This is a genomic window from Shewanella sp. SM87, assembly GCF_025653705.1.
In the GTDB taxonomy this organism is placed as follows: Bacteria; Pseudomonadota; Gammaproteobacteria; order Enterobacterales; family Shewanellaceae; genus Shewanella; species Shewanella oncorhynchi.
The window spans coordinates 1-91,959 of the sequence record NZ_JAKKSC010000019.1 but is presented as its reverse complement, the minus strand read 5'-3'; the positions used below and the strand labels follow the sequence as shown (position 1 = coordinate 91,959).

Annotated in this window: 83 protein-coding genes, 1 other RNA gene, 1 pseudogene and 2 riboswitches; of the genes and pseudogenes, 36 read left to right on the top strand and 49 right to left on the bottom strand. The window is 45.0% G+C overall.

Features of this window, described 5'->3' with window-relative positions; translation table 11 throughout:
• The 4 genes from L5M11_RS15630 to L5M11_RS15615 all read right to left on the bottom strand — a co-directional run.
• Window positions 1-183 (bottom strand): transposase domain-containing protein (locus L5M11_RS15630; RefSeq protein WP_263140309.1); only part of this gene is annotated, 183 nt, incomplete at its 3' end.
• A 120-nt stretch (window positions 184-303) separates the two neighbouring features.
• Window positions 304-1,032 carry an HDOD domain-containing protein gene (locus tag L5M11_RS15625; protein WP_105250172.1) on the bottom strand — a complete coding sequence of 243 codons (729 nt, stop codon included), beginning with the start codon at window positions 1,030-1,032 and terminating at the stop codon, window positions 304-306.
• A 279-nt stretch (window positions 1,033-1,311) separates the two neighbouring features.
• Window positions 1,312-3,273 carry a TonB-dependent receptor gene (locus tag L5M11_RS15620; RefSeq protein ID WP_263181943.1) on the bottom strand — a complete coding sequence of 654 codons (1,962 nt, stop codon included), beginning with the start codon at window positions 3,271-3,273 and terminating at the stop codon, window positions 1,312-1,314.
• A 108-nt stretch (window positions 3,274-3,381) separates the two neighbouring features.
• Window positions 3,382-3,617: riboswitch (cobalamin riboswitch) on the bottom strand.
• A 134-nt stretch (window positions 3,618-3,751) separates the two neighbouring features.
• Window positions 3,752-5,194, bottom strand: coding sequence for a hypothetical protein (locus L5M11_RS15615; protein ID WP_263181941.1), 1,443 nt, complete (start codon window positions 5,192-5,194; stop codon window positions 3,752-3,754).
• A 234-nt stretch (window positions 5,195-5,428) separates the two neighbouring features.
• On the opposite strand from L5M11_RS15615, the gene rihA reads away from it, so the two are divergent.
• The 3 genes from rihA to azu all read left to right on the top strand — a co-directional run bounded on the left by rihA (window position 5,429) and on the right by azu (window position 8,087).
• The gene (gene rihA / locus L5M11_RS15610; protein WP_263181939.1) at window positions 5,429-6,385 is read left to right on the top strand and encodes a pyrimidine-specific ribonucleoside hydrolase RihA; all 957 of its coding nucleotides are present in this window, start codon (window positions 5,429-5,431) and stop codon (window positions 6,383-6,385) included.
• A 19-nt stretch (window positions 6,386-6,404) separates the two neighbouring features.
• On the top strand, window positions 6,405-7,316 hold the full coding sequence (rbsK, locus tag L5M11_RS15605) for a ribokinase (RefSeq protein ID WP_263181938.1): 912 nt from the start codon (window positions 6,405-6,407) through the stop codon (window positions 7,314-7,316).
• Window positions 7,317-7,610: 294 nt separating this feature from the next.
• A complete protein-coding gene (gene azu / locus L5M11_RS15600; RefSeq protein ID WP_028759449.1) occupies window positions 7,611-8,087 on the top strand; it encodes an azurin in 477 nt (158 codons plus the stop codon).
• 87 nt (window positions 8,088-8,174) lie between these two features.
• Here azu and L5M11_RS15595 read toward each other — a convergent pair whose 3' ends face one another.
• Together L5M11_RS15595 and L5M11_RS15590 are read right to left on the bottom strand one after the other, a co-directional pair.
• Window positions 8,175-9,359, bottom strand: a complete 1,185-nt coding sequence (locus L5M11_RS15595; RefSeq protein ID WP_263181935.1) for a DUF3103 domain-containing protein — start codon at window positions 9,357-9,359, stop codon at window positions 8,175-8,177.
• Window positions 9,360-9,739: 380 nt separating this feature from the next.
• Window positions 9,740-10,042, bottom strand: a complete 303-nt coding sequence (locus L5M11_RS15590; RefSeq protein WP_105250177.1) for a DUF3622 domain-containing protein — start codon at window positions 10,040-10,042, stop codon at window positions 9,740-9,742.
• A 370-nt stretch (window positions 10,043-10,412) separates the two neighbouring features.
• Between L5M11_RS15590 and L5M11_RS15585 the strand changes: the two genes are divergently transcribed.
• The gene (locus L5M11_RS15585; protein ID WP_263181934.1) at window positions 10,413-11,690 is read left to right on the top strand and encodes a glycerophosphodiester phosphodiesterase family protein; all 1,278 of its coding nucleotides are present in this window, start codon (window positions 10,413-10,415) and stop codon (window positions 11,688-11,690) included.
• Between the two features lie 89 nt (window positions 11,691-11,779).
• On the opposite strand, the gene L5M11_RS15580 is transcribed toward L5M11_RS15585, so the two are convergent.
• Window positions 11,780-12,346: a phosphoribosyltransferase gene (locus L5M11_RS15580; protein ID WP_028759331.1), complete on the bottom strand. Its 567-nt coding sequence runs from the start codon at window positions 12,344-12,346 to the stop codon at window positions 11,780-11,782.
• Window positions 12,347-12,630: 284 nt separating this feature from the next.
• Entirely contained in the window at window positions 12,631-14,397 is a 1,767-nt protein-coding gene (locus L5M11_RS15575) for an alkaline phosphatase D family protein (RefSeq protein WP_263181933.1), read from the bottom strand.
• 255 nt (window positions 14,398-14,652) lie between these two features.
• Between L5M11_RS15575 and L5M11_RS15570 the strand changes: the two genes are divergently transcribed.
• Both L5M11_RS15570 and L5M11_RS15565 read left to right on the top strand, forming a co-directional pair.
• On the top strand, window positions 14,653-15,078 hold the full coding sequence (locus L5M11_RS15570; RefSeq protein ID WP_263192683.1) for an HPP family protein: 426 nt from the start codon (window positions 14,653-14,655) through the stop codon (window positions 15,076-15,078).
• A gap of 98 nt (window positions 15,079-15,176) precedes the next feature.
• Complete coding sequence (locus tag L5M11_RS15565) at window positions 15,177-15,782, top strand: DUF4274 domain-containing protein (protein ID WP_263181930.1); 606 nt, start codon at window positions 15,177-15,179, stop codon at window positions 15,780-15,782.
• A gap of 27 nt (window positions 15,783-15,809) precedes the next feature.
• Here L5M11_RS15565 and L5M11_RS15560 read toward each other — a convergent pair whose 3' ends face one another.
• Window positions 15,810-17,171, bottom strand: coding sequence for an MATE family efflux transporter (locus L5M11_RS15560; RefSeq protein WP_263181928.1), 1,362 nt, complete (start codon window positions 17,169-17,171; stop codon window positions 15,810-15,812).
• Window positions 17,172-17,583: 412 nt separating this feature from the next.
• On the opposite strand from L5M11_RS15560, the gene L5M11_RS15555 reads away from it, so the two are divergent.
• Complete coding sequence (locus tag L5M11_RS15555; protein WP_263169455.1) at window positions 17,584-18,501, top strand: alpha/beta hydrolase; 918 nt, start codon at window positions 17,584-17,586, stop codon at window positions 18,499-18,501.
• Between the two features lie 83 nt (window positions 18,502-18,584).
• Here the strand turns inward: L5M11_RS15555 and lgt are convergent, their stop codons facing one another.
• On the bottom strand, window positions 18,585-19,364 hold the full coding sequence (gene lgt, locus L5M11_RS15550) for a prolipoprotein diacylglyceryl transferase (protein ID WP_263182009.1): 780 nt from the start codon (window positions 19,362-19,364) through the stop codon (window positions 18,585-18,587).
• 216 nt (window positions 19,365-19,580) lie between these two features.
• Window positions 19,581-20,051 (bottom strand): cupin domain-containing protein, encoded by a 471-nt coding sequence (locus L5M11_RS15545; RefSeq protein WP_113939074.1) that lies wholly within the window; start codon window positions 20,049-20,051, stop codon window positions 19,581-19,583.
• 398 nt (window positions 20,052-20,449) lie between these two features.
• Here L5M11_RS15545 and L5M11_RS15540 point away from each other — a divergent pair, with 398 nt between their 5' ends.
• Entirely contained in the window at window positions 20,450-21,358 is a 909-nt protein-coding gene (locus tag L5M11_RS15540) for a GGDEF domain-containing protein (protein WP_263181927.1), read from the top strand.
• Window positions 21,359-21,518: 160 nt separating this feature from the next.
• Here the strand turns inward: L5M11_RS15540 and L5M11_RS15535 are convergent, their stop codons facing one another.
• Window positions 21,519-23,708 (bottom strand): OsmC domain/YcaO domain-containing protein, encoded by a 2,190-nt coding sequence (locus L5M11_RS15535; protein ID WP_263192681.1) that lies wholly within the window; start codon window positions 23,706-23,708, stop codon window positions 21,519-21,521.
• Between the two features lie 258 nt (window positions 23,709-23,966).
• Window positions 23,967-24,197 carry a hypothetical protein gene (locus tag L5M11_RS15530; RefSeq protein ID WP_113939077.1) on the bottom strand — a complete coding sequence of 77 codons (231 nt, stop codon included), beginning with the start codon at window positions 24,195-24,197 and terminating at the stop codon, window positions 23,967-23,969.
• A gap of 285 nt (window positions 24,198-24,482) precedes the next feature.
• Between L5M11_RS15530 and L5M11_RS15525 the strand changes: the two genes are divergently transcribed.
• Both L5M11_RS15525 and L5M11_RS15520 read left to right on the top strand, forming a co-directional pair.
• The gene (locus L5M11_RS15525; RefSeq protein WP_263192680.1) at window positions 24,483-26,147 is read left to right on the top strand and encodes a methyl-accepting chemotaxis protein; all 1,665 of its coding nucleotides are present in this window, start codon (window positions 24,483-24,485) and stop codon (window positions 26,145-26,147) included.
• Window positions 26,148-26,355: 208 nt separating this feature from the next.
• Window positions 26,356-26,535: a DUF6435 family protein gene (locus L5M11_RS15520; protein WP_261273491.1), complete on the top strand. Its 180-nt coding sequence runs from the start codon at window positions 26,356-26,358 to the stop codon at window positions 26,533-26,535.
• A gap of 31 nt (window positions 26,536-26,566) precedes the next feature.
• On the opposite strand, the gene L5M11_RS15515 is transcribed toward L5M11_RS15520, so the two are convergent.
• Together L5M11_RS15515 and L5M11_RS15510 are read right to left on the bottom strand one after the other, a co-directional pair.
• Window positions 26,567-26,983 (bottom strand): ribosome recycling factor family protein, encoded by a 417-nt coding sequence (locus L5M11_RS15515; RefSeq protein WP_263192678.1) that lies wholly within the window; start codon window positions 26,981-26,983, stop codon window positions 26,567-26,569.
• 164 nt (window positions 26,984-27,147) lie between these two features.
• Window positions 27,148-28,035 carry a LysR family transcriptional regulator gene (locus L5M11_RS15510; RefSeq protein WP_263192675.1) on the bottom strand — a complete coding sequence of 296 codons (888 nt, stop codon included), beginning with the start codon at window positions 28,033-28,035 and terminating at the stop codon, window positions 27,148-27,150.
• Between the two features lie 99 nt (window positions 28,036-28,134).
• Between L5M11_RS15510 and L5M11_RS15505 the strand changes: the two genes are divergently transcribed.
• From L5M11_RS15505 to L5M11_RS15495, 3 genes are all read left to right on the top strand, one after another.
• A complete protein-coding gene (locus L5M11_RS15505) occupies window positions 28,135-28,758 on the top strand; it encodes a short chain dehydrogenase (RefSeq protein WP_263192674.1) in 624 nt (207 codons plus the stop codon).
• Between the two features lie 153 nt (window positions 28,759-28,911).
• A complete protein-coding gene (locus tag L5M11_RS15500; RefSeq protein ID WP_006080205.1) occupies window positions 28,912-29,157 on the top strand; it encodes a DUF3297 family protein in 246 nt (81 codons plus the stop codon).
• 387 nt (window positions 29,158-29,544) lie between these two features.
• Entirely contained in the window at window positions 29,545-30,075 is a 531-nt protein-coding gene (locus tag L5M11_RS15495; protein ID WP_113939082.1) for an SMI1/KNR4 family protein, read from the top strand.
• 189 nt (window positions 30,076-30,264) lie between these two features.
• Here L5M11_RS15495 and thrS read toward each other — a convergent pair whose 3' ends face one another.
• Window positions 30,265-31,503 carry a threonine--tRNA ligase gene (gene thrS / locus L5M11_RS15490; protein ID WP_263192685.1) on the bottom strand — a complete coding sequence of 413 codons (1,239 nt, stop codon included), beginning with the start codon at window positions 31,501-31,503 and terminating at the stop codon, window positions 30,265-30,267.
• 238 nt (window positions 31,504-31,741) lie between these two features.
• On the opposite strand from thrS, the pseudogene L5M11_RS23900 reads away from it, so the two are divergent.
• A pseudogene (locus L5M11_RS23900) lies at window positions 31,742-31,810 on the top strand (DUF3297 domain-containing protein); the annotation flags it as partial.
• 61 nt (window positions 31,811-31,871) lie between these two features.
• On the opposite strand, the gene L5M11_RS15485 reads toward L5M11_RS23900, so the two are convergent.
• Window positions 31,872-32,687 carry a substrate-binding periplasmic protein gene (locus L5M11_RS15485; protein ID WP_259583293.1) on the bottom strand — a complete coding sequence of 272 codons (816 nt, stop codon included), beginning with the start codon at window positions 32,685-32,687 and terminating at the stop codon, window positions 31,872-31,874.
• 354 nt (window positions 32,688-33,041) lie between these two features.
• Between L5M11_RS15485 and L5M11_RS15480 the strand changes: the two genes are divergently transcribed.
• The 5 genes from L5M11_RS15480 to L5M11_RS15465 all read left to right on the top strand — a co-directional run bounded on the left by L5M11_RS15480 (window position 33,042) and on the right by L5M11_RS15465 (window position 38,262).
• On the top strand, window positions 33,042-33,962 hold the full coding sequence (locus tag L5M11_RS15480) for a nuclease-related domain-containing protein (RefSeq protein ID WP_263192671.1): 921 nt from the start codon (window positions 33,042-33,044) through the stop codon (window positions 33,960-33,962).
• Between the two features lie 42 nt (window positions 33,963-34,004).
• On the top strand, window positions 34,005-34,568 hold the full coding sequence (locus L5M11_RS15475) for a DUF1837 domain-containing protein (protein ID WP_263192668.1): 564 nt from the start codon (window positions 34,005-34,007) through the stop codon (window positions 34,566-34,568).
• On the top strand, window positions 34,547-34,912 hold the full coding sequence (locus L5M11_RS24000) for a Hachiman antiphage defense system protein HamA (RefSeq protein ID WP_411569291.1): 366 nt from the start codon (window positions 34,547-34,549) through the stop codon (window positions 34,910-34,912). The genes L5M11_RS15475 and L5M11_RS24000 overlap by 22 nt, the downstream gene beginning before the upstream one ends.
• Entirely contained in the window at window positions 34,909-37,470 is a 2,562-nt protein-coding gene (locus tag L5M11_RS15470) for a DEAD/DEAH box helicase (protein WP_263145643.1), read from the top strand. The genes L5M11_RS24000 and L5M11_RS15470 overlap by 4 nt, the downstream gene beginning before the upstream one ends.
• Before the next feature lie 369 nt (window positions 37,471-37,839).
• Entirely contained in the window at window positions 37,840-38,262 is a 423-nt protein-coding gene (locus tag L5M11_RS15465; protein WP_258547597.1) for an immunity 26/phosphotriesterase HocA family protein, read from the top strand.
• A gap of 412 nt (window positions 38,263-38,674) precedes the next feature.
• Here the strand turns inward: L5M11_RS15465 and gcvP are convergent, their stop codons facing one another.
• From gcvP to L5M11_RS15435, 6 genes are all read right to left on the bottom strand, one after another.
• Entirely contained in the window at window positions 38,675-41,563 is a 2,889-nt protein-coding gene (gcvP, locus tag L5M11_RS15460; protein WP_263192666.1) for an aminomethyl-transferring glycine dehydrogenase, read from the bottom strand.
• Window positions 41,564-41,685: 122 nt separating this feature from the next.
• Window positions 41,686-42,075 carry a glycine cleavage system protein GcvH gene (gcvH, locus tag L5M11_RS15455; RefSeq protein WP_011845766.1) on the bottom strand — a complete coding sequence of 130 codons (390 nt, stop codon included), beginning with the start codon at window positions 42,073-42,075 and terminating at the stop codon, window positions 41,686-41,688.
• A gap of 25 nt (window positions 42,076-42,100) precedes the next feature.
• Window positions 42,101-43,195, bottom strand: a complete 1,095-nt coding sequence (gene gcvT / locus L5M11_RS15450; RefSeq protein ID WP_219250422.1) for a glycine cleavage system aminomethyltransferase GcvT — start codon at window positions 43,193-43,195, stop codon at window positions 42,101-42,103.
• A gap of 254 nt (window positions 43,196-43,449) precedes the next feature.
• Window positions 43,450-44,673, bottom strand: coding sequence for an FAD-dependent monooxygenase (locus tag L5M11_RS15445; RefSeq protein WP_263192664.1), 1,224 nt, complete (start codon window positions 44,671-44,673; stop codon window positions 43,450-43,452).
• 42 nt (window positions 44,674-44,715) lie between these two features.
• A complete protein-coding gene (gene ubiH / locus L5M11_RS15440; protein WP_263192662.1) occupies window positions 44,716-45,957 on the bottom strand; it encodes a 2-octaprenyl-6-methoxyphenyl hydroxylase in 1,242 nt (413 codons plus the stop codon).
• Between the two features lie 179 nt (window positions 45,958-46,136).
• Window positions 46,137-46,712, bottom strand: a complete 576-nt coding sequence (locus L5M11_RS15435; RefSeq protein WP_105252998.1) for a UPF0149 family protein — start codon at window positions 46,710-46,712, stop codon at window positions 46,137-46,139.
• A 235-nt stretch (window positions 46,713-46,947) separates the two neighbouring features.
• On the opposite strand from L5M11_RS15435, the gene L5M11_RS15430 reads away from it, so the two are divergent.
• The 3 genes from L5M11_RS15430 (at window position 46,948) to L5M11_RS15420 (ending at window position 48,256) form a co-directional block, all read left to right on the top strand.
• Window positions 46,948-47,250 (top strand): cell division protein ZapA, encoded by a 303-nt coding sequence (locus L5M11_RS15430; RefSeq protein WP_105250206.1) that lies wholly within the window; start codon window positions 46,948-46,950, stop codon window positions 47,248-47,250.
• A gap of 117 nt (window positions 47,251-47,367) precedes the next feature.
• Window positions 47,368-47,548, top strand: a non-coding RNA gene (gene ssrS / locus L5M11_RS15425) — 6S RNA.
• Window positions 47,549-47,557: 9 nt separating this feature from the next.
• Entirely contained in the window at window positions 47,558-48,256 is a 699-nt protein-coding gene (locus L5M11_RS15420) for a 5-formyltetrahydrofolate cyclo-ligase (RefSeq protein ID WP_263192659.1), read from the top strand.
• 47 nt (window positions 48,257-48,303) lie between these two features.
• Here L5M11_RS15420 and folM read toward each other — a convergent pair whose 3' ends face one another.
• On the bottom strand, window positions 48,304-49,050 hold the full coding sequence (gene folM, locus L5M11_RS15415) for a dihydromonapterin reductase (RefSeq protein WP_263181903.1): 747 nt from the start codon (window positions 49,048-49,050) through the stop codon (window positions 48,304-48,306).
• Window positions 49,051-49,303: 253 nt separating this feature from the next.
• Between folM and L5M11_RS15410 the strand changes: the two genes are divergently transcribed.
• Complete coding sequence (locus L5M11_RS15410) at window positions 49,304-49,702, top strand: thiol-disulfide oxidoreductase DCC family protein (RefSeq protein ID WP_263139676.1); 399 nt, start codon at window positions 49,304-49,306, stop codon at window positions 49,700-49,702.
• Window positions 49,703-49,805: 103 nt separating this feature from the next.
• Here the strand turns inward: L5M11_RS15410 and mdh are convergent, their stop codons facing one another.
• On the bottom strand, window positions 49,806-50,741 hold the full coding sequence (gene mdh / locus L5M11_RS15405; protein ID WP_105250210.1) for a malate dehydrogenase: 936 nt from the start codon (window positions 50,739-50,741) through the stop codon (window positions 49,806-49,808).
• A 294-nt stretch (window positions 50,742-51,035) separates the two neighbouring features.
• Here mdh and argR point away from each other — a divergent pair, with 294 nt between their 5' ends.
• A complete protein-coding gene (gene argR / locus L5M11_RS15400; protein ID WP_006080175.1) occupies window positions 51,036-51,506 on the top strand; it encodes a transcriptional regulator ArgR in 471 nt (156 codons plus the stop codon).
• 147 nt (window positions 51,507-51,653) lie between these two features.
• On the opposite strand, the gene L5M11_RS15395 is transcribed toward argR, so the two are convergent.
• A complete protein-coding gene (locus tag L5M11_RS15395; protein ID WP_219233867.1) occupies window positions 51,654-52,286 on the bottom strand; it encodes an NAD(P)-dependent oxidoreductase in 633 nt (210 codons plus the stop codon).
• A 106-nt stretch (window positions 52,287-52,392) separates the two neighbouring features.
• Between L5M11_RS15395 and L5M11_RS15390 the strand changes: the two genes are divergently transcribed.
• Window positions 52,393-53,295 carry a LysR family transcriptional regulator gene (locus L5M11_RS15390; RefSeq protein ID WP_263192657.1) on the top strand — a complete coding sequence of 301 codons (903 nt, stop codon included), beginning with the start codon at window positions 52,393-52,395 and terminating at the stop codon, window positions 53,293-53,295.
• A gap of 73 nt (window positions 53,296-53,368) precedes the next feature.
• Here L5M11_RS15390 and L5M11_RS15385 read toward each other — a convergent pair whose 3' ends face one another.
• From L5M11_RS15385 to L5M11_RS15365, 5 genes are all read right to left on the bottom strand, one after another.
• Window positions 53,369-54,304 (bottom strand): Dyp-type peroxidase, encoded by a 936-nt coding sequence (locus L5M11_RS15385; RefSeq protein ID WP_173496718.1) that lies wholly within the window; start codon window positions 54,302-54,304, stop codon window positions 53,369-53,371.
• 248 nt (window positions 54,305-54,552) lie between these two features.
• Entirely contained in the window at window positions 54,553-56,265 is a 1,713-nt protein-coding gene (ggt, locus tag L5M11_RS15380; RefSeq protein WP_263192655.1) for a gamma-glutamyltransferase, read from the bottom strand.
• Window positions 56,266-56,410: 145 nt separating this feature from the next.
• Window positions 56,411-57,490, bottom strand: coding sequence for an ABC transporter ATP-binding protein (locus L5M11_RS15375; protein ID WP_173496716.1), 1,080 nt, complete (start codon window positions 57,488-57,490; stop codon window positions 56,411-56,413).
• Window positions 57,490-59,121, bottom strand: a complete 1,632-nt coding sequence (locus L5M11_RS15370; RefSeq protein WP_263181899.1) for an ABC transporter permease — start codon at window positions 59,119-59,121, stop codon at window positions 57,490-57,492. The genes L5M11_RS15375 and L5M11_RS15370 overlap by 1 nt, the downstream gene beginning before the upstream one ends.
• 76 nt (window positions 59,122-59,197) lie before the next feature.
• Window positions 59,198-60,205 (bottom strand): Fe(3+) ABC transporter substrate-binding protein, encoded by a 1,008-nt coding sequence (locus L5M11_RS15365; protein ID WP_113939101.1) that lies wholly within the window; start codon window positions 60,203-60,205, stop codon window positions 59,198-59,200.
• Between the two features lie 220 nt (window positions 60,206-60,425).
• Here L5M11_RS15365 and L5M11_RS15360 point away from each other — a divergent pair, with 220 nt between their 5' ends.
• A complete protein-coding gene (locus L5M11_RS15360) occupies window positions 60,426-60,827 on the top strand; it encodes a hypothetical protein (protein ID WP_105250218.1) in 402 nt (133 codons plus the stop codon).
• A 14-nt stretch (window positions 60,828-60,841) separates the two neighbouring features.
• On the opposite strand, the gene L5M11_RS15355 is transcribed toward L5M11_RS15360, so the two are convergent.
• The 3 genes from L5M11_RS15355 to L5M11_RS15345 form a co-directional block, all read right to left on the bottom strand.
• Window positions 60,842-61,438 (bottom strand): glutathione S-transferase N-terminal domain-containing protein, encoded by a 597-nt coding sequence (locus L5M11_RS15355; RefSeq protein ID WP_105250219.1) that lies wholly within the window; start codon window positions 61,436-61,438, stop codon window positions 60,842-60,844.
• A gap of 92 nt (window positions 61,439-61,530) precedes the next feature.
• Window positions 61,531-62,280, bottom strand: coding sequence for a ferredoxin--NADP reductase (locus L5M11_RS15350; RefSeq protein ID WP_105250220.1), 750 nt, complete (start codon window positions 62,278-62,280; stop codon window positions 61,531-61,533).
• Window positions 62,281-62,404: 124 nt separating this feature from the next.
• Window positions 62,405-63,031, bottom strand: a complete 627-nt coding sequence (locus L5M11_RS15345) for a DUF5610 domain-containing protein (protein WP_105250221.1) — start codon at window positions 63,029-63,031, stop codon at window positions 62,405-62,407.
• Between the two features lie 226 nt (window positions 63,032-63,257).
• Here L5M11_RS15345 and L5M11_RS15340 point away from each other — a divergent pair, with 226 nt between their 5' ends.
• From L5M11_RS15340 to L5M11_RS15330, 3 genes are all read left to right on the top strand, one after another.
• Window positions 63,258-63,875 (top strand): histidine phosphatase family protein, encoded by a 618-nt coding sequence (locus L5M11_RS15340; RefSeq protein WP_263192653.1) that lies wholly within the window; start codon window positions 63,258-63,260, stop codon window positions 63,873-63,875.
• Window positions 63,876-63,886: 11 nt separating this feature from the next.
• Window positions 63,887-65,377 carry an FMN-binding glutamate synthase family protein gene (locus tag L5M11_RS15335; RefSeq protein ID WP_263184470.1) on the top strand — a complete coding sequence of 497 codons (1,491 nt, stop codon included), beginning with the start codon at window positions 63,887-63,889 and terminating at the stop codon, window positions 65,375-65,377.
• Window positions 65,378-65,528: 151 nt separating this feature from the next.
• Entirely contained in the window at window positions 65,529-65,738 is a 210-nt protein-coding gene (locus tag L5M11_RS15330) for a hypothetical protein (RefSeq protein ID WP_105250224.1), read from the top strand.
• Between the two features lie 108 nt (window positions 65,739-65,846).
• On the opposite strand, the gene L5M11_RS15325 is transcribed toward L5M11_RS15330, so the two are convergent.
• Both L5M11_RS15325 and L5M11_RS15320 read right to left on the bottom strand, forming a co-directional pair.
• Window positions 65,847-66,104, bottom strand: coding sequence for a hypothetical protein (locus L5M11_RS15325; RefSeq protein ID WP_105250225.1), 258 nt, complete (start codon window positions 66,102-66,104; stop codon window positions 65,847-65,849).
• A gap of 79 nt (window positions 66,105-66,183) precedes the next feature.
• Entirely contained in the window at window positions 66,184-67,980 is a 1,797-nt protein-coding gene (locus L5M11_RS15320) for an ABCB family ABC transporter ATP-binding protein/permease (protein WP_263192651.1), read from the bottom strand.
• Between the two features lie 472 nt (window positions 67,981-68,452).
• Between L5M11_RS15320 and L5M11_RS15315 the strand changes: the two genes are divergently transcribed.
• Window positions 68,453-68,629, top strand: coding sequence for a hypothetical protein (locus tag L5M11_RS15315; protein ID WP_105250227.1), 177 nt, complete (start codon window positions 68,453-68,455; stop codon window positions 68,627-68,629).
• A gap of 103 nt (window positions 68,630-68,732) precedes the next feature.
• Here L5M11_RS15315 and aroG read toward each other — a convergent pair whose 3' ends face one another.
• The 5 genes from aroG to L5M11_RS15290 all read right to left on the bottom strand — a co-directional run bounded on the left by aroG (window position 68,733) and on the right by L5M11_RS15290 (window position 73,577).
• Window positions 68,733-69,788, bottom strand: a complete 1,056-nt coding sequence (aroG, locus tag L5M11_RS15310; RefSeq protein WP_131525191.1) for a 3-deoxy-7-phosphoheptulonate synthase AroG — start codon at window positions 69,786-69,788, stop codon at window positions 68,733-68,735.
• 351 nt (window positions 69,789-70,139) lie between these two features.
• A complete protein-coding gene (locus tag L5M11_RS15305) occupies window positions 70,140-71,333 on the bottom strand; it encodes a tetratricopeptide repeat protein (protein WP_263192649.1) in 1,194 nt (397 codons plus the stop codon).
• A 127-nt stretch (window positions 71,334-71,460) separates the two neighbouring features.
• Window positions 71,461-71,799: a hypothetical protein gene (locus L5M11_RS15300; protein ID WP_168824642.1), complete on the bottom strand. Its 339-nt coding sequence runs from the start codon at window positions 71,797-71,799 to the stop codon at window positions 71,461-71,463.
• A gap of 178 nt (window positions 71,800-71,977) precedes the next feature.
• A complete protein-coding gene (locus L5M11_RS15295) occupies window positions 71,978-73,228 on the bottom strand; it encodes an ammonium transporter (RefSeq protein WP_028761801.1) in 1,251 nt (416 codons plus the stop codon).
• 10 nt (window positions 73,229-73,238) lie between these two features.
• On the bottom strand, window positions 73,239-73,577 hold the full coding sequence (locus L5M11_RS15290) for a P-II family nitrogen regulator (RefSeq protein WP_028761800.1): 339 nt from the start codon (window positions 73,575-73,577) through the stop codon (window positions 73,239-73,241).
• A 344-nt stretch (window positions 73,578-73,921) separates the two neighbouring features.
• Between L5M11_RS15290 and L5M11_RS15285 the strand changes: the two genes are divergently transcribed.
• Entirely contained in the window at window positions 73,922-74,464 is a 543-nt protein-coding gene (locus L5M11_RS15285; protein WP_263139709.1) for a hydrolase, read from the top strand.
• A 154-nt stretch (window positions 74,465-74,618) separates the two neighbouring features.
• On the opposite strand, the gene nrfA is transcribed toward L5M11_RS15285, so the two are convergent.
• On the bottom strand, window positions 74,619-76,022 hold the full coding sequence (gene nrfA / locus L5M11_RS15280) for an ammonia-forming nitrite reductase cytochrome c552 subunit (protein ID WP_263178202.1): 1,404 nt from the start codon (window positions 76,020-76,022) through the stop codon (window positions 74,619-74,621).
• 225 nt (window positions 76,023-76,247) lie between these two features.
• Between nrfA and narQ the strand changes: the two genes are divergently transcribed.
• Window positions 76,248-78,083, top strand: coding sequence for a nitrate/nitrite two-component system sensor histidine kinase NarQ (gene narQ, locus L5M11_RS15275; protein ID WP_263139712.1), 1,836 nt, complete (start codon window positions 76,248-76,250; stop codon window positions 78,081-78,083).
• On the top strand, window positions 78,076-78,705 hold the full coding sequence (locus tag L5M11_RS15270; RefSeq protein WP_105250232.1) for a response regulator: 630 nt from the start codon (window positions 78,076-78,078) through the stop codon (window positions 78,703-78,705). Before narQ ends, L5M11_RS15270 begins: the two co-directional genes overlap by 8 nt.
• Before the next feature lie 91 nt (window positions 78,706-78,796).
• On the opposite strand, the gene L5M11_RS15265 is transcribed toward L5M11_RS15270, so the two are convergent.
• Complete coding sequence (locus L5M11_RS15265) at window positions 78,797-79,171, bottom strand: YacL family protein (RefSeq protein WP_263139714.1); 375 nt, start codon at window positions 79,169-79,171, stop codon at window positions 78,797-78,799.
• Between the two features lie 196 nt (window positions 79,172-79,367).
• Here L5M11_RS15265 and L5M11_RS15260 point away from each other — a divergent pair, with 196 nt between their 5' ends.
• Window positions 79,368-80,333, top strand: coding sequence for a zinc transporter ZntB (locus tag L5M11_RS15260; protein ID WP_131525184.1), 966 nt, complete (start codon window positions 79,368-79,370; stop codon window positions 80,331-80,333).
• Between the two features lie 94 nt (window positions 80,334-80,427).
• Here the strand turns inward: L5M11_RS15260 and L5M11_RS15255 are convergent, their stop codons facing one another.
• From L5M11_RS15255 to L5M11_RS15245, 3 genes are all read right to left on the bottom strand, one after another.
• Window positions 80,428-81,561, bottom strand: coding sequence for a succinylglutamate desuccinylase/aspartoacylase family protein (locus tag L5M11_RS15255; RefSeq protein ID WP_263192647.1), 1,134 nt, complete (start codon window positions 81,559-81,561; stop codon window positions 80,428-80,430).
• A gap of 1 nt (window position 81,562) precedes the next feature.
• Window positions 81,563-82,918 carry a lysine-sensitive aspartokinase 3 gene (lysC, locus tag L5M11_RS15250; protein ID WP_263163590.1) on the bottom strand — a complete coding sequence of 452 codons (1,356 nt, stop codon included), beginning with the start codon at window positions 82,916-82,918 and terminating at the stop codon, window positions 81,563-81,565.
• Window positions 82,919-83,068: 150 nt separating this feature from the next.
• A riboswitch (Lysine riboswitch) is annotated at window positions 83,069-83,243 on the bottom strand.
• 100 nt (window positions 83,244-83,343) lie between these two features.
• Window positions 83,344-83,778: a DUF3293 domain-containing protein gene (locus L5M11_RS15245; protein WP_173247481.1), complete on the bottom strand. Its 435-nt coding sequence runs from the start codon at window positions 83,776-83,778 to the stop codon at window positions 83,344-83,346.
• 588 nt (window positions 83,779-84,366) lie between these two features.
• Between L5M11_RS15245 and arcA the strand changes: the two genes are divergently transcribed.
• A complete protein-coding gene (arcA, locus tag L5M11_RS15240; RefSeq protein ID WP_006080127.1) occupies window positions 84,367-85,083 on the top strand; it encodes a two-component system response regulator ArcA in 717 nt (238 codons plus the stop codon).
• 95 nt (window positions 85,084-85,178) lie between these two features.
• On the opposite strand, the gene L5M11_RS15235 is transcribed toward arcA, so the two are convergent.
• On the bottom strand, window positions 85,179-87,491 hold the full coding sequence (locus tag L5M11_RS15235) for a S9 family peptidase (RefSeq protein ID WP_263192645.1): 2,313 nt from the start codon (window positions 87,489-87,491) through the stop codon (window positions 85,179-85,181).
• 266 nt (window positions 87,492-87,757) lie between these two features.
• Here L5M11_RS15235 and L5M11_RS15230 point away from each other — a divergent pair, with 266 nt between their 5' ends.
• Window positions 87,758-88,750 (top strand): class 1 fructose-bisphosphatase, encoded by a 993-nt coding sequence (locus tag L5M11_RS15230; protein ID WP_263192643.1) that lies wholly within the window; start codon window positions 87,758-87,760, stop codon window positions 88,748-88,750.
• Window positions 88,751-89,255: 505 nt separating this feature from the next.
• Here L5M11_RS15230 and L5M11_RS15225 read toward each other — a convergent pair.
• Window positions 89,256-90,866 (bottom strand): hypothetical protein, encoded by a 1,611-nt coding sequence (locus L5M11_RS15225; protein WP_263177212.1) that lies wholly within the window; start codon window positions 90,864-90,866, stop codon window positions 89,256-89,258.
• A gap of 891 nt (window positions 90,867-91,757) precedes the next feature.
• On the bottom strand, window positions 91,758-91,959 hold a 202-nt coding region (locus tag L5M11_RS15220; protein WP_263192640.1), incomplete at its 5' end, for a hypothetical protein.

The window sequence follows — 91,959 nt, the reverse complement described above, 5'->3', positions numbered from 1 at the left end:
GGCCCAAATCATCGCGTCCATCGGCAATTTACGCCGTCTTAACGTCGCAACGCCCTGAGAGTCTAGGCAAGATTGAATTAACTCAGGTTCTAACACATCTGCTAAGCAGGTGAATTCGGTTAGGCGGGTAATATGAGTACGGGCGAGTGCTTCTGAGAGTTGCATAAAAAAATCCGATGACATGAGGTCATCGGATTTTGATCTTTTCAGCGAGATCGTCAAGCGATCTGTCTTAACTGATCGGCATTATGCGAATGCAGGCTTTTTTATTGAGTCAAATGACTATTTCATAGCATCGACAAATTACAGCGGATTCATCAACAATCCACGCATAGACAAGACACGGCGCAGTATCAACCCTGATGAATTAGGATTACGGGTCTGACGCAAATTATGGGCGATCATAAATTCTTGACGCAGATCCTGATCGAGATCTAACGCCTCGAACGCTTCGATGGTTAAGGTCTGTTGTTGATTATCAATCAATGACTTAATCACACTTAAAGGAAATGACTGTTCGGCATTAGCATTTAAATAGGCAAATGCGGTCAGTGCGATAATTTGGCCGAACACACTGAACAGAGCTAAGGTTTGTACTTCGTCAGCATCAACCTCCACACCTTCCATATCCGCTAAGCTATCTACCGCATCCGTTGCAATATCTTCAGTCAGCTTCCAATAACCTTGGACCAACTTTTTATAGGGCTGTGGCAGTTCATCGAGGCGTTCTTTTAAATAGAACGTAAAGGCGTAGCGATAGATATTAACTTGACCTAAGCGGATCAAAGCTTCTTTCAACGAGCGAGTTTTGTGATTTTCCACTACAGCAGCCTGTGCGGAATTACTGCGCATAAGCATGTGCGCTGCCAATGCGGGATCGCTCGAGATAATGTCAATCACATTACGAATGTCGCCTTCAGCAAGGATCGCTTTTTTGAGTGGAATTAGAATCCCTCGGCGGCCAATCACTTGCTCTTCGTTCGCTATGATAGCTCTAACTTGAGTAAAAACCTGTTGCTCAAGATCAGTCATAAGACACTTTACACCTGTTTATTAACAATAAGATGATTCGGTTACAGCTCACATCATACCTAAAATACTAAGAATTTCAGCCATAAACAGCAGAGTAAAATATAAATTACTCCTATTTAGTGATGACTGCCCGCTAACACTATAGATAACGACAATTAAACCACTCTACTAAAACGATATTCAAGACTATACCTATTTTAAGATTTATTCTTTGAACTCAGCGTAAAAACTAAAAAGCCAGACTGAGTCTGGCTTTGTTATTAGATAGCTCATTAATATTTAGAAGCGGTAGCCCACAGTGAAACGAATATCACGGCCTCGACCTGAGTAATAACCATTATATGTTCCACCACCATAATAGCCTGCGCTAACATAATCTTTATCGAATACATTATCGATACGCAGACTGGCAAGCCAAGCATCACGATTATAATTCAAGGCTAAATTACCAAGCACGTAACTTGCTAGCTTATCACCTTGATTAGCGTTATCGCCTTCGATAAAACGATCCCCCGTGTAGATAGCTTCGGCAAATACTTGGAAATGCTCAGCAAAATCCATGCTGACATAACCGCGTCCCGTGTGTTTTGCCACCCAAGACAGCTCTTTGCCATCGTTAGCACCATCGGTAAATTCGGCGTCGGTATAGTTATATTCCAGCCCTAGCTGCAGCGCTTTAGTGATCTGCCAATCCCAATCGGCACCCGCGCCATAACGACGAGAAGCGTCAGCATTGACGTTTGCACCGTTGAAATTTCCACCAATGGGTTTAACTGCACTCGAGTCATAAACAATTTCATCCTCTAAATCGAGACGATATAGGCTGACTCGCAGAGTTTGACTAGCGACAGCCCAATCCCAACCCGCCTCATAGGAACGGCCTGTTTGCGGCTTTAAGCCAAATACGCCCGGCGATGTATAAGCTTGCTCATCCACTTTGGCAAAACGGAAGTTATCATCGGCGCGCACATAGAGTCTGTGCTCCGCAGTTGGGCGGTAATTTAAACCCAGTTCGAATGCGTGGGCATTTTCGTCTAAATCCATGCCATTAGGATAGACATTGCCATCGACTAACTCATCGGTCACTCGTGCATAACGACCACCCACAACGTAACTTAAAGTATGGCTTAAAGGCACTGTAGCTTGTAGATAGGCGCTTTGCATTTGCTGCACATTACTGCGCGCCATAGTGTCAAAATCAGCCTTGCCACGGCTGATGTCTAAACCTGTGACTAGGTTTAGCTCGCCTTGACGCGTGCTGTAATTCGCTAACGCTTTAGGGCTAAACATTAACAGTGAGCGTGTGTTATGGCTGTTCGCCCCCCAATTAAGAGAAGACACTAAGGTATCGCTGTAATCTAAATCCGCCGCCAGCGCCCAGTTTTGATTAAGCTGATGCTTGTAACCCGTTCGCGCCGCAGTGGTCATCTCGTGGGCATACTCTACCTTATTTGATGAAGCACGGGGATCGTCTTTAAATTGCTTTTCAGTAAGCGAGCCCGGATTTTCACGATCGTTATCGTAGTAGCTGGTTTCAACAAAGAACGAGTCTGTGGCTGTTTTATATTGAATGCGGCCAAGAATAGAGCCGGTTTCGTTGGCATTATGCTGGCGATAGTTGTCACCTTGGTTGTAACTACCGGTGAAAAAGTAACGCCAATCTTTGTTGATCGCGCCAGACACATCACCACGACCTTCATAGGTATCAAAGCTACCGCCAGATAACTGCACGCTGCCGCCAGTATTTTCAGGGGACTTAGTGACAATATTAATCACCCCGCCCACGGCTTGATCGCCATAAAGTACACCTGCACTACCCGATAAAATTTCAATACGATCCACTTGATTAAGCGGAATGGCATTAAGGCTAGGTGCGGCGATATCGATATTATTGAGACGACGACCATCAAGTAAAATCAGCGTGTTATTAACGGCAGTGCTGGCGCTAAAACCACGCATAGCAAAGCTAGTTCCAATATTGTTATCCGAAATTTGAATACCGCTTTGACCGCGTAAGACGTCGGTCAAATTAGTCGCGCCACTCATTTCAATAGCCGCGGCATCAATCACATTCACATTGGCGGCAATATTTAACGGGGTCTTATCAGAGCGGCCGATCACGACAAGATGCTCGTCGACTTTAGCTGTGCTGGTATCGTCAGCCGCCATAACGGGCGCGATAATTGAAAAACTGCAAAGGCTGCCGATCAGCAGCGCGATTTTTGTTGGATTTGTTCCCATTTTACCTTTAACTCCTGCAAGGAAAACGGGGCATTGACGCCACGATACCGTTAATTCAGTCGTAAATACTGACGGTGATTATCGCATTTTGAGATCTGCCCACCGAAATCTCAAAAACACCTTTAGGGCCGGTCTCCGGACTTAGGCTATGTTAATCCATTAAAAGTTAGATTAACGCGAGACTGACCTTTCACATTCTGACTTTCGGGTTCAGTCTTGAACACACCAATCAAACGCGGTCTTCTCTCACCTTTTACCGTTGCGGGGGCAGTGCCAGAATTTCACTGGCTTCCCGATTATCTCACGACACTATCATCGTAAGCACCACAGAAGGTTGACTCAAAATTAGGTTCAAAGGGCGTACAATCTGTTAACGCCCAACAAGGCTCAGAGCATATCAGACCTGAGCGCGCGCATTATAGACGTCTATACGGATGAAAGTCCATTAATCTCAAGTTAGCGAGAAAACTCACATGAGCTAGAAAACACCATCCCAGTTTTTTGCCGCAGGTTTTGGTCTGTCTTTGCTCAAAATCGCCTGACGCTGCTCAGGGGTTTCGCATTGGGCAACGGGAGTAAAATCCAGCGGTTTAATCACTAACGAGTCAGCAGGTTGCACTGGCGACTTGTCGAACATTGGCAAATTCATCGACCAAGAGACCAGCTCCCCCTTTTCGCTGATGCCAACATAACCGTCATTTGCGCCATCTAACCAAGTAAGGCGCGGAATACGTGCAATCAACTTCTCCACATTTTCACGGTTGGCGCGATAACCAACAGGCACCACTTTGCCATCGGGACGCGTAAACACAAAGGAGGCAGGCCCTTGGGTAATGATGCTGCCTTCCTGCCAATATTTATCAAGAATCTCTTGGGCATAGTGAAACCCAAACATATGAGCGTAATCAGTATCGTCGGCCACTATTTGCGGCACGGCCTTATCCCGCAGTAATAAAAAGCCTGAGCCAATGCTGATAATCTCTTTTACCCCTGTGATATTGGTTTTTTTAATCCAATCGACACCACAGTTAATCCCATCGCCCCAAAAATGCGCATCCCCCGTAGGACTTAAAATCGCAAAGGCACAATTGTTTGCCGTCATACTCGCCACATCCTTTAAGGCGCTGCGGATCGAGTAAGCATCACTGCGCCAACCCCAACTCACCACAGTGCCGTCCTTTTTCAAGGCGGCATAGGTGTGTTGAAAATATTCGATCTTCGCCACATCCGTAAGCTGCGGGAGTAACTTTTTCATATTGGTCGACTCTTCAACCTGCCCCCAAATCACAGCACTGCCCTCTTTTTTGAGGGCGACAAAACTGCGTCCTCTGGCGAAGATATCGACAACATCAACTAATTGATCCTGCACATGTAAGCTATTGCCGCCGTAGGGGCCATAACCCCAAGTGTGTACCTTGCCATTAGCATCAAGGGCCGCAATGGCCTCTTGATTAGCGAACAACTTGGTAATATTGGTCATGCGGTTTTGCAGGGCTTTGTCGAGGCTCAATTTCCCTACATTACCCCAGTAAACCACAGTGCCATCTTGACGTAGCGCGGCAAACCCGTCCTTAACTGGGACGATTTGCTTAACTTGCTTAAGCTGCCCCGTCACCTCGCGGCTATCACCACCAGCATAACTGTCGCCCCAAGTAATCACCTCACCAGATTGTGTTAACGCCGCAAAGGCCGAACTGTTGGTGACTACAGTCTCGACTGTGGGTAAATCACAGGGAATATGGCGATACTGTGGACTCGGATTTTCCTTAAGTTGGAGCAGTTTGCCGTTATCAAACTGTAGCAATGACTCGTTATTACTTTCCACAACGGCCATAGGTTGAGGATCGCTACAGCCAGAGATCTGCATGGCAACCATGCCCGCGAGTAAAGCCTTAGGCCAAGTGATTCGATGAGTGAGCATTACTTATTTCCTTGTATTTGCTTGGATATGTCATTCAATGTTGTGCAGCGGACAGAGCGAGAATGGATTTACCTAACATCGCCTAGTGTCAAAAATGGGCAGAATTCTAGCAGCTTGTTGATAAAAAGACGAAAATGCTCACAGTTTACTCTGCAAGTCCCCTCCACAGGCTAGCGCCTAACTGATGGCATGCTATTCTAAGCACCCATCAGCGCTGTTTAAAGGAGTAACAGTATGACTCGCCCTATTATTCTGGATTGCGATCCCGGCCATGACGACGCTATTGCGCTCATTTTAGCTCTCGCCCATCCAGAGCTGGTTCCACTGGCCGTCACCACCAGCGCCGGTAACCAAACGCCGGATAAAACGCTCAATAATGCCCTGCGGATCTTAACCTTATTAAATCGCAGTGATATTCCTGTCGCTGGCGGCGCCGTCAAGCCATTAGCTCGCGAATTAATCATTGCCGACAATGTTCATGGTGAAACCGGACTCGACGGCCCTGCATTGCCAGAGCCCAGCTTTGCGCCACAAACACTCAATGCCGTAGAACTGATGGCCAAGAAAATTCGCCAAAGCGATAAGCCAGTAACCTTAATTCCCACAGGGCCACTGACTAACATCGCCCTTTTACTGGCGAGTCATAGAGAGTTACACGATAAAATTGAGCGCATTGTGCTGATGGGCGGCGCAGCCGGTGTCGGCAATTGGACACCTGCCGCCGAGTTTAATATTTTTGTCGACCCAGAAGCCGCCGATATTGTCTTTAAATCCGGTATTCCCATCACTATGTGTGGGCTCGATGTGACTCATCAGGCGCAAATCATGGATGAAGACATAGAACGCATTCGCGCGATTCAAAATCCAATTGCTCAGTGCGTCGCCGAATTATTGGATTTCTTTATGATTTACCACAGAGATCCTAAATGGGGCTTTATTGGTGCGCCATTGCACGACCCCTGCACTATCGCTTGGTTGCTTAAACCTGAGCTATTTGAGGCGCAAGATTGCTGGGTAAGTATTGAAACCCAAAGTGAGTTGACCTTAGGCATGACAGTGGTCGATCGCTATCAGCTAACAGGTAAAGCCGCCAATGCGACTGTGCTGTTTGGGATCGATAGGCAAGGCTTTGTCGATTTACTGGTAGACAGTTTACGCGTCTATGATGCAACTTATCTCAATCGCAGATAAAAATGACAGTGAGTCTTCTATGAGCCAGATACTCGTTATCGGCAGTGCAAATGCCGACCATGTGATGAAATTTGAGTACCTGCCCGCTGCAGGGCAAACCTTAATGAGCCGAGATTACCGCCTCGAACAGGGCGGCAAAGGGGCCAATCAAGCCGTCGCCTGCGCACGCTTAGCCAAATCAGGTTCACGCACTGATTTTATCTGCCATCTCGGCCAAGACAGTATCGGCGATAATATGCGTCAAAGCTGGATGAATGATGGCATCAGTGCGGAAGGGATCCGCCAAATAGCCGGACTGAGCACAGGCACTGCCATGATTTTTATCGGTGATAACGGTGAGAATACGATTGGCGTTGCCGCAGGTGCCAACGCCAGCCTTTCACCCGATGACTTAGAAGCTCATTACGCCCTGTTTGCTAATGCGGAGTACTTGTTAACACAATTGGAAACGCCCGCTGCCACAGTGGCAAAGGCGCTGCAAATAGCCAAGAATCTTGGCGTGACGACTGTACTAAATCCTGCTCCAGCGACGGCACTTGGCCAAGATGTACTCAAGTGGGTAGATATTATTACCCCCAATGAAACCGAAGCAGAAGCCTTAACGGGAGTTGAGATCAACCATCTTGATGATGCACAAATGGCAGCGCAACTTCTCCACCAGCAGGGAGTAAAGATTGTGGTCATAACCTTAGGTAACCGTGGCGCATATATCAGCAGCCCAGGTTTTAATGGGCTAATACCTGCGTTTGAAGTGCAGGCCATAGACACAGTCGCCGCAGGGGATACCTTCAATGGCGCCTTAGTTGTGGGCTTAAGCGAGGGCATGTCGATTGCTGCAGCCGTGGGATTTGCCAATGCAGCCAGTGCCATTACTGTCACTCGCCCAGGTGCACAACGTGCGATTCCCTATCGACAGGAGCTTTCGTACTAAAAACGTAAGACGTTCTGAAGTAGACGCCCTGCGTTAGAACCTACAAATTATCATTTATAAATCAAACATATAAATAATAACTTCTGAGTACTTAGTTCACTCCAACTAAGTACTCACCTATGTTTACCGCTAACAATTTTGCCGCCAATAACAATGTAAGCTTTCAACCGAAAGTTGCATATACATAATTTACACGCTGATTTCATTCCCATTTAATGAAGATTGCTTATGCTGGCAGGTGCATGTCCGAGTCAAAACGGCTCGGCTACCCTTGTTCAAATAAGGAAGTACCAGATGAAAGCAAAAAGCACAGCTTTACGTAACGTGACCAGCACTAGCCTAATCGGCCTAGGATTATTATTCGCTAGCCAAGCGAGTGCCAACGAATGTGAACTGAAAATTGCCGCCACTGATGCAATGCAATTTGACACTAAAGAGCTGTCTGTACCTGCAAGCTGTAAAGAAGTGACCTTAACCTTAACCCACTCAGGCACCTTGCCAAAAGCAGCCATGGGCCATAACTGGGTATTAACTAAGGCAGCCGATATGTCAGCAGTAGCAACTGAAGGCATGAGCGCCGGTCCTGATGCAGCCTATGTCAAAGCCGGTGATACGCGCGTTATCGCACACACAGATTTAGTGGGCGGTGGCGAATCAACGTCGATCACCTTTAGCACTGCCGGTATGAGCGCCACCGAAGCCTACCAATTCTTCTGCAGCTTCCCAGGTCACTGGGCGATTATGCAAGGCAGTTTCAAGTTAAAAGCTTAAAGGAATGGCTTAGCCTCACCTTAAGTTAGTCAATAAAAAAGCGGATCTTAGGATCCGCTTTTACATTTCAGCCATTGCACTAATCCATCATGGTCTTGGTTGGATGACTAATGGCGCAAAGCTCGTCATCGCATTACCGTTAGCGCCGTTCAAGTTAGGATATTCAACCCCTTCCTGTAAGGTGTAATACACGTCGACAAAGTCATCGTCATTGGTGAACCAAGCATCCGGCATCACACTTAAAATACCATTGGTGATTTGCGGGATCAGCGCATAACCCTGAGCTTCAGGATCGGGGATCGACTTTAAGATCTGCTCCGCCGCTTCCAACAACTTAGTGGCCAACACTTTATAGTTAGTGCCATCGTCATGCTCCATTAGGATCATGTCCGCAGCCGCCCAACGATAACGCTCCCAATGTATGATGATTTGATTCGGATAATAGGTCGTATCCGCATAATCTAAATAGGGCATTTCGACGATATCGAGCACAGGCTCTTCACGGCTTGGATCAACCCCAGTCACTATGCCGTAAATTTCGGCACGACCAGAAATCCACGGCTCATGGTCATCCTTCAAGGATATCTGTTTGATCACTGTGGTTGAAATAGGCTTGTCTGCCACCACCTGTGTTTGCGCACGGCTCAGTAGTGCGCCCTCTTTTTTCGCTGACTGCGCCTCGGCAAATGTCGCCCGCATCACCTCTAAGCCAGCCACAAAGGCTTTTTTACTATCGATACCAACCACAAACACCGGCTGCTGCGGCAGGTTATACACGTCTAATTGATGCACTTGCCCATAAATATCAAAGGCTTCAATATAATCCCACTGACGCTCGTCACCATCGGGCTCATAGGCAAATAGAGGAGACTCACCTTGCTGCCATGGGGTTAACATGGTTTCATCCGCCAGACGCACTTGCACCAGAGAATCTGCTTTGGCACTTAAGCCCTTCACTCGGCGAATTGATGCATCGGCTTTGGTGATCACATGATCATTGAGCCTATGTTGGGACAGAATCTCATCGGCATTCACTGCTAACTGATACTGGTTTATTTCAGTCTGTAAGATAGGCGCAAGCTGCGCATATTGATGGCTTAAATCTAACGCCAATGCCCGCTTAGTATTGGTTAACTGCGCTTGTGCATCCAAAGTCGAATCCTTTAGCGACGCTTGTAGTAAGCGTAACGCCTCTCCATCTAAGGCTTGGCCATAACTCAGGGTTGCCGAAGCCGACAAACACAGCAATAAACTGGATTGAAGTAGTTTCATAGGAGTTCCCTTACCTTGATAAAGTTAAACGTGCGTTCGAATTCCTTACATATGAGCACAGAGCAGCATCTAAGTAAATCAAATGATAATAGTTATCGTTAATTATTAATGGTATAGAGTACGTAATCCCGGCTAAATACGATAAAAACAAGCTAATGACAGCATCAACAGATCAGTCCAGCCGAACAGTGTGTATGAAGATAAACGAGGAAATAGAATGAAATGAATTGATATGCACAGTTTCGCGAGCGACAAAAACACAAAAGGCAGATCTTAAGATCTGCCTTTTGCTGTTCATCGCCAGAGTGACGTTTCAGAACGCTTTGAACGCTCCCTTACGATCACACTGGCTTGATAAGACAAGGTTAAACGAATGAGTGTTACTCTTCGTCGAAATCATCTTCATCAAGATCTTCGGCATCAGTAGCCGCTTCAGCCGCTAATGCTGCGGCTAATTTTGCTTTAGCTTGTTTCTCTGAACGACGTTTATTGCGCTCAGTTAACGTACCTAAAAACACTTGTAATTCAGTTAAGCCCCAAGCTTGCGCTTCGGCTTCGGTCGCAAAGCCATCATGGCTCTTAGACACAACCGTTTTAGTTGATGTCATGCGACGAGTAATTTCAGTTTTCCAACCGTTGTCGCCCTGTGTCACGCGAAAATCGTATTTTTTGCCCTTGCTCATTCTGCTCTATTTCCTAAATGATGCTTGTCACGTTTGTCTTATCAAGCGAACCAAACGCTCATCATAAAACAAAAGGAGCGCAGTGTACTTGATTTCGGCCCAGAAAGATCGCCCAGATGAAAATATTCATGCCAGTTTCATCGACTCGCTCAGTGGAGTCAATGCTCACATCTAAAGCAACACTGTGCATATATCCCGACCGTCCTCTGTCTAAGGCAGTTTATCGCAAGCTAGCGTGCCTTAGATAATCGTCGTGCAAACGGTATATATTCTTGTTTATGTCATACAAATAGGCTTTTTCAGTCACATTAACACTTTAGAGTTTCTGATTAATATTAATAATTTACATCATTACTCATAGGTAAATCTGATGAAACTACGCCCTATTTCGTCGCTCTCACTCGGCCTGTTAATTGCCACGAGCGCTTTATTAGCCGGTTGCAATAATGACGATGATAACGCCGCTATCACGCCACCCACCAGCAAATCCGTTCCTGCTCAAGTGGGAGAAAGACCCTTATTCCTCGTTCGTCAAATGCAAGACAGCACACTTAAAACCCGCTTAGAACAATGCACCACTGACAGTTTTTATCGCAGCGAATTTTCTATCGGTCACCGTGGCGCGCCAATGAAATTCCCTGAGCATACAAAGGAATCCTACCAAGCGGCTATCGATTCGGGCGCAGGCATAGTCGAGTGTGATGTCACCTTCACCGCCGATAAAGCTTTAGTTTGCCGCCACTCACAGTGCGATCTTGCCAGCACGACCAACATTTTAGCCATACCCGAACTTGCCAATAAATGTTCGAGCCCATTCATTCCTGCCGATCCCGCCAATGGTATCAGCGCATCGGCAACCTGTTGCACTAGCGATATCACCCTCGCCGAATTTAAAACTCTCAAGGGTAAGATGGAAGGCAACAATCCGAAAGCGACCACTGCGGCCGAATTCATCAATGGTACCCCAAGCTGGCGCACCGATCTTTATGCTGACAATGGCACCTTGATGACCCACGCTGAAAGTATTGAAATGTTTAAAAAAGCTGGTGTAAAGATGACGCCTGAGCTAAAAGCCGCCAGCGTATCTATGCCCTTCGATGGTTTTACTCAGCAGGATTACGCGCAAAAAATGTTAGATGAATACACGGCGGCGGGCGTCGATGTTTCGCAGGTATTCCCCCAGTCATTTATTTTGGATGACATCAAATATTGGGTCGCCAACGCCCCTGAATTTGCGAAGCAAGCCGTGTTTCTCGATGACAGATACGATTATAACAGCGCCTTTGATCCGCAGAATTCTGCCACTTGGTCACCATCAATGGCGGATTTAAAGACCCAAGGCGTCGAAATTATTGCGCCGCCACTCTGGGTATTAGTCGCCTTAGATGCGGATAAGAAAATCATTCCTTCGGAATACGCTAAGGCCGCTAAAGGCGCTGGGCTTAAGATCATCACTTGGTCGCTGGAGCGATCTGGTTTATTAAAAAATGGCGGCGGCTTTTACTTTCAAAGCATTACCGAAGCGATAGATAATGAAGGCGATACCTTTGAATTACTTGATGTACTTGCGAAAGATGTCGGCGTGATTGGAGTGTTCTCCGACTGGCCCGCCACTGTGACTTACTATGCTAACTGTATGGATTTATAAGTCATCGATATAGAAAACAAAAAATGCGTTAACGATTAATCGTTAACGCATTTTTTTTATTGCGAAAATAATCTATATCTCGCCGCGAGCTATTTAAACAGGTGCTGGATATTCTTTAAATCGCCCTTACCTTCGGCAATTTCTTCAGGCGTTAAACCTGTGACTTCGTGCGGGAAAACTAACCAGTCTTCAGAGGCATGAATGTAATAGTCGGGTTTTAAAGGCACTGCGGTATTTTTTGGCTTGTAATAAGGGCAAGCGATACGGATATCGGTTGGCATATTTAGGCGCATCAGTTGGCTGAGTTTTTCTTTTAATGCATGAATACTACGGCCAGAGTCAAACACGTCATCCACAATCAACAAACCGTCACTCGCGTTCGCATTTTCAACGATGTAATGCAGACCATGAACTTTGATTTCTTTGCTTTGTTTGTCGGTGCCAATCCCATAATAAGAAGAGGTACGCACGGCAATGTGATCGGTTTCAACTTGTTTAAAATCGAAAAACTCCTGTACCGCGATCCCGATTGGAGCACCGCCACGCCAAATACCCACGATAAATTGCGGACGAAAGCCACTCTCATACACTTGCGAAGCTAATAAAAATGAATCTTCCAGCAATTGCTGCGCGGTAACAAAATACTTTTCTGACATGACACAGTCCCCATCACATTGATTTTATTCTTAGGTCGTTAAAGCTTATGACCCCTGTAAGGTCTGTTCGGCGGGTAAAGGTTCCCAAAACACTAGAACAGCTTTGCCTTAGCAAGTGTAGGCAGCCGCCGAATTTTGGGAGCGAATTTTATACCAAAAAAATGCGATGTGCTGCAGTAATAGTAAGAACTTGCGTGACAACAGACATTTATTTTGCCTTTTAAAGCCAAAAGCAACAAAAAGGCCACCCTAAGGTGGCCGATAAACAAGCGAACAATACCGCATTAAACGATAGGCGTAATCACATGCTCGCCTACTTTTGCCTTAGCGCTATAACCACGGGCCGTTGCGACTTGGAAATCCTTCGACAAAATGGTATCCACATAATGCCAGTCGCTGCGCACCTCATCAGCGGTAAAGGTGAGCGTCATAAAGCCTCGGTCTTTTAAGTTAGCGTACTTAAGATCTGGCACTAACTCGACGATTGCCGCCTCGGTCGCGGGGATCTGTTCCGCTGGCAGATTCAAGTAATATTCAAGGCCTGGCGATGATACTGAGCTAGTCGCAAACTCAACACCCACAGTATCGCCTTGCACGTCTTTAAGCTCGTTTGCCCATGCATTATGGGTGTCACCCGCGATCACAACTAGGTTAAGATTTTTCGATTTAGCCGTACCTAAAATCACTTCACGCTCATAGGCATAACCATCCCAAGCATCTAAGTTGTACGGGATTGCAGGTAATTGCAGCAGTCCGATAACTTCTGGCGTGAGTAAGGCTTGATTGGCTTGAAGATATTGCAGCTCTTGGGCAGTAAGCGTGGGATCATTTGCCGCCGCACGGGCCGCTAACTTAGCTAAAGCCCCTAACATAGCAAATTGAGGAATGCTCATCTGCTGAGTGGCAATCGCAGCAGGCAATGACATCTTACCCATTAATACCTGCTGTCCCAGTACTTGCCACTTGCCTGTCGACTGTAGCAATGTGCCCTGCAGCCATAATAATTGCGTCAGCCCCAGCATAGTGCGAGTGGTCGAAGTGACATCAGCAAGGAAACGCTCTCCCGCAAACGAACCCGTGGTAGGATCCATATAATCGGCATAATCGAGCTGTTTATCACGGGCTAATACGCGAGTATCCAACATATGCAGATCGACGAGATTGCCGTAACTGAAGCTGCGGTAAATCTCTTCATGGTTCCCTTCACGCCATGGGCGAATCGGTAACCACTCGAAATAAGCTTGTAGTGCCGCTTCTTTACGAACGGCAAAATCCCCTTCGCCTTCGTTGTGATTCTCGGCACTATCACGCCAAGTATCATTGGCCACTTCATGGTCATCCCACACTGTGATAAAAGGCACTTTTGCGTGTAACTTTTGCAGACTCGCATCGGTATGGTACTGACCATGGCGAGTGCGGTAATCACTCAACGTCAGCAACTCATTGGCGGGTAACACTTCACGGCCCAATTCGGCAGCATGCTCACTGGCATAACCACCGCGGGCATATTCATAGATGTAATCGCCTAAATGCACCACAGCATCTAAATCATCCTGCGCCGCCGCTAACTCATAGACGTTAAAATAACCGGCAGGAAAGTTAGCACAGGACATCACGGCTAATTTGACTGAGCTAACGTCACCCTCAGGCAGAGTGCGGGTTTTACCCACAACTGAGGTTTTATCACCCGTCATAAAGCGATAAAAGTAGGTTTGCCCGGCACGTAAACCACGGGCATCAATCTTAACCGTGTAGTCACGGCTTGCATTAGTGACAGTCTCACCTGTAGTCACTAATTGACTAAAGGCCGCATCGCTTGCCACTTGCCAACTCACTTTTACATCGCTCTCAGACTCAGGCGTGACACGAGTCCAGAGGATCACGGCATCGACTGCCGGATCGCCACTGGCAATCCCATGTAAAAATTGCGCGGGTACAGAATTATCATCATTACTATCACTACAGCCCATCAAGCCGTAAGAGATCACAGCAACGCCAACACCTTTGGCCGACATAGCCAAAAAGTCACGACGAGTTACGGTACGATTCATTATTATTATTCCTTGTTAGAAAAGGCTTCACTGGTATGAGGTCTAATGAGACCCCGATTGTGAGACATCACTGTTACACATTTGTGACACCTTTGTCAGCCTTTTATGATTTCTATCAATTCAAATACTTATACTGAATGGCGTACTTTATTTAAGCAGGGCTAGCGCAGCGAACAAGGAAGCTGCTAACATCGGTGCAGGCTAACGCAGCGTGTTAAATGCACGCCTAAGAATGGCAAGAAAAGGAATTTAACAATGAAAGTCAGCGATATTATGAGTGATCAAGTCATTTGCATCAGCGATGGCGCCAGCTTGAAAGATGCCCACCATCTGATGCAAACCCGTGGCGTACGCCACTTACCTGTGATATCTGAAATGGATGGCACCCTCGTTGGCGTACTCACCCATAAAAAGATGATCGCCAGCGTGATGACTATGTTGAATAAATACGGCCAAGGCGCGCTCGATCGTAAGGAGCGATACACGCCGATCAAAACCGTGATGGACCAAGACTTTCAGCATCTTACCGCCGACGAGCCCTTAACTGTGGTGGTGGAATATTTTATCGAAAACAAACTCGGCTGCTTGCCCGTTGTCGATGTTGATAAAAAGGTACTCGGTATCGTCACTTCATCCGACTTTATTAAGCTGTGCCGTACCCTGCTGCAACAGCAAGCGTAACGTTTTACGCTCCTTTTATTCTATGTCAGCCTTTTACTACGTAAAGGCTGGCGTTGTATTTTTTATAAACTGTATTTTCTATAAAAGAAAGGATTCCCTTGGCTAAATTACTCTCCCAGGAACAATTTATTCGCGCCTATGAATGCGCAGAATTTGGCTGTTTTGCCAATCAACAACAACTCGCCAAATTACTCGCCAATCCCGATTACGACTTTTTACATCAAGACAGTACCTACTTTGGCAAAGCGGCGACACAAATCACCTGTATCAGTGACTTACAAAGTATGGAGGAATTGCATTTTGTCGCGGCCAACTTGAATTGGGATAACGATGATCCCGACATGGTCAGGGCGATTATCGAACATCCACTCTGCGACGCAGGTACCGCCTTATTACTCTACTGGTACGGACAAGGCTTTTATTACTCCACGCCAGAGACGCTCGATACACCTTTTGGACAGCTATTCAAAACCATAACCGATAGATTTGTTGCGCGCGGCTATGCCAGTTATAAAATCCATTTTGACCCGATTAAAGAATGTTTTATGCCCTCATTAGAAGACGTTCTTACTAGAGGATGCCAAATTCCAGGGGCTATTTTTGCCCCTTATAGCACTATGGAAATCGAAACCTATGAAGGGCACCCAAGGTATCTACAATTTAAAAATGAACTGCTGAAATCGGGTAAATGGGGCAAACAATAAGCGTTGATCTTTTGATATCAGAACAGTTTAAGCTGGGGTTACTGGCGGAATACGCGTAAAACGCTGCCAGCGGCACGAGCGCCAGCGATACACCATAATCAGGCCGCGGATCCATTCATCTGCCGCAACGGCAAGCCATGCTGCAAGCACGCCGTAACCTAAATGCAAGCCAAAGAACCATGCCAATAGCACGCCAATGCCCCACATGCTAAAGAGGCCAACCCGCACAGGGAACGCCACATCACCCGCGCCTTTTAATGCCGAAATTATCACCAGATTAAATACTCGCCCTGTTTCGAGCGCGATTGAACCTGCCAGCAATAACGCTGTTAGTTGGATGACTTCTTCGTTTTCACTTAGCCAGCCAACAATAGTGAATCGCTGCCAGTAGAATACTAAGACGATACCAAGGGAAACCATAAAGCCCACCAAACAGTAACGCTGCACCCGAGTGGTGATTTCATCGAACCATTGTTTACCCACATAATATCCGGTCTGGATTTGCGTCGCCTGCCCAAGTGCGACTGCAAAACAATAGATAAAACGGCTAATGTTCAAGCCATAGGTGTAGGCCGTGAGCGATAAAGTGCCCATCTGGCTGATAAAGTAGATGATGGTCATCTGAGCCACATTGTAAGACAGCATCTCGCCAGCATTGAGCAGGCCAATACGCATCACACTCCAATAAGTGCTGCGCGGTAAGAGCTTAAGTCTTTGCAGTGGCAGCGGGATTTGCTTATGCCGGATCACCATCAGCATGATAAACGCACCGATGATCTGGCTGGTCACTGTCGATATCGCCACTCCTGTTACCCCATAAACAGGTAAACCAAAGGGTGAATACAGGGCAATATAATTACCGATCACGTTCATTAAGCCCGTGCTCGAGGTCACTAACATGGCCGAGCGGGTAAAACCGTAACTACGCAAAATAGCGGCGAAGGCAATGTTCATCACTAGCCCTATGCTCAAGCTGCCGCAAATCACCAAATAGTCATATCCAAAACCAGCCACATCGTGCTCAAGTGCAAATAAGCCGATAATGCCCTTAGCACCAAAGAACATAGATGCGCCCATGACCAAGGCTAATACCAAACTCAATACGACACTCGCCACCCCGATATCGACAGCCTGCTGCGGTTGGCCTGCCCCATTGCTTTGGCTAATCAAAATACTTGCGCCCGTACTCACCATCATGGACATGACCATCATGAAGAACATCAACTGAGTCGTGAGTCCCACTGCGGCAACCGCATTATCGGAATAATGGCTCAGCATAAAGATATCGCTGATCCCAAGCAGAGATTGCAGCAAGGTCTCGATAAAAATCGGCCACGTCAGGGCAACTATGCCCATACGCTGTTGCAATGTTTTGGGTGCTTTTGCCACGAAAGATTCCTGCAAATAGAGAACGAATAACGAGTGTGGTCGCTGGCTCAATGTGTCGCTCAAACAGCATCTTGGCAACCTATATTTTAGCCAAGAGACTGAAACCCACTTTCACAAATAGACATCAAAGTGCTATCGAACGCACAATCAGGCGGACATTTAAGCGCATTAAGCCTGACAGTCAATTAAGTTGGTAATTTTCTTACAAGACACCCTACAACTCAATCTGTAATAGTGAAAAAGATGCCGACTGCAACCGTATTCATTACTGAGTTAATACCAAAGTTAATTTCCGCAATCATGATAGAGCTCATGGCTGAGTGTGAATCTAGGCTACCAATTCAATTAAGCTGCCGATAAACTCAGCCCATTGCAGAACAGCCGAGCGCACTAAAAATTGAGGGAGTATTAAATGAGCCAACTCTATTTAGAAGAGGGAATTAAACAATTGGTTAGCGAGTTTATCGCGGCGGGTTGCCCATCGGTGCGAGAGCAAACCATTGAGCAACGTAGGCAAGGTTATATCGCCAGCACTGTACTCGCAGGTGAGCCTGAAGAGGTGTTCGAGGTTAGATCTATTTCCATCGAGGGGGCAGAATTAACTCTGTTTAAACCCTCGGCGGCAGACAATTTACCTATCGTCATTTACTACCATGGTGGCTGTTTTATCAGTGGCGGCGTTGAAACCCACAATCAACAACTGCGAAAACTCGCCAATGATTCTGGCGCACTGGTGATCGCCGTTCGCTATCGCCTCGCCCCAGAACATGTTTATCCCGCAGCCCACGACGATGCCTGCCATGCCGCAGAAGTCATCTATCAACATTGCCACCAATGGGGCGGTGATAACACCAAAATCACCCTAATGGGCGACAGCGCCGGCGGCCATTTAGCCCTAGTCACTTGCCTGCGTTTAAAAGCCAAAGGGCAATGGTTGCCACACAAACAAGTGCTTATCTATCCTATGCTCGATGCCACCGCGAAGAGCCAAAGCTATAGCGACAATGGCGAGAAATACATCATCACCCGCGACACCTTGCTCACAGGTTTCGATCTGTATTTAGATTGGCACCCCAGAACCGATGCAGAAGCCAGTCCACTACGCCGTGATGACTTAGCAGGCTTACCCGAAACCCATATCATCACCGCCGAATTCGATCCGCTCGTCGATGAAGGTGAACAGCTATTTAGGAATCTATTAGAGGCTGGCGTCAATGCCCACTGCCGTCGTTATCTTGGCGTCATCCATGGTTTCTTCCAACTCTCGGGCGTGAGCCGTTCCGCTCGGGATGCCATGGTGCAGGTGACTAATATAGTGAAGAGAGCCTAACGTCATACTTGATGATTAATTCATTCATAAAAAAGGCTTTCTATCAAGATAGAAAGCCTTTTTTAACCGTTTGATATTTAAATTTAAACGGTTTTCTTTCGATACGCCAAGAACAACAAGACTATACCTACGGCTAAAAACGGTAAGCTCAGAAGTTGTCCCGCACTTAAGAAAGTTTCAGAGTAAGCCGCTTGGCTAACTTTAATCGACTCAATCGCAATTCGCGCACTAAACACCGATACCAGAAACAGGCCGAAAATAGCCCCATGTCTTTGTTTAATCTGCGTGTATTGATACAAAGCATACAGACCAATAAAGATAGCTAAATAAGCGAAAGCCTCATAGAGCTGTGCTGGATGTCTTGGCAACATGTCGACACGGGCAAATATAATGCCCCAAGGTTGAGCCGTAGGATCGCCTAAAATTTCTGAGTTGGCAAAGTTTGCCATACGCACAAAAAAGCCAAAAATGGCGGTGGCGATAGCGAGTCTGTCCAACAAAAACAGGAAGGGTAGCTTCACTTTACGTTGGTAATAATACAAGGCCAGAATCGCGCCTAAACCACCACCGTGGCTGGCAAGTCCGCCTTCCCAAATCGCCAAGATCTTAAGCGGATGAGCAAAGTAATAAGTCGGATCGTAGAACATACAATGGGCCAAACGCGCGCCCACAATAATGCCAACCACACAATAAATCAGTAAATTATCAAGGGACTCAAGATCGAGATTTTCCTTGATATAAATCCGCTTCATCACCTGAAAACCAGCAGTAATAGCAAGAGCAAACAGGACTCCATACCAATGTATTTTTAGTCCCATAAACGAGATTAATACAGGATCGAGCTCCCACACTAAGTGTTCCAAATTCAATTACTCCATAACACTTGGTACATAGAGGTACGCCAAAAAGCATGTTTTACGTGGTTAAACGCCAATAGACAAGCCTTGTCGCGGGGATATCTTACTATTGAGTCAAATTTAATGACTCAGAGCGACCTTGGTTTTGCCGAATGAGGCAATGCCAACCAAGTTACCATTTAACAAATCAACTAGCTAAATTTAACTGACTTTAGCCCCCCCCTAACGGCTCAGACGTTGGATGATGTCACTATGCTGTGGATATTGGGCTAACAAAGTTTGTTGGCTAAACAGCTCAAAATCATCAAAGGTAAAACCAGGCGATACCATGCAGCCCACTAATGAAAAACCATCTTGATTCATGGCTGAACCAAAGATACAGCCCTTAGGGACTAAAAACTGTGGCCGCTCGCCCGCAGCTAAATTAAGCCCTAATTGCGCCGTCGTGAGCACCCCATCAGGATCAATCATGTAAATCGTCAGCGATTGCCCCGCATGGAAATACCACATTTCATCAGCTGTCAGACGATGGAAATGGGAAACCTCTCCCGTACGCAGCAAAAAATAGATACTGCTCCATAATGCCCGAGTCTGATCAAATACCGTTTCTGAACGATAGGATGAGCGGTAATAACCGCCTTCAACATGCTGCTCTAGCGCTAAATGTTCAATAAAATCATCTGCAGTATGCATTATAAATCCCTGTGTAAAATTAAAACCACAATTAAGGCCCTAGATTCTACTCGAAAATCATCTGTCCACTAAACACCGCAATGAAGCTTTTTGAACATAAGCACAAACGCTAAAGTTCAAGACATCACGACTGACTCGATACGATCGCAGGACTTAGGTTTTAAGCCTCAACAGGGATACAACTCTGCGCCATCGAACGCTCTGATGCCTTGGTAAAATCGCGACGACAAATAAATTGTACGGCATATTGTTATGGTTTGTTGTTACCCACAAAAGCGGCTAAATTGTAATGAGTTCGCAGGATGCATTCGCGGCTAAAGCGCCAAAGAGTAGTTTATCTATGATAACTTGGACACGCGGACTTAAGGTTGGGTGATTTTCCACAGGGATTTTAATCGATGATCAAAATAGAAGAAATGGCTTTAGTCCTTGATGCACTTCCTGATCCTACTTTTGTTCTGTCAAAAAGTGGTAAATACATTGCCGTCTTCGGTGGTAAAGATGACCGTTATTACCACGATGGTAGTGGTCTAATCGGCTTGTATCTTAGCGATGTGTTAAAGGCTGACAAACTCAATTACTTTTTACAGGTTATCGAAAGTGCATTAACCAGCCGAAAATTACTGATCGAAGAATATGAATTGAGCAATAAAGATGTCAAAGGCTTACCCGATATAGGCCCTGAACAACCCATTTGGTTTGAGGGACGCATTCAAGCACTAGACTTTCTGGTTGATAATGAGCCTGTGGTGCTTTGGGTCGCCAGTAATATTTCCAAACGGCATGAGCTTGAACTGCAACTACGTCAGCTAAGCGATACCGATCAGCTGACAGGGCTGTATAACCGTCGCCGCTTAGAACGTGATTTAACCTTTCAATTCGATATATTTCAGCGCCACCGTATTCCCACCTCAATCTTGATCCTCGATTTAGACCATTTAAAGTCCATCAATGATCAGTTAGGTCATTATGCTGGCGATCAAATCATCATCGCGGTTGCCGAAACCTGCCGAACTCAATTTAGAAAAACCGATAGCGCGTATCGTTTTGGTGGCGATGAATTTGTGATTGCCCTACCTGGGGTAGAGCATTCGCAAGCGGTTGAATTTGCAGAATACCTCTGCGATTGCTTTTACACTGAGCTGCAAAAATATGCGGTCAATGGCTTGTTTGCTACCGTAAGCATTGGAGTCGCTTCTATCGAACCATTGGATAAGTCCTATGAAGAAACGCTTAAGCGGGCTGATGCCGCCTTGTATCAAGCTAAACGTAACGGCAAAAATCGAGTTATATCAAATACAGCCTAAGCGGGCTGAACATTTCAAACCACACATAGCAATAACAAGCGTCCTTAATAAGTGATAGCCACAAGTGCTCATAAGAAGCGAGAATCAAAAGAGCAACAAACAAAAAAGCGAACCAAAAGGTTCGCTTTTAAACACATTAAGCTAATGCCAAATAACAGAATTAATTCAGGTTTTTCGCAGCTTTACGGGCTTGATGCAGCTTCTTATAGCTTTCAATCAATCTTAAATGCGGCTCAATGCCTTCGAGCTGCATGCTGGTCTTAGTTAAACCATAAAAACGCACTTTACCTGTGATTGAGCCAACGACGTTGTCCATCACTTCTTTACCGAACATACGGTTGAAGTTATGGATAAAATCATCAAGTTCTAACTCTTCATCTAAGGTCACTTCCAGCACAGCATTCATGGCTTGGTAGAACAGGCCACGTTTAACGGTATTGTCGTTAAACTGTAGGAACTCACCGACCAGCTCAATCGCGTCTTCGTGTGCACCGAGTGCCAAATAAATCAGGATCTTAAGCTCAATAATCGTCAGTTTTCCCCACACGGTATTTTCATCAAATACAATGCCGATTAAGGTGCGAATATCCGTGTAGTTATCGAGTTGGCTTTCTTCTAAACGGTTGACCAAATTAGCCAATTGCTTAGTGCTTAACGAATGTAGATTTAAGATATCTTCACGGTACGCCAGCGCCTTATTGGTGTTATCCCAAATCAAGTCATCAACTGGATAAATCTCAGAATAATCAGGAACTAAAATACGACACGCCGATGCGCCTAAATCGGTAAACTCGGCGATATACACCTCTTTACCTAACGCTTCTAAGATCCCAAACAGGCCGTCGGCTTCTTCTTCGCTGGTGCCAGAAAAATCCCATTCGCAGAATTCATAATCAAATTTACTGCTAAAGAAGCGCCATGAAATCACTCCTGTTGAATCAATAAAGTGCTCAACAAAGTTTTCTGGCTCGCTGACCGCCATGCTGTTAAAGGTCGGTTTTGGCACATCGTTTAAGCCTTCAAAGCTACGGCCTTGCAGCAATTCAGTTAGGCTGCGCTCTAACGCCACTTCAAAGCTTGGGTGCGCGCCAAAGGAGGCAAATACGCCACCCGTTTTCGGGTTCATCAGGGTGACGCACATCACAGGGAACTGGCCGCCGAGTGAGGCATCTTTGACCACAACCGGGAAACCTTGCTCTTCTAAGCCGTTAATGCCTGCGAGGATGCTTGGGTACTTTTCTAGTACAGACATGGGCACATCGGGCAGGACAATTTCTTGCTCAATGATTTGGCGTTTTACAGCGCGCTCAAAAATCTCTGATAAGCACTGCACATGGGCTTCTTGCAGGTTATTACCCGCACTCATGCCATTGCTTAAGAACAAGTTTTCAATCAGGTTCGACGGGAAGTAAACCGTTTCACCGTCAGATTTACGAGTATAAGGAATCGCACAGATACCGCGCTTAATATTGCCCGAATTAGTATCAATCAAGTGCGAGCCGCACAGCTCGTCGTCTGGGTTATAAATCTCTAAGCAATAGTCATCGAGAATACCCGCTGGCAGCGTATCGTCTTCCTCTAACGCAAACCACTTTTCATTGGGATAATGCACAAATTCGCTATTGGCGATTTCGGTACCAAAGAATTGATCATTATAGAAAAAGTTGTTATTCAGACGCTCAATAAACTCGCCGAGTGCCGAGCACAGCGCGCTTTCTTTGGTCGCGCCTTTACCATTGGTGAAACACATTGGCGAAGCGGCGTCACGAATGTGCAGTGACCACACGTTCGGCACTATGTTACGCCATGATGAGATCTCTATCTTCATTCCAAGATCGGCGAGCATGCCCGTCATATTGGCAATGGTTTGCTCCAGCGGCAGATCTTTACCCAGAATAAAGGTGCTCGATGCGCCATTAGGCTGACCCATCAACATGGCATTGGCGTCTGAATCTAGGTTCTCAACGGTTTCAATTTTAAATTCTGGGCCAGTTTGCACCACTTTTTTAACGGTACAACGGTCAATCGAGCGCAAAATACCTTCGCGATCTTTCTCCGAAATATCTTCGGGTAACTCAACTTGAATTTGGAAAATCTGGTTGTAGCGATCTTCTGGATCGACAATATTGTTCTGCGACAGTCTAATGTTATCCGTTGGAATATCACGGGCTTTGCAATATACCTTCACGAAATAGGCCGCACACAGGGCTGACGACGCTAAGAAATAGTCAAACGGACTAGGGGTAGAACCATCACCTTTGTAGCGGATTGGCTGATCGGCGGTCACGGTAAAATCATCAAACTTGGCTTCAAGTCTAAGATTGTCGAGAAAATTAACTTTGATTTCCATTGAATATGATTTCCACTAAATATGCGAGTCTGTAGCAGCCCATCGACCAAGTCGCGTCATTGGTAATGAGTCATTAAGGGTGAATTATCGGTGTTTTTGGCCCATTAGTCTTGGGTTAATTATGTTAAAAACCATAATCAGGCCATTTACGGCTGAGCTTGACGGTTTGAATAGCAGGGTTAAGCGAGTACTTAGATTGAGTTTCAAGAAGGCGAGGAAACCAATGAGTCGCAGAGTAACACTCTGCGCAAAAACACATTATGGATGTTTTTCAGTTTCTCGCTTAACCAACAGAAAGGTTAAATACATCTTAGTCGGTAATGACAAGGCCATGCCAAAGGCGACACACATAGCGCTGATAATAATCCCTTGCACGCCCATCGCCTCAACAGTTTCATTAAAGTTATGTAAGTAGATGCCCAACGCAATAAGACAAATGCCTACAGTAATGCAGATTTTCAGCGTTAGGATCAACTTTTCATTCGTCACAACCCTGCCCTTACTGTTCGCCACTATCTACACCAGGCTGCACCAGCTCTAGCTAATTTTGCATCAATTTTAGCTAATATAGTGAACTCATTGGGCCCATATAGTGTTGATAAAGATCAAAAGAAAGGCCTAGATTCACAGCATAGTTAACAATTTTGGAATAAATCAACAGCGCGCATTTTATCGATTTCCATTACATTTTTGTTAACTTAAACACTTAAGAATGCGGGAAATTAGCTATACTGCCCTGCAATAAAAGAGATGTTCATCATGGAGTCGTCAAGCATGTCTAATTTCAGCCTACGTAATAAATTACTGCTGTTGTCGTTATTCCCTTTAATTTTTACCTTGTTCGTACTCATGACAGTTTCTTACTATGTCGAAAAAAACGCCCTTGCAGATGAAGTGACGACCTTTAGAACTAAGCTCATCGGTGAACGTAAAACACAAATAAAAGAAGCCACCGAAATTGCCGCAGGAATAGTGCAGTATCAGTTGTCTTTAAAAGAAAATGGCAATGTAAACCAAGCGCTACGTGATATCCGTTTTGGCAGTTCTGGTTACTTCTTTATTTACGACTCCCAAGGTAAAAACCTGTTCCATGCCGTCATGCCCAACCTCGAAGGGCAAAATAAAATTGATATGACAGATCCCCGCGGCACTAAAATCATTGTCGGTTTACTCGATGCCGCTAAAAAAGGGGACGGTAACTTCTCGTTCTACTTTCAAAAACCCAATACCAATGAGCAAATTGAAAAAATCGGTTACTCCATGATGATCCCTGGCACAGACTGGATGCTAGGCACGGGAGTCTATATCGATGATATCGACACTGTCGTTGAGGATTATCGTGCGACGGTCACTGAGCAGATGATCGAAAAATCCTATGCCATTCTGTTAATTGCGCTGTTACTCGCCGCGATTACTGTCGCTGTTATTCTGATCACTGCCCAACGTATGGTCGCGCCCATTAAAAATATGGCGAATAACTTAAACGATATCGCTAAAGGCGAAGGCGATTTAACCAAACGTCTTATTGTTAAAGGTGAAGATGAAATTGCACAACTAGGTCAATCCTTTAACCTGTTTGTCGATAAACTCCAAACCATCATAGGCGATGTGGCAAACGCGACGGCTAAAGTTAAAACCGCCGCCAACGCGATTCACGATCAAACCAAAGTCATGTCGAGCCAACTCATCAGCCATAACAATGAAACTGATCAAGTGGTTACCGCCATCACTGAAATGTCAGCCACCGCCAGCGAAGTAGCGCAAAATACTACGCAAGTGGCTGAAGCGACTCACGCTGCCACTGGCGATGTAGCCAATGCTCAGCGCTGCGTCGATGCTTCTTTAGAAGAAATTTCGGCTCTCATGGCGCAAATCAACAATGCGGCGGGCAGTATTCAATCTTTGAGCGAACAGTCTAAAAAAATCAACAACGTGCTGTCAGTGATTGGCGGTATTGCTGAGCAAACTAACCTATTGGCATTAAATGCCGCCATCGAAGCGGCCCGCGCCGGAGAACAGGGCCGAGGCTTTGCCGTGGTGGCCGATGAAGTGCGTAACTTAGCGAGCCGAACGCAATCAAGCACTTTAGAAATCAATGAGATGCTAACTGAACTGCACAAGCTTGTCGCACTGGCAGTAAAAACGATGGAAGAAAGTCAGCAAAGCTGCGTGCGCTCGGTAGACTCTTCCCGTGCAATTTCTGAAAGCCTTGGTTCAGTGACATCGGCGGTCACGGCAATTAACGACATGAGCACCCAAATTGCGACGGCGGCCACGGAACAAAGCTCTGTAACCGAAGAAATCAACCGTAATGTGTTCGCCATCCAAGAGATAGTGAATGAGTTACTCCATTCCAGCGAAGATGCTGCCAGAGTCAGCCAGACCGTGTCGCAGGAAGGCATTAACCTAGGTAAGCTCGTCGGTCAGTTTAAGATTTAAAAATATTTTCAATGGGTTGTAAGCTAAATAAGACATCGCAACCCATTGGTTTGCTGCAAATGTAAGATAAGGTCTCAGCCTTGCTGAGACCGATGGCAGTGGAATTGAAGGATTGTGAGATCGTGGGATTTTTTAATTTCAAAAAGTAAAACTTAAATCCCATTGCCTACGTATATAAGCCCAAATACCCAATTCAATAGAAATGGCCATGTTCTCAATATTTAAGAAAAATCCCTTAAAAAAATTAACTCAGCAATATAACGCCAAGCTTGAACAAGCTATGCATGCCCAGAGAAAAGGCGATATTAGATCCTACTCAATGCTGACCGCTGAAGCCGAGCAAATCGAAAATCAAATAAAAGTGCTAGAAAAAGCAGCCCAGCAATAGAGGCGCATAGTGAGAACGCGAAGCAAGCAAACTACCAAGAGTCGGCTTGAAAACGTGCCAATCTGGCCTCTGTGATAGTGCATTGCGTCAGTTGCATCAACTCACCTAAAGTGATCGCGGGATTGTCTGTGATAAGCCGATTCAACTTAGCGTCTAAGGGCTCTAACTTGTCCGCATGTTGCAGCAAGGCTGACTCCAACTTTTTGATAAGATAGCCAAACTGGCCATCTATAGCCGTTAACTGCTGCGCCAGCAATGGCTCACTTTGTAAATGCGCACTGCAGGATTGGATCTTAATCGCCGCGCCAACAATGCACCAATTCCTTGAACGTCGCACACGCTTAAGCTCGCAATCATATAGGGTTGCAATCGCTTGAGCTTGTTTAACCGCCTCCCGCCCAATTCGATGGATCAGCGAGGGCAGCGAGATACTAATGTCATCGTTCATAACGCTTGGTTCATCGCCGCTCTTTTATGCCTGCATGGGAAAAGCCTGCTCGACTTTACATTCAAATACAAAAATTCAATGCGCGGCAGTGTACTCTGCCTCACTTTATTCTAAAAGCTCCGCCCTCTGCCGGATAAGATTTGATGCGATTATGCTTTTACTCATTAACCCACATATTTTGAGTGAGTTTCGCACCAAGTTTGTAGCTTATTTTGTAAATCGCGCAGCTTCTTTGGGTAATGGCTCTGCTTGGCATAAACCATGTACAACTCATGTGGATAGCATTGCCATTGGGGAACGAGCAAAGTGAGTTTGTGCTGAGCGATATCCTCCTCTACCAAATAATAAGGCAGGCTAGCGATACCTGTACCACTCAAAGTAAGAAGATGTGTAGTGGCATAGTTTGAACTGCACAGTGCAGGCTCAAAAGTGAGCGTGAGACTGTCCCCCGCGAGTGGTTCAAACACCCACTGTGTTTCGCCCGAAGACAATAGACGATAATGGCGTAAATCATCAGGGTGACGAACTTCTGCGGCTGCGGGATGTGCGGGCGAAACCACTAAGACATGACGAATTCTGCCAAGATATCTGGCGATCAGATTATCGCTGTGCGCAATGCTTGTTCTTAAGGCGAGATCAAACTTGCCGAACTCAACATCTTGAATATTCTGCTCAAAACACAGTTCGAGTTTCACTTGAGGATACTCAGCAATAAACTGAAGCAGCATAGGACTCAGCAATTTTTTGCCCAGTTCCGTTGGGGCCGTGAATTTTAAAGTGCCACAGGAGTCCTGCGTTAAATCCTGCACTAAACGCCCAGCTTCATTAGCCAGCCTCTCGATTTCGCAGGCTTTACCATATAACGCTTGCCCTGCTTCGGTCATTGATACTCGCCGAGTGGTTCGGTGGAGTAATTGACAACCCATTTCATCTTCAAGGGATTTAACATGGCGCGACACTAAGCCTTTAGAAGCGCCGAGTTGTTCAGACGCAGCGCTAAAACTGTGCATTTTGGCAACCAGCATAAATGACTGCAGATGAGTGAGATTCATCAATTAAATCCATTAACGAAACAATGTGGTGATTATATGCGCTTTTTCTATTTAATTAACCAGACTATCCTCAATTCGTACTCAATTTAGGAGCATGTCATGAAAATAGTCGTAGTGGGTGCATCAGGCACAATCGGACAAGCCATAGTCCGCTTATTTCATTCAACTCAGCATGAAGTGATTCAGGTAGGGCGAACAACGGGGGATATCCTGATAGACATTCGGGATGAACATTCACTCCATCAAGGACTAGAAAAAATCGGTAAAGTCGATGCAATGATTTCGGCCATGGGTGATGTCGTGTTTAAACCCTTCAACGTTATGACCCAAGCAGACTGGTATACAGGGTTCCAAAGTAAGTTATTGGGGCAGATACAGTTAGTGCAAATAGGTAGCCAATACCTCAACACTGGGGGCAGTTTTACACTGACCAGTGGCATTATTGCCGATGTCCCAGTAAAAGATGGCATCAGTGCAGCCACAATCAATGGCGCACTTGAGCATTTTGTTACCGCCGTCGCGGGAGAATTACCTGCACAGCAGCGAATAAACATTGTCAGCCCAACGGTATTAAGCGAGTCGTTAGCGAGCTATCAGGACTATTTTCCCGGTTTTAGTGCAATCAATGCCGACACATTAGCCAAGGTTTATTTGCGCTCAGTCATAGGCAGAGAAAACGGCCGAGTGCTGAAAGCCTTTTCCAGCTGCGGCACAGTGTCCTAACAGCAGTGTCCTAACAGCAGTGTCCTAACAGGACAACTTAACCTTGGCTAACGCAAGGCGCGTAATCAGTCACAGTTAAAGTCTTGAGCGTTGCGCTGGGATTGCCTACAATAGCGCACGCTTTTTCACTATAGACAATGACAGATCACGACCATGACCGACACAACATCATTACCTGCTTTACCGGATCGCCTTTCCGTTAACCCACGCAGCCCGCACCATGTGGCAGAAATTTTCGAGCACGATATCGGTATTAAGCTCAACGGCAAAGAGCGTTTTGATGTCGAAGAATATTGTATCAGTGAAGGTTGGGTAAAAGTGCCAAGCAAATCCTTAGACCGCCGCGGCCAACCACTTTTGCTCACAGTAAAAGGCACAGTTGAAGCCTTTTATCGTTAAGCTTTAGTGCAAAGAGCTGGATCATAACAACGGCCAATCTAATTGGCCGTTTTTGTTTGCCTAGCAGCAAATGATACTAATTCAATACTACTTGCTGAAACTGCACCAGTGCAGTGAACGACTATTCGGAACAGCTATCTAGTCGGTTTTTGGCGAAATGGATTAAATCAAATAGCATTATGCATGCCTACTTATTTGAATATCATTAAGTTTATTTGGGGATTCGCTAGAGAAAAGCGTTAGAGAGAGAGGAGAAATAGTTGATGTCTCGGTAACTCCAATATATAAAGGTCCTTCCAGAATATCGGCAGGTATAACAGTAAACGCTCAAGATAGTGATGGTTTCTTTGAAAACATTACTCTTCTTAATCCTCGGGAATGTAGATCATGACCCTATCAGTATTAAATAGCATTTTAACTCCCCCTAACTTCCCTAATGAATCTGGGATTGGTAACGTTTGGCCTTCTATAGATGAAGGTCTTAGTTTTCCCAGTGATTACATTGCGTTTATTAATCATTATGGCACAGGAAGAATTGCCGATTTTATTGCGATATTCAATCCATTTACTACAAATTATGACCTTGATTTTTTTGAGCAGAAGAAATCAATCATTGAGGATTTCAATTACCTTAATAATGAAGACCCAGAGTATTTTAAATATAACCTCTATCCAGAAATTAATGGCCTTTTACCAATAGGCGTAACGGATAATGGTGATTGCATATTTTGGGTTGTTTCCGATCTAAAAGACAGTGAGACATGGGGCACTGCAATAATCGCATCTAGATCGCCAGATGTAGAATATTTTGATGAAAATATAACCTCTCTATTGACTGGTTTATTGTTAAGAAAAATAAGATCAGGATCATTACCTAATAGTTTCCCTCCTAAAAATGTTACCTTTGAAAAAATTTAAACAAAAAATAAATGGTCATCCGCAATAAATCATGGACCGCCACGGCCAACCACTGCTACTCACAGTAAAAGGCACAGTTGAAGCCTTTTATCGTTAAACTTTAGCGCAAAGAGCCGGATCATAAAATGAGTAAAGGCTAGCCGTGGGAACCCTAGCTAGCCTTAGATAACAAACACCGCCTTCCTTAGGTTATTGTTTGCGCACTAGTTTATCCGCAAGATAGTCAGCTAATTCAGAAAGAGGGATGTGTGTCATCACACCGTCTTTGCGGCACTTAACTGACACACACTTCTCGGCCTCTTCTTTATCCCCAACCGTTAAGATATAAGGCACTTTTTGCTTGTGAAAGCGTTTCATTTTGCGGGCAACTGAGTGTTGACTGATATCAACCAACACTCGCATGTCTCGTGCTAAACATAGTGCGGCTAACTGACGGACAAATTGGCTGTTTGACTCATTTACAGAGGCAATAGCAACAGGTACAGGATGTAACCAAACAGGAAGGTTACCCTGTGAGACTTCCAAGAGAATCCCCAACCAACGCTCGATAGAGCCATACATAGCTTGGTGCATAATCACTGGCCGTTCGAATTCCCCTTGCTCATTTGTGTACTGAACATCGAATCTTTCAGGCAAATTGAAATCAAACTGGATAGTGCCACACTGCCAGCGTCTTCCCATAGAATCTGTCAGTGACAATTCAATTTTGGGACCATAAAAAGCCCCTTCGCCAGCTTGATACTCGGCATCAAAGCCCTCAATCTGGCAGGCTGAATCCAATAGCTTTTGTGCTCGGCACCATTGCTCATCGCTGCCTAATGCCTTCTCAGGTTTAGTCGATATTTTTACGTCTAAATTATGGTAGCCGTAATCACCATAAACCTGCTTTGCACGCTGGAGAAAACCACGTATCTCCTCCTCTGCCTGAGACCAACAGCAAAAAACATGGGCATCATCCTGAGTGAACTGGCGTGCGCGCAGGCAACCATTTAACGAGCCTGAGGATTCATTACGGTGCACCAAGCCAAACTCAAATAGTCGCAGTGGCAAATCTCTATGGCTATGTACCCCGCGCTTAAACAGCAAAATATGGGCAGGACAAGACATAGGTTTTAAAACATATTCATCCATGTTTTCCTTTCCGCCACCGAAAAACATGTTCTCTGCAAACATGTCCATATGCCCAGACGTTTGCCATAACTCCTTCTTCATAAAAACAGGCGTGTTCACTTCCTCAAAACCATTTCGGCGATACACGCGCCTCATGTGTTCTTGAATATCTCGGAATAACGCCCAGCCATTCGGGTGCCAAAAAATCATACCCGGCGCCTGTGGTTCAGAGTGAAATAGGTCAAGTTGTTCTGCAATTTCGCGATGTGTTTTCATCATTCTCTCCTGAGTAAAATCTGAGTAAAATCTGAGCGAAATACAAAACCAAGGTATAAAAAAACCCTCTGGCGATGTCGCTCAGAGGGTTTTTTTAAAGACGCAAAAAACTACCCCCCGAGAATTCTCGTGGTGGTAGTGGTGGTGTTAATTGCGCTTACGTATATTTTTTTCATGCGCCAGTAATAACAAATCATCCCTATCGCAGCAAGCATTTTGTTTATAAAAAAAATAAATGGCAGACAAAATAAAAACAAAATAAATGTCCATCCATAATGAATTATTAGACCGTCGCGGCCAACCTCTTTTGCTCACAGTAAAAGGCACAGTTGAAGCCTTTTATCGTTAAGCTTTAGCGCAAAGAGCTGGATCATAACAACGGCCAATTAATATTGGCCGTTTTTGTTTGCCTATTCTACTTCTGCGGCTAAACCATAGGCCTGGTAAATCTGTTTTACACGGCCCGATGCAGCCATATCAAGCAGCGCCCGATTAAGTTCATCGAAAATAGCAGCATGGGTAGAGTTACGGGACATACCAAAATAATGTTCGATCCGATTCGACTGACGGTAATCGGCATAGCTAAAACGATCGTAACCGAGCTGCTTGAAGGCATTCTCAATGGCGGCACGATCGAGCACCACCATAGTGTCAAAACGCCCCATGATAAACATGCGAGCCATGTTTTCATCATCGGTAGACTCAATTTTACGTAGCGCGGGATCTGTATTAAAACGCTCAAAATAAACTGTGCCCCGTTTAACCCCTACAGTAACCTGATACAAATCCTCATAGGACTTAATCCGTCCTTCCTCGCCGGCTTTTACGAGAAACAAAATATCGCGAGTCTGAGTGCCGATAGGACCAAGAAACCTTACAAATGCCTCTCGCTCTTCGTCTCGTATCGTGCGCGGCACAATGTCGACCGTTCCTACCCGCAACTCATGAATGCTGCGAGCAAAAGGACGCGCGCTCCATTCGACGCGATAACCGACCTTAGCCGCCGCTTCCTCAAGAATATCCTTTAACGGACTCGTCATAGTATTAGTTCGCTCATCAAGCACCATCTCAGGAGGACGATGCCGAAAATCGGCACGCAACACGTTAGAAAAAGTAGCCGATTGCACCTCAGCGGCGACAATGATGCCCGAGAAAAAACCACAACCAAGCACACACAAAATTGCGTAAACAGAAGGCAACGAAACAAGGATACTTTTAAAATACATAGAGATGCCCGCGAATTTATATGTTGCATTTAGCATAACTCAAAAAATCGAAAACTAAAGTGCATAAAACATAGGCCCAGCCTGTAATTGTGATAAAGCGCATTGATTAAACCGTATAGAGCGGGTTAAAGTGTGACCACAAAGTAAAAAGTGTGACCACTCAGGAAAATGCAGGGCAAACTCGAACTCAATCATCGAGCACGCCATTTAGGGAAGAAGAAGAAGCAAATCAGCAATATGCGCCCAAACTCTAAGCAGACAACTCGGCCACCACTTTCCAAAATTATAAGTACATTTTATTAGCGGGTTATGTCATTAGATTGGCTGTTGACCCGCTTTATTTCAGGGACGTAAATGGCAGACTTCGGCAGCAATCTATTATCCGTTGTAATTATTCTATCCAGTCTGTTTGTCGGCGCTGGAGTGTTGCATGTGTTTCTTAAATACCGCGATGCAACGCTAACCCTACCCGTTGATCGTGAGCAGTTGATCCGCATCCCCGCCTATGGATTACAACAGCAAATCCAAGATCTGCAATTAGATTTAATGGGCTACATGATGATGGGAGCCGTGATTTTTTGCTTCCCCTTTGCACTCAACAGCATTCAAGCACATATCGCCGTAGGTAAATTCCCTTGGTTATTAAGCATCACAGCATTAATGGGCTTAACCTATTGCGGCTTTAAAACATGGAAAAACTTTTCAAAGCTCACCAAGTTACGCCTCGGTCATACCGCTGAAATTGCCACAGCCAATGAACTCATAGGCTTACAAGCATTGGGTTATCAAGTGTTTCACGATGTACAAGCTGACGGCTTTAACATCGACCATCTCGCCGTAGGCAAAAATGGCGTATTCGCCATTGAAACCAAAGGCCGCCATAAACGGAACAAAGACCTACGCCAAACCAATGGCAATGGCTCAAGCTCTGGTTCTGATAAAAAAGGCTATAAAGTATTTTACAAAGACGGGCGCTTAAACTTCCCCTCGTGGACAGAAACCAAACCCATAGAACAGGCCGAACGTCAGGCCAAGTGGGTCAGCCAATGGTTAACCAAAGCCACAGGCTCCCCCGTCGCCGCCACCCCAGCCCTAGTATTCCCCGGCTGGTATGTCACAAGTCAATCGAAACCACCGTTCCCGATCCTTAACCACAAACAATTAGTCGGCACGATCCCGAAACTGAAAACCCAAGATCTTACCCAGCAACAAGTCGACACCATCATCTACCAAGTCGCCCAAAGATGCCTAAGCAAAAGCGAGGTAGGGAAATGATGGTACGAAAATACACTCTCTGACCACTTATGATGGATTTATATGCAATTAAGTATTCGTGATTTTGATTTTCTAAATAGTTTCGATCACCTAGGAGAATACTATCTAGACGTCCACAAAAAAAATAAAATAAATCTCTTTTCATTGAAAATTAGTGCCAATGAATTCGACTATAAATTTTTACAAGAAAACTTACTCGACCCCTTAATTGACTTCTCACTTTCAAGAGCAGTTAAAGCTGAATTCAAAGATAAACCAGGAACGCTTAGTAAAAAAGCTAGAGAAAAGTTCATTGACTATATTAGAAACAAAGGTGAATTAGGCGAATTAATTCTTTATAGCTTTTTAGAAACTCACTTAAAAGCACCTAAAATTTTATCAAAACTTGAATTAAAAACCTCGACAAGCCACTACGTAAATGGTGCTGATGGAGTTCATTTTCTTAAACTAGAAAATGGTAATTATCAATTAATCTTTGGAGAATCAAAAACAGAAATAGGTATTACAAAAGGGATTACTGACGCTTTTAAGTCCATCTATGAGTTCAAAAATGAAATCAATAATAATGGTCAAAAAAAAGTGGCCTGCCTTATGAAAAATCACTAATCAGTGATCATCTTGGCAATGAAACATTCTCTGAAGATGAAAAGAGGTTAATTAAGTCAATCATTTATCCCTCTAGAGACAGTGATTTCGATGTAGATGATGCATTTGGAATATTTATTGGTTATGAAATAACAGTTAGTGATGCAGACAAGAAACTATCAAATTCAGACTTTAGAGAAAAAATAAAAAATGATATAAAAAATGAAGTTAAAAATAAATTTGAGCACATTACTAAAAAGATTGAAGAACATCAACTTTATGGACACAACTTTTATATATACATTCTGCCAATTACTGAATTAAATGACACCAGAATGAAAATTCAAAAAGGAATTACAGAATGAGTATTTTTGAATCATTAGCTGAAGAATGTCTTCAAGATGAATATTTCATATACTTGCTACATAAAGCTGAGTTGATAAATGCTAAAAGATTTTATTTTATAACAGAAGAAGGTTTTAATGAAAAGGAATATATAGATCTCCTTCGATTTTCAGACATTCTATCTAGATCTAAAAGTCCAGAGGCTATAAATAAGGCATATAAAGTAATAAGTTTATTAGCTGACACTTACAAAGAAGAAAAATTATTTACAATTTTCGCAAAGTCAATATTATTAAAAATAGGAAACTTCCCAGCAATAAAATATCTTGAGGAAAATTATAATGTTGACTGCAAATTACCTATCGAGCAATTGATATCCAAGATGGTTAAGGAAGATATTCAAAAAATACCTAATAGTGAATTAATATTCACCGACTCTCAATATGAAATTTTTGAAAGATTGAAAAATAGTAACCACTTTAGTTTTTCTGGACCAACATCTTTAGGCAAATCATTTATCATAAACGCATTTATCCGCCACCTTATATCAGAACACAAAGGTACAGACAATCTAGTTATATTAGTTCCAACTAGAGCATTAATAGGTCAGATAGTTAGTCAACTAAAAAACAACTTTTCAGATGTAGATAATTACAAGATACTAGCTTACCCCAAAGTTCCACTTTCTTACAAAGTCGAAAACTTTAAATTTATCTTTGTTTTTACACCGGAAAGACTATTAGCTTACTTATCAAATAAGGATAATCCAAAAATAGATTACCTCTTCATAGATGAGGCTCATAAAGTAATATCTAAAAAAGACTCTAGAAGCCCATTATATTATCATGCAATACTGCAAGCAGAGAAAAAGAGTGTGAAACTTTTTTTTGCATCCCCAAACATTCCAAATCCAGAGTTATTTCTTAGTATTTTTGACAAGAGCACTGATGAAAATTTAAACATAAAGAACTCACCTGTATCTCAAAATAGATATTACATGGACTTTTTGGATAAAAAGTGTATATATTTTTCTGAGTATAGAGGTGATATTAATATTCCAATAAATTTTGAAAACAAGAACTTTTTTGATTTTCTAGTTAGTTTATCTCGTGGAGATAAGAGCATTGTATATTGCAACACGAAGAAAGATACCATTGAACATGCACTAGACTTTGCTAAAAACTTACCTGAACGGAACAACAAAAAGATTAATGAATTAATTACAGTCATAAGAGAAAATTTACATAAAGATTATTATTTAATAGATTGTTTAAAAAAAGGTGTTGGATTCCACTTTGGAAACCTACCCCATGAAATAAGAGAGAAAGTTGAAGATCTTTTTTCAAGAAAAGATGGGATAGACTATCTATTTTGTACTTCTACTTTACTTGAAGGTGTCAATTTACCTGCTAAAAACATATTCATTTTAAGTAATGCTATAGGTCTATCTAAGTTTACAGATGTAGATTTCTGGAATCTAGCTGGACGAGCCGGTAGAATGACTAAAGAATTATCTGGAAATATAATTTGCGCCAGAATAGAACATAAAGAAAATCGATGGATAAATCCTGACAAAGATTTAGATGTTGCACGAAATAAAATTGTAAACCCGATTGATTCTATTCTAATCAGTGGAAAAGGAAATTTTTATAAAAATATCGAAAACTCTATAAAGGATCAGCCATTCACTAGAAAAAATGCATCAAATGATGACAAGAACATCTGGAACCATTACGCAAATATTGCACAAATCCATGAGATGCTAGGTTATGAGTCGACGCTTAGGTCAAACTTTATCGATAAAATTCCTTCTGCAAAGAAAATTTTAAGTAATGTAGCAACAGAAAATATAGTTCCTTATAAAATTTTATCATTTTCGCCTATGATAAAAATTAAATACCAAAATAACATTCTATCAATGCCTGATGATAGTAATTTAATATCTCTTACTGATGAAATCAATTACAACTCCTGTCTAGATATACTGAATTTACTTTATAAATTGTATGGTTGGGAGCATGAGGAATCCACAGGAAAAAATCCTATGTGTAGAACACAAGAAGTATTAAAGTACTACGCTGTTATTTTATCAAGCTGGATGAACTCGACTCCACTTAACTTGATGATAAAGAATGCTCTAGATCATTATGAAAAAAAAGGTGAAATTTGGGATAACAATTTAAGAACGAACATTTTATTTAGTCGCACAAACAAGCAACATACAAACATTGTAATAAATGAATTAATATCCGATATAGATAATGTACTCAGATTTAAACTAAAGAACTATTTTGATAACTATTATCTTCTACTAAAAGAAAGGCAAGGTGGTAACACAATAGGAGTAAATTGGGCTGATTTTCTTGAATATGGAACCAATAATTATAAGGTCATTGAGTTACAAAACATAGGTTTCTCAAGAACTTTAGCTTTGACTCTATTGGAACGCTGTTATGAACACCTTAAATTTGAAGGAGATGAGCTGGTATCACTTCATACTGAAAAAATATCTTTATCACTTCAAGATACACCATCTGAAAATAAAGAATTTAGAGAAGTAATGTCATTGGATAGGTAATAATAACGAGTCAGTAAGCTAATTTACTAATATCAAGACAGGCATAACTATTCATTCAATGGTTACACCAAACACAGCATTGTTGCACCAGTGACCTTCTAAAACAGGATGTTTTAGTAGAGCCTACAAGGATGTATCCACGGCGAGTCACTGGTGTAACAGTGCGAGAGCCTGCGGCAGGCAATTGGGAAATATCGTAGCTAGAAGCCATGATAAAGCTATTTCGCAGCACTAAACTCAGCAGAAATAAAATTCAAATCATTAAAGGTGGACGGCACAATTTAGCCCTTCTAAAGTAGAAAGTTGTGATTGGGGTGATAAGATACTGGGTGATGCTCTTTCTATTCTAAGAGGTAAAATATTGTGAAAATGAGATATCAAGAAGGTGATATTTTTATTATTCCTACAGAGGGTAAATTTGCCATCTGCCAAATTGTTTTTGCCCCAAAAGGGAAGTTTAAGCAAGTAATAGGTTTCTGCGTCCTATTTGTAAAGGATAATAAAGTTTTTAAAAGTGATGGCGTACTTCGCCCTCTTCCTATCATGGATATGGGGAAAGAGATGAAAGTTATATTTACTGGAAATCAAAATGTAAAAAATGGTTCTTGGGAGATAATTGGACATACAGACCTGACCGAAGATAAAGACGAGTTAAGGATCTTTAATTACGCAGGAGGACTATATAAGGGAGAGGAAGAAATTAAACGAATCCCTGTCTCTGAGTATAATAACTATACCTCAATGGAGGTGTATGGTTTCGAGCTTGTTAATAGCTTATTGGCAAGCCTGTAACACCTCCGTTTTATCAGCCAGCGTCTCGTATTTGGGATATATCAGAACAAGCATAACTCTGTACTAAACCGTTACACCAGAACGGGCATTGTTGCACCAGTGATCTTTCTAACACATGGGAGCCTACAAGGACGCTAATATTTAAATCTTAGGCGGCATGTCACAGGTGTAGCTCATACAAGAGCGTCAAGAGCATGCAGAATTCTGCGGCAGACAAGAAAAAAGCGACCTTTCGGTCGCTTTTTTATGCTTCAAATTCGCTGAAGCCAACTACACCATAATTGTGTTGCTGGCGAAGCTAATGCAAGGCGGATTGAAAGCTTTCGCGCGGAGTTGACTCCTTCAAACTCTCTATTTCGAGCTATGCGAAAGCCTCATGCAACGCCGCAGTAGCTAGCCTAAGCAGCAATTATTACTCGTAGTCTGATAATGGTGCACAAGAACACATCAAGTTACGGTCGCCATAGACATCGTCGATACGATTCACGGTTGGCCAGAACTTGTTAGTGCGTACTGCGGCACTTGGGAACACGGCCACTTCGCGGCTGTATGGACGCGTATCAAACTCTGGGTCCATGATATCGGCCATAGTGTGCGGTGCGTTGTGCAGCGGGTTGTTGTCCACAGGCCATTCGCCTGATTCCACTTTGGCGATTTCAGCGCGGATTGACACCATAGCGTCGATAAAACGATCGAGTTCCACCTTAGACTCAGATTCCGTCGGCTCAATCATCAGGGTTCCCGCAACCGGGAAGCTCATGGTTGGCGCGTGGAAACCGTAGTCATTCAAACGCTTAGCGATATCCATTTCGGTCACGCCTGAGGCTTCTTTCAGTGGACGTAGGTCGATAATACATTCATGCGCGACGCGATCGTTACGGCCACGGAACAATACTGGGTAGTGTTCTGACAGCTTCTTCATCACATAATTTGCGTTTAGCAGCGCAGTTTGGGTCGACTTTTTCAGGCCCTTTGAACCAAGCAGCTTAATGTACATCCAGCTGATCGGCAGAATGCCCGCGCTACCGTAAGGTGCTGCTGATACGGCGCCGTTGTTGTCGCTCACGCGGCCCGGTTTCACCACAACGTGACCCGCAACAAATGGAGCTAAGTGTGATTTCACGCCGATTGGGCCCATACCTGGACCACCACCGCCGTGTGGAATCGCGAAGGTTTTGTGCAGGTTAAGGTGTGATACGTCGGCACCGATAAAGCCAGGAGACGTTAAGCCGACCTGCGCGTTCATGTTAGCGCCGTCTAAGTACACTTGACCGCCGTGCTGATGCACTATGTTGCAGATTTCGCGGATAGATTCTTCATACACACCGTGGGTCGATGGATAAGTGATCATGATGCAAGACAAGTTTTCAGCCACTTCGGCGGCTTTGGTCTTCAGATCTTCTAAATCGACGTTACCTTGCTTATCACAGGCAGTAACTACCACTTGCATACCGGCTAATTGCGCCGATGCAGGGTTAGTACCGTGGGCAGATTGCGGGATCAAACAGATGTTTCTGTGCGCATCGCCGCGTGACTCATGGTATTTCTTGATGGCTAACAAGCCAGCGTATTCACCTTGAGCGCCTGAGTTTGGCTGGATGCACACAGCGTCGTAGCCTGTAATGTTCACTAACCAAGTCGACAACTCTTCAATCAACTGAGTAAAGCCTTTAGCTTGATCCAGTGGGCTGAATGGGTGCATGTTGGCAAATTCTGGCCAGCTCACAGGGAGCATTTCAACCGCTGCGTTTAACTTCATGGTGCATGAGCCCAGTGAAATCATCGAGTAGTTAAGAGCTAAGTCTTTGCTTTCGAGACGTTTGATATAACGCATCATCTCGGTTTCGCTTTGATAGCGATTGAAGGTTGGGTGGCTTAAAATCGCATCTTGGCGCACAAGTGCCGCCGGAATCGATTGGCTACCTTGGCTCACGATTTGCGCGTCTAACGCGGCAACATCTAAACCATGGCCGGCACCTAAGATCACATCGAACAAGGCTTCGATATCTGTGCGCAACGTGGTTTCGTCTAAGCTCACGCCCACAATACCATCGGCATCGAAACGTAGGTTCATTTCAGCAGCCAGTGCGCGTGCATTGACGGCAGCAACATCTAAGCCTTTGATGCTAACAGTATCAAACCAAGTGCTGTTGACTAAGTTCACGCCCTTCGCTTTTAAGCCTGTCGCTAAAATATCGGCGAAACGGTGAATGCGTGATGCAATAGTTTTCAGGCCATCTGGGCCATGGAATACGGCGTAGAAAGACGCCATATTCGCTAACAGAATTTGTGCAGTACAAATGTTTGAGTTGGCTTTTTCGCGGCGGATATGTTGCTCACGAGTTTGCATTGCCATACGTAGTGCGCGGTTACCACGGGCGTCTTTTGACACTCCAATGATACGGCCAGGCATAGAACGTTTGTGCTCGTCACGGGCAACGAAGAAGGCCGCGTGTGGACCACCAAAGCCCATTGGCACGCCAAAACGCTGGGCACTACCGAATACCACATCGGCGCCCATAGCGCCCGGTGATTTCAGTAATACCAAGGACATAATGTCGGCGGCGACAGTCACAACCACATTCTTCGCACGCAGAGTTGCGAATAATTCAGTGAAGTCCGTGATTTGACCAAAACGGTTAGTATATTGGAACAAAGCACCAAACAGCTCATGGTTAACGGCCTCAGATGCAGGGCCAACCACCACTTCAAAACCAAAACACTCAGCGCGGGTTTTCACTACGTCTAAGGTTTGCGGGAACACATCATCGGCAACGAAAAAGATATTGGCTTTTTTCGCTTTAGAAACGCGCTTTGCCAGCGCCATCGCTTCGGCAGCAGCAGTTGCTTCATCTAACAAAGAAGCAGAAGCCAAATCTAAACCCGTTAAGTCCATCGACACTTGTTGGAAGTTTAGAATGGCTTCTAAACGGCCTTGGGCGATTTCTGGCTGATATGGCGTATAAGCCGTGTACCAACCTGGGTTTTCAAATACGTTACGCAGGATCACGTTTGGCACTTGAGTGCCGTAGTAACCCATGCCGATATAGCTCTTAAATACTTGGTTTTGTTTCGCTAAACCACGAATGTAAGCAATGCCTTCGGCTTCGCCGCAGGAATCTCCAATGCTCAGATCTTGGCTTAAACGGATCGACTCAGGCACGATTTGCGCGGTCAGATCGTCCAGAGACTCAGCACCAACATAGTTCAGCATGGCTTGCTGTTGGCTGCTATCTGGGCCGATATGACGACGTAGGAATAAATCGTGCTGTTCTAACTGAGTGAGGGTTTGCTTGGTCATGATAAACCTTGTTCCAGATTTGCCGAAATTCAGAACTGTAGGGTACTGATTAACGGACTGTTGTTATGTCAATCTTGCGCTAAAACAAACGAAGCCCCTTAGGGCTTCGTTAGCGTCGACGATTATTCTTCGTCGATGACAGCTTGGTAGCCTTCAGCATCCAGCAGAGCGTCGACTTCTGATTCGTCAGAAGGCATTACGCGGAAGAACCAGCCTTCGCCGTAAGCACTGCTGTTAACGAGTTCTGGCGAATCTTCCAGCGCTTCGTTCACGGCAATCACTTCACCAGAAATGGGGGCATAAATGTCAGACGCCGCTTTTACTGATTCAGCTACAGCACAGTCTTCACCCGCAGTCACAGTGTCGCCAACTTCTGGGAGTTCAACGAAAACCATGTCACCTAACAGCTCTTGGGCGTGCTCAGTGATACCTACTGTGTAGCTACCGTCTTCTTCCTTGCGGATCCATTCGTGTGAAGAGGCGTATTTCAGTTCTGTCGGAATATTGCTCATTGTTCTTGTTCCTTGTTCCGTTTTTTTAAAATGCTTGTTTACCGTTGCGCACAAAGTTTGGCGCCACTACTCTAACAGCCACACGTTTTTTACGCATTTCGACTTCCGCAGTATCCCCAATCGAGCTAGGAACACGTGCCATCGCAATAGAATAGCCCAATGTTGGCGAGAAAGTCCCGCTGGTGATCACGCCTTGTTGCTCTACACCGGCAGCGTCGGTGAAAAATACTGGCATATCATGGCGTAACACGCCCTTTTCTTCCATCACTAGACCAACAAGTTTGCTGGTTCCGGCATCGCGAAGTGTTTCGAGGGCTTTACGGCCGATGAAGTCACGGTCGCTTGGTTCCCATGCAATAGTCCAGCCCATGTTGGCGGCCAATGGGTTGATGGTTTCGTCCATGTCTAAGCCGTAAAGATTCATACCGGCTTCGAGACGAAGCGTGTCACGGGCACCGAGACCACAAGGTTTAACCCCTTGATCTAACAATGCTTGCCACAAGGCTTGGGCTTCATCTTCTGGGACGATAATTTCGTAGCCCGCTTCGCCTGTGTAACCCGTAGTCGCAATAAACAGTGAGCCTGCTTGCTTACCGAAGAAAGGTTTCATGCCTTCGATGGCGGCGTTTTGCTCGGCACTGAACACGGCAGCGGCTTTCGCTTTTGCGTTAGGACCTTGAACGGCAATCATCGCCAGCTCAGGACGCTCAGTCACAGTGACATCAAAACCTTGGGATTGCTTGGCGATCCAAGCGAGATCTTTTTCGCGGGTCGCTGAGTTCACTACCACGCGGTAGTTAGTGTCAGTGAGATAATAAGTGATGAGGTCGTCGATGATACCGGCATTATCATCTAACATGCCGCTGTATAAGGCTTTACCTGGCACTTTAAGTCTAGCCACATCGTTCGCCAGCAACTTACGTAGAAATGCACCAGCGTCGCTACCTATCACATCAACCACAGTCATGTGGGATACGTCGAACATACCCGCGTCTTGACGCACAGCGTTGTGTTCTTCGATTTGTGAACCATAGTTGAGGGGCATATCCCAACCGTGGAAGTCGACCATCTTAGCGTTTGATTCTAAGTGCTTGTTAAACAGAATAGTTTTGTTAGCCATTGTTATCCCTTTTGTGCGGCCTTTTTCAGGTCTCTGCCTAGTGTAGGGTGTAGATACTAGGGTCTAAAATGCGGCGAAATTATACCTTGCGTCACAAATTTGTATACAAGAGATTTTTCTAATCCGAAGTCATTGTCATTAGATTTTCTCATCTTCAACATGTAATTTTTTTACATGCGAAGGCCAGATTTGCGCAGCTTGCAGTCAATATGCTGATATTAGCGGCAATTCTGATCACATTAGCGCAACCTAGGCTAACGGCACAACTTAGGCAGTGCCGACTTATTGCCCATGGCCTGTTGTATGAACACTGTTTTCAGCCCAGCGACATTATCAACCAGATTTAATCCCAGATCGCGAATCGCCTTTTTGACTGGGTTTGAACCTTCGAATAGGCGTTTAAAGCCCTCCATCGCCGCGATCATCTCCATTGCATCGGCTTTGCGCCAACGTTCAAGTGCACGCAGCTGCGCATAATCGCCGATATCTTTACCCGCTTGCTGTAATTCGCTGATCACTTCGATAATGCTGGCCGCATCTAAAAAGCCGAGGTTCACCCCTTGGCCAGCCAGCGGATGAATAGTATGGGCAGCATCGCCTGCTAATACTAAACGGTGACGGGCAAAATGGCGGGCATAACGCATCCGTAATGGGAAGGCTTGGCGCTCGCTTTCCAGCTTGCAAATCCCTAAACGTCCGTCGAAAGCCGCGGTTAAGTTGCGCTCAAATTGCACTTTGTCCATCGCCAATAATTCATTGGCGCGCTCGGGCGGCACCGACCAGACGATAGAGCAGAGATTGTCTTCATACAGGGGTAAAAATGCTAGCGGGCCGTCCTGCAAAAACACTTGGCGGGCGGTGGCAAGGTGTGGCATTTCGGTACGAATAGTTGCGACGATTGCGTGGTGGCCGTAATCCCAAAAGGTCAGCGGGATCTTACACTGCTCGCGCACCCAAGAGTTGGCGCCATCGGCGGCTATCACAAGTGCAGCACTGACACTTTCTATTTCAGAATCGGCGCCATTGGCAAGGGTCAACCAAGCTTCGCGCTCACCAAAAGCAATGCGCTCTATGCGTTGGTTTTGAATATGGGTGATATTGTCAAACTCACTGGCGCGTTTGGCGAGGGCAAAGCTAATGGCATCGTTTTCGATAATCGCGCCGAGACTGGTTTCGCTGATGCTGTTGGCATCAAAGGCAATTTTACCGAAACCGTCTTTTTCCCACACCGCCATTTTTTGATAAGGCGTGGCGCGGGAAGTATCTAAATAACTCCATGCCCCTAAGTTTTCTAACAAGCGCTGGCTCGCCTTATTGATGGCGCTCACCCGTAAACGCGGCTCGCCGCTCACGACCTCAGTGTGGCCCGCATCGATAACGACGACATTCAGATCGGCCTGCGCCAATCCAATCGCGGTGGCGAGTCCCACCATGCCGCCACCCACAATGGCGATGTCATAGGCTTGTGAATTTAACATGGGTACATCCTTTTCGCGTTGCGATACCAGTAAATTACTGAGTTATTTCCAGCCCATTGCCTTTTGAGCGACGGGGGTTTTCAGTGGCGGAAACCAAGACAAAAGCCGTAATCCTAAGTTACGCCCCAGCGCCATCGGCCAATATTGGTTTGAAAAGCCACGGACTAAAAATTCGATATTTCGGATAGTGCTGTTTCTGTCGTGCTCGCGGGCATTAAGGTACGCATGGGTCACAGCGGCGGAGCCGATATCTTCGCACTGTGCTAGCGCCTTTTGGATCACCTCGAGCAAACTCACCACATCCCTCAACCCTAAGTTAAATCCTTGCCCCGCAATCGGATGCAGTGTCTGCGCCGCATTGCCGATAAACACACATCTGTGATGAATTGGCCTTGGCATATAGGACAAATTAAGCGGATACGCATGGCGCGCGCTGACATCGATAAACGTGCCCGCACGATAACCAAAGGCCTGTTGAAGCGCCGCTAAAAACTCGGCCTTAGGTGCGGCTTGCATCTGTTTAGCCCGCGCATCATCGAGCGCCCACACGAGAGATAAGCGAGGTTGACCTTGAATATCGGCCATAGGCAACAACGCTAAGGGACCTGTTTGGGTAAAGCGCTCATAGGCCCAATGTTTGTGAGGCCTATTGGTTGGCAAATCGGCAGTTTGAATATTGGCAATAATGGCCGTTTGCTCAAAGGCCACTTGGGTCACAGGCAAATTAAAACTGCTGCGCACTTTGGATTGCAAACCATCGGCGGCGACCACAAGTTTGGCTTGAATTCGCTCGCCCGTATCGAGCACTAAGGTGTGACCTTCAACGGCGGGTTCTACTTGGGCAAGCTTGGCGGGGCAATAGAGTTTGACACTACTCTTATTCAACTCGTTAAACAGCACTTGGCCAACCCGTTCAAGCTCAACCACTTGGCCTAGGGCATCTAAATGAAACTGCGCCGCATTGAGTTCTGTCATGCCAAAGTGGCCGCGATCCGACACATGGATATTTTCAATCGCCGTGCCCAAATGGGCGAGCTTTTGCCATAAACCTAAACGGGATAATTCGAAAATAGAACCGTGGGCGATAGCAATAGAGCGGGCATCGAACCCGGGGTGTTGCTTATCGGGAAGGTGCGCTTCGATTAAGGCGATAGAAAGTGGCCGAGCTGCGGATAAAGAAAGACGCGCGAGAGCTAACGCTAGGGTCGCCCCCGCCATCGCACCGCCTACAATCGCGATGTCGACGTGTTGAACTGAAGTATCCATGTGATTTGTGGCCGTCATGGGGATCTCATTCAAGCTTTGGCATAACACTAAGGCATGTAAACATAAAAGATGTAAACATCAATGCTATGCACTCAAAAACACCAGTGCTATGGACTCAAAGGCAGGTTTGCCCACCTTTGACATCTAATAAAGCCACTACTGTGTTAACTTATTGAACATTAAACAACTGCGGTAAATTAATGCACCACCGCAGTATCGTCAGCCTCGCCATGGGGAAGCTCAGGACCAAACTCCGAGTAACACATGATGGCTGCAATACGTACAAACTCGAGTAATTCAGTGTAAGCGGCTTCGGATTCTTCATCGTCGGCAACATCAAATTCCACTTGGGCAATTTCCGCCAAGTCTTTGATCACTTCACGTACTTCTGCCGAGGCTTGATTCAGTTTCGGCTGAATAATCGCCATGCCAGTCAAAAAACTCTGGGTCCACAGGGACAAGGCTTCAACACGTTGGCTGAGCGGCTCTTCTTCTTCGGGCAACAGCGGCATGAAACCAAATTCAAAATCCACTAAACGCGTCACTGAATCGTTAAACAAATCACACACTAATTGGTGCAACTGCGCTGGCAAAGGTTGACCATCGTTCATCAGGTCGAATAAAGGCTTGATCCAAGTGTCGCCAGTTTGCTCTACACCACCGCAGATTAAACCGACTAAAGCACCGTGAACTTCTACCGGATGCTGGCCGATTTCAGCCGCATCTAAGGCGAGTTTTAAGCTGTCGATACGTAACGAAGGAGGGGTTGCCATATCAGATCCCAATAAGATTTTTCCAGCAGCAATGCTAGCAGAGATAAAGACTTGAACCAATACTGAATCCCAATAATGGCGAAATCGGCCACGCCCTGATAAAAAACTATCCAACTGCTCACACAAACAGCAAACAAAACCGTCAAAGACCAATCCATTTGCGGCTTACCTTGCACTTTTAAGATCAGCCCTATATAGTCCGCCCTAAGAGGCTAACGAAAGGATCACCCGCGACATGAGTAACAGTGCTGTTGAAATTACCCTACTTGGGCGCACCTACTCTATCGCTTGCCCGAAAGGTCAAGAGGATGCCTTACGTACGGTAGCGTTGGGAGTTGAACAACAACTCAGTGCGTTAAAAACCCGAACCAATAGCCTAAGCCGTGAAGAAATTGCGATTATGGCGGCGCTGAATATTGGACACGAGTTGTTCCAAGAAAAGCAAAAAAATAAGCACTACATGCAACAGATGGACGACAGGATCAGCTTGCTGCAGTCGACCCTCGAAAGTGCCTTAGTTGAGCGTTCAACTAAATAGATTTAAACTGTGCACCTTAGTGATTTAACACTCATTGAGTTAAACCAACTGACGCACAGTGAATGGCTAAACTGGCTTATTTAAATAAACCAATGCTTTAGCGATTCAATACCGTTTTGCTCCCTGGGATGCATGCCAACTGGTAATGTCCCTGTGCCGATAATTTTGAAATTAGGGTGAATGCTTTACTGACATTGTGCATGCTCGGCTTGTACCGAGAAGCCTTAGGAGGTAATCATTTACCCGCCTTGAACCTACGGTTCAAGGGCTACACCGGTAGCGGCATTCTGGGGAGCATCTTAATTCTATGTCTACATCTTCCAAACTTTCTCATTTGAATACCCAAAGCGACACGGCGCACCTTGCCGTAGAAGTCGCTGATGCCGTAGATGTTGCAAGCTATGCGGCAAATATCGCACTCCATACAAAAGAAAGCCGCAATCTGTTACGCAAAGCCATTCGCACCGCCCGTAAATCTCTCTCCGAAATAGAACAAACCCAAGCAAGTTTAAACGCCTGCCAGCGAATGCTCGATGCATTGCAGGCCAACAAAGCGCAACATGTGGCATTATATCTCACCCATGATGGCGAACTCGCCACGCCACCGCTTATCGCTGCGCTGTGGCAAATGGGCATAAACACCTATCTGCCTAGGTTACATCCCTTCAATGCCGGACAATTATTATTCCTGCATTACACCGCAGACACCCCCATGCAACCCAATCAATTCGGCATCTTAGAACCTAAATTAGATGTGCGCACCATTATCCCAGTGACAGAGTTAGATGTGGTTATCACGCCCTTAGTGGCTTTTGATTTAATGGGGAATCGCATGGGCATGGGCGGCGGCTATTACGATAGGACGCTGGCAAACTGGCAGCTTAAAGGTAAACCTTTGCCTATGGGTTACGCCCACAACTGTCAGCAAGTGACGAGTTTACCCTGCGAGTATTGGGATGTGCCTTTGCCATTTATCATCACTCCAAGTCGGGTACTGACATTTTAAGCCATTGGTTGTTTTCGAAAAATCAAATCACTATTGGCCACCATCCACTATTTTAAATGACGGCCACCATCGACATTATGGCAACGACCGCTGACGTAGCGGCTATTCAGCAGATATTCGACTAAGTCGATAATCTCCTCATTCCCCGCCTCTTTCGGCAACAGCGCTTTGGCTAAGGTTTTTTGCTGATAGGCAACGTCATCTCCTGCATTAAATAGGATCATCGCCGGCGCAATCGAATTCACTTTCACCTCGGGCGCAAATTTGGCGGCAAAGGATAGCGTCATATTGTGCAGCGCGGCTTTACTGGCGGCATAGGCGATATGCTTCTGACTGCCCTTCTCTGCCACATAGTCAGTAATATGAATCACATCGCTCGCACCGATTTCATCGCCAGCAGCGGCACGTAGCTGCGCCTCTAAGGCCAAGTTCAACTGATAGGGCACGCTCACATGCACTTGCATCATCCGCTGCAGCACTTGGCTCGGTGCAAAAGTGGCACTCTTGAAAGGCTCATTCTTTGTAAGCACAGGATCCGGCAGCCAGTCCGAGGCATTGTGAATAATGGCGCGAATTTGCGGCAGCTTAGCTAACTCATCAATCAAGGATCGCACTTGAGTATCGTCATAAAAATCACAGGGATACAGAGTCGCACCTAAGGCGTTCAGCTCATCTATGCTAGCGTAATGGCTGCGATAGGTACCAATCACCTGCTGACCTTGGGCGAGAAAATGTTTGGCTAAGGCGTAACCGATACGCTTACCCACGCCTGTGATTATGATGGGAGATGTCATACCTATCCTTTTGAGTCGTTATTGGTCAGGCTTTACCTTGTTCGCTTAAAAATCAGCAATCAAGTTAAACTGATGAATAACCAAGATGTTACTGCACTCATTTGAATTTAACCTAACAAAAAGCCCAATGAGATGCTGATCCGTTCTACAATCGCTTCGATCTAAAACCCTTTATTCTGCGTATAGGGTAGAAGAAAACCAAGCTTGAGTACTCACTTCAAGTATTGTGATCAAGTCATCAGAGGTAATACCGATGGAACTGCGGATTTTTTACGATGGAAATTGTCCATTATGTAGCGCCGAAATGCGTCAACTGAAAGCGCGCGATCCGAAGAACTTGATTGCGCTTGAGGATTTAAATGCGCCAGACTTTAGTAAGCGCTTCAGCCATATCGATAGAGACTACGCTAATACGATTCTCCATGGCGAAACCGCAACGGGCGAAGTGTTACTCGGGTTAGATGTCACTTGCAAAGCGTGGGCACTGACAGGAACACGCGCTTGGATCCAACTATTACGCCTGCCCGTGATTAAAACTGTGGCCGATTGGTGCTATCTCAGATTCGCAAAAAACAGATATCGCATCTCTTATTTACTGACGGGCAAAGCCCGCTGCGATGATAACTGCCAAATTCCCACTAAGCGCCGCTGATCGACTGAATTCGCCTGGTAAAATGTAAAACCCAGGCATAAAAAAACGGAGCTCAATGGCTCCGTTTTTAATTCGTCATAATCTAAAAAGATTATCCGAAAGATTATTTAACGAAATCAACGCCTAGTTTGATATCGCCTTTCAGCGTATCTAACATAGAATCACGAGCGTTAGCTTCGAATGCACTCACTTCACCGTAAGGCAGTACTTTTTCAATACCGTTTTTGCCTAACAGCACAGGTTGTGCGAAGAATTCAGCATGCTCGCTGCCGCCGTCAACATAGGCGCATTCAACGATGTTAGCTTCGCCTTGCAGACCACGAACCAGAGACAGACCGAAACGGCAAGCCGCTTGACCCATAGACAGAGTCGCGCTTCCGCCACCGGCTTTAGCTTCAACCACTTCTGTACCCGCGTTTTGGATGCGAGTCGTCAAACTTGCCACTTCTTCGTCAGTGAAAGTCGCGCCTTCAACTTGAGACAGTAATGGCAGAATAGTCACGCCGCTGTGGCCGCCGATCACATTCACTTTAACGTCAGCAACGTTCAGGCCTTTTAATTCGGCGATGAAAGTTTCAGAGCGGATCACGTCTAATGTCGTGATACCGAACAGACGGTTCTTATCGTAAACACCCGCTTTTTTCATCACTTCTGCAGCGATAGCTACGGTCGTGTTGACTGGGTTAGTGATAATGCCAACCAAAGCCGTAGGGCAAGTTGCCGCTACTTTTTCGATCAGGTTGCGAACGATACCCGCATTGATATTGAACAGATCAGAACGATCCATACCAGGCTTACGCGCAACACCAGCAGAAATTAGAACAACGTCAGCACCCACGAGGGCAGGCGTTGGATCTTCACCAGCAAAACCTTTGATTTCAACAGCAGTTGGAATGTGGCTCAAGTCAACCGCAACACCCGGAGTTACCGGTGCGATATCATATAGAGACAATTGTGAACCCGCAGGCAATTGAGTTTTTAACAGTAGGGCAAGAGCCTGGCCGATACCACCAGCAGCACCAAGTACAGCAACTTTCATAGTTATCTCCGTTATTTCTCGGATATGTGTGACATGGATCTAATTTGCGTTGGCGTCACATTACTGGAATGTCACAACAATTTCAATTATCCCTTAGTCGTGGGACAAAAGAATTCCGGAATAACGTAGAAGCAATGTAGAACAATTACTCAAATTGGGATTTTTACGCCCCCTACAAACGCTTAACCACTGGGGCTTAGTGAATTTTTATTCAACCAATCTGGTTATTTGTTGACAATTTTTCTAAAAATATTCAAAATGGGCCTGTTTTTTTGAATAACGAATAATAATATTATGCAAACGACCAAGAATCAGGATGACCTTGTTAGAATTTTTAAGTCGATTTTAAAAGAAGAGCGCTTTGGCTCTCAGAGTGAAATCGTCACCGCCTTGCAAGCTGAAGGCTTTGGTAATATTAACCAATCGAAAGTGTCACGCATGCTCAGCAAGTTCGGCGCAGTGCGGACTCGCAACGCTAAGCAAGAGATGGTGTATTGCTTACCAGCCGAATTAGGCGTACCCACCGCGGGTAGCCCACTGAAGAATTTGGTACTCGACGTCGATCACAATCAAGCTATGATCGTCGTGCGAACTAGCCCAGGTGCCGCGCAGCTGATTGCCCGTTTATTGGATTCTATCGGTAAACCAGAAGGCATTTTGGGTACGATTGCCGGTGATGACACTATCTTTATTTGCCCATCGAGCATCCAAGATATCGCCGATACCTTAGAAACCATCAAATCTTTATTCAATTACGCAGAATAAAAAAACAGGTCAGTGAGCTGACCTGTTCTATTTTATCTGTACATTTTGAAGTGCAATACCGCGCTGGTTATTTGGCCATTGTCCCGATTACGTTACACATTCCAGCACAATATCTAACTCACAATATCTAACTCAACTATAACGATATCAGTAAGCCACACTGATGCGCTGGTTTGGGTGAGTGCCCTTTTCGGCTTCATCTACCATGGCTTTTGCGTAATCGGTTACAGAGATACGGCTTTGACCATTAGCATCGGTAAAGAAGCTGTCGCCACCAAGACGGTACGGGCCTTCACTCTCACCGGGATAAATCTCAGCGGCTGGGCTCACAAAGGTCCAATTGATTGCCGTTTGCGCCGCACGGAATACCTGCAAAGCTTCACCCTGAGCTAACGCCTCATCTTTATATGCTGCTGGGAAATCTGGACTAGAGACCAGCGTCACACCCGGCGCCACTTCTAAACTCCCAGCACCACCGACCCACAATAAACGTGACACGTTAGCGTTAGGCAGCACATCCAGTAAATGCTGAACCGTACTCGCCACTAGACCATGATTTTGTTGGGCGCGGCCACCAACGGCGGCAATCACGACATCTACGCCAGCAAAGGTATCGGCGACCAATGGCTGCTCTAAATCCACGGCACGTACTGCCACGTCAGCCACGGATAACTTACTTGGATCACGCACTAACGCTGTCACTTGATGTCCACGACTCTGTGCTTCTTTTAAAATTGCACCACCGATCCAACCCGTTGCACCTAAAATTGCGATTTTCATTTCATTGTCTCACTCAGATGATTTACATTGGATCCAGTTTACTTGCAGTTTTTCACCTAATAAACATCAATAATTGAGCATGATTGTTTCAATATAGGATACTAATGTGGATAAAATTGCCGCTATACGCAGTTTCGTCGAAGTCGCAAACTGTGGCAGCTTTACCAAAGCTGCCGAACATTTAGACTTCAGCCGCCTGCAGGTTTCCCGTCATATTCAAGAAGTGGAGCAGTGGTTGAGTTTACGCTTATTACACCGCACCACGCGCAGCGCCAGCTTGACTTTGCAGGGTGAGGAAGCGCTACAATTTTGCCAGCGGATCTTAAGTGAAGTTGCTGCCATGGAGAGTCGTGCCCACAGCCATAACAGTGAACTGGTAGGCAGTATTCGTATCGCTACGCCTATTGGCCTTGGGCAGCACAGTCTGTTTTATGTCGTTGATCGCTTTATTAAAATTCATCCTAAGGTCAACATTCAACTGGTGATGTCGGACAGTTTTGCGCAATTGGTAGATGAGAGAGTCGACGTGGCGCTACGCTATACCGAGCAACCCGATGAGAATCTCATTGCTCGGCGTTTGATGACCATAGATGCGGTACTTTGCGCGGCGCCGAGCTATCTTGATAGCGCAACGCCACTCCTCGAACCCATTGATCTGCTAGCCCACAACTGCCTCATACACTCAGCGCAACAAAACTGGCCTTTTCTAAAAGAACTGCAAGCCGAGCACGTCAAAGTTACAGGGAATCTTAAGGCTAACGATATGGGAGTGTTGGTCAGTGCGGCGCTACGTGGACATGGCATAGTGCGGTTACCCTGTGACTTGGCTAACCAATACCTTGCCAGTGGTCAGCTCAAAGAAGTCTTACCCGAATTTACGACACCAGGCCAAACCCTGTGGGCGGTATATTTGTCCCGCAGTTATCAGCAAAATCTAGTGCGCGCCTTTATCGATTTCACCGCCCTGCAATGGCAGCTCGATATCAAAAAATGGGTTCCCGCGCATTAGCATAAAAAAACGCACTTAGGCGTTAGCTTAAGTGCGTCTCGATTGATACTAATTCGGCTTGATTATAGAAAGCTTATTCGTCGAACTGCAGCATAAAATCCAATGCAGGGGCAAAGAAAGATGAACCTGTCATCGCCTTAGTAAAATGCATCAAGTGATCATGATTGCCTGCGCCATCACCAAACATCATGCTATGCAGCATCTTTTCAAAATGTTCTGGCGTGCGGCAGTTAGAGATAAACATTAATCCCTGCTCCTTCAGCGAACCATAGGGCATACTCTGACGCAGGATCTCCATTGACTTACCATCGGCATCTTTAAGATTAACGCGCTTGATATGGCTGGTCAGTGGCTTATCTTCAGATTCATACTCGATATTATCTTGCTTAGTTCGACCGATTATATCCTCTTGTTTTTTAACTGGTAATCTATGCCACTTACTCAAGTTATGGGCATATTTTTGCACATGAATATAGCTGCCACCCTTAAACTCAGGATCCTCATCACCCACAAGTGCCACTTCCTGGCGGTGGCGCCCCTTAGGGTTTTCGGTGCCATCGACAAAGCCGGTTAAATCACGGCTATCCATAAATCTAAAGCCACGCTCTTCTTCAACTAACTCCACTAAGTCTTCAAACATTTGGCTGATTTCATTAGCCACTAAATGCAGAATGTCGTAACGATCACTGCGAATATGCACGAATAAATCATATTCAATTGCAGGCGCTTCACGACTGCCCACTTGCATCGCAGGGAAAGGTTTAAGCAGTTCAGGGCGAGCAGTAGGATAGAGGCTATCCCAATAATTAGCACCAATACCAACAAAACCATTGAATGCACTGTCGGAATATTGATCTGTCAGCTCATAAATATACTGCGCAACGTTGGCAAGACAGGGACGTAATTGCGACTCGACATTGTCATTGGCATTAAACATCAAATAGACACTGTGTAAGTTCCCCTCTGCACACACACCCAACTGTTCACGCGGCATATTTTGAATATCCATTTGGTTATCACCCTTTTTCTAAATTCATTTTCGGCAATATTATCCGCAACTTTACCTAAAAATGACATTAACTAACGCACAGTTTGCTCTGATCTGTTTATGATAATGCCAATAGCGGAGCATTATCCCACCCCAGACCCTTAAACATAAAAATTGACGAGACCATTAAAGTCTCGCCAATCAGTTAAATCGAATCAATGACGTCAGGTTCACTCAGTGTTGAGTTTACCTTAGCATTTATCTTAGTGTTAATAGCCTGCGGCGTGACCATCCTTGCGACTCTCAGAAGCCGCACGATATACGCCGGTTTCGGCATTAAATCCAATGGCTTGATAGCCACCAAACTCCCCAAGTCCATCACGCAGTACATGGCCTTTCTTAATCAACTCACGACGGGTTTCTACCGGAAAACCTGATTCCAAACTGACGTAGCCGCCATCCTTCATCACTTCGCCTGTGGGCTCGGTTGACCCCATATGCAAAATTCTGGGGGCATCGCCCGCTTCTTGCAAGTTCATTTTAAAATCAATCAGATTCATTACAATCTGCGCGTGCATTTGTGGCTGAGTCGCGCCGCCCATCACCCCAAAGCTCAGCCAAGGTTTACCGTCTTTGGTCACAAAAGCCGGAATAATGGTATGGAATGGACGCTTGCCCGGTGCGTAGGTATTAAAACGCCCTTCCGTTAAATCAAACATTTGCCCGCGGTCTTGCAGCACAAAGCCGAGATCCGGTGGTGTCATCCCTGACCCCATACCACGGTAATTACTCTGAATGAGTGACACCATGTTGCCATCTTTGTCAGCGGTAGTCAGGTACACAGTATCGCCATGTTGCAACGCTGGATTACCCGCATCGACACTCTTGGCGGTTTTTGTAGGGTCAATCAACTTAGCGCGATCATAGTTATATTTCTGTGAGATAAGCTCGGTAACGGGCACTTTATTAAAGGCCATGTCGGCATAAAACTTAGCTCTGTCGGCAAAGGCGAGTTTCTTTGCTTCGACAAATAAATGCACATATTCAGGACTATTAAAGCCCATGGCAGCCACATTAAAGGGCTCCATGGTTTTTAAGATTTGTAGCGCCGCAATGCCTTGACCATTAGGTGGCAGTTCCCACACATCGTAACCACGGTAGTTCACCGAAACGGGATCTATCCAGTCGCTAGTATGGCTGGCTAAGTCATCATAACTTAAATAACCACCTTGGGATTTCATGTACTTATCAATACTTTTGGCAATATCACCTTTATAGAAAGCATCGCGGCCGCCCTTGGCAATTTTCTCATAGGTGTTAGCAAGCGCGGGATTTTTAAAGATTTCCCCTACGGTAGGCATCTTACCATTAGGCATATAGGTTTCTTTAAAACCGGGGAATTTAGCCAGTTTTTTACCACTGCCATCAAGGTAATAGGCAATCAACTCTGACACTGGGAAACCATCACGGGCGTAATGAATTGCAGGCGCGAGGTTATCAGCCATAGCTAATTTACCAAACTTATTATGCAGCTCATACCAACCGTCCACAGTGCCCGGTACAGAAACCGGCAAAGGTCCAAGCGGCGGTAAATAGTCTAATCCGAGGGATTTAAGCTTTTCAAAACTTAAGGATTTGGGACTGCGCCCCGATGCATTTAGACCATAGAGGCGTTTATCTTTTGCGCTCCAAACGATAGCAAATAAGTCCCCGCCGACACCCGAGCCCGTTGGCTCGACTAATCCTAACATAGCGTTAGCGGCAATCGCTGCATCGACCGCACTGCCGCCCTGCTTGAGTATATCAATAGCGACTTGCGTGGCTAAAGGCTGACTGGTCGCCGCCATCCCTTGGGTTGCATACACTTCTGATCGCGTTGCGAAGGCTTTACCTGTGATCCTATCCATGGCCATCACTCCTGAAGACGATATTGCCGTTGCTACAATAACGAGGGTGCAAATTGAATTTATTGTTTTTATCATAATTCCTCCAAAACCGGAGGATAAAAGTAGCAAGGATGGTCTAAAATATCACCAACCAATACCGTATAGACCCAAGTTAAACGTAAGCAAAAATGTCGTACTTTAGTTGGCTATGCTATATCAGCATTGAATAAATACTCATCGCTTAGATTGGGTCCCCACAGTTTGAATATGCTGAAGATTCAAACAGCACAAGCGAATGCGGCTCAGTCGTTACCCCAACCTTTTGACCGATACTTAGCTGCATCATTTGGCTACGCACCTCCACATAATAAGCATGGGAAGCGGCCTCAATTTTGACCCAATAATGACAAAAGGCGCCTAAGAAACGTCGCTCAGTGATAGTACCAACGCCCTGTTCATCGGCGCTGAGCGTCAATTGCTGTGGTCGCAAGAATACTGTTCCGCTGAACTCGCTCGGCAAATTTAATGGCGTGAGGCTCGTTAAATGACCTATGGGAGTGACAACACTGTGCCCATCAAACACTGCTGCAGGTAAGTAATTACCGCTACCTAAAAAGTCCGCCACATAGCGGCTGTTTGGGGCGGCATATAAAGCTTCGGCACTACCATGCTGCACTATGATGCCTTGATTAAAGATGGCTAAAGTATCTGCAAATACAAAGGCTTCATCCTTGCTATGAGTAACAAACACCGCGCTGACATTACGCTGTTTTAAGATGCTGCGAATTTCCGCCATCATCTCGTAACGCACTTGGGCATCAATATTAGAAAAAGGCTCATCGAGCAGCAATAATTGCGGCTCATAGGCAAGTGCCCGCGCAATCGAAACTCGCTGCTGCTGACCGCCAGATAATTCATGGGGATAACGCTGTGCCAACCCTTCAAGTTTGACCAAGGCTAGCATTTCATCCAAACGTGCCTGACGTTCTGCGCCCGACAATCTAGCCACCCCAAAGAGGATATTTTCCGCCACAGTCAAATGAGGGAAAAGCGCATAGTCTTGAAAAATCATGCCGATGCCGCGCTGCTCACTAGGTACAAACTGGCTATTGCCACTCACTATGCGGCCATTAATCTGGATTTCACCTTGGCTTATGGCCTGTAATCCAGCAACCGCACGTAATAAGGTCGTCTTGCCACAACCGCTTGGGCCTAACAACGCCAGGATTTCCCCTTGGGCGAGCGTTAAACTCAAACCTTTAAGTACTTGCTGGCCCTGATAATCGCTATGAATTTGCTTAAGCTTGAGCGTACTTGTCATCAGCTGTGATGCTCCAATGAACGGTTTAAATAAATAAGCGGCACTAAACCCACTAGTACAATCACAATAGCAGCTAATGCGCCGTGCTCGAGTTTTTCATCGGACGCAAACTGGAATACATAAGTTGCAAGATTCTCAAAGCCGATAGGCCGCAGCAATAACGCAGCGGGCAGTTCCTTCATGCTTTCGATAAACACCAATAAAGCGCCCGCAAACAATCCCTTAGCAAGTAAAGGCAAATGCACCCGCCGCAAAAGTTGCCGAGGAGTTTGCCCCATGGTCAGGCTCACCATGTCTAGCGATGGCGAGATGCGTTTATAACTGCTTTCAACACTGCCAATCGCAATTGCCACGAAACGTACACAAAAAGCAAAAATCAATGCAATCACACTGCCTGTAAGGATAAGACCAGGACCTGCTATGCCGACAAGATCCGCCAGATCGTTAATCGCAAAATCTAGCATAGTTAAAGGCACTAATACCCCAATAGCCAGCACAGTGCCTGGTAAGGCGTAGCCCGTCGAAGCTAACCGTGAGGGCAAAGCATCACTCTGTCTTGGGCTTATCCGGCGAACGAACATAAGCAGTAAGGCGATTAAGCAACAGAGTAAACTGGTGATCAGCGCAAGACTGAGGCTGTTAAGACTCAATTGCCAAAAACTCTTATCCCAGCTTTGTTCAAAGTAACCAATCGCATAGGATAATAAAATCCCGAAAGGTAACAGAAAGGCTAATAGCAATAGCATGCCGCAAAAGCTCAGTGCGACCAAGGTTTGAGTCATCGAGAGTCGATACAAGTCAGTGACTTGTATACGTGATTGTTTTTGGAATAACTGCTGTTTACGACGGGCAAAACGCTCAAATCCAATCAGGCTAAACACTACCAGCAAGATAATCGCCGATAACTTAGCGGCGGCGGTCAAATTGCCATAACCCAACCAAGTGTCGTACACGGCTGTCGTTAAGGTAGGCACGGCAAAATAGTTAACCGTTGCAAAATCAGCGGCCGTCTCCATCGCCACTAAAGCCACCCCAACGGCGAGCGCAGGCCTTGCCATAGGCAAAGATAAACGCCAAAAACTTTGCCACGGTGAACAGCCCATAATGCGCGAAGCATGCGCCAAACTTAAGGATTGCTCCATAAAAGCGGTACGTGCCAAGAGATAAATATAGGGAAACAATACCAGCGACAACATACACGCCGCACCGCCTAAGGTACGAATATCGGGGAAGAAATAATCCTGCGGTGAGTCCCAGCCAAATATCGAACGAAGACCGCGCTGCACTGGCCCCGCATAATCGAGTAAATCGGTATAGACGTAGGCAACAATATACGCAGGCATAGCAAGGGGCAATAATAGCGCCCATTGCAAATATCGCCTGCCGACAAAGTCACAACGAGCCATCAACCAAGCGCAGGGTAACGCAAGTAATAACGCCCCCAGACTCACCCAGAAAATCAGCAATAAACTATTAATGATATATGTCGGCAGAACCGTTGCCATCAAGTGCCCAAACACGGCTTCGTCAGGCTGAAAAGCTTGAAATATCAACGCAAATAGTGGCAATACCAGCAAGGCGGCCACGGCATAACCAGCAAGCGACCAGCTTCTGGCTAATCCTAAAATCATGTCAATCCTTAAAACGTCACAGCGCCAATCACTGGCGCTGATAACCTAAATCTGCATTTTGTCGCTAGCACTGGAGCTAGAGATCAAACTGCACTTCATCTAATAGCTTAACCGCCGCTTGGTGATATTCTGCCAACTTAAAAATGGGCAATTGATCTGACTTAAACTTACCCCATGAAGCCACTAAAGATGAAGGTGCCACATCGGCTTTCACTGGATATTCCATATTCACATCGGCATAAGCCTTCTGAGCCACATCGGCGGATAAGAACTCCATCAATTTAATCGCATTGGCTTTATTAGGCGCATGGCGAGTTAATACCATGCCAGACACATTCACATGGGCACCGCGGTCAGCTTGGTTCGGGAAGTTGAGCGTCACAGCTTCGGCGATCGCCTTTTGCTCAGGATCCTGCAACATATTGCCGTAATAGTAGCTATTACCAATGGCGATCTCACACACACCTTCTTTTACTGCGGCAATTTGCCCCCTGTCGTTCCCCTGAGGTTTGCGGGCTAAATTAGTTTTCACGCCTTGTAACCAAGTTTTTGCCTCAGCTTCACCGTGATGAGCAATCATAGATGCGACTAACGCTATGTTGTATGGATGCTTACCACTGCGAGTACAAATCTTTCCTTTATATTTGGGATCGGCTAATTCTTCATAGGTCAATTGCTGCTGGCCTAAACGATCCTTGGCTGTATAGAGATTTCGCACCCGCATAGTCAGGGCATACCACTGGCCGTCGGGATCGCGATACTGCGCAGGAATATTACTCTCTAGCAGGGGATTTTTGACTGGAGAGGTTAGATCTTTATCCACTAATTCAACTAAACGTGAAAAATCAGACGTCAGCACAAGATCCGCAGGGGATAAACGGCCTTCACGGACGAGACGCTCGGCAATACCGTCTTTAGCAAATACCAAATTCACACCTATGCCAGTTTCTTCGGTGAAACGCGTCAGTATAGGCTCCACCAAGAAAGCTTGACGATAAGAATAAACGGTTAATTTATCATCTGCATTCGCTGAATGCCCAACCGACATTAACCCAAAAACAGCCGCGCAAGTTACCCATTTCATTACCGAATTCTCCCCAAAGTGATGACGTGTTCAGTAAAATTTGAACACTAACGCATTAATGATAATGCTTATCAGTTTCGCAAGAGTAATAGATACAGAACTTGAGAGCAAGCATCTAATTAACTTCATGTTTTTAATGGTATTAATCTGAAAATTTGAGATTATCTCAAATCAAACTAAACTGAACCTTAATTTGATAAAAATGCTTTCAGGAGGCGTTATGTTAACTGTTTTGCTGCTAGGCGTAGCCGCAATTGCGCTATTTGGCTTATTCAAACTCAATAGTCGTCCCAAAAGACATAAACACTCTTCTCAAGCTGCTGATCCCAGCATTAATAAGACTCACAGTTTTCACAGTGTGAGCATAGTGAATAACGGCAGTTGCTGTGAGCAGATTGAAGCGCTTTCTGGAAAACGATTTTTATCAAAAGATGCGCCCGAAATTCCGATGGAAGAATGCACTATGGCAAACTGCCAATGCCGCTATCAACACCATGAAGACAGGCGCCAACTAGGCAATGATCGCAGAGTAGAATATGGGGTTACTCGTGAGTTATTCGGCGCTTTTGGTGAACAAAATCGCCGTGATAGGCCAAAAGGAAGACGCGCAACCGACGGTTGAGCATCCTCTGCGGATTATTGGGGACGAGTTTGAATAAATGCAGGTAAATCACGCATTTCACTGAACCAAAGTGCTGTCGCAGGTGCAACCTTACGCCAATCTAGCTCTGGATGTCTAAAATCCACATAATCGAGTAAGCAAATCAAGGCTAATTGCGGTGCTTGAATCGTGGTTTGGGTGATCACAGTTTGAAGCTCAATCTGCATAAGGCCGCGCAGCAGTGCTTGTTCAAAACGTGCAGTCCAAAATATTGACCTCACGCCTTCTTCTTCACGCATTTGCTCTTGGCGTAATTTCACCGCGCTATCGATTAAGCCTTTGACTAAAGAATACTGACACTCCAGCACCCAGTTATTATTTGAGATCCCAAACATCTTACGATCGCCAAGCTCTGTATCTAGGTAACGCATGATCACTTCACTATCGAATAGTGCAACACCATCGTTGGTAATAAGACACGGGATCTGTCCTAACGGGTTAGCATCGAGTAATTCTGCGCTGTTTTCAAAGGGATTAACTAACTGCTCTTCAATATTGTTAATCCCTAGATACTGGATTAAGGCTCTTACACAACGGGCATAGGGCGAAGCTTGAGAACTTAACAACTTCATCAAAAATTTCCTTTTGTTTGCATTAAACGCTATGGCTTTTTAGGGGCAAGAACGGCAACAAGTTTACTCTCGCCTTCTATGTAAAATTGAGATTACCAGTATTTTTCAACGGTAATTTGCCCAGGAGCACGGCGTAAATTCTTCACTAACCCTTTATCGAGTAAAGCGGCTTGCGCACCATTAATCATACCCGGATTGCCGCAGATCATAACTTGAGAGTCAGCTGCGTTTAAGGTTAATCCTGCCTTTTTTTCGATTTCACCCGAGACTATCCCCTCGGGAATGCGACACTGCAAAGCATCGGCAAAGGGTTTACGGGTCACACTCAAGACTAATGTAAATTGTTCAGGGTATTTGCGTTCTAAATTACGCAGCTTATCAAGATATGCCAAATCCTGTGCTTCGCGCACGCCATACACAAGCACGACTTTTTCAAAACGCTCCCAAGGTTCATCGGTGTCGAGCATAGACAAAAATGGCCCTACTGCTGTTCCTGTGGCTAAAAACCACAAATGCTTCCCTTGGAGTTCACCCTTAGGAATTTCAGCTAAGGTCATAAAACCGGTCGCGGTTGAGGTAATTTCAATTTCATCGCCTATTGCAAGGTTGTGTAATTGAGGCGATAACAGGCCATCCTCTACTGCAACGGCGAGCACCTCGGCATAGGGTTTATCGGGAGAATTTACTAAGGAGTAGGCTCTAGCCACACGCTTATCATCTTGCATTTGACTTAACTTGATAAACTGACCAGGAATAAATGGAGCTAACTCGGCAGCAATGCGCAATGAGAATAACTTATCACTCCAATCAATACGTTCTATCACTTGTCCCCTAATCCACATAACTTGCCCTCAAGCGAAACGTTAAATAGGCTTCCAGCATAGACTTTTTTCTGCACAACAAAAACCCCTTATATAAGGGGCTTATGACTATAACGCTGAATATAGAACTGAAAATACTGAGGTATTAACTCGGACTCGATACTGTCTCATCAGTCTTCTTGTTAAAGCTATCTCTAAAGGCTTGCAGCCCCTCTTGCACTAAGCTGTAGGTTTTATCGACACCATCGGCAATATCACCCTGCAATACTTTAAGGCCGGACAGAATATCTTTAGCCTCTTTAAAGCCATTGTCAATGGCACCGCCAATAATCCCCATAAAGCTATCGAGTTGATCACTTAGACTCATACCCGAATTTTGTTGTTGGTGAATGCTAAAAAACTGCGTCGCAAAACTCACGATACGATCTGCAGTCGCTTCTGGAGAAGTATCTACGCCATTATCATAAGCCGTCTGAATCGCGTTCTCGCCCATAGTGGGCGCTAACTCTTTATTAATCGACTCTATCGCTGCGCGATAAAGCAAGGCCATAGACTGATCGCCTGACTTGATATTCACATCTTGCTGTGCCGATAAAATCGCTTGATTCATCAGCTGCTTGCTCGTTTGCTGCGCAGTTTGCTTCGAGGTTACTTCTGTGGCTTTCGCGTCCTTCGAATCACTCACTTCGGTGCCCTTAGACGCCGCGTTTTCAGCATATTTTTTCTGTGGCAAAGGGGTACTTTGCACTTGAGGGGGTTTATTGATTTCCATGATGACTATCCATTCAATTCGGGTCGACTTAATTATCGACCAAAATTTAACCAGCTTTAGTAATTTTTAGAATTGAAGTACCATCTGACCACAAGGCCATGATAAGGCCCACATAAATTAAGTGGGTTCATTCTTTAATAAGGTGCATAAAGCGCCAACCCACCGCAATGCAGATCATTACTATCGCTGAGCTTAGACATAAGCCAATAGAAAAGGATGTTACACCATGGCAGCAGGCCGCAGTTTGAGTCATTTCCGCTTTCACGGGTTTACACTAATCCTTAAGCACTATTTTAAGCATAATCTGGGTATCAATATAAAACGCTTTAGCCTGCTAACAAGCCTCGTCATATTCACTTGCCTCGGCTTTGCTCCCATTAGCCAAGCTCATGCTGAAAGTAGACTAATTATTTTAGTCAGACATGCCGAGAAAGCCGACACGCCAGCCAATAACCCGCAGTTATCACCCAAGGGAGAAATACGCGCAGCATCACTGATCACTGCCTTGAGCCGCACGCCGCTGTCGCAACTTATTGCGACTCAATACCTAAGAACCCAGCAAACACTCGCGCCCATCGCCGAGGATCGCCATTTACCTGTGACGATAGTAGAAGCTGCCAAACCTATCGAAGGACATATCCAACACATTGTTGAACAAGTGCATGCTGTAAAGGGCAATACACTCATCGTTGGGCATTCAAATACTGTCCGACAGATCATTAAAGCCCTTGGTGGACCTGAGATCCAAGCGATCAGTGAAGATGACTATAGCCAGCTGTTTTTACTCTCTCTTAATGATGACCAACCTGCGAGCTTGATCGCCACCCGTTACGGACAAGAATAAGGATAAATAACATGAGTGAACTCAATTGGTTTATGTGGGGACTCGATCTATTTTCAGGGCTGTTTTTGATTGTAATAGGACTCGCAGTACTCGCGGTTATTTACATGTATATCGCAGATAAAATGCAGACCAAACAAGCGGTAAGACATAACTATCCCGTGATTGGTCGCTTTCGATATTTGTTTGAAAAACAAGGTGAGTTTTTCAGACAATACTTTTTCGCCCAAGACAGAGAAGAACTGCCCTTCAACCGTGCTGAACGCAGCTGGGTGTACCGCGCCGCTAAAAATGTCGATAGAACTATCGCCTTTGGTTCGACTCGCCCCTTGGATACTGCCGGTACTGTTATGTTTATGAATACCGCCTTCCCAACCCAAGATGAAGAGATCACACCCATTCATCCACTGACAATTGGCACCAATTGCCGCCAACCCTATACGACTCAAGCCATTTGTCATATTTCAGCCATGAGCTTTGGGGCTCTATCGCGCCCAGCAATTACCGCCCTTTCCCACGGTGCAGCGCAGGCGGGTTGCTGGCTTAACACAGGTGAAGGCGGCTTGAGCCCTTATCATCTAAAAGGTGGCTGCGATATCGTCTTTCAAATTGGAACGGCCAAATACGGTGTACGTAATGAGCACGGACATTTAGACGATGAAAAGCTCAAGTCGATAGCCATTCATCCCGAAGTCAAAATGTTTGAAATTAAAATGAGTCAAGGAGCTAAACCGGGCAAAGGCGGCATTTTACCAGGGATCAAAGTCACAGCTGAAATTGCCCATATTCGCGGTATTCCTCAGGGTTATGACTCTATTAGCCCTAATGGTCATATTGAATTCAAATCCGTGAACGATATTTTGGATATGGTTGAACGAGTACGTGAAGTTACCGGTAAACCAACGGGCATTAAGGCCGTACTCGGTGACGTGCAGTGGCTCGAAGATTTATGTGATGAAATTGAACGTCGTGGCGAAGACTCTGCCCCCGACTTCTTTACCTTAGACAGTGCCGATGGCGGCACAGGCGCTGCACCACAACCTTTAATGGATTATGTCGGATTACCACTGAAGGAAAGCTTACCTATCCTAGTTAATGTCTTGATCCAACGAGGCTTGCGTAAACGCATCAAAGTCATCGCTTCGGGTAAACTTATTGTGCCATCAAGAGTCGCTTGGGCTTTGGCATTAGGTGCCGACTTCATCGCATCGGCCCGTGGCAATATGTTCGCCCTCGGTTGTATTCAAGCCTTACAGTGCAATAGAGATACCTGCCCAACGGGCATCACAACGCACAATCCCAAGCTACAACAAGGACTCGATCCTAGGGATAAATCGGCTCGTGTTGCTAGCTATAATCATAATTTACACCATGACTTAGCCTTAATTGCGCACTCTTGCGGAGTGACAGAACCAAGACAACTCAAACCCTCACATGTCCGAATTGTGCTCGATAGCGGTTTATCCATTTCACTCGATAAATACTATGCACATATGGATAAGTAGCCGCGAACCCTCGCGGTTAATGGCGAATACAACTTTCGTCTATATAGGGTTTACATAAGGTATATTTGAATGCGTATCACAAAAGAGGTAAGATCCGTGACGTGAGACATTATTCAAATGTCTTACCCACAATTGAACTTAAGGAAACACTTTGAAATCTAGCTTCGTAAGCCAACTGCCCGCCAGTAAAACTGTAAGCACTAGCTGTAAGAGCTGTAATCGCCTGACCGAGATCGAAGGTGAACTGGTGTGTTTTCGCGAAGGGCAGATCATTCGACTCACTTTGATAGATGAGTCAGTACCTAAATTGAATCTTTTATGTGAAGGTTGGAAAGCGGGGAAGCTGAACGGCGTAGCTTAATTCAGCCATATTTTATCTCTGGAGTCTCTCTAGAGCATCAAGAATAGAGGCTCACCTCTATTCTCGGACGTTCTCACCTAAACTGTACTAAAGCACTAGCGAACACACCTAACGCATACCCATAAAGTCACTTGTCGGCGCGTTCATATCGCGGATCACACCTGCCAGCACCATTTCTGGATTGACTTTAGCCAAGGTAAGTCGCCGAGTGGTAACCAACAGGCCCGCGTTCAACTCAGCATGAATGCGTTGCAATGAATCATAATCAACACCACGTTTTTTCAATGTCGCCATGATGGCATACCAATCAGTGGCGACTTTTTCTTCTTTGCCTTCAATATTAGCTCTCAGTGTAATATTTTCCATGCCAGATCTCTTCCGATTGATGTGTTGGCATTGAGTATAGAGAGCCGAAGCTGAATAAAGACTGAACTGTATTACGCTATTAACTGCTCAGAGGAGTATGTTGTTGCTCATTTTGTATCCGCCATAATTTGGCATAGAGACCATTTGCCAACAGCAAAGTCTGATGATTACCTTGCTCAACTATTTCTCCTTGGCTTAATACGACTATTTGATCGGCATCGACTATGGTCGATAACCTATGAGCCACCACTAGGCTAGTGTGCCCCTTAGCGACTTCCCGCAGTGCCGACAAAATAGCTTGCTCGGAGCGACTATCGAGTGAAGATGTAGCCTCATCAAACACCAGCACGGGCGAGCCCTTCAAAATGGCCCTTGCTATCGCGACCCGCTGTTTTTCTCCGCCAGATAGCTTTAAGCCGCGCTCACCCACCTTTGTGTCCCAACCAAGGGCAAGTGATGCAATAAATTGCTCTAAGTGCGCCAGTTTAATCGCGTTGCGCACCTCTTCATCCGTCGCGCCCGGGCGACCATAACGTATGTTCTCAACTAATGAATCGTTAAACAGCACTGTATCCTGCGGCACGATAGCGATGGCCCGTCGCAGCGCATCTTGGGTGAGATGGCGGATATCTTGTCCATCGATTTTAATCGCACCTTGGTCCACATCGTAAAATCGAAATAGCAGTTTAATCAGGGTCGATTTACCTGCACCACTATCACCTACAACAGCCACCTTTTTACCGGCTTCAACCTTAAAGCTCACGTCCCGCAGAATTTGCCGCTCATCGTAGCTAAAATTAACATTTTCAAATATCAATTCACCCTTAGTGGGTTGAAAATCGAGTGCTTGGGGTAAGTCGACTATCATAGGATGTTTATCGAGCAGGCTAAACATGCGCTCAATATTGGCTAACGCGCCGCGAATTTCGCGATACACAAAACCTAAGAAGTTAAGGGGTAAAAAGAGCTGCATCATAAACGCATTAATCAACACAAAATCACCTAAGGTCATATCGCCATAGGTAACTCTGTATGCCGCCAGCGCCATCATAGCTGTCATCGCCAAAGCGATAATCACAGCTTGTCCGCCATTGAGCGCAAACAAAGATAAGCGATTCTTACGCTTAGCGATCTCCCACTGTTCAAGCGCTTGGTCATAGCGCTGCGACTCATACTTTTCATTATTAAAATACTTCACCGTTTCATAGTTCAGCAAGCTGTCGATGGCGCGGGTATTCGATAACGAGTCAGCCTTGGCCGCATCACGTACATACTCAGTACGCCATTCGGTCGCGACCACAGAAAAAATAATATAAGCCAGCACAGCAACAAAAGTGATTGCAGCAAACGCAATGCCGTAGTTATAAAAGAAAATGCCAATCACCATGACAATTTCGAGCAAGGTCGGCACTATGTTGAACACCATAAAACGCATGAGGAAACTCACGCCGCTGGTGCCGCGTTCAATATCACGGGATAGGCCACCGGTTTTGCGCTCTAGATGAAAATCGAGGTCAAGTCGGTGTAAATGGTCGAATACCGCTAAGCCTAAACGGCGGATCGCCCGCTCTGTTACGCGGCCAAACAAGGTATCGCGGATCTCCCCCGTAATCGCCGTTAGTAGACGTACCGCGCCATAGGCCAACACTAATCCTACGGGCACACTGAGGGCTTGCGCAGTTTTATCGGCATCTAAGGTGTCGACCAAATGCTTCAGAATAAAAGGCAGACCAACGCTGGTCAGCTTAGCGATGATGAGACATGACATCGCCAGCGCAATACGGCCTTTGTATTCCAATAAGTAAGGCCAAAGCAGTTTCATGACGTGCCAGTTTAATTTATCGACTGGACCTTCAAAATATAACGTTGGGCGCATAGGACATAACCTTGAATGAGTTATACCAATTGTAACAGTTCACACCGGACATAAGCTAAGCGAAACTAGCAAAGTCTGAATAAAATCAATCAGATTTTCCTGACAGACAAATAGACTTATTCACGACATACTCATCTGCTATTTTGATTGTATTTAAAGCCAAAACATCATACTTACGCATTACACTGGCGTATTCACAATAAATGAATTTATACTAATTTGTGTTCAGGCATGTACCGTTTTACTTAACCTCAGAGCCGTATGTAAGAGGATAAGAGTGCAATGGAAGAAGACTTGGCACAAAGTTGCTGCTGTTGATTATTTTTGCCGTTTTGCCCAAAATGCCATGGAGGCGGTTATACAAATCAATAGAATTTGTTAACCTCTACGCGCTAGATTTTGCGATTCATACGCCCAAGTTCTAGCGAGAACATTAAGACAAACAAATTAAATTAAGATCAAAGGAAGCTTTATGTTGGATTCCGCTAAAGTTCAATACCCGCCATTACCACTGATCCAAACTTGGGTGTGGATGATGATCGAATCAGGCAATCCAGAGATACAAGATAAAGGTAGAAACAACCTTATTGCCGCCTTTGGTAGCTTAGCCAAAGCAAATGAATACATTGTTGAAATAAGCAATAAATAGATAAAACAAAGGCGCCAGGATAGCGCCTTTGTTTTTACTTAACCCGCAATCGTTAACGGCTAACTCAGGTATAGTTGCGGTTTATGTTCGCTCGAGCAGACAATTAAACCTGACGGCGTTCGATAATGCTTTGGTTCAAAATGGCTAACAGACGCTCGGTATCATCCCAACCAATACACGCATCGGTAATACTCTGCCCATAGCATAACTCTTGACCTTCAATAAGATCTTGACGACCTTCCACTAAATGGCTTTCTACCATAACACCAAAAATAGCAGTATTTCCCGCCGCCACTTGACCAGCTACATCTTCAGCAACCACTAACTGACGTTGATACTCTTTACTACTATTAGCATGGCTAAAGTCGATCATGATGTTGTCGGCAAGCTTTGCTTTTAACAATTGCTGGCTAATCTCAGTGACATGCGGCGCGCTATAATTGGGCTCGCGGCCACCCCGTAAAATAATGTGGCAATCAGGATTGCCCTTAGTCGAAACGATCGCCGAATGGCCCAACTTAGTCACAGATAAAAAATGGTGTGGTGCATTGGCAGCACCTATCGCATCAATAGCAACTTTAATCGTGCCATCAGTACCATTTTTAAAACCGACCGGACAAGAAAGACCCGAGGCTAACTCTCTGTGTACTTGAGATTCTGTCGTACGGGCACCAATGGCTCCCCAGCACATTAAATCAGCCATATATTGTGGGGTGATCATGTCAAGAAACTCACCCGCGGTTGGCATACCGCTGTCGTTCAAATCCACTAATAATTTACGGGCGGTGCGTAAACCATCATTGAGTTTAAAGCTGTTATCCATGTAAGGATCGTTAATCAGCCCCTTCCAACCCACTGTGGTTCTTGGTTTTTCAAAATACACTCGCATCACAATTTCGAGTTGATCTTTATAACGTTCACGCAGTGAGACCAAACGCTGTCCATATTCCAACGCAGCTTTGGGATCGTGGATAGAACAAGGGCCAATCACCACTAATAGACGATCATCAGACTTAGCCAGAATATTATGGATACTATTACGCGCATTAAACACAGTCGCAGAGGCTTTTTCGGAAGCAGGAAATCGTTCAAGAATCGCGATAGGTGGAAGTAACTCTTTTACTTCTTTAATGCGAACGTCATCATTTTGGTAATACATAATTTTACTGCTCCAACGCTGGTGTTTTAGGCTATTTCTATCGCTGCGATAAGGGATCTCAACTGCAATACTGGGTTCAATTTATCGAGTCTCAGGCGCCAATGCAACCAAGTTGTCTCCATTTCAAAAAATCAAATATAACTTATTGTTTTAATATATTTTAAAAAAATCAAAATTCAAATATGCCAGCTAACTCACAGCCTTGATGAACAAAATCGAATATGGCGGATAAAAAGGAATAAACATATTTGCTGCAAGTGTATTTAGGTGCCCTATGTTAGCAAGCAAAGATGTTTACCCGTAATAAGCATAATTGATGGCCAGCTCTCTATAGAAAAGAGCGGGCAAATGCTAATGCTGTAACATGACTTGTAACTTGCTCTGATAGCGTTGACGCTCTGACTCATCTCGACTCAAAGCCAAGGCTTTATCCATATTCAGTTTGGCACGCTTTTCGTCCCCCAGCGCCCAGTAGGTTTTAGATAAACCGAAGAAGAACTCATGACGATAATCCGCTTTAGCCAACGCCCTTTGATACCAAGCCAAGGCCTCGTCGTATTGATGCTCATCATAGGCTTGCTGCCCCATGTCATAGTAATAATAGGGATTACGTATTCGCGCTAATTCAAGCACTTTATTAATTTCGGCCCATTCATCAAGCCGCCCCTGCGCCCCTAAAATCAAGGCTAAATTATAAAGCGTTGTCAGATTTTTCGCATCAAACTTGAGTGCATAGCGATAAACCTGTTCGGCCCGCTTTTCATCACCTTTATGCCGGTAAATAATGGCGAGCGTGTTGAGTGAAGGAACAAACTGGCCGACTTTTAAACCCACTTTAATCAAGGCATAGGCCCTGTCTAAATCACCGTTCACCAAAGACTCTGCCGCCATATTGTTGTAAAACATGCTGATTAAGGTCTGCCGATCCACTTGGGTTTTACCGTATCCCCGTAGAGCTCGCTCTGGCATAAAGTCCACTAAAACTGCGGTAGATGACACATAAACTGAATGTGCGTTTTCAGGTGGAAGTAAGCGTAAATTCACATGCCCATTGATTAAATAGAAATCACCTTGCTTATCCCATACGGGTTCTATCGCAATATCTTGATACTCAGCACTCACATTCAATATGTCCGCTAACGCAGAAGTCATGACCACTAAAGACATGCAATTACCCGCCCTTTGGGCATAGGTTTCACGGGCAATTTGGGTCAGATTATCTTGATATCGAAAATCAATGTTAGCGCTATTGGTTTGACTTGCATTGATATAACTAGCTAACCATTCATTGGCTAACATGTTGTTATTGTGTGACAAAGTGTATATCCCATAGCGACGTTTTACGTCTGTCACGACCTCAGGTGGCAGATAAAAAATATCCGCAACAGAAGGAATATCGGCCACAGGGGTAAACAGTGAATCGGCAAGTAACGACTCAAGATCCGACGGATTAGGCTCAATGGTCGTCGAGCTACAAGCAAACAATTGACTGAATACAACGCTCAAGATCGTACTCAAGTATACGGCTCGGAATAGTTTCGACATACGTCCTCCCACACCATTAGCTCCTATTTGAGCTTATTACAAATGGCGAAAAAGACGACATAAAATGGTTACATAAAATGATAATCGCGATCGATTGAAAATAATCGCAAATAATTTAATGAATTAACTATTGTGAAGGTCGGTCAACTTCTATGTATAACTCACGCTGCTGATAATCATACGGCCGATAGTTATGCTCCCCACAGGTAAAATGTCGATAGGGTTTCATGACCGTAACGCAACCTGAGGGTAAAGCCTGCAAAATTTGGATTTGCTGCTGGCGACGAAGCGACTCCTGCCATTCAAAATCTTTGAGCACTTGATCACGCACGGCAAAGGCATCGACAGGCTCACTTGAGCGATTAACGATCACTTCTCCTGCAAAGGCAGAAACCGATATCCAGCCAGAAATGACGATAAGACTTAGTCGCGAAAATTGACCTATTGTTTTTATATTCAAGCTCATAGAACACTCCTTAATTTATACAAGAAAACAGAATTGCTCAGTAATTAAGCTTATGACCCTGTGCTTAAACTTCAATCACATTGATTACCCATAAAAAAGCAGAGCCTAGGCTCTGCTTCACTATCCCTCGATCCAAGCTAAGCATCAAGGTGAATCACGTGTTAATGTGCAAGTTTAATCAGCCCGCATTTTTGACCGTAACAAACTCAGGATAGGCATCAATACCGCAGTCAGAAGCATCCATACCGTTGTATTCTTCTTCCTCAGTCACACGGATCCCCATGGTTATCTTAATCACATACCAGACTGCAAATGATGAGCAGAATACCCAAGTGAAAATGATCGCTGCGCCCGTCAACTGTCCGGTAATAGTTGCATTAGCATTGGATAATGGCACACACATTAAGCCGAGGAAACCAGCCACACCGTGTACTGAAATCGCACCGACGGGATCGTCGATCTTAATGCGATCTAAGCCCACAATCGAGAACACCACCACACCGCCCGCCACTAAACCAATCACACCCGCCATTAACAATGAAGGCGAGAGAGGATCTGCTGTAATCGCCACTAATCCAGCCAAAATACCGTTAAGGATCATGGTCAAATCCGCTTTACCCCAAATCATCTTACACACGATAAGAGCTGAGATGGCACCAAAAGCCGCTGCAGTATTGGTATTCACAAACACTTTCGCCACTGAGCTTGCATTCGCCGCATCCGACACCATTAATTGCGATCCGCCGTTAAAGCCAAACCAGCCCATCCACAGAATAAACATACCTAAGGTTGCCATTGGCAAGTTAGAGCCTGGAATAGGATTCACTTGGCCATTAGGCCCGTATTTACCCTTACGCGCACCGAGCAATATCACGCCAGCAATCGCCGCGGTCGCCCCCGTCATATGCACAATACCGCTACCAGCAAAGTCTACAAAGCCCAGTTTAGCGATAAAACCTTGGCCCCAAGTCCAATAACCTTCTACTGGATAGATAACCGCTGTCATCACCACAGAGAAGAACAAGAAAGCCCACAACTTCATCCGTTCCGCCACAGCACCAGAGACAATTGACATCGCCGTTGCCACAAATACAACTTGGAAGAAGAAGTCAGATTCTAATGCATGGCTCGCATCTGCTGATTGCGAACCAATTAAGGTGCCAATTGACGGTAACCAGCCACCTTCAGTGTTATCCACATACATGATGTTATAGCCAACCAACAGATACATCACACAGGCAATCGCGTACAGCACAACGTTCTTAGTTAAAATTTCAGTGGTATTTTTAGAGCGAACTAAACCCGCTTCTAACATAGCGAATCCCGCCGCCATCCACATGACTAAAGCACCAGAAATCAAAAAGTAAAAGGTATCGAGTGCAAAGCGTAGTTCAGTGACTGTGCCGCCTAATTTCGTTAATTCTTCCATTGTCAGCCCCTTATAGCGCTTCAGTATCAAGTTCACCCGTACGGATACGGATAGCATGTTCTAAATCAACGACGAAGATCTTACCGTCACCAATTTTCCCCGTATGGGCCGCAGTGGTAATCGCCTCAATCAACATGTCGAGATTTTCAGCCTTAGTGGCAATTTCTAGTTTTACTTTTGGCAAAAAATCCACCTGATACTCGGCGCCGCGATACAACTCTGTATGCCCTTTCTGACGGCCAAAACCTTTCACTTCGGTCACCGTCATGCCCTCAATACCAATTCCGGCGATAGCTTCACGGACATCATCCAACTTAAACGGCTTGATGATAGCGCTGACTAGTTTCATCCTGACCTCCAAAAAAACGCGATTGTTATTAACTTGTATCAAAGGTAATTCAATCATTAGGCCAACAATTTAATCTATTGATTATTATTGGTTTAAATTGTTTAACACTATTTTTTAAGGTTAAAAACGCACCATAATCGAGCACGAACTGGTGCGATGCACTCTTTTAGTGAGCAGTTTAAGTGCGACAGCTATTCGACCTTAGGCCTATTGGTAACAAGGTTAAATTAGGGTCTACTGGGGGAAGCGTAAATCGAGATGAAATCTGAGCATCACAACACAAGCTCTTAGACAAAAGCGAAGATCATCACTAAGACAATCATCAAGCGCAGAAGGAAGGCCCGATGTTAAAACCAGAAGAATGTGTTCTCGTTATCGTCGATGTGCAAGGAAAACTTGCACAAATCATGGATAACAGTGACAAGCTGCATCAACAACTACAGACCTTAATCCAAGGCGCACAATTATTTGAAATTCCAATACTGTGGTTAGAACAACTACCCGATAAACTCGGAGCAACTAGCACTGAGCTGCAAACCTTACTTGCGAAAACCAGCTCACCCATTGCTAAGCAGCATTTTAGCGGCTGGCACTGTGACGCGTTTGCAAAGGCATTAACTAAGACGAATCGCAAACACGTCATAGTCGCGGGTATTGAAACCCATGTGTGTGTTTACCAAACCTGTTGTGACCTTATCGAGCAGCAATATTCGGTGCATTTAGTCGCCGATTGCGTATCGTCACGCAGTGCTGAGAATAAACAACTTGGGATCCAAATGATGACGGCCAGGGGCGCCCTATTAACTAACGTGGAATCGCTATTATTTGAATTACAACATCAAGCCCAAGGCGAGCGATTTAGGGCGTTATTAAAACTGATCAAATAGCGATTTAGCCCGTGGTATTCACTCGGCCAGCATGATCAACGCCTGACATTACTCGATATTTTTTCCATAAAAAAGCCCCCGCTGAGTCAGCGAGGGCTTTTGTTTGCATGAGGGGTTAGCTCATATCGAAAACTCAACCACGATTGATTAAAACCTACTTATAAGTGGCTTCGCGTTTTTTCGCTTCTTCATCCCACTTAGGTAACATGTCTTTCTTAAATGCTTCTTTCTCTGCATTCATTTTATCCATGTCCATACCTAATGCTGCTTGTGCCTTAGCTTTGGTAGAGATATCAGGAATCGCAACAGGATCTGTGATGCCTTTTTTACCGAGTAATTGCGCTAACTTCACACGAGCATCAGCAGCTTTACTTACCGAAGTTCCCAGAATACGCAATGCTTCATCCGGTGCGTGAGCTGCAACACCATGGGAAGCAATCGCTAAATCCCAACGCCATTGTGAGTGGCGGATATCTGTCAGTATGGGTTTCATTTCTTCTTCAGTGGCGCCAGCTTTCCACGCAGCCTCTGCTTCAAAGTGTGCTTTGACTAATTGCTCTTCCGCTTTCAACTTCATTTCTTTAACTTTGGCTTTACGCTCATTAGTCACGCCAACCAAAAACTCTTTAGTCTGGCTATGGCAAGTTGCACAGGTTTCTTCAAAACGGTCGAATGGATTGCCCACTTTATGATCAGTAAACTTCTTACCTTCAGCACTGGTCACTTTTGGCATGTGACAGTCAACGCAACTTACATTATTCATGCCGTGAATACCCATTTTCCAAGTTTCATACTCTGGATGCTGGGCTTTTAACATTGGTGTCTTAGAAAGGGCGTGTGTCCAATCAGAAAATTGGATTGAGTCATAGTAGACTTCCATTTTTTCAACTGTTGTACCCATATCCCAAGGGAATTTAACAAAATTCTTTTTGTCGTCAGTTTTCTCAAAATAATACTCAACGTGGCACTGAGCACATACCATTGATTCTTTATCTTGTTTAGACGCTTTGCTAAAAGGTGTACCTATAGCTTCAAAAGCACGGTCTGCATAAGGGCGTGAAATACGTAACTTTGGAGAGCTTTTTTCATGGCAATCACCACAACCAATGGTATTTGTCACTTCAGGGCCACCCTTTGACCACTTACCTTTGAAGTAACCATCTTCGCCTTGCTCTTCAATCAAGCGAGGTACGTCAGGGCTCTTACAGCTCCAACATGCCATCGGCATAGGACCATCTTCCGCATTAGCGGGTGCACCTGTACGTAGCGTGTTGCGCACGTCAGTTACCGCATACATGTGGCCGCGTGGTGCATTATAATCTTTAGCAAAACTATAACCCGCCCATAAGATCACCATATTAGGATCTTGTGCAAGTGCATCCACTAGTTCTTCACTTTTAGCGGTATCATGCCAGCTACTGTATTGATTCTTAAATTTATCTTTATAAACTTCGTTGCGAGGCTCTGTTTTATCACTCGCCATTGCGCCCGCAGCCATGAAGCTGGCGGCAACCAGTGCACTCAGTGCAAAGGACTTACCTGTCATCTTCTTCATCATCTCATCTCCGTGTTGCATTATTGTTGTAAATCACGACATCTCCATGGTCAAACTTAGTGATTTAACCCTGCTAAAAATATACCTCTTAGGGGGTATCTAGGTTGAAGTTTGCGCTAGATCAAAATGTAAAGGTGTTGTTGTTCACATTTCTATACTTTTGTTAATGTATTACATTATTTTCTAATGTAAAAACCACTGCAAAGTGCCATAACAGCGGCCATCAAAATGAACAGCGGATTAATGAAACGAGGTAGTCTAACCTCAAAAATCTTAGGATTAATGTTAGTACTTATTCTGCTCTCTAGTAGTTTATCGACTTTTGCTATCATCAATTTGTCCTACAGCTTAGGCGACGCCAAGGCGATTAATGCCTCAGGGTCGCTGAGGATGCAAAGCTATCGGTTAATGTTTTACGCCAACTCAGGCAGCGATGCTGCGCAGGATAAAATCACCGAATTCGAAAATACGCTCTATTCCGACACGTTAAAGCCCTCGGAAAGTTGGTTTAGTCCGCCAGAAATTGCCGCTCAATATCAGCTTGTCATCGATAAATGGCTGGTGATGAAACACTACATAGAACAAGAAAACTCCCGCGATTATGTCGCCTCACTGAAGGACTTTGTTGATACCATAGATTTACTGGTGCTAGAGATGGAGCACTACGCCGCCTTTAAACTCAGGCTCCTTGCCGCCAGCCAAATATTAGGCTTAGGCGTCATGCTCATTATCGCTTTTGTGGCCGTGCGTTTTACAAAGAAGAAAGTGGTGATCCCACTGCAAAAACTGATGGAGTCGGCGAATACCATTTCTAAAGGTAATTTTGAAATTGAAATGCCCGAGACCGAATACATTGAACTTACAGCGCTGACCCATGCCCTACAAAAAACGGCGAAGGAACTCGCGACGCTTTATGGCAACTTAGAATCGCAGGTAGCAGAAAAAACCTTAGCGCTGACAAGGGCCAACAACGAGCTGGCATTCTTATATGATAACCTACTGACATTAAACGCGAATAAACTCGATTATAAGGCGCTCAAGGCGGCGCTGAATCAGTTAAAAGGCTATGAATCACTCGACTACCTAAGACTCATTATCCAGTATCCCGAGCAAGAGCTTGAAGTGATTGAGGCCGATGGCGGCTGGCCAGATATGACTCAAGAGAGCACCCGTTTTCCACTGCAATTTGAGCAGGCTAATTTAGGCTATTTAGAGTTAATTGCCGCTCAAACACCCAATATCGCCTTGTTTAACAATTTCGCAATTATGCTGACGCGCTCAATCGTGATCCACAATGCCACAGAGCAAAGACAGCAACTGGCGCTAATGGAGGAACGTGGCGTAATTGCCCGAGAGCTGCACGACTCTTTAGGTCAAGTGCTATCTTTCCTAAAAATCCAAATTAGCTTATTACGCAAAAACTTAGATTGCAGTTGCCGCAGTCCAATCGTTGAGGCGCAGCTAACCGAAATCAACGAAGGTGTAAGCACTGCCTACGTGCAGCTCAGGGAGTTACTATCCACCTTTAGGCTCACAATTAAAGAACCCGATCTAAAAAGTGCTTTAGAGGCTATGCTTGAGCAACTCAGGACAAAGACGAATATAAAGATAACCTTAGACTATAAACTTGCGCCACAATGGCTAGAGGCAAAGCAACACATCCACATACTGCAGATCACGCGAGAAGCGACGTTAAACGCCATCAAACACGCTGAGGCCAGCCTCATTAACATCCATTGCTATAAGGATGACGAGGGTATGGTCAATATTGATGTTTGTGATAACGGCATAGGTATTGGACATTTAAAAGAACGAGATCAACATTTTGGCATAGGTATAATGCATGAACGAGCCAGTAAGCTTTCAGGTAAAGTCGTGTTCAGCGACAATGATTTAAAGAAATTTAAACCTGCTATGACAACCACGACTGAGCAAGGATGCAATGCACAAGACGACGCACTCAAACCTAACAGCCCATTAAACCTTGTGCACCACAGCAAAGGGTCAAGTGGCACTAGAGTGACGCTTATTTTCCCATCTCAACAGGAGCCTTCAAATGGGTAAACCTTATTCCGTACTGGTGGTCGATGACCATCCCCTCTTGCGCAAAGGCATCTGCCAGCTCATCGCTTCAGATCCTGACTTCAGCCTATTTGGCGAAGCCGGTAGTGGTTTAGACGCATTAACCGCAGTGGTCACCGATGAACCCGACATCATATTGCTCGATCTGAATATGAAAGGCATGACAGGCCTAGATACCCTCAACGCCATGCGCCAAGAAGGTGTTACCTCACGCATAGTAATTCTCACCGTTTCCGATGCAAAACAGGATGTTATCCGTTTACTTCGTGCTGGAGCCGACGGCTATTTGCTCAAAGATACTGAGCCAGATTTGCTGCTCGAAAAACTCAAAAATGCCATGCTTGGCCACAGGGTGATCAGCGATGAAGTCGAAGAATACCTTTACGAACTTAAAGATGCGACCGATGAACAAGAATGGATTTCGAGCCTAACCCCAAGGGAGCTGCAAATTCTACAGCAACTGGCGGAAGGCTTAAGTAATCGCATGATTTCAGAGCATTTACACATTAGTGAGGGCACAGTTAAAGTGCACGTGAAAAACCTACTGCGTAAAGCCAATGCTAAATCGAGAACCGAAATGGCGGTGCGCTACCTTAATAATTAAAGATACGAAAATGAGCTTGGTATCGCGAAAACAATAAAGGCAATCCCATGATTGCCTTTATGTTTTTATCAAATAGAGATTAAATAAATGATTACAAACCTTTCTCAATAAATTGCTGCCAACTCAATAGCGCCAGCTCAAAATCCTCTAGGCCACAATAAGCTTCTGACTCAGCATCATAGAGTGACATAGCCTCTTCCAATTCATATTCTTGCTCAAAACCTAAGGCATTGGCAAAGACTCGGGCCTGTTCACGCTCTAACTCTAAGGTAAAATCATTACCAACAAGACGCCATGAACCTCGTTTATCGGCTTGAATTTCTTTTATCACACCCAACACTTGCTGAATTTTAGCTAACTCAGTCCCTAATTCTTCCGTAAACCATTGCCCAAGCACTTCATGATCCATGCTAAAGCTAGCCAAAAAAGTGCCAGTTAAACTGTTACGCCGAAATTCGTATTCCATTTTATTGTCTCTTTGATCTAAGCCTACTAATGCTAATTTTAACCTATCCTTGGCTAAGTTGCTTGCATCCCTCAGCACATCAAATTTATGTCAATTTACGTTTTTCTCATGTCGTTAAGCATAAGTACTGACTTCATTTTCATGACAAAATCAGTTAGTTTGTTTGGATGATTTTGAAAGTTAAATGGAATGCGATATGCACGAAGGGTTTATCTACAGTTTAGTGCTCAGCGGCGCCCAAGCGGGTTCCACCTTGAGCCTAGAACAGATCGAAAAATGGGATCCTCAGGATGGCCTACTCTGGTTACACCTTCGCTATCGCAATAAAAAGGCACGCCACTGGATACTCAATAGCGGTCTGCCTAAGGTCGAAAGTGATGCCCTACTCGCCCAAGACACTCGTCCCCGCGCTGTGATTACAGGTGAAGGCATATTACTCGCATTACGCGGCGTTAACCTCAACCCCAATTCTGCTCCCGAAGACATGGTGGCTGTGCGTATCTATGCCGATAAACAGCGGATCATATCCACCTGCGATCGCGAGTTACAGTCGGTCAAAGATGTCGCCGAGCTGATCCTTGAGGGAAATGGGCCTACAACTACGGGGGACTTTATCGTCGCAATCTGCGAACGACTGACCAATCGTAAAGTCGAGTTTATTGATAAATTAGAAGAACAACTCTCTGATTTAGAAGAACTAGTCGTCTCAGGCAATGTGAAAGACTTACGTACCGATATCGCCGAACTGCGCCGTCAAACTGTGGCCATTCGCCGCTATTTAGCCCCACAGCGCGAAGCATTCTCGAAAATGATTTCTGAGCAATTTAGCCTATTTAAAGATACTGAGCGACTCAAGCTGAGGGAAACAAACGATAAACTTATCCGCACCATTGAAGATCTCGATGCCCTGCGCGATAGGGCCAATGTGACTCAAGAAGAATTACTCAGTCAGCAGTCGGAGCAACTCAACAAACGCTTATATTTCTTATCCTTAGTGTCAGCAATCTTCTTACCGCTAGGCTTTTTAACAGGCTTACTTGGGGTCAATATTGGCGGGATACCGGGCGCGGACAACACTTGGGCCTTCGCCACCTTCTGCGGCATATTAATCTCACTCGTCGCCCTGCAAATGGCACTGTTTTATCGATTCAAGTGGTTATAGCCACCTTAAAACAACGCCAATCGATTAGGATTGGCGTTGTTTTCTCTCAGTCCCATAAGCTAATTGTTATGGGCTAATGCTTACGAGCTAATTTTTATAATTTAGGCTGGAATGTCGGCAACTCAAAAACATGAGTCATGACTTTATAAAGCTCTGTTCCTTGGTGCACAGACGCCGAAGCAAAGTGCAAAATAGGCACACAGTCCTGGGGCAAACAGACCGTCTTTAGCTCATCTGCCGTACCGTATAAATCCATACGCAGTAAATTGACTAAGGGCTGCCCCGCAGCCAGTGGCTCACCCACAGGTGCGAGATATTCCACTAGTCCTGAACTTGGCGCGTGATACTTTTTATAGTCTTTAAGGTAACAACCAAAGCGCGACATTTTAGCAGGCGCAACGGTTTCAGCTATTACGCCTCTGTGGCTTAAATACGCCAAAATCCCTTGAGCATCAACCAACGCATCCTCAAGACAGACACGCTCTTGACTCGCCAACTCTAAGGTTAACGCCGACACAGCAACGGCTAGATCGCGCCCCTGTGCTTTTGCAAAATCACTCAATTGCCACCAAGGACAAAACGCCGCCTCATCCATGGCGCCACCAAAGGCATTGGGGATAATGAGCGTATAAGGGATCGACAAAAACTGCGCAGCAGCTAAGTCATATTCAGGACAATACAAGTGCTTACAAGACTTAGGACCTGTGTGCAGATCGAGCACTATATCCGCGCCATGGGCCATAATCTGCAGATTAACCGCGAGCCTATGGCCAGTAGTAATGCCCCATTCATGACGCAATTTTTGCTGACAAGCTTCAACCAAAGTACTGCGATAGGCTTGGATCAGCTCGCTATCACTCAGCTTGGCATGTTCCCCATACCAAGTCGGTAAATCGATAGCATGATTCAAATACTCACGATTCCAATTCGCGCCCGTAATAGGATCAAATCGGCCAAGGGTAAACTCACCACTTTTTTGGTTGATCCCGAGTGGATTGGCCAATGGCACTAAGGTGATTTCGCCGCGGATGTCACAGTGTTCAAGCTGCTTCATCAACTGATAAATCACCGCATTCCCTTGTACTTCAGCACCGTGGACATTGGCTTGAATATACACTTTGGGGCCAGTCGCCTTATCGTCACTCGGCTTGAAATGGTAGATAGGCAAAGTGAGTGCTTGCCCTGCGGCAAGCTCCCCGATTTGCAGAGACGATGTTGTCGGCAACATACTAAACGCCTTCGAACAGATTTTGATGCAGCGATTTAACCACTTGTGCCGCTTCCGCTTCGGCCACTAACACACACAGATTATGTGGGCTGGCACCTTGGCAAATCATCCGCACATTGTGTGGCTCTAACACTTCAAATACACGGCGACAGATACCCGGTGTCGTCGCAATACGATTACCGATAATCGCCACTAAGGCCAATCCATCTTCAACTCGCACACGACAATGCTGTGATAATTCTTGCAGCAATGCCTCACTCAACAGACCTTGTCCACTTGAATCTGAACCGGTTTTATCGAGGGTTAGAGACACATTCACTTCTGATGTGGTAATCAAATCCACACTGATCTTATGTCGCGCTAATGTCGCAAAGGTTTCCGCTAAAAAGCCCTGCGCATGCAACATTTGCAAGCTGTGAAGATTTAACAGGGTTTGATCGCGGCGCAAAGCCACAGCGCGGAATACGGGCGCATCTTCCACTTGATGACGGATCCAAGTTCCGCCCTTTTCAGGCTCTTTACTTGAACCCACAAACACTTGAATTTGCTGACGAACGGCAGGAAGAATAGTCGCTGGATGCAATACCTTGGCACCAAAGGTCGCCATCTCGGCGGCTTCATTGAAACTGATCTCGGCAATCGGAAAGGCATTGGGCGCCAAACGAGGATCCGTTGTATAAATCCCCGCGACATCGGTCCAAATCTCTACCGCTGAGGCGCGTAACGCTTCAGCTAACAGTGCAGCAGAATAATCACTACCGCCGCGACCTAACGTGGTCGTTTGACCCGATTCATCGGCACCGATAAAGCCTTGTGTCACAATCACTTGCTCCGCTAACAGTGGCTGTAGATAATCACGAGCTAAAGTCGCAATCTTTTCAACCTGAGGTTCAGCGCGGCCAAAGTGGCTGTCAGTACGTAATACTCGGCGCACATCGAAGGCACTTGAGTTGACACCTTTCTCGCGGATCACCGCCGAAAACAACGCCGAAGAACATTGCTCACCGAGGGACAACAACTCATCCATAGTCGCTTTGCTGCGTTGTGATGCGAGCGCTTCACTCAATACCGACATGCGACTCAATAATTTATCTAATGCGGCGGCCACATCGTTAGGACGACCGAGCTTATCTAAAATCGCATATTGAATTTGGGCAATTTGTTTTAATCGCTGTAATCGGCCATCGTCGTTGATCGATTCTTGGGTCAATTCCACTAACAGATTAGTCACGCCGCTCGAAGCGCTGACCACGACTAAACGACAATGAGGATTAGCTAACACTATGTCTGCACAGCGATTCATAGCGTTATAGTCGGCAACTGAGGTGCCACCAAATTTTGCGACAACGAGGGACATTAGCGCACCTCCGTGAAACACGTAGGGCAACAAATAAATGCAGATTGAATAAGATATTGATTAACTAACATGATCACACTCCGAACTGACTTCGTTCGAAGAGCCTGGTGCTCAATGATAACGCACCCCAAAAGAAGGGAAACAGCAATCGTCACCAGAAGCTCTCCACCAATTACAGGTGACAATCGTCAGGATTCAGCCTGAGCGACCGACATAAACATGCAGCAACCATATCTATGCCTCGGCGTTAATCTCCCTCATCAGTCATCGCTGGAGTTTGTGCTCCTCTGACCGACTACCTAGTTAACGCTCCTCTTCTGTTCCTTTCCTAGGAAAGGGACGAAAAAAGTAGCAATAAACCCCTAATGAAGTCAATGCTAATTTCATAACAAATGAACAATTTAAATAAAATCTTTTGAAAACAACTAAATGTTCAAATCGGGTAGCTCGTATACCAGCTGCACATAATCTCTAAATTTGCCTAAACACACTTCATCATGTCCATCCAAGGTGCAAGGCACTAAGCTCACATCCCCTTGTTCGACAACATAAATCGCATATTGATTAAATTTCTTACCCAATTGCAATGCCATCGTTCTATCGATAAACACGGCCCAACTTTTTTCCATGTGGGATAAATCCGGTGCTGCGCCCACTAAAGCACGATAAGGGCTACCGAGTAATTCAATTTCACGGAGAAGTTGGCGATCGAGTAAACGGTTTTGGCTAGGAGAGAGAAGCTTTGAAGCGGGATTATGAGCGGTAATAACAGCAAAGGAAAAATCACAGGATAATGCTTGAGTCAGCAAAAACAACGGCGCTTGGTAACATTGCCACAAATTTTGAGTCGTATTGTCCATTGGTAGTCTAGTCGAAAAATGAACCCAAGCTAGTGTAGCAGAGTGATTGTAAAATCCAAAGAGGCGTGAACTGGCTCACAGGAATAAGAAATACATTAGTTATACTAATCAATAGCTAAAGTAAATATCATGGTAAAAACCCCTGCTCACCTAAAATTTGTTAACATTTCATTTGTTAACAAATGACTAAAACGAGTACAATGTACGTACTGGTGAGTTGAAACAGATTGAGCAAGATGCTTATCGTTCAATACAGTTTGTTACATATATCGCTTAAAGTAACGTGAACTGACCGGGCATCTGTTTAAAATCTGTTCTACATTTGATTTGTCTTTTAAACATTTAAAAAAAACAATAGTTAAGGAACTTATTCTAACTATTGCTTATCGAAGTTGGTACTGATTACGTTTTCTCGTATTACACTTAAACGTGCACTTAATCTACATCAAGATATAGATGTCACCGTAAAGATTTTCCTTTTGAGCACAAAGCAGTTCAAGGAAGTATCAACGCTTTTATGAATATAAGAGCCCGAAGTAAGTTGCTCTTATTGGTTAGTATAAACTGATTAAAATTTAGGTAAATAATATGCAAAATCCGCACATTCTGATCGTTGAAGATGAAGCCGTTACCCGTAACACGCTGAGAAGTATTTTCGAGGCAGAAGGGTATGTGGTAACTGAGGCCAATGATGGCGCAGAAATGCATAAGGCTATGCAGGAAAACAAAATTAACTTGGTCGTTATGGACATTAACTTGCCAGGTAAGAATGGTCTATTGTTGGCACGTGAACTACGTGAAATCAACAACATCGGTCTTATCTTCCTGACAGGTCGTGACAACGAAGTCGACAAAATTCTTGGACTTGAAATTGGCGCGGACGATTATATTACCAAGCCGTTCAACCCACGTGAATTAACGATTCGTGCTCGTAACCTTCTGACTCGTGTCAACAGCGCTGGCGCTGAAGTCGAAGAAAAGAGCTCAGTAGAATACTACCGCTTCAATGATTGGAGCTTAGAGATCAACAGCCGTTCATTAGTGAGCCCACAGGGTGAATCTTACAAACTGCCACGTAGCGAGTTCCGCGCTATGCTGCACTTTGTTGAAAACCCAGGCAAAATTTTGACTCGTGCCGATCTACTGATGAAAATGACTGGCCGTGAACTTAAGCCACACGATCGTACCGTAGACGTGACTATCCGTCGTATCCGTAAGCATTTCGAAAGCTTGCCAGATACGCCAGAAATCATCGCAACTATTCACGGTGAAGGCTATCGTTTTTGCGGTAACTTAGAAGGCTAATAGCCCGCTAAGCAACCCGCATTAGAAACTGGATTGGTTTGATAAAAATCAATTCACAAAAAACCAGATCCTAGGATCTGGTTTTTTTATGCCTGCTATTTGGTGTTTTTCAACTGCCTATCGAGGAAATCTGCCAGTGAGCGATATAAGTGATTACGCACTTTCTCGCCACGCATCGAATGTTTAGATCCAGGATAATCGATCATCTGGAACAGTTTGCCCTCATCCTGCAACGCCTTATAAACCCGAGTGCTGTTTTCAAACAAGACGTTATCATCGGCCATGCCGTGATACATCAACAGACCCGATTGATAGTTTTTCACATAGGGAAACACGCTGCTGGCTTCATAACCCTTTTCATTCCCCTCGGGATGAGCTAAATAACGCTCAGTATAATGGGTGTCATATAAGCGCCAGTCGGTGACAGGAGCCCCCGAAATCGCGGCTTTAAAGTAATCGGGCGCCTTAAATAGACTCATCAAGGCCATGTAACCGCCGTAACTGTGGCCGTAAATTGCCACATTATCGGCATCGACAAATGGCAGACTGCGTAAATAGTCCACTCCCACTTTTTGATCCTTGACTTCAGCTTCACCCAAATGACGGTAAATCACTTGCTCAAACTTTGTGCCCCTGTGGGCGCTGCCGCGGTTATCCAACTGGAACACCACATAGCCTTGTTGCACCAGATACTGGGTAAAGTAGTCCTGCTCGCTCCAACTGTTGGTCACTAACTGTGCGTGCGGCCCACCGTAAACCCGCACGACGACAGGGTATTTCTTGCTCGCATCGAAGGGAACAGGTTTGAATAAACGGGTTTGCAACACTTGGCCATCTTCGGCTTTTAGTTCACCAAATTCAGGGATTTGCCACAGACCCGCATAGTCATATAAAGGATGGCCTTGCTTGACTTCATTTTGCTCAACCCAAGCCAGTTGTTGGCCCTTGTCACCGTGTAAACTGATCTGCGGTGGCTGAGATAAGCTATTGAAATAATCCAGATACACACTTTGATTGTCGGCAAACACAGGATCGTGCATGCCCGCTTGCTTGCTTACCCGCTCAACCTTGCCACCCGCTAAAGGCACGCGATAAAGTTGTTTCTCGATTGGCGTATCTTTGCGGCCAGTGAAATATACCCAACCAGCGGTTTCATCTATGTATTCCAACGCATCGACAGCCCACTCGCCCTGAGTCAATTGCGTTTTGAGTTTACCTTTTAAGTCAAACAGATACAGATGATTAAAACCATCACGCTCAGATGCCCAAATAAAGGCCGACTGCTGCTTTAAGAAGTGCAGATCGTTATTAAGGTTTACCCAAGCATCGCTGCGTTCTTTCACTAAGGTTTTTGGTTTAGTAAGCGCATCTAACGCCACCAGTTGCAAATCTAGCTTATGTTGATCGCGACTCTGCCACTGGAACGACAAATGTTTGCTATCGGGCAGCCAATCGACCCGCGGCAGGTAAATATCTTTGCTCTTGTCTTTGCTGTTCTCTTCGCGCAGGGTCACCCAATTGATGGCCTTATCTTTTAGCGTGACCACACCGAGGGCTATGTCGACATTATTTTTGCCGGCATAGGGATAGCGCTGCTCAGTAAGTTTAATACCGTCAGCATAGATTTCGTTACGGGTTACTTGCTCGACACCGGACTCATCGATACGGGTAAAGGCGATAGCCGATTCATCGGGCGCCCACCAATAACCTGTCATGCGATCCATTTCCTCCTGAGCGACAAACTCGGCCATGGCATTCTTAATCGTACCGCCGCCATCGCTCGTCATAGCTTGGAGTTTTTTGGTCGCCAGCTCTAACACATACAGATTTTGATCCCGCACGAAAGACACAAAATGTCCCTTGGGCGATAGGCGCGCATCTGTGGCAAACCCTTCGCCAATGGGAAGTTGGCTGACACTGTTATCCACTAATGAAAAGTAATACAGATTACCAGCAGCCGGAATTAATAGCGCTTGGCTATCATCGGCCCAGAAGTACTCCATAATGCCTTCACCATAAATACGTTGGCGTTCGCGGCGGGCCTTTTCTTCATCGGATAATTCATTGCTTGCCAACTTATCTGCATTGAGCAATAGGCTAGATTTTCCCGTCTTTACATCCATCTGCCAGAGATCATAAAAGTTTTGATTGTCTTTACGGCCCGCAAGATAAGTGACGCGCTGACCATCGGGTGACAGTTTCAAACCACGAGGACTGGTGCCCGCTAATGCGGGCGAGGCATTCATTCGCTCAATCGTCAGTGGCAGTTTGCCGCCTTCCATTGCATAAGCTGGGGTAATTGAAAACATAGCTGTAGAAATCATGGCCATTTGGCTCGCTATCAGTAGGGGAACGGCGCGCACCTTAAGTGAGCACGCAGGGAACCAAGTTAACCTATTTTTAATCATTATTATTCCTTGGAAACATAATCGCCTAAGATGTCAGCGATTAAAAACAAGCCGACATTGTGCCAGAGGCCGCCTATAAATAGAAAGAGCATGCAATATGCCGATACAAATTAGGCCCTTGCGCCAAGCTCAATCCAAATAATCCCTAAAAGCCTTAATATTCGCTAAAAGCATCAGCAACATCGCTGAAATTGTCGACTAACTGAGTTATCATTCGCGGCAAATAACGAAATTGACCTCATTGTTGAACCTCTAAAGGACATAACATGCAGACTCTGGCCCAGCACCTGACCTCACAGGCAGTGAACGACTCCCTTTCCCACCTAATTTTAACCTTAGCCGACACCTCAAAAGCCATTAGCCATGCCGTTCGCCACGGTGCACTTGCGGGCGTGTTAGGCGCGACTGAGCAAGAAAACGTCCAAGGTGAAACCCAGAAAAAACTGGATATCATCACTAACGACATGCTCAAAGATGCATTAAAAGCTGACGGTACAGTGCGCGGTTTGGCGTCGGAAGAAGAAGATCATGTGGTTGAAGTCAGCCAAAATGGTCAATATCTGGTGTGTTTCGATCCGCTAGATGGGTCATCTAATATTGATATCAACTCGTTAGTCGGCACGATTTTCTCTATCCTGCCCGCCTCTGCTGGCGAGTTGACTGAAACCAGCTTTTTACAATCTGGCCGTGCGCAATTAGCCGCAGGTTATGTACTTTATGGTCCATCGACCATGCTGGCATTAACCACAGGCCAAGGCGTGCAACTGTTTACTTTGCACCCAGAAACCAATGAATTTTTACTGACTAACGCCGCCATGAGCATTAGCTCGGATACCCAAGAGTTTGCCATTAACATGTCGAACCAACGTTTTTGGGAAGCGCCAATGCAGACCTATATTGCCGATTTACTGCTCGGTAAAATTGGCCCACGCGAAAAATCATTCAACATGCGCTGGATTGCGGCCATGGTCGGCGATGTACACCGCGTGCTATCTCGCGGTGGTATTTTCACTTACCCAACCGACAATAAAGATCCTAAAAAACCGTACAAACTGCGCTTGATGTACGAAGCCAACCCAATGGCATTCTTAGTCGAACAAGCTGGCGGCAAAGCCTCAACGGGTTATGAAACCATTTTAGATATTCAACCAACTCAAATTCACCAACGTGTTGCCGTCGTCCTAGGCAGCAGCAACGAAGTCGATGCTTGCCTGAGCTATCACGGTATTGATTACAGTGAAGAACCAAGTCTGGACTAAGCAGAATCGCTTAGATTCTGATTTTTAGGATAAAAGCCACTGACCACAGTGGCTTTTTTGTTATTTATACGGCCTTGCGGCCGAGAAGGTCGTGGGGCTTCACCCCACACCCGACCAAGGAGGACTGCTCGTCCTATCCTCCTTGGATGCTCCATGACGTCCCCAACGGAGTTGAAAGCCCCTTGTGCTCATTGCCAAATCTGCTATCGCTTCCGAAGGATGCGTCCCTGCACCTGCGAAAGCTAGCTCGGCATCCATGCCGAGACTCACGCAATTTGTCTATTCGCCCTGCGGCAACTCCGAGGGGATGGTGTATTCCTCAGACACTAGAGTTATTGGAAAGTAATCAAGGCATAAAAATGAAGCCTATTTGCTCTTTTGCCTTTAATAAAGAGTCTTCAATGCCCTTCTGCAACTTCGCAGGGAAAGATGAACTTCTGAAATCTAGGTGTCGGCTGTTAATCCTGAAAGAGTTATGCATGTTCTATCTTTGCTCTATCTTTGTTCAGTCAAACTCGATACCAAAGAAATGTATAATTCTGTAACGATCGAGCTTGCTCCTTGCAGATACTCTAATTAATGCTTGATGCAGGTTTCGTCCAAAGATATCTTTTGGATTGTCGCCCTCAGTAGGTCTAAAAATACCCATACTTTCGCGAACCACTTGCATAAGATCACAATTGTTGTCACCAACTAAAAACTCGTATATTTCATCGATACTATGATTACCTAAATACTCTTCGTCTTCAGGATTCCAGCTACGGTTCTTAACTATTTTAGATAAAACGGCGTAGATTGAATGATGTTGAAAAATGACTTTCTCTTTACTAGAAATTATTTCAATGAGTTCTGCATTAGTTGTAATTTTTTTCAGCTGCATTAATAAATCAGGACTATCACTATCTAGGTTTAAAGTAACAAATTTATCAATCCAATAACTTTTATCAAAGTCTTCTTTTAGTTCCATCAACGTATCTAGTATAGGATGTAGTTCCCTAACAGAGATTGAGTTCAAATGTTCTGAAAGGAATCCTTCTAAGCCTCTAATCACATCATTGCTAGTGGAAAGGAAGTTGTTATTATAGAAACCCCAGACTTCCGTTAATCTTGATGAAACATTTCTATCAATTTGTCTTTTGTTAAGACGCGATATATTTTCAATAAATAAAGCCTCATCCATCCAACCATCCTCGATATATTTGATGATTTCAGCCTCATGATCTGCATAATAAATATACCCAAGTGAAGAAATACGCCTTTGAAGATTTTTATCAACGTCCTCATTTTTTAACGAGAAACTAAATACGCGTTCAATTTCATTAGCTCGAATACTGATACTTGGCTCATGATGAACATACGTAAGTATCACAATCGTGGTAAGTAGGTCATGTCTGACGGCTTCTTCTGAAGAAGCTATGAAATTCATCAAAGCATCAACATTCCATTTTATGTGCTTAATTATTCTAATATTATTTAGGCCTTCAGACTTGAATATGTCGCAAATCAAATCTCTACATATGTGGTTTCTAAACTCAACATCAATATTGTTAGCAGGATTAGGTGAATACTTTAACTCTAAATCTATAACTTTTTCTCGATATAGATCGATTTCTTTTTTATCTTCATCATTTAAAGTGTCATCATTAAATATTAATACAATTTTACAATGACTTGACTCACTTAAGTTTGATACATAGCCAAGTAAAGTGGACATTGAGAACTTTTTAGACTTTCTTTCTAAATCATCGATGCAAATCAGGTAATCATCTACAAGTGAGTTTTCAATAACAGAAATTGCATTTGCATACTTTGATATTTGAGGGATACTTTTTGCTATGTTTCCAATTTTCTTTAAATTAGACTTAATGGTAGCTGACTTGCTATCAGAGCTTATTGCATGAGCATTGTAGAATACACCAGACTGCAGTTCTTTTAACCCATCTAGACCAAAGAGAGAAACATAAGAATAGTTAGAAAAACCAAGTGAACTGAAATGCTTGTTGACGATCTCATTCCATTTAAAAGTTTTCCCTACTCCCCATTTTCCTTTGATAACCAGAACTTTTTTCTCTTTATGTTTGAGAAACGCAACTACATTTTCTTCAAAATTTTCCACATTACCACCATAAATAAATCGTATAACAGGTTATGGCCCGAAACTCTAATTATCACCTAGCATATGTTTTGGCTAGATTAATATACATTTCGAATAAATTATTATTGTATGACACTAACTTAGCATTAAGTCTTCAGATGTGACAACAAATGAAAAATGAGACAGCACAACTCTTTCCAGGTTTACAACCCACACACTAGTTACTGAAGTTCACCTCCCCCTGCGAAGTTGCTGAAGGGCGTTGAAGAGAATCGCGTGACGCAGACAGGACGTCTGCGTAGCTTTCGGGGGGAAGGGACGCCCCATCGGAAGCGTTAGCTATTTTCGAATAAGCACGAAGCTAGTATCTAATGCATGTAACTTCGCAAGGGGCGTCATGGAGCATCCAAGGAGGATAGGACGAGCAGTCCTCCTTGGTCGGGTGTGGGGTGAAGCCCCACGACTTTGATTCACCTCGGCCGTAAGGCCGTATAAATCTGCAACTACAATATGGACGTGAACTAAAAATCGAAGGTTCTACATCAGTAGAATTAACAATTAAAAAGACAAGGACGAGCAGTCCTCCTTGGTCGACTCTTGATTAAACGTTAGGGGTGAAGCCCTAGGACTTTCTAGGCCGTAAGGCCACAAAGCCAAAAGCTACGTAGCAAGTGCGAAATGTGGCGCAAAGAAAGTCACGACAGGTACAAACTCCAAAGCACAAATTTGCCACAGCAGCCGCAAGGCCAACGTGAGTGACCATAGCTGGACTCACATATTTTATAAATCAAGAAGGCCAACGCCCCGCAGCATGGTTGGCGGGGATTGGTATTTTGTGGCATAAGCGGTGAATTAAAGCCAGATAGGCTAAATTTGCCCAACGCGCCAAAAATGTAAAGTTAGCTTTAAGCTCTAAAATTCATCACTTGAATTTTCGTTCTCAATCAGCGCTTGCTTCCAATATTCTGGTTCAGCATATCGAGCAACCAATGCATCGATATCTATTTTTGAGGTTGATGGACTAAACTCAAAATTGCCATACATATTGATGTGCTGCCATGCAACGGGCGAAATACTGTGAAGCTGAGCCAGTGCGTTTTGATCTCCTACTGTT

Excerpts from the sequence above, each read along its gene's own strand:
- L5M11_RS15575 (WP_263181933.1), bottom strand. The coding sequence starts at position 14,397 with ATGAATCGTACCGTAACTCGTCGTGACTTTTTGGCTATGTCGGCCAAA.
- L5M11_RS15335 (WP_263184470.1), top strand. The coding sequence starts at position 63,887 with ATGAGTGAACTCAATTGGTTTATGTGGGGACTCGATCTATTTTCAGGG.
- arcA (WP_006080127.1), top strand. The coding sequence starts at position 84,367 with ATGCAAAATCCGCACATTCTGATCGTTGAAGATGAAGCCGTTACCCGT.
- L5M11_RS15370 (WP_263181899.1), bottom strand. The coding sequence starts at position 59,121 with ATGATTTTAGGATTAGCCAGAAGCTGGTCGCTTGCTGGTTATGCCGTG.
- L5M11_RS15255 (WP_263192647.1), bottom strand. The coding sequence starts at position 81,561 with ATGTTGCCGACAACATCGTCTCTGCAAATCGGGGAGCTTGCCGCAGGG.
- L5M11_RS15480 (WP_263192671.1), top strand. The coding sequence starts at position 33,042 with ATGGCAGACTTCGGCAGCAATCTATTATCCGTTGTAATTATTCTATCC.
- L5M11_RS15265 (WP_263139714.1), bottom strand. The coding sequence starts at position 79,171 with ATGGAATACGAATTTCGGCGTAACAGTTTAACTGGCACTTTTTTGGCT.
- L5M11_RS15500 (WP_006080205.1), top strand. The coding sequence starts at position 28,912 with ATGACCGACACAACATCATTACCTGCTTTACCGGATCGCCTTTCCGTT.
- narQ (WP_263139712.1), top strand. The coding sequence starts at position 76,248 with ATGAACAGCGGATTAATGAAACGAGGTAGTCTAACCTCAAAAATCTTA.
- azu (WP_028759449.1), top strand. The coding sequence starts at position 7,611 with ATGAAAGCAAAAAGCACAGCTTTACGTAACGTGACCAGCACTAGCCTA.
- L5M11_RS15360 (WP_105250218.1), top strand. The coding sequence starts at position 60,426 with ATGTTAACTGTTTTGCTGCTAGGCGTAGCCGCAATTGCGCTATTTGGC.
- L5M11_RS15445 (WP_263192664.1), bottom strand. The coding sequence starts at position 44,673 with ATGTTAAATTCACAAGCCTATGACATCGCCATTGTGGGTGGCGGCATG.
- L5M11_RS15545 (WP_113939074.1), bottom strand. The coding sequence starts at position 20,051 with ATGCATACTGCAGATGATTTTATTGAACATTTAGCGCTAGAGCAGCAT.
- L5M11_RS15245 (WP_173247481.1), bottom strand. The coding sequence starts at position 83,778 with ATGGACAATACGACTCAAAATTTGTGGCAATGTTACCAAGCGCCGTTG.
- L5M11_RS15290 (WP_028761800.1), bottom strand. The coding sequence starts at position 73,577 with ATGAAACTAGTCAGCGCTATCATCAAGCCGTTTAAGTTGGATGATGTC.
- L5M11_RS15230 (WP_263192643.1), top strand. The coding sequence starts at position 87,758 with ATGCAGACTCTGGCCCAGCACCTGACCTCACAGGCAGTGAACGACTCC.
- L5M11_RS15325 (WP_105250225.1), bottom strand. The coding sequence starts at position 66,104 with ATGGAAAATATTACACTGAGAGCTAATATTGAAGGCAAAGAAGAAAAA.
- L5M11_RS15525 (WP_263192680.1), top strand. The coding sequence starts at position 24,483 with ATGTCTAATTTCAGCCTACGTAATAAATTACTGCTGTTGTCGTTATTC.
- L5M11_RS15320 (WP_263192651.1), bottom strand. The coding sequence starts at position 67,980 with ATGCGCCCAACGTTATATTTTGAAGGTCCAGTCGATAAATTAAACTGG.
- L5M11_RS15510 (WP_263192675.1), bottom strand. The coding sequence starts at position 28,035 with ATGAATCTCACTCATCTGCAGTCATTTATGCTGGTTGCCAAAATGCAC.
- rihA (WP_263181939.1), top strand. The coding sequence starts at position 5,429 with ATGACTCGCCCTATTATTCTGGATTGCGATCCCGGCCATGACGACGCT.
- L5M11_RS15615 (WP_263181941.1), bottom strand. The coding sequence starts at position 5,194 with ATGCTCACTCATCGAATCACTTGGCCTAAGGCTTTACTCGCGGGCATG.
- nrfA (WP_263178202.1), bottom strand. The coding sequence starts at position 76,022 with ATGATGAAGAAGATGACAGGTAAGTCCTTTGCACTGAGTGCACTGGTT.
- L5M11_RS15355 (WP_105250219.1), bottom strand. The coding sequence starts at position 61,438 with ATGAAGTTGTTAAGTTCTCAAGCTTCGCCCTATGCCCGTTGTGTAAGA.
- L5M11_RS15385 (WP_173496718.1), bottom strand. The coding sequence starts at position 54,304 with ATGGATATTCAAAATATGCCGCGTGAACAGTTGGGTGTGTGTGCAGAG.
- L5M11_RS15365 (WP_113939101.1), bottom strand. The coding sequence starts at position 60,205 with ATGAAATGGGTAACTTGCGCGGCTGTTTTTGGGTTAATGTCGGTTGGG.
- L5M11_RS15620 (WP_263181943.1), bottom strand. The coding sequence starts at position 3,273 with ATGGGAACAAATCCAACAAAAATCGCGCTGCTGATCGGCAGCCTTTGC.
- L5M11_RS15435 (WP_105252998.1), bottom strand. The coding sequence starts at position 46,712 with ATGGCAACCCCTCCTTCGTTACGTATCGACAGCTTAAAACTCGCCTTA.
- argR (WP_006080175.1), top strand. The coding sequence starts at position 51,036 with ATGCAAACGACCAAGAATCAGGATGACCTTGTTAGAATTTTTAAGTCG.
- lysC (WP_263163590.1), bottom strand. The coding sequence starts at position 82,918 with ATGTCCCTCGTTGTCGCAAAATTTGGTGGCACCTCAGTTGCCGACTAT.
- aroG (WP_131525191.1), bottom strand. The coding sequence starts at position 69,788 with ATGTATTACCAAAATGATGACGTTCGCATTAAAGAAGTAAAAGAGTTA.
- L5M11_RS15285 (WP_263139709.1), top strand. The coding sequence starts at position 73,922 with ATGTTAAAACCAGAAGAATGTGTTCTCGTTATCGTCGATGTGCAAGGA.
- L5M11_RS15495 (WP_113939082.1), top strand. The coding sequence starts at position 29,545 with ATGACCCTATCAGTATTAAATAGCATTTTAACTCCCCCTAACTTCCCT.
- gcvH (WP_011845766.1), bottom strand. The coding sequence starts at position 42,075 with ATGAGCAATATTCCGACAGAACTGAAATACGCCTCTTCACACGAATGG.
- ggt (WP_263192655.1), bottom strand. The coding sequence starts at position 56,265 with ATGATAAAAACAATAAATTCAATTTGCACCCTCGTTATTGTAGCAACG.
- L5M11_RS15260 (WP_131525184.1), top strand. The coding sequence starts at position 79,368 with ATGCACGAAGGGTTTATCTACAGTTTAGTGCTCAGCGGCGCCCAAGCG.
- L5M11_RS15595 (WP_263181935.1), bottom strand. The coding sequence starts at position 9,359 with ATGAAACTACTTCAATCCAGTTTATTGCTGTGTTTGTCGGCTTCGGCA.
- folM (WP_263181903.1), bottom strand. The coding sequence starts at position 49,050 with ATGACATCTCCCATCATAATCACAGGCGTGGGTAAGCGTATCGGTTAC.
- L5M11_RS15570 (WP_263192683.1), top strand. The coding sequence starts at position 14,653 with ATGAAAGTCAGCGATATTATGAGTGATCAAGTCATTTGCATCAGCGAT.
- L5M11_RS15315 (WP_105250227.1), top strand. The coding sequence starts at position 68,453 with ATGTTGGATTCCGCTAAAGTTCAATACCCGCCATTACCACTGATCCAA.
- L5M11_RS15465 (WP_258547597.1), top strand. The coding sequence starts at position 37,840 with ATGAGATATCAAGAAGGTGATATTTTTATTATTCCTACAGAGGGTAAA.
- L5M11_RS15590 (WP_105250177.1), bottom strand. The coding sequence starts at position 10,042 with ATGAGCAAGGGCAAAAAATACGATTTTCGCGTGACACAGGGCGACAAC.
- L5M11_RS15485 (WP_259583293.1), bottom strand. The coding sequence starts at position 32,687 with ATGTATTTTAAAAGTATCCTTGTTTCGTTGCCTTCTGTTTACGCAATT.
- L5M11_RS15350 (WP_105250220.1), bottom strand. The coding sequence starts at position 62,280 with ATGTGGATTAGGGGACAAGTGATAGAACGTATTGATTGGAGTGATAAG.
- L5M11_RS15420 (WP_263192659.1), top strand. The coding sequence starts at position 47,558 with ATGTCTACATCTTCCAAACTTTCTCATTTGAATACCCAAAGCGACACG.
- gcvP (WP_263192666.1), bottom strand. The coding sequence starts at position 41,563 with ATGACCAAGCAAACCCTCACTCAGTTAGAACAGCACGATTTATTCCTA.
- L5M11_RS15300 (WP_168824642.1), bottom strand. The coding sequence starts at position 71,799 with ATGAGCTTGAATATAAAAACAATAGGTCAATTTTCGCGACTAAGTCTT.
- L5M11_RS15470 (WP_263145643.1), top strand. The coding sequence starts at position 34,909 with ATGAGTATTTTTGAATCATTAGCTGAAGAATGTCTTCAAGATGAATAT.
- L5M11_RS15580 (WP_028759331.1), bottom strand. The coding sequence starts at position 12,346 with ATGTCAGAAAAGTATTTTGTTACCGCGCAGCAATTGCTGGAAGATTCA.
- L5M11_RS15305 (WP_263192649.1), bottom strand. The coding sequence starts at position 71,333 with ATGTCGAAACTATTCCGAGCCGTATACTTGAGTACGATCTTGAGCGTT.
- L5M11_RS15410 (WP_263139676.1), top strand. The coding sequence starts at position 49,304 with ATGGAACTGCGGATTTTTTACGATGGAAATTGTCCATTATGTAGCGCC.
- L5M11_RS15535 (WP_263192681.1), bottom strand. The coding sequence starts at position 23,708 with ATGGAAATCAAAGTTAATTTTCTCGACAATCTTAGACTTGAAGCCAAG.
- L5M11_RS15475 (WP_263192668.1), top strand. The coding sequence starts at position 34,005 with ATGCAATTAAGTATTCGTGATTTTGATTTTCTAAATAGTTTCGATCAC.
- mdh (WP_105250210.1), bottom strand. The coding sequence starts at position 50,741 with ATGAAAGTTGCTGTACTTGGTGCTGCTGGTGGTATCGGCCAGGCTCTT.
- L5M11_RS15340 (WP_263192653.1), top strand. The coding sequence starts at position 63,258 with ATGGCAGCAGGCCGCAGTTTGAGTCATTTCCGCTTTCACGGGTTTACA.
- L5M11_RS15295 (WP_028761801.1), bottom strand. The coding sequence starts at position 73,228 with ATGGAAGAATTAACGAAATTAGGCGGCACAGTCACTGAACTACGCTTT.
- L5M11_RS15520 (WP_261273491.1), top strand. The coding sequence starts at position 26,356 with ATGTTCTCAATATTTAAGAAAAATCCCTTAAAAAAATTAACTCAGCAA.
- L5M11_RS15540 (WP_263181927.1), top strand. The coding sequence starts at position 20,450 with ATGATCAAAATAGAAGAAATGGCTTTAGTCCTTGATGCACTTCCTGAT.
- L5M11_RS15270 (WP_105250232.1), top strand. The coding sequence starts at position 78,076 with ATGGGTAAACCTTATTCCGTACTGGTGGTCGATGACCATCCCCTCTTG.
- ubiH (WP_263192662.1), bottom strand. The coding sequence starts at position 45,957 with ATGACGGCCACAAATCACATGGATACTTCAGTTCAACACGTCGACATC.
- L5M11_RS15345 (WP_105250221.1), bottom strand. The coding sequence starts at position 63,031 with ATGGAAATCAATAAACCCCCTCAAGTGCAAAGTACCCCTTTGCCACAG.
- L5M11_RS15625 (WP_105250172.1), bottom strand. The coding sequence starts at position 1,032 with ATGACTGATCTTGAGCAACAGGTTTTTACTCAAGTTAGAGCTATCATA.
- L5M11_RS15515 (WP_263192678.1), bottom strand. The coding sequence starts at position 26,983 with ATGAACGATGACATTAGTATCTCGCTGCCCTCGCTGATCCATCGAATT.
- L5M11_RS15505 (WP_263192674.1), top strand. The coding sequence starts at position 28,135 with ATGAAAATAGTCGTAGTGGGTGCATCAGGCACAATCGGACAAGCCATA.
- L5M11_RS15430 (WP_105250206.1), top strand. The coding sequence starts at position 46,948 with ATGAGTAACAGTGCTGTTGAAATTACCCTACTTGGGCGCACCTACTCT.
- L5M11_RS15585 (WP_263181934.1), top strand. The coding sequence starts at position 10,413 with ATGAAACTACGCCCTATTTCGTCGCTCTCACTCGGCCTGTTAATTGCC.
- L5M11_RS15235 (WP_263192645.1), bottom strand. The coding sequence starts at position 87,491 with ATGATTAAAAATAGGTTAACTTGGTTCCCTGCGTGCTCACTTAAGGTG.
- gcvT (WP_219250422.1), bottom strand. The coding sequence starts at position 43,195 with ATGGCTAACAAAACTATTCTGTTTAACAAGCACTTAGAATCAAACGCT.
- rbsK (WP_263181938.1), top strand. The coding sequence starts at position 6,405 with ATGAGCCAGATACTCGTTATCGGCAGTGCAAATGCCGACCATGTGATG.
- L5M11_RS15555 (WP_263169455.1), top strand. The coding sequence starts at position 17,584 with ATGAGCCAACTCTATTTAGAAGAGGGAATTAAACAATTGGTTAGCGAG.
- L5M11_RS15375 (WP_173496716.1), bottom strand. The coding sequence starts at position 57,490 with ATGACAAGTACGCTCAAGCTTAAGCAAATTCATAGCGATTATCAGGGC.
- L5M11_RS15395 (WP_219233867.1), bottom strand. The coding sequence starts at position 52,286 with ATGAAAATCGCAATTTTAGGTGCAACGGGTTGGATCGGTGGTGCAATT.